Source organism: Mucilaginibacter sp. P2_D11 (assembly GCF_056404435.1).
This window is the reverse complement of the sequence record NZ_JBFUEA010000014.1, coordinates 1-115,343: the sequence shown is the minus strand read 5'-3', so window position 1 is coordinate 115,343 and position 115,343 is coordinate 1. Positions and strand designations below refer to the sequence as shown.

Sequence of the window (115,343 nt, the reverse complement as noted above, 5' to 3'; positions counted from 1 at the left end):
TGTAGACCAGCGCAATTGTGCTTAGCGCGATGATGCCGGCAAGTAATTGTTTTTTCATGATGATAAGGGTTTAGTTATACTTTCAAATTTGCCCTTAATCTACCAAAAACCTGCAAAACATCCAAAAGTCAAATAATATTCAATAGCTTATTTACATATTGAACAGGAGGAACGCCCCTGCATCCCTTTATCTAGGCAGTTTAGGTAAAATGCAGGGGTTAACCCTAAACTTAATTCATTAAATCACCACTGAGTATGAGTCGTTTCTCAGTAAGTGTATCCAAATCTAAACCTATATACTTCTGAGAGTGCACCTGATCAAATGCATGGGATCTATAAATATTCATTTTCCCCTTCTCAAAAGCAACTATGTATGTAAAAACATAGCCGGTTTTCATGCTAAAGTATTTGTACAAATCGTATGATGCGCTAACTGCTAGAAATTTTGAACTGTTTTTGTTTTTAGTCAAAATACTAAGGCCGTTCGACAAATAGCCCATCTGTATATCCGAGGTTTTATTATTTTGATCTGATAACAAAAAAGTAGAATCCGTTGAATTGAATCGGGCAACCATCCCCATGCTTAGCCCTTTAAAGGGCCCCAGGAATTTTGCGCACCATATGGTATCGGCATAAGTGATATTTACATTGCCTTGTTGCGGCATTTGGGCGTGTGCAATAGTGTAAGAAGTTAAAGCCAGAATCAGGACTAACCATTTTATGTTTTTTTTCATCGGGTCTATTATTGTTCTATCGTTTTTTAGGCAATCATTCCACTTAGTTTTAATCAACTACGGTTTTCTTATTCATTTTTCTGTTTTAAATCTATTAAAAAAGACTAATGAATGTAATGACTAAATGATACCTGATTGGTTATTTTATTATTAAAACCAAGTCCAATCCGCTTACGGTTTCCACTCCAGCAGCTTCTCATCCGCATCCTGTTCATAAAACCGCCTTTTTACGGTATCAACGTAAATCCAGGCATCAGTAATAAACCTGCTGCCATCGGCGTCGGTTAAATCGTGCCCTACCTGGTAACGGTAATAGCTGGCGGTATCGGTCTTTATCTCCTGGTCGAAGAGCCATTCTTCATTAAGCGTCTTATCGGCTACGGCATTACGTACCAATTCGTTTTTGGTGATTTTGTTATACACTACGGAGAGAGAATCGAACCATTTAGAGGCATTTTGCGGCTGGCGCGTTTTAACAGTAACGGCGGCTTTGGGCATAGCCGGGGCGGTAGCAATTACCTGGCTTTTAGTTTTTACGGGCACGGAAGGTTGCCTGCACGCAACAGAAAGAATTAATAAAAGTAACAGGGGCGTGTATCGTTTCATGGCTTAAAGGCTGGGCTATGGACACGCAAATTAAAAAATAAAACCCGGATGCCAGTACGGCACCCGGGTTTCGCAAACATGAAAACTAATCTTAATGCCTGTGCCTGTGCTGATGGTCGTTGGTTTCGGCAATCCAGGCATCTGCCGAGAATTTGCCCGATCCTACCACCCAAAACAATACCAGCAGCAAAAAAACCACTATTGAAAGCCATAATTCCGTATTGAGGAAAGATAGCCCTTTGGTAATATTCACGAAAAATATAGCGCCTAATAGTATGGGCATCTGCATTACGGCTACCATCCGCGTAAGCAGACCGGTAAGGATGAGCAGGCCGCCTATCACATGCGCAAAAGCTACGATATGGATAAGCACCACCGCCATCAGGCCGGATCCATCGAAGGTTTTGTTCTGGAATATCCAATCCTGCTGCACACCCGTGCTGCTGATGAATACCACTCCTTTGCTAAAGATAATCAGCCCCAGTAAAATGCGTACGATGTCCAGCCATTTCGGATGATGAAGATCACCCCAATGTTCAACTTTTTGGACCATATTCATATGATGCCTCCTTTTTTAAGATGTTTGTAATTGGTAATTGAAGTTACGATTAATTATCATTACAAATGCAAATATTTTAAACTCTTTTTCAGGCAGTTACGACAATCATTCGGTAAAATGCCCATATTGGTGCAACCAAAGCAAAAATGTTTCCGTTATGTTGTTTTTTACTTAGTATTGTAAATAACCTTTGCCGTACCGCCTACAATTTCATCAAGGATACCATCAGTGAGCGCAATCATCAAAATACTTTACCTGGAGCATAACGCCGGCACCGCCATATTGGTGGCCGATACGCTGAAAGCGGCAGGTATTGATGCTAAGCTAAGGGTGGTTGATAACGCCCCCGGCTACCTGGAGGCATTATCCGGCTTCGCCCCCAACCTGGTTATTGCCAGCGATGCGTTACCGGCATTGAGCGCTGCGGATGCGTTAACGGCGCTAAAGCAATATAATCCGGCTATCCCCTTTATGGTATTGGCTGATGCAGACACCGATGCACAGCAGATAGTAAACCTGGTAAAACAGGGCGCATGCGATTATATCCCAAAACAGGACATACACAAGCTACCTGCTGCCGTACTATCTGCAACCAATGAAGCGGCCATCCCAAAAAAAACACAGCTTACCGAGCAAAGCTACCGCCAGATAGTAGAAACCGCGCAGGAAGGCATCTGGATATTAGATCAGGACCTGGTTACTGTTTTCGTGAACAAAAAAACCTGTGATATGCTTGGCTACTCCGCCGAAGAGATTATTGGCAAGCGCAACTCCGATTTCAGGCACGATCACAACCCCAACGATACTATTGCCCGGGCCAAGCAACGCAGGCTGGGCATAGCAGAAACGCACGAAAGCACCTTCGTTACCAAAAGCGGCGCGCACGTACAATGCATCGTAGCCACTAACGGCCTTTTTGATGCGGGTGGCAATTACACGGGGTCGCTGGCCATGCTCACCGATATAACCGGCCGCAAGGCGCACGAGAACGCATTGAAGCATTCAGAGGCCAACCTATCGGCTGTTATAGAGAACACCAGCGACCTGGTGTACTCGTTGGATCGCAATCTGAAGGTAATTACTTACAACCAACTCTTCAAAAACACGATCAAGCATGTTTACGGCTTCGATATCGTTACCGGAGTCAGTACGCTGGACATGATTACCGGTTTCGATGCAGAGGTGGGCCGGAAATGGGAAAGCATATACCAGCGCGCGCTGGATGGAGAAACACAGCAATTTGTTAACGAATACACCTTTGGGCCCGAGAAGGTGTACCTCAGCTATTCTATCAATCCCATCAGGGAGAGTGGGCAAGTGATAGGCCTATCCTGCTTTTCGCGCGATATTACCAAACAAAAACTGGATGAGGCCGCCATACGCAAATCTGAAGCGAGCCTGCGCACTATCTTTAACAATACAGATGCTGCGTGTATGCTGATTGATGGGCAGGGCAACATCGTATCTTTCAATACGCTGGCGCAGCAACTAGCTAAGGTGACCACGGGCTTTGAAATTGCCGAAGGTAGCGCGGTGTTGGATTGCATCCCCACAGAAAACCATGCGTTTGTGCTGGAGATATTAGAGAACACCCGCAACGGCGGCGTGCTGCACCACCAGGAGAGTCGCCTCATTAAGGGCCAGGCAAAATGGCTCGATATTACCTGGGCGGGAATCAAAGACCAGCAATACGAAGATTTTGGCTACATCTACACCGTAAAAGACGTTACCGACAAGAAAAGGCTGGAGATTGAACGTGAAAAAATTACGGCCGACCTGCTGCAGCGCAATAAAACCCTGGAACAGTTTACGTACATCATATCGCACAACCTGCGCGCGCCCGTAGCCAATATCATCGGGCTATCGTCGCTGTTATCGGGTTCCGCCACTGAAAATAGCGAGATAGCCGAAATAGTAGATAGTATCAGCAGATCGGCAGATAAGCTCGACGATATCATCCTGGATCTTAACCGCGTTCTGCAGATGAGCCAAACGCCCAACGAACATATCGAACGCATCAAGCTTCCTGGCCTGGTGGAAGATATCAAACTGAGCATCGGGCACCTGATCGAAAAAGAGCAGGTTTCTATCCGCGCCGATTTCGAAACCACAGAAATTGTATCGCTCAAGAGCTTTATCCACAGCATCCTTTACAACCTCATCTTAAACAGTATCAAATACCGCAATCCGGTGCTGGAGCCGGAGATTGCGATTTCGGCCAAAACAACCAACGACAAAATCACCATCATCTACCGCGATAATGGCCGCGGCATAGATACCTCCAAATACAGCGAAGAGATATTCGGCCTTTACAAAAGGTTCGATACCAGCGTAGAGGGAAAGGGCATTGGCCTGTTTATGGTTAAAACACAGGTAGAAAGCCTTGGCGGTACCATAGCCATTACCAGCGTGCTTAATAAAGGCACAGAATTCATCATCAATTTACCCCAGCAGCAGCTAATGGCGGGTTAAGGCCGCTTTTTAGGTAGACTGTATGTAGCTGTGCAGCTGCTCTATGGTTTCCTTTTGCGAGTGGATGGTTTCGTACACCACATCGTTGATGGAGATGATGCCACAAAGTTCCTCCGCCTCATCGAAAACGGGCAGGTAACGAATGTTGTTCTCGCTCATGATAATCATGCAGCTCTCTACAGACGATTTTGGGGTGATGCGCGGCAAATTAGTGCTGATGATATCGCCGGCGGTAGTTTCGTCGGAATGCTTGCCCATCAGTATTATTTTACGGGCGTAATCGCGTTCGGTAACCAGGCCTATATATTGGCCGTTATCAGTAACCACTACCGAGCCGATATTTCTTTCGGCCATTAGTTTAAGCACATTCAATACAGTGGTATCGGCAGGCACGGCAATAACCGCACTCCCCTTGCGGGCGAGGATGTGTTTTACGCTTTTCATAAAAAATACAGGTTTATAATTGGGTTTATGAAATTACGAATAAGTATGTTAAAAACAAAAGGTTAAGCTTATTAAAATAAAATAATAAAGGTGGGGTGAATGCTTTTATATTTTTAAAACCTCAAAAACGTCATCCCGAATTTATTTCGGGACCCCACGCGGCAGGTAACCACCGTGCAAAGCCATGGAGCATGGCGGCCACTTTTATGATGGGGTCTTGAAATAAGTTCAAGATGACGTTATATAGTTTTTTAAAAACAAAACGCCCCGGCTTGTTTAAAACCGGGGCGTTCAAATATCAGGCAATTAATGCTTACAAGTACGATTGCAAAAGGTTAGCCTTTGAATTTTGCCTTAAGCGCATCAGGGCTTTATCTTTTATCTGGCGAACGCGTTCGCGGGTGAGGTTGTACTTCTCGCCTATTTCTTCCAGGGAGTGCGGCGCGTTATTGTTCAAACCGAAGAATAATACGATAACCTGCCTGTCGCGCTCGGCCAAAATGTTCAGCGAGCGTTTTATCTCCTGGCTCAACGAATCGGCCATCAGTTCGCTGTCTGTCGCAGCGTCGCCGCTTTGCAATACATCCAGCAAAGTATTTTCTTCGCCGGTGATGAACGGTGCATCCATAGATACCTGGCGGGCAGAGTTAGATAACGAGTCGGATATCTTCTCAGTAGTAGTCTCCAGGTCGTCGGCCAGTTCTTCCGGCGTTGGCTGGCGCTCTAGTTCCTGCTCCAGTTTTGATGCAGAGCGGTTGATTTTGCTCAGTGAGCCAATCTGGTTAAGCGGCAAGCGCACAATACGGCTTTGCTCGGCAACGGCCGATAGTATCGACTGGCGGATCCACCAAACGGCGTAAGAGATAAACTTGAAGCCCTTGGTTTCGTCGAAACGCTTTGCAGCTTTTATCAGGCCCAGGTTACCCTCGTTAATAAGGTCGCCCAATGTAAGGCCCTGATTTTGGTATTGCTTGGCAACCGAAACCACAAAGCGCAGGTTGGTTTTTGTCAATCGCTCAAGGGCCGCCTGATCGCCCTCGCGTATCTTCTGCGCCAGTATAACCTCTTCCTGTGCCGAAATAAGGTCTACCTTGCCTATTTCGGTAAGGTATTTATCCAGTGATTGTGATTCGCGGTTGGTAATCGATTGTGATATCTTAAGCTGTCTCATATAAAAAAAATGTTCCGTTTAGGCCGGTCTGTAAACCGGCGGGGGTACTAAAAATAAAAAGCGTGATAAAAATTGGTACGATCCGGAGATAAGTATTGCTTATGCACGAAAAGAGCAAAATTTTGGTAAAGTTTAGCGTATAAACTCAAGTTAAGAAGTGTTTGTATTTCGTTGCTCCAAATCAATCAGCAAAGATACATAAAGAAATGTAGTCACAGTGTAAAACAAACACTTATATTTTCATATTCGGGGCCATTCAAAATGTATGCACAAAGTCATTTATGATTTGTTGACAAACACAACAACCCTTATACCTTAGTTTTGGCCTTATTGTTTCACATTATGACATCTATTCTTAACAACATATCCTATTCGGTGCTTGATCTGGCCACCGTAGTACAGGGACAAACGCCCGCAAACACCTTCCCCAATAGCCTCGAGCTGGCACGCCATGCGGAGCAATTGGGTTACACCCGCTATTGGTTTGCCGAGCATCATAACATGATCAACGTGGGCAGTTCGGCCCCGACGATACTCATTGGCTATATAGCCGGCGGCACCAAAACCATCCGCGTAGGATCTGGCGGGGTAATGCTGCCCAACCATGCGCCGCTGGTTGTGGCAGAGCAATTCGGTACCCTGGCCTCTTTATACCCCGGCCGTATAGACCTGGGCCTGGGCCGCGCGCCGGGCACCGACCAGGTAACCGCTATGGCCATTCGTGGCGAAAATATGAACGCGGCGTTCAACTTCCCGCGGGACGTGGAACGACTACAGCAATATTTCTCTGCCGATAACCAGCACAGCAAAGTACGCGCCGTGCCGGGCGAAGGGCTTGATATACCCATTTGGATATTAGGTTCCAGCCTTGATAGTGCCCGACTTGCCGCAGCGAAAGGCCTCCCCTATGCATTTGCCAGCCATTTTGCCCCTACCTATTTCCTGGAGGCCATAGCGCTATATCGCCAAAATTTTAAGCCTTCGGAATATTTAGATAAGCCCTACGTAATCAGCTGCATCAACGTAGTAGCTGCCAATACCGATGCCGAAGCTGACCGGCTGGCTACCTCGGTACAGCAATTCATCAAAGGCGTGGTAACCGGCAAACGCGATCTGCTGCCCCCGCCCATAGATACCATGGAAGGCGTGTGGAACTACTTTGAGCAGGAAGCCGTAGAGCAAATGCTTACGTACGCCATCTTTGGCGGGCCCGAAACGGTTAAAAGTAAACTGCAGACCTTTATAGCCGAAACACAAGTTGACGAGGTGATGGTTACCTCGCATATCTTCGACCACCAGGCCAGGCTGCGCTCTTACGAGATATTTGCGGAGGTGATGAAGAGTTGAGTCTTTTTTAACCGCAAAGAACACAGAGGATTTGCGGCGTTTTGAACGCAAAGAGCGCAGAGATTTGATTTGGTTTAGCCTATTTAAGGCGATCGCTAAAAAATCTTTGCGCTCTTTGCGTTTTTTACTTTGCGATCTTTGCGGTAAAAAACTAACGAACTTTCATCAATTTGTTAACCGGTACTTCGTACAACGCGGCGGTTTCTTCGTCAAGCAGCCACAGGGTTTTATCATCCTTAAAGCAAACAGATTCTATTTGCGGGGCCTTTACCGGCAGCCAGTAAATATTGCCGTTGAACCAGCTTGAGCCGGGGCCGGTTCGCTCGAATATCCAGATAGAGCGGTACGTAATTACCACTAGGCGGTTGCCATCTTCGGTGCAATCGGCAGCGGTAACCTTGCCGCCAATGTTGAATTTATCCAGTAGCGTAAGCGTGTTTACTTCGTCGGTTTTCTCTACGTCCATTCGATAAAGGCGGGTAAAAGTAGCCATGCGGTCTTTAGACAGCATATGGAATTTGCCATCGGCGGAAAAAACGGCCTCGCAATCGTAGTTGAAATCTGTTTTGGCGGTAAAGCTTTTTTGGTCGGGATATTTAAAGAAAAGTTTCTTCAGAAAGGTGGTGTTGCTGGCAATTGGCGATGGCTCTGGTACTACGTAAAGTACCAAATCTTTACGGTCGTTATAGTTGTTGCCCACGTCGGCAATAACCAGGTTGCCTTTGTTATCCATGGTGATGTCCTCCCAATCCACATTGGTAGCGCCGGAAATGGTGATGCCTTCGTAATTACGGTAACGGGCCGATCGGTAGAATTTGCCCAGGCTATCGATAGCGAAAACCCGCGGCTGGTCGCCAGAGTCGTTCTCCATCCAGAAAACGTTAGGGTCTGATTTACTTTTCACAATGCCCGAAAGTTCCAGCTTGCCCCAGTAATCGAAGGTAAATTTGGCGTTTAATACCTCCGGCTCTCGTGCTGGCAGTTTAAGGTCCTGTGCGCAGGCAATGCCCGCGCTTAATAATGATAACAGCAATACACCTTTTATAGCCTTCATTTGTTTTTCCGGCCAAGATAGGTGCGGCGTATTAGCTGTGTGTTTACTTAAGGTTAGGCTTGTATAAGCGATGCTCGGCCTTACCCCAAAAAATCAGGCGGATACACCTTTTGGCCGTATTTTTCGGCTATGGCGACCATTTTTTTGGCTACTTCCGGATCGCTCATTACAGGCGGGGGCAAAAATTCGCCGGCCTTTACGGGCTGCCCTATCTCCAGGAACATTTCCTCGAGGCCCGCCGGTACAACGGTGCAAAGCAAATGGGCCATTTTATCGCTTTTGTTTTTGAAGCCATGTACGATGCCCCCTTTGGGGATATTGATGAACGCGCCTTTGCCAGCCGTAAAAGTGGATGCCTCCGATTTTACCAGCACCTCCCCCTCAACGATGTAGAACGACTCCTCAAAATCCGCGTGCGCATGCGGACCGGGGCCGCCACCGGGCGGCACCAGCATTTCTATCGTAGCGAACGCCCCGCCCGTTTCTTTACCAGATACGAGTATGCGGTAGTTACCGCCCATTACCGAAAGGGTTTGGCCCTCGTTGGCCCCTAATACTTTTGGTGCTGCTTTTTGGTTTTCCATTATGCTAATATCTGTAAGAAACCGGACAAAGGAGTTTATGTTTCAAAAAATAAGTATGCTTATGGGCATTTGCGCCATCGGTGCAAGTGGTATCCAGGATTATTCCTTACTTCGCCTCGTTCAGCTTCCCGTTCACTACCCTATCGGCATAATCCTGTATAAAGGCTTTGCAATCCAACACGCCCTTCACCGTTTCGGGATTGGGTTTTCCGTCCATCAGGTTGTTCACCAGGCCTTTATCGTCGGCGGCGAATATGCCGGTGATGTTTTTGCCATCGAACAGGTAGGTGTAGTTGCCCTGCATAAACTGGTAGATGTTGCCTGTAGAGTTGATTACCCGCGGGGTTTCGGCAGGCAGATTGCTGATGAGGCTCCTCCCCCATGACCGGAAGGGCTTGTCATAGCCAATCAAGTCGGCAAGAGATGGGTATATATCCATTTGCGAGGCCAGATCCGTGCGGATGCCTTTTAAGCCATACGCCGGGTTGGCGCTGTAGAACAAGATGGGCACGGCAAAGCGGTTGAGCTCCTTGCTGTATTCGGGGTAATGGGTTTGGCTGGTATGGTCGGCCGTTATCACGAAAATGGTATTGGCGTACCAAGGCTGGGTTTTGGCGTAGTTGAAGAATTGCCGCAGCGCGTTATCTGAGTACTGTACCGTTTTGTGTATGGGCAGCGGGCCGCCGGTGAAGCGTTTTTTGTACTTATCGGGCAGCTGGTAAGGGTCGTGCGAGGAGAGCGTGAAAAGCGTGGCCATAAAAGGCTGCTTCTGCGTGCCGAGGGTGTTGGCCATAAAATGGAAGAACTGCTCATCCCATATCCCCCATATGCCGTCGAAATCCTTATCGTTATTGTACTCGGTGCGGCCATAATAGTTTTTGAACCCGAGGATGCTACCGAAGCCCTGGAAACCCATAGAGCCGTTTGCCGCGCCATGGAAAAAGGAAGTTTGGTAACCCAGACTATCGCACACCGATACGATGGAAGCTATCTTTTGCTTGGCGTAAGGCGACGACGTAAACGCAGTTTGGAACGAGGGTATCCCCGCCAACACCGACGACATGCCATGGATAGATTGCCGCCCGTTGGCATAGGCGTTGATAAATATCAGGCTGCTATCGCTCAGCGAATCAAGGAAAGGCGTGTACGACTTAAAGCCCGGGATGTTGGCATTGCGGTTCATGCTGCCCCAATATTCGCGGGCCATACTCTCTAAAATGATGATGACCACATTGGGCCTGCTGGCCGGGTGGCCATTATATTGTTTGATGGGTTTGATGTTGGCACTAATGTACCCTTCATCGGTAAAATGCTGTAGCTTAAAATTATTGCTGCTGAAGGTGCGGATGATAGCAAACGGCGTATTGAGCACCACATCGCCCTGGTTGGGTATAGTAACGTGCTTGTAGGCATCCACCATATTAATTGGCCGGGTGCTATGTTTAAAATCGCCTCTTATGCCGCCGATAATTAAGGCTACGGTTACCAGCAAAACTACTATTGAAGAAGCAAAATACGCCCAGCCGGGTTTCGCTGTGGCGGGTTTCACCTTTACCCGTTTATAAAGCCATATCCACAAAAAAGCGGCTATAATGAAGAGCACCAGGATATACCAATATGCGAAGGCAAAGTGTGCGGTGAGCGCTTCCTTGTTGCTCTCCTGTGATACGATATCCAAGGTGGCTCTTGTGGAACGCACCTGGCTAAAACGATAGTAGATAATATCAATGAAGTTGGTGGCGTAAGCCAGTAAATTGGTTGTGAAGTATAGAATGGCAAGCCCTTTTTGATAACCGGGCCGCGTGTTGATGGTAAAGGGCAGCACACTGGCCAATATGAACAAAATGTTGATGTACAGCAGCGCGGCCGTATCGAACGCGATGCCGTAATAGCACAGTTTTAGCAGCGTGGCGATATCGTCTATAGCGATGAGGTTGGTGTTATAGGCAAAGAACAGCACCCGGGCAATAAAGTAGAACAAGTAGCCCAACCCCAGGCGGTACAACAGTACCTTATACTCCGCCAACCTCAATTTATTGCCCATTTAATATCGCTTACTTACACCTCTTTTTTGTGAAAAGGCGAATGTAGCGAAAAGCGGATTATTGTTAAGCGAATGTTAAATCATTGTATTGTAAACATAAAAAAGCGCGCCAAACAGCCGTTTTTTAGCGCAAAAATAGCTAATGGCAACCACAAGGGTGGTGACACGATTTTGACACCATTCCTGTTTTTTTCAACTATCTGATTATAAGATACTTGGTTATGTTCACGGTGTTCACGCTGCGGCGCGTGAACATGAACACAGCGGCGGTAAGCTTATTGGATTACCGGCAGTATAATTTTTGATTGATTGTGGTACACCTTAATGGTTTCTTTCACAAAATCGGCATCTGTGGCTATATTGATATTGGGTACATATTGCTGCGGGTTCCTGTCGGTAAGCGGGAACCAGGTGCTTTGTATCTGGATCATCAGCTTGTGCCCCTTCTTAAAAGTATGGGCCACATCGGGTAGGGTGAATTTCACCTGAGTGGTTTGGCCGGGCACGAATGGCTCGGGCCGCTCGAAACTATTGCGAAACTTGCCGCGCATAATCTCGGCGCGCACCAGCATCTGGTAGCCACCCATAGGGTATTTGGTAACGGAGTCGGCAGGGGTGTTATCGGGCAGCACATCTATTATCTTCACTACAAAATCCGCATCGGTGTTGCTTAGCTCAACCAATAGATCGGCAACTACAGGGCCTGCCAGGGTAAGGTCTTCGGTAAGTACCCCACCATCATAGGTAAGGACATCAGTGCGTCGCGACGCGAAGCGCTGGTCGTCGTCCATATATTCGCGGGTACGGTATGCATGTACTTTCTCGGTATATGGCACAGGCTTGGCCGGGTCGCTTACGTAGGTATCGAACGAAGGCGCAAATGTTTGTATCTGGTTGAAAGATAAGGCACCGTTTTGTTCCAGGTAGATGGGCGTGTATTTAATATCCGTAAGCGGCCATTGATTAAAGCTGCGCCATTTATTCTCGCCCGAGAAAAAGATAGTGGCTTTACTCAGCGTATCGGCACCCTTCCCTTTCAAATAGTAATTAAAATATGGCACCTCAAGGTCCTGGTAATAGGTAGCCGTATTGCTGCCGAATTGCACATTGCCCAGTCGCGTTCCGTCCTTGCTGGCCCATTGCCCATGATACCAGGGGCCGATGACAAGCCTGCTATTAGTAGCCGGGCTCTGTTTCACCAAAGCCTGGTACGTATGCCATGCCCCATAAGCATCTTCCGCATCAAAAAGGCCACCCGTAACCAGCATTGCCGGCTTTACGTTTTTGATTCCGGCGCGTGCATCGCGGGCTTTCCACCAGGCATCCAGGTTGGGGTGCGCCATCATATCGCTCCAGAATTCCATGGTATCTCCGCTTAGTTTGGTAAAGTTGGGCATCGCCCCCATTTTCAGGTAATGGTCGTAGTTATCCTGACTGCCGAACTTTAAGTTGCCCAGCGCGCCGTTTACCGATGGCTTGCGGCTAGGCGCGGTAAAGCCATACACCACCTGGAAATCGAAGGCATCCATCAGCATCATTACGCCGTTGTGGTGGTCGTCGTCGCCGAAGAAACGATCCGTAACCGGTGCCTGCGGACTAACAACTTTTAAAGCCGGGTGGCCGCTCAAAGCCACCATGGTAGCATAAAAACCAGGGAACGATATGCCTATGGCACCTACCTTGCCGTTATTGTTAGCGATGTTCTTCACCAGCCAGTCGATGGTATCGTAGCTATCGCTGGCCTCATCTACATCTTGCTTTGTTTTTTTATTGGGGTTAAAGGGGCGCACCACTTCGAATTTGCCCTCGCTCATGTATTTGCCGCGCACATCCTGGTTTACGATGATATAGCCCTCGCGGCAGTAGCGCATCATATAACTGCGCCAATAGCTGCGGTAAGCCGTACCGTATGGCGCTACCGAATACGGCGTGCGGGTAAGCAATATCGGGTGCTTTTCGGTTTCATCCTTAGGGATATATATAGACGTAAAAAGCTTTACGCCATCGCGCATGGGGATGGCCACTTCCTTTTTGACGTAATTATTCACAAACCAGGCCGAATCGGGGTTTTGCGCAGCGGCTATAAGCGGAAACAGGATGATGAAAAGCAGGGCAAGTTTTTTCATGCCTAAAGGTATTGAATTTGGCGAAAAGCAGATAATCATTAAGCGCTTTCCGGGGTAGGAAATCGTAAAATCCGGTAGTGGCTTTGGGCATAATTGTCGCAGCATCGTCTCAATTTCACCATTGCGTATCAAAATTGATATAAAAGGCCTGCAATATGCCGCAGTATTTTATATTTACCGGCTGATATATCCACCATTACATCATATGAAAAAAAGCTCGTTCCTTTTATTGCTGTCGCTATGCACTTTGGGCGCATTTGCTCAGCAGGCAGGCAAAATAACCGACCCGGTTGAATGGATTAACCCGCTGATGGGCACGCAATCTAAATACGACCTGAGCAATGGTAACACTTACCCTGCCGTGGCCGTGCCGTGGGGTATGAATTTCTGGACCCCGCAAACCGGCAAAATGGGCGACGGCTGGCAATACACCTACGATGCATATAAAATAAACGGCTTTAAGCAAACGCACCAACCATCGCCCTGGATGAACGATTACGGTCAGTTTGCCATTATGCCCATCACCGGCAAATTGCAGGTTACGCAAAATGGCCGCCAAAGCTGGTTCTCGCATAAAACCGAGGTTGCTAAACCTTATTACTACAGTGTTTACCTGGCCGACCATGACGTAACCGCCGAGATGACCGCCACCGAGCGCGGTGCGCAATTCAGGTTCACTTATCCAAAAAGCGATAGCTCGTACATTGTGATAGATGCTTTCGATAAAGGCTCATATATTAAGGTTGACCGGGGTGCCGGCAAAATTACCGGCTACTCTACCAAATACGCCCGTGGGCCGCTCAAAAACTTCAAAAATTACTTTGTTATTTATGTGGATAAGCCAATCGGCATGGCGAAGTTGTTTAGCGACAGCACGTTTACCGAAGGTACCGAACTTAGCGCCAAGCATGTAAGCGCCGTTATAGGTTTTAAAACCGCTAAAGGCGAAAAAGTGCACCTGCGCGTAGCGTCATCATTCATCAGCTTAGAACAGGCCGAAATAAGCCTGCAACGCGAAATTGGCAAAGAAAGCTTTGATGCAACCTGCGCCAAAGCAAAAGCCACCTGGAACAAAACCCTTAGCCGTTTAGCGGTAGAAGGCGGCACGGTAGACCAAACACGTACCTTTTACTCATGCCTGTACCGCATGCTCTTCTTCCCCAACAAAATGTATGAACTGGATGCCAAAAACCAACCAATACACTGGAGCGCACAGGATGGCACCGTTAAACCCGGCTATAAATTTGCAGGCACGGGCTTTTGGGATACTTTCCGCGCGCTGTACCCTTTCCTGAATTTGGTTTACCCGGCTATCAATAAAGAGATGCAGGCAGGTTTGGTTAATGATTATAAAGAAGGCGGCTGGCTGCCCGAGTGGAGCAGCCCCGGCTATTCTGATGTAATGGTTGGCAACAACTCGGCATCGGTAGTGGCCGATGCTTACCTTAAAGGCCTCCGTGGTTACGATATCAACACGCTGTACCAGGCCCTTATACATGGCGCAAACAACGATGGCCCCGCAGCTACCGGCCGCGATGGCGTAGATTACTACAACACCCTGGGTTATGTACCTTATGATGTTAAGATAAACGAGAACGCAGCGCGTACCCTGGAATATGCTTATGACGATTTCACCATATACAAACTGGGTAAGGCCCTCAACCGCCCTGCTTCGGAAATCGACCTGTACAAAAAACGCAGCATGAACTATAAAAACTTGTTCGACCCATCAACAGGTTTCATGCGCGGCAAAAACAGGGATGGTAAATTCCAGAGCCCGTTCAGTCCGTTCAAATGGGGCGATGCCTTTACCGAGGGTAACAGCTGGCACTACACCTGGAGCGTATTCCACGATATACAGGGCCTTATCGATCTGATGGGCGGCAAACAGAAATTCTTGGCCAAGCTCGATTCTGTATGGTCGCTCCCGCCGGTTTTCGATGATAGCTACTACGGCGAAGTGATCCACGAGATACGCGAGATGCAAATTGCCGGCATGGGCCAGTACGCCCACGGCAACCAACCCATACAGCACATGACCTACCTTTACAACTACGCCGGCCAACCCTGGAAAACCCAGGTACACGTACGTGATGTGATGAACAAACTTTACAAAGCCACGCCCGATGGTTACTGCGGCGATGAGGATAATGGCCAAACATCGGCCTGGTATGTATTCTCGGCAATGGGCTTTTACCCGGTTTGCCCGGGCAGCGGCCAGTACGTAATAGGCACGCCATTGTTCAAAAAACTTACGCTTACGCTGGATAATGGCAAAACAGTGGTAATAAACGCCCCTAACAACAGCGCCGCCAATACCTATGTACAATCGCTAAGCGTAAACGGCAAACCCTACGATTTCAACTGGCTTAACCATACCGATTTGCTGAAAGGCGCTGTGCTTAACTTCAACATGTCGGCAACGCCAAATAAAGTAAGGGGTACCAAAACAGCCTCGGCGCCTTATTCGTTATCAACCGAAAAGTAAAAAACAGCTTACATCCATACTATGAAATTAATAAGATTTTTATTTTGCCTGGCCATCCTTGCGGGTGCATTTAAATCAATTTCATTTGGGCAGGATACCGTAAAAGTAAAACCTGTGGCACCTGCGGCAATTACGCCGCAGGCTGCCCCGGTATTGCTAAGCACCACCAGGCTGGCCATAGCCGGTATGGCGCACGACCATGTTAACGGCATCTTGAGCGAGTACCAGCAGGGCAAGGTAATTATCGTAGGCATAGCCGAAACCGATAAGCAATTGCGCGCTAAATACCAGGAAAAATACCATCTGCCCGATTCTATCTTTTACGACGACCTAAAGAAAATGGTGCTGGCCACCAAGCCCGAAGCCGTTTTGGGTTACAACCCGGTGGCTAAGCATATCGATATCGTGGAGATATGTGCGCCGCTGGGTATCAGCGTAATGGTGGAGAAACCCTTGGCCGCTACCCTTGCACAGGCCAAACGGATGGAGTTTTTGGCGTTGAAATACTACATTAAACTGCTCACCAATTATGAAACAACCTGGTATCCTTCTTACCAGCATGTGTATAACATGGCATCGAAGGACAGCATTGGCCAGATACGCAAAATGGTGGTGCACGATGGCCACCAGGGGCCAAAGGAAATTGGATGCAGCAAAGAATTCCTGAGCTGGCTTACCGACCCCGACCTGAACGGCGGTGGCGCCTTGATTGATTTTGGCTGCTATGGCGCCGACCTGATGACCTGGCTGATGGATGGGCAACGCCCCGTTGCCGTAACCGCTGTGGCCCGCCATTTTAAGCTGAGTGTTTACCCTAAAGTGGAAGACGACGTAAACATCGTGATAGAATACCCTACGGCTACCGGCCTCATAGAAGCATCGTGGAACTGGCCTTTCTCTATCAAAGATCTTGAAGTTTTTGGAGATAAGGGCTATATGCACGCGTTCGACCGGAGCAATACGCTCACCCGCATAAACGATAATACCAGCAACGCAGCTATCACCAACACGCTGGAGCCACCACTGGATAACCCTGTAACCTACCTGCAATTAGTCCTTAAAAACAGGCTACTGGGCATTAACGACCGCTCCTCGCTAAAGTATAACATGATTGTGATGCAGATATTAGATGCCGCCAAACGCTCCATTGCCGAGGGCAAGCGAATCGTGCTTTAAATTCTGTCATATTTATTAACAGTTAATAATATATCCTTTAGAATTGTATTATTTTAGCGGCCTGTAAAAATAAACAACCATCTGCGCTATGTTCAAACAACTTTCTGTCCTGCTGCCGCTCTGTATTTTAGGCATGGTTTCCTGCCAGTCTAAACCATCAACAACCGATAAAAACGCTGATACCGTGGGTACAGCGCAAGCTACTTCGGCGCCCGCTTCTGTTAAATTAGCAACGGGCCCGGTAGATAATGCCGCCGTTTTGGCACGCAAACAGGTGCCAATCCTATGCTACCACCAAATACGCGATTGGAAAGCTACCGACAGCAAAGGCGCGAAAGATTACATCGTACAAATTGCGGCCTTTAAGGAGCATATCAAGATGCTGGCTGATAGCGGTTATCACACCATTCTGCCCGATCAGTTGTACAACTATCTTACTACCGGCGCAGCATTGCCCAAAAAGCCTATCATGCTTACGTTCGATGATACTGACCTTGATCAGTTTACAATCGCCGCGCCTGAGTTGAAAAAGTATGGCTTCAAAGCTGTTTATTTTGTGATGACGGTATCTATAGGCCGCCCGCATTATATGACAGCCGATATGGTTAAACAATTATCAGATGCCGGTAACGTAATTGCAAGCCACACCTGGGATCACCACCGCGTGGATAAATACAGCCATAACGGCGTATTCCAGATAAAAGGCAAAAACGGCAAAATAACCAACCGCCCGGTTGACGATTGGGTTACTCAGATAGACAAGCCTACCAAGAAACTGGAAGAAATAACCGGCAAAAAAATCATCTACTTTGCTTACCCATTCGGTATATGGAAAAAGCCTGTGCTGCCCGAGATACAGCAAAGAGGCTTTAAGATGGCTTTCCAGCTGGCTGATAAACGCGACCCGGAGTACCCTTTATTGACCGTAAGACGCATATTGGATAGCGGCTACTGGAGCACCAAAACGTTGGGCAACGCTATAAAGAATAGCTTTTAATAGCGGCTTTAGTTAAAAGCTTTTTTATCTTTAGCCATGCATATCATATCCCGTTACGCTTTGCTCGCAGTGTGCGCTGCTGCCGTTTTGGCTGCATGCAACCAGCAACCCGAAAAACCCGTCGTAGACAAGAAAGCACAATCGGCAATGCTGATACAAGAACACTTCAGGTACCTGAATGACCACGACCTGAAAAGCCTGGTAAGCCAGTATGGGCCTAAAGCCAATATCACCAGTAGCGATTGGAAAGGCACCGCAAACGGCCCTGCCGGTGCCGACGAAATATTCCACCTGGAGTTTTATGTATCACCTGATGCTAAATACTTGGTTGATAGAACCATAAACACGGATTCTACGGTAGTGGTTGAATATGATGTAATCGGCTTAAAGGATAAAGACAACGGCAACGTGCGCTATGATGTGCGCAAGGCCAGTATCTTCCGCATCGACGATAATAACCAAATAAGCAGCGAGGCCACCTATGTAAACAAGATGGCCTACCATAACGGCAACTAAACAACAAAGCCTCTTCCATAATAGAAGAGGCTTTGTTGTTTTTACAGGTTTTCGCCAGCCGGCCCCTGCCCTTTGTTAGATGAATTCTGGGGCTGCGGGTTTTCCAGTTCTTCGTTATCGTTATCCGGCGTAACAGTAAGTATTTCTTTAGCTTTGTCGGCGTCTGCGCCGTCTTGCTTTAACGTTTCGTTATCCACGTTAGCAACATTGCCTTTTATATCATGGTTCTTGCCCTGATTGTTGGCGCGGTCGAATTTTTCTATTGTCGTTTCCATATCATTCATAATTTAAGGTTGATGTTATTAACCTATAGATAGAAAAAACCGTACCAAGATTTGGGAGAGTCCGAAAGACGGTAAGTCGGAAAGACCGAAAGACGATTGTTCTAAAGCCTCCGGAAATTAGGATATTTCTACTTTCTGGTCTTTCCGACTTTCGGACTTCACTGACTTCCCGACTTTTCGACTTTCCTCCGTATCTTTGCACCAATGCTGCAAAACCGTTATTCGCAAATGATTAAAACCGAGGCTAAAAATCTGGGCTTCATGTTTTGCGGTATTGCCAAAGCGGAGTTTTTAGAAGAGGAGGCCCCACGCCTGGAAGCATGGCTAAACAAAGGCATGCATGGCGAGATGCGCTACATGGAAAACCATTTCGATAAACGGCTGGACCCGCGCCTGCTGGTAGACGGCGCAAAATCGGTAATCTCGGTAGCTTTGAATTATTACACCGACGAACAGCAAACTGACGCGTCATCTCCTAAAATATCTAAGTACGCTTATGGAGCTGATTATCATTTTGTTATAAAAGATAAGCTAAAGCAATTGTTAGCCTTTATCAACCGCGAAATTGGCGAAGTTGGCGGCCGTGCTTTTGTAGATTCGGCACCTGTTTTGGATAAAGCCTGGGCCAAAAAAGCAGGATTAGGCTGGATAGGCAAAAACGCCAATTTGTTGAATAAGCAGGCTGGTTCTTTCTTTTTCCTGGCAGAACTGATTGTAGATATCGACCTGGAATACGACGTAGAACCCACTGCCGACCATTGCGGCACCTGCACCCGATGCATAGATGCCTGCCCCACCGATGCCATTGTTGGCCCCTACGTGGTTGATGGCAGCCGTTGTATCTCCTACCTCACCATCGAGCTGAAAGACGAGATACCTGCGGAGTTTAAAGGCAAAATGGATAACTGGATGTTCGGCTGCGACATTTGCCAGGATGTTTGCCCCTGGAACCGTTTCTCGGTAATCCACACCGAACCGGCTTTTACCCCGCACCCCGAATTACTTGGCATGAAGCAGGATGATTGGGAAGATATTACGCAGGATGTATTCCAGAAAGTATTCAAGAATTCGGCTGTAAAACGCACCAAATTCGAGGGATTGAAAAGGAATATATCGTTTTTGAGCCCCCCGGCCCCCTGAAGGGCAGCAAAATAAAAGCCCATCTAAATCAATAGGTGGGCTTCTGTTTTTCTATAGCTCCCTCTTCAGGGGGTTGGGGGCTTCACTAGCTCTTACCAAATTTATTGGCCAGCAGCTTCAGCATATCATCGTCGATAGGCTTAGACGGCTCATCTTTCTTTTTGGCTGGCTGGTTGTTATTGAAGTGTGGCCTATTGATTTGCGGCGTTGTTTTTGGCGCATTGCTGCTGAACGTCGGCTTAGGCGAAGTCGGTTTGGCTTCAGCGACTTGTGGCGCGTTTTGCTGTGCCGGCCTTGCGGCCAGTTTCTCGGCTGCTTTTTTAGCGCTCCAGCGTTTGTGTATGCCCTCCAGCTTGCGTTTGGTGTATAGCGGGAAATCGCCTTGCATCATCCAGGAGTAATAGCTGGGCTCCACGTTCAGTACATCTTCTACTTTTTTGCCTTTGTGCTTGCCAAAGTTTATCAGTTCCTCACCTTCTTCGTTATACACCATGCGGCCGGCAAAATCAACCGGGCGGCTCAGGTTAGTAAATTTGTGCAACTCCTCTACATCGCCGGTTACCGGCTTGCTGCGCACACCTTTTTTGTCTTCGTATTCGGTATCTACATAACGCTCTACCTGGGCAAGCAAAACTTCCATCGTTGCGCGGGTATCTGCCTCGGCGCTGTGGGCGTTGATAATATCTTTATCGCAATAAAATTTGTAAGCTGCTCTCAGGGTGCGCTGCTCCATCTGGTGGAAAATATTCTGCACATCTACAAAGTAGCGGTTCTCTAAATCGAACAGGATACCCGCGCGTAAGAATTCCTCCATCAGCATCGGGATGTCGAATTTATTGCTGTTGTAACCGGCAAGGTCGCTATCGCCTATAAAAGCGGCTATCTCCACACCCAATTCATGAAAACGCTTTTCATCCTTTATGTGCTCATCATAAATACCGTGTACAATAGATGATTCCAGCGGGATAGGGATCCCTGGATGTACGCGCCAGGTAGCAACCTCTTCGCTGCCGTCGGGGTTAAGTTTTATTACGGATATTTCTACTATACGGTCGGAGCCGATATTTGTACCGGTGGTTTCCAGGTCGAAAAAGGCAAGGGGCCGTTTTAAATTTAATTTCATGGTTGTTCGGGTCGGGACTGCAAAGGTGGCAAAAACCTTAAAATTTTCGGTAGTTTATTTTTATGATTAAATTAACCCGATAATTGCTTATTTTCAAGCCTCCGAAATTAACTTAAACCTGCATGAGAAAAATCTTACTCCTACTATTCACGTTCATCCTAACAAGCACCCTCGCCCGCAGCCAGGATTTTACCTATGGCGATGTTAGTGCCCAGGACCTTAGCATGAAGAAATACGCTAAAGACACCGCCGCCCGGGCTGTTGTTTTAAACGAATATGGCAATGCGCAAATTACCATCGCAAGCGACGAGGTGCTCAAAGTTATTTACAACTACCACGTTAAGATAAAGATTATCAACACCAAAGGCTTTGATAAAGGCACGGTAGAAATACCGCTGCGGATATTAAAATATGGCGATGAACAGGTGAACGACCTTAAAGGCATCACCACCTATACCGACGAAAACGGCAATGTACAAACTACTGAACTGGGTAACAAAGCGGCCTTTACTACAACCGAAAACAAATACTGGAAAACGCTGAAATTTACCATGCCCAACCTTAAAGCGGGCAGCATAATTGAATATAAATACGAGTTTACCAGCACTCAATGGGTTATACCGACATGGAAATTTCAGGACGATATACCCAAAATAAATTCCTTGTATGAGGTGCACATCCCAGGTTTCTGGAATTTTAACATCTCTTTGAGGGGACCTTATAAACTCACCAAAAATACGGCGGACATAGAAAAAGAATGTTTTACCCGCCACGGTGCCAAGGCCGATTGCTCGCATATGACGTTCCAGATGGCGGATATCCCGGCATTTATAGAAGAGGATAACATGACTGCGCCTAAGAATTTCATGTCGGCAATTTATTTCGAGCTTTCCGAATGGACGAATTTCGATACCGGCGTAAAAACCAAGTACACAAAAGAGTGGAAAGACGTTGACTTCAACCTGAAACATGCAGATTACTTTGGCTCACAGCTAAAAAAGAAAGACCAGCTAAAACCTTATATCCTGCCCGTAATTTCAGGCAAAACAGATGAACTCGAAAAAGCCAAAGCCGTTTTTGCCTACATCCAGAAAACAATCAAGTGGAACAATATCTATTCGTTCGGCAGCGAAGGCATACGCAAGGCGCTTGATAGCCATGCCGGCACGGTGGGCGATATCAACCTAACTTTGGTAACCGCGCTTGGCGCAGCTGGCCTTAATGCCGAAGCGGTGTTGCTAAGCACCCGTGCCAATGGCGTGGTAAATAAACTTTACCCGGTAGAGGATGATTTCAACTACGTGGTGGCAAAGGTGAATATTGCTGATAAAAGCTATATGCTTGATGCATCCGACCCGCTGTTATCCTTTGATATGCTGCCGCTTAAATGCCTCAACGACCAAGGACGGGTAATGAGCCTGGATAAACCCAGCTACTGGATAGACCTCATCCCTAGCCAACGCAAAGCCCAAACCAGCTCTTACGACCTTACCCTACAAAGCAACGGCAAATTAAAAGGCACTATCACCACCTACTATTTTGGCTACGAGGCCTACGATAGAAGGAAGGCGATAAAAAAATTCAACACATTGGACGAATACGTGGAGAATTTAGACGACAAGCTGGTAAAAACAAAAATCCTTACATCGGCGATCAGCAATGTAGATAGTTTGGATATGCCCATCACCGAAAAATATGAGGTAGAGATTGATGCCTTCGATAATTTAAACCACAACAAACTTGCCTTCAACCCATTCTTTTTCGATAGAATAACCGCTAACCCTTTTAAGTTGGAGGACCGCAACTATCCCGTAGATTTGGGCATGTCGTCAGACGACCGTTTCACTCTCAATATGCACCTGCCGGCAGATTATGTTATTGATAGCGCGCCGCAGGGTATCGCCATCAGCTTACCCAACAAGGGTGGCAAATTCATCACTAACTTTGCCGGCGAGGGGAATAACTTCACGTTTTCGAACGTTTTTCAATTGACCAAAACGATATACGAGCCGGAAGAATACCCCTACTTAAAGGAATTATTTAACAAAATTGTGGCCACCGAAAAAGGCGAAATCGTGTTTAAAAAGAAGTAAATGAAACTAATCTGTTCGGTGTTTTTTATGCTGATGCTGGCTATAGCTTCGCAGGCTCAGTCGCAGCAAAATTATGATGTAAACCTTATCCCAAAAAACCTGCTGCCCTATGCCAGTGCCGTAGTGCGCAACGAAGAAGTGAATATTGAGGTAAAGGACGATGACAATACCATTTACCATATAAAAAAAGCCATAACCGTACTCAACAAAAACGGCGATGATATTGCCCGAATCGTGTTATGGTATAATAAAAGCAATCCTATCCGCAGCGTAAAGGGCTTTACTTACAACGAATTCGGCAAGCAGATAAGCAAATTCAGTGAAAAAGATTTTGCCGACCAAAGCGCCACGGCGAGCTACTCGCTGTTCGATGATTCCCGGCTGAAGCATTTCATACCATCTATTGGTTCATATCCCTACACCATAGAGTACGAGTACGAGCAACGCTCAAAACAATCCCTCAATTTTGATGATTGGCGGCCCAATTCCTCATCGGGCATGGCGGTAGAAAAAAGCACCTTCACTTTTTCTTGCAGCCCATCGTTCAAAATAAGGTATAAAGAGATAAATATGCCGGCAAAAGTGGCCATCGGCAGCACTAAAGAAGGGCTCAAAACCTACACCTGGCAGGTAAGCGGCATCAAGGCATTCCGATATGAGCCCTATAGTCCCAACGAAGAGGAATACCTTAGTATGGTAAAAATTGCCCCGCAGGATTTTAAATACGAAGGTATTAGCGGCAGCTTTAGCAACTGGAAAGAACTAGGGCAATGGACTTACGATAAATTACTGGCCAGCCGCAAGGCCCTGCCTACCCCTACCGTAGAATTCGTAAAGCAACTTACCGCCAACATTACCGACCCAAAGCTAAAGGCAAAAAAAATATATGAGTACATGCAATCGAAAACCCGGTACATCAGTGTGCAGGTGGGCATTGGCGGTTATCAGCCTTTTTTGGCGGCTGATGTAGACCGTACAAGCTACGGCGATTGTAAAGCCCTGGTGAATTATACACAGGCCCTGCTTAGTGCGGTGGGGATAGATTCGTGGTATTGCGTAGTGGAAGCCGGTAGCGAGAAAGTAAGCCTGATGCCCGATTTTCCGAGCATGGGCCAGGGGAACCATATTATTTTATGCCTCCCTATTAAAAACGACACCACTTTTTTAGAATGCACCAGCCAAAAGATACCATTCGGCTTCCTGAGCGATTTTACCGACGACCGTGACGTGTTGGCTTGTACCCCGCAGGGCGGCAAGTTGATGCATACCACCAGCTACACATCGCCAATAAACTTGCAAACGCGCAAAGCGATTTTTACTATTGATGATAAAGGTGTACTTACAGGCAATGTTACCACCATTTTTAAAGGGACCCAATACGATAACCGCGAAGACATGCTTGATGAAGCACCCGTAGAGCAGTTGAAAATGTTCCCGAAATTTTACCCGGCCATCAACAACCTCGATATAGTAAACTATAACTTTAAACAAGATAAAGCGATTCTACCATCAATCACCGAGGATTTGAAGATAAACGCCCGCGATTTCGCTACTGCAGATAACGGCAAGCTTTATTTCTCGCTCAACCCGCTTAACCGCACCGGCCGCGCGCCAAGGGACGTGCGCAACCGTGTTACCCCACTATACATTAACCGGGGCTATACCGACGAGGACGAGATTACCTATAAATTGCCTGCAGGCTATAAACCCGAGTTTAAACCGGATAATGTTACCATCGATAAACCATTCGGCCGATTTACCATGACTACCAGCATAAAAGCTGGTGAATTGGTTTTTTCGCGGCGCATCCAGCTAAAAGAGGGTACGTATAGCAAAGATTTGTACGCGGAGCTGGTAGAGTTTTACCAAAAGGTAGCCGATGCCGATAATTACAACATAAGCCTGGTGAAGGCTAATTAGCTGAAAATAATGATACCCAGAATAATGCCTACGATCATGATGACGTAGAGCATAATCTCGGTACCTGCAAAACGCTTATATTTAGTCCAGAAAGAGTAATCCTGTTTGGGTTTTTGCATAATGCCACAAAAATATACAATTTTTCTATAGCCATGGATATAAAGGAAGAAGAAGAAATAAAGAAGGAGTTCCAGTTGGAACGGATAATCCTGTTCAGCGATGCAGTTTTTGCGATCATCATCACCATAATGGTGTTAGAGATCAAACTGCCCGAAGGGCTTCGGCACGCCGAAAGGAAGGAAATAAAGCATGCTTTATTTGAATTAATGCCAAGGCTGTTCGGCTACGTTACTGCGTTCTTTTTTGTGGGGATGTTTTGGCTGAAGCATCTCAAAATATTCAGTTATTTAAAAGACTACAGCAAAGGGCTCATCATCTGGAACCTGGTGTTCCTCTTCTTCATATCGCTCTTCCCCTTCGGTGTATCTGTAATGACAGAAACGCTCGGGCCGGGCAACGCCATAGGTATTTTTATTTACTTTAATGTAATAGCATTCAGCGTGATGGGCCAAACCCTGTTAACCCGCTACCTTATTAAACATGCTGCAACCCTTTGTATAAAACCGCACCAAATTGAAACCAATTTGCAATGGAAAGCACAACGGACTAATTTCGTTAGCTTGCCCTTGCTGTGTATTTTCGTGTCATTTTGTGTTTATTACGAAGTAGACACACAGTTTATCAGCGTTGGATTTGTCATTTGGGCCCTGGCTATGGCGCGGTCGCGCCGAAAATATTACCCGGGAGATACCAACGACAAGCCCATGATAAAAAGGCTGTTCGCTTCGCGGAAAAAGAAACCTGTGGCTGTTGCCCATTCTCCGGAAAGTAATTAAGCAATTTACTTAGTTACCAGGCGTGGCGAGCAAAGGATCCAATACCGAGCCGGCGCGGGAGAAATACTGGTAGATACCGTTATCATGCAGGCGCACCACCACCACCCCGCGACGGGTACTGGCGTGTACGATATAGCCGTTTTGCAGGTAAACGCCCACATGGCTAAATTGCTTGCCGTCGAAATCGAAGAACACCAGATCGCCCTCTTTAAGTTCTTCCTCGTACTTGCGTTTGATGTTAGTTACCTGCAGGGCACAGGTGCGTGGCACAGGCATATCATAAACCTGTTGCTGCAGCAGGTACACCAGGCCCGAGCAATCTATACCGTCCTTATCCAACCCGCCGAAACGGTAAGGGGTGCCCATCCACTCTTCAATAAAACTATATAGCCTTCCGTTTTGGATATCGTTGCGCTTAACGCCCATCATGGTAGCGTATTTATCAGCAATTTCCTTATCCGGTTTTACCATTACGTAAGGGCCATGGCGCACAGGGCCGTTGTTGTTCCGCACGGTCAGTTTACGCGAATGGCAGGCTGTTAATATTACGGCGGCGGCAAAAATAAAGGCTAAATTGGTATAGCGTTTTAAAAGCATGCGATAAAGATATCGTTTAAGGCAAAAACGTTACAGCAGATGTTATAAACTTATCAACACCAACCAATTCGTCATTGCGAGCCGCGGGGGGAAGGGAAGCGCAAATGGGCGGCGCGGCAATCCCCGGCATGCAAAGCCGCTCTGTAGACAGGACCTTCTAACCGATGATTGCCGCGCTTCACTCGCAAAGACGATGGGTTAAAATCTGCACATCTGCAGCTACCCCTTTATCACCCGCTGTATCTCGTCCAGCTTCATCAGGGCTTCTACGGGGGTTAAGGTGTTTACGTCGAGGTTGTTGAGCGTATCGCGTATCTTTACCAGCACAGGGTCGTCTATCGAGAACATCTGCATCTGTACGGCCTGTTTCTGCACCTTGCGTATGCTTTCTTTGATATGCTCGCCGCCGGTGCGTTCGTTCTCCAGCTTTTTCAATATCTCGTTGGCGCGGATTAATACTTTTTGCGGCATGCCGGCCAACTTTGCTACGTGTATCCCGAAGCTATGCTCGCTGCCACCCGGTACCAGTTTGCGCAGGAAAATGATCTGCTGCCCCACTTCTTTTACCGAAACATTGAAATTCTTGATGCGGTTGAAGCTGTTGCTCAATTCGTTCAATTCGTGGTAATGGGTGGCGAAAAGCGTTTTAGCACGTGCTGTGGTGTGATTGTGCAGGTACTCAGCTATTGACCAGGCGATGGATATACCATCATAAGTTGAAGTACCGCGGCCAATCTCGTCCAATAAAATCAGGCTCCTGTCGCTCAGGTTATTGAGGATGCTGGCGGTTTCGTTCATCTCCACCATAAAAGTAGATTCGCCGGAGGAGAGGTTGTCCGATGCCCCTACCCTCGTAAATATCTTATCTACCAAGCCTATAGCTGCTGCTTTGGCCGGTACGAAACAACCCATCTGCGCCATCAGCACAATAAGGCCGGTTTGCCTCAGCAAGGCCGATTTACCCGCCATGTTGGGCCCGGTAATGATGATAATCTGCTGCGAATCCGAATCGAGGTACACATCGTTGGTAATGTACTCTTCGCCCAGGGGCAGGTTCTTTTCTATCACGGGGTGGCGGCCGCCTTTAATGTCGAGCACGCGGCTATCGGTAACATGCGGTTTTACGTAATAGTTTTTGATGGATATATCGGCGAAGTTCAGCAGCACATCCAGCCGGGCAATTAGCTGCGCGTTGAGCTGTATGGGTTTGATGTATTCGGCGAGCGCATACAGCAAATCGTTATACAGGCGTGTCTCCAAAGCCAATATTTTTTCCTCGGCACCTAATATCTGCTCTTCGTACTCTTTAAGCTCGGGAGTAATATATCGTTCCGCATTTACCAGCGTTTGCTTGCGTATCCATTCGGTAGGTACCTTTTCGCGGTGGCTGTGGGTAACCTCCAGGTAGTAACCGAACACATTATTGAACGATACCTTTAGCGATGGTATGCCAGTGGCTTCAGCTTCACGTTTCTGTATCTCCAGCAGGTAGCCCTTACCGCCGAACGCGATTTTGCGCAAGCGGTCCAATTCCTCATTGATGCCGTCGTTTATTACGGATCCCTTTACGATCATTACCGGCGGCTCGGGGTGCAATTCGTGAGCTATCTTCTCGCAGATGGTGACGCAAGGGTTCAGTTGTTCGCCAATGGCGCGCAACGGGGTACTGTCGGCCGTTTCTGCAATCTTTTTGATGTCGGCTATGGCTAGCAAGGCTCTCTTCAGCTGGCTCACCTCGCGCGGATTGGCCTTTTGCAGGCCAATTTTGCTTATCAGCCGCTCCAGATCGCCTATCTGGCGGATATATTGCTGCAGCGTTTCGCGCAGTTCTTGCTGGGCTATAAAATATTCTACCACGCCCAGGCGGTCGTTTATGGGTTTTATCTCCTTAAGCGGCATCACTATCCAGCGGCGCAGCAGGCGTGCGCCCATGGGCGAGCAGGTATGATCAAGCACATCTACCAGCGTAAGGGCGTTCTCGTTGGCAGAACCAACCAGCTCCAGGTTGCGTATGCTGAACCTGTCGAGCCATAAGTACCGGTCTTCCTCTATCCTGCCTATGGCGCTGATGTGCTGCAGGTTGCGGTGTTCGGTTTCGTTGAGGTAGTGCAGGGCAACGCCGGCGGCTATGATGCCCAGATTCAGTTTATCGATACCAAAACCTTTCAGCGATTTTACGCCAAAGTGTTTTAGCAGGGTTTCGTGTGCGTAATCACCGCTGTAGGGCCATTCGTCCAGCATGTAGGTATAAAAGCGATCGCCGTAGTTATCCTTGAAATCGTGGTGGCGGCTTTTGGGGAATATCACTTCGCTTGGCGCATAGCTTTGCAGCAGTTTATCTATGTAGCCGCTATTGCCTTGCGCCGTCAGGAACTCACCGGTAGAGATATCGATAAGCGCGATGCCTACACTGTTCTTCTCGAAATACAGCGAAGCCAGGTAGTTATTACGCTTTTGTTGCAGGATATTGTCGCTGGTGGCAACGCCGGGCGTAACCAGTTCGGTAACGCCGCGTTTTACAATGGTCTTGGTAGTCTTGGGATCTTCTAACTGGTCGCAAATGGCAACGCGCTGCCCGGCACGCACCAGCTTGGGCAGGTAGGTATCCAGCGAGTGGTGCGGGAAACCGGCCAGCTCTATAAAAGTCGCCGCGCCATTGCCGCGGCGGGTGAGCGTGATGCCCAAAATACCGGCGGCTTTAATGGCGTCCTCGCCAAAGGTTTCGTAAAAATCGCCCACGCGGAACAGCAGCAAAGCACCGGGGTACTTAGTCTTTATAGCATTATACTGCTGCATCAAGGGGGTTTCTTTGGTTTCGGTAGTCTTGGCCAAGTCGCTGCTTTTAATAATCTGCTAATTTAATCCATTGCCTTTGCATTAAGGCCATTGTGGAAAAGTTGCAGCAATGTTAGTTACGCTAGTGAGTAGTTGATTGGGAGAGTGGTAAGTGGTTTATTGTATACGGGAGATTAGATGGAGTATTGCAACCTCATTGCCGTCGGTTTTAACCGACGGATTAGTGGTTATGAAAATCGGCTTTAGCCAAATATTTCGGCTTAGCCAGCGAAATTGCCTGTCTGTCCCGGCGGTTGAAACCGACGGCAATGATCGCTGAAACGCGAGTTGAAATTTTGCTCCTTTAACGGAGAAAAAGAACTAAGGAGATAAATTCCTCCAAACAAATATATTATGCTAACCTTAACTATATTAGTGTATCACTAATAGCCATGAGTAATTTTAGCATCACCCGGCTTCGCCTGCAAAATCAACATTTGCCGAACCCGGAGTTTACAAGCCCTGCCGATATTGTAAGGTATATGGGCGCCGTGCAATCGCAGGATTACGCCGGTGCTAAATGGGCATTGGGCCTGCGGTTGAAGAACGCAACTGATGGCTTGGTAGACAAGGCTTTAGCCGATGGTAATATCATTCGCACCCATGTTTTGAGGCCCACCTGGCATTTTGTACATCCCGAAGATGTAAGATGGATGCTGCAGCTTACTGCCAAACGGATTCAGGCAGCGGCTGCATCGTATCACCGCCAGTTACAACTGGATGCGCAAATATTGGCCAAATGTGAAAAGCTGATCGTAAAAGCACTGAACGGCAGACAGCAGCTGGCGCGGGATGAAATTGCTGCGTTTTTTAATCAGCATAGCATAGCCACCAACGAACAACGTTTTGTACACATCATGGAGCACCTGGAACTGGAACAACTGGTTTGCAGCGGTGGCCGCGAAGGGAAGCAATTTACCTACGCCTTGTTCGACGAACGTGTACCCAAAACTAAATCGCTGGATAAAGATGAGGCCCTTGCCACCCTGGCCGCACGCTATTTTACTTCACACGGCCCGGCAACCGTAGCCGATTTTGCCTGGTGGAGCGGCTTAACCAACACCGATGCCAAAGCGGGGTTGGGAGCCATAAAATCAACACTAAGCAGTCATCCGGTTGATAGCAATACTTACTGGTTTATGGAGCGCGAAACGGCTGTTGTTAAAACAAAAATGATTCAGCTATTGCCCAATTACGATGAATATATTGTGAGCTACAAAGACCGTAGCGCTACCATCGATGCCAAACACATCGGCAAAGTCGACCCGCGCGGAACCATCTTTAACCATACCATCCTCATCAATGGTAAAATTGAAGGCCTTTGGAAACGAGTGATTAAAAAGGATGTGCTGGAAGTAGAACTTACACCATTCAAAGCATTAAGTCAGCAGAATTTAAAAGCGGTGGAAAAAGCGGCTAAAGCTTATGGTAGGTTTTTGGGTTTAGAGCAGATTGCGATGGTGTAATATTAAAGCGGTTTGCCTTGCAGCCGCTTTGCCACCTTACCAATCGTTAGCCCCTGTATAAAAATAGAAAACACCACCACGATATAGGTAATCAGCACAAACTCATCGCGGTGCATGTTGTTTCCTAATGATAAAGCCATGGCCACAGAAAGCCCCCCGCGTAAACCGCCCCAGGTAAGTATGGCCACCGCATTATCCTCAAATTTGATGCGGTATCGCATTAACGAAACCGGTATAGCTACCGATACCCATCGCGCCAGCAGCACTATTACGATCACAATACCGCCAATAATCAGCAGTATCGGGTTTACCTTTATCACCAGCATCTCCAGCCCTATCAGCAAAAACAATACGGCGTTCAATATCTCATCTATCAGCTCCCAAAATTTATCCAGGTAGTCGCGGCTTACGTCAGACATCCCCTCGCGCTTTATCTTGTTGCCCGTGATGATGCCCGCAACTACCATGGCCAGCGGCCCGGAGATGTGCAGGTATCCTGCTAAAAAATAGCCGCCTGCAACAATAGCCAGGGTTATCAGCACTTCTACCTTGTAATCGTCTATCGGTTTAAGCGCCCAGTAACCAATGTACCCTAATAGCGCGCCGAAAAGCAAGCCGCCAACGGCCTCCTGCAAAAATAATACGCCAACAGATACGAACGAAAAATCGCCCGATTTGGCAACCTCGGCTATGCTGATGAATATCACAACCGCCACCCCATCGTTAAAAAGCGACTCGCCTGAAATTTTCAGCTCGAGCGATGCCGGTATTTTGGCTTCTTTCAGGATGGCCAGCACGGCAATAGGGTCGGTAGGCGAAATCAGCGCACCGAACAGCAGGCAGTAAATAAAGGGTATGTTGATAGAAAACAGCGGGAAAAGACCATACACCATCCCTCCTACCAGAAATGTAGAAATCAGTGTACCACAAGTGGCCAGCAAAATAATAGGCCAGCGTTCTTTTTTGAGCCTTGCGGCGTCGATATGGATAGCACCCGCAAACAATAGGAAACTGAGCATGAAATTCATCAGCACATCCTGAAAATCCACCGATGAAGCTAATTGAACGGCTTTTGCCGCCAAAAGAGAGTTGGTGTTGCCAAAAGCTGCCAACAGCATGGAACACAGCAGCGAAAGCACCATAATGCCTATGGTAGGCGGCCATTTGATAAACCTGTGGTTGATGTAGGCAAACAGGGCAGTAAGTACAATGGTTATGGTGAGTATTTCCTGTGTGCTCATATCATGGGCAATTTACCCATTTTTTAACGTAAATGCCATCTTAGCGGGGTAAAACACAGGGAAAAACCGTCGGCAATGTCCACCATCAATTGTACACCGTACGTCCGGTAGCATCGTTGCTCATTTCTATGATTACAGTGTCGAGCCGTTCCAGTTCGCTGGAGAGATAGTCAAGCGCATTCTGGTCAACAGGGTCGGCACGCAGTATATCCACCAGTGCTTTTAGGTTGGCCAGCGGACTACGGATGAGATGCGATTGTTTCCAGGCCATGTCTTTTATGCTTTCCACGTGATATTGGATGTTGCGATAAGCCTGCTGTAGATGGTATTCGGCCCGCTTACGGTCTGATATATCGGTGGCGGCAAACACCAGCCCCAGTATCTGCTGCTCGCGACCTGCAATGGGGAACATACGCACGTGGTACCATATGGGCTGATTGCCGGGACCACCCGGATAGCTCACCTCGTAACTTACCGGCGAGCCACTCAGTACCCGGGTAACGTATTCCTTGAATTTTGGTTTGCGATCTGCAGGTATCTGGGTAACGAGGTTAGTGCCCAGGGCGGGGTCGTAGTTAAATTCCTTTTCCGCGTATTGCAGCGCCATATAGTTGGATTCTACTATGTTCAACTGGGCATCCAGCAAGGCGTAGGCGGTATCGGTGTTGTTGAGAATGGTTTGCAGGTTGGCCTCAGACCGCAGTAACGATTCTTTTTCTTTCAGTATCTGCTCCTCGGCCCGCTTCCGCTCCGTAATATCCAGCATGGTACCGATGATGGAGGGCACGCCGCTAAGCATTACCCGGCTGCCGTAAAATTCAATCCAGTTATTACTACCGTCTTTGCGCTGCCCTACGGTTTGATAGTGTACGCTATCCACCTCGCCGCTGAGCCGTGCGCGTATGCTTTCGTTCACCTCGTCGCGGTGGTTGGGGTGTATGATTAGCCTGGTGGGGTAATTGCCTATCAGTTCATCCGGCATGTAGCCGAAAACTTCGGCAAAGCGTGGGTTAACGTACACGAATTTCCCTTCCTGTACGATGTAGATGCCCACCATCGAGCGGTCGGCAATGGTACGGAACTTCAACTCGGCGTTCACCAGGTCGGCTTCCATGGCCTTGCGGACGGTGATATCGCGGGCAATCACCATCACCCTATCGTGGGGAAATGTTTTTACGTTGATCTCTACATCGAAAATCAGTCCACTCTTATGCATAAAGCGCCTTTCGCGCACCATCGAAGTTTCGGGTGCCGAAGGCGGGATATACTTAAGTGGGTCGACTTTTAACTGCTCCGGGTCTATGATCTCCGCCACGTTCATCTGCAATAATTCTGCACGTGTGTAGCCCATCATATCGCACATGCTTTGGTTTACATCAATAAAATAACCTTCGTGGCCGAGCACGTATATTGCATCAGAAGCTTGCTCTATAAGCTGGCGGTATTTCTCCTCGCTTTTTTGAAGCTGGTTCAATAGATTGAGCAATTCCGCCTTTTCTTCCATGCTTATATGCTTAACTTACTCTAAATGAGGGCAACCTAACAGTGATTACATAAAATTAGCAATAATTATATTGAATAATACAATAGGGGGAGAAATAGAAGTTAAGGGAAATGAACTAATAGGACAGGGATTCGGACCAGGCAAGGCCTTCGGGCAGCTTCAACCTGCTAAATTCTATGTGAATTACCTTACGCGGCTTGCTGCTGGTGGTACGGCCCGAGGCATGCATCAATAGCGGCCGCATTATCATGATGCCGCCTGCCTTTACGTTGCAAGTTACCTCCGTTTCTTTTACCCAATCGATGGTATCAGGGCGGCAAATTCCTTTTAAATGAGAGCCCGCAAGCACTTTTAATGCTCCATTGCCTTCATCGGCATCGTCGAGATGTATGCGGATGGTGAAGTTATCTTCTAAAATTCCCTGTGGCGGCTGCACTGCGAACTGGTTTGATTTAACCGTCCATGGGCCATAGCCGGCAATTTCCAGTTTGTTCTCTACCGAAATAGTGAGGTCCTGATGCCAGGCCACGAACCAGTTAGACAGCTCGGGCTTATCGAAATAAATAGATTTTACCGAGAAATAATCATTGCCAAACAAGCTGGTTATCAGGCTTCTTAACTTACCCGTAAATATCAGTGGCGCAACAGCGGGTATCTCCTTCAGGAACTGCCGGATAGCGAATAGCTCCGTTGTTTTACGGAAAGTACTTTTATTGGTATCCGCCTGATTGATTTCAAACAAGATTGCCGCAACCTCTTCCTTGCTATAAATATCCTCTACGATGATAAAACCATCCGCAGAAATATCCATGGCACCAGGGCTATCCATAGCAGGTTTTATTTTGCTTTCGCAGGTACCGGCTTCAACTCCTTATTCCTCCTGAAAATCGATAACAAGAAACCGATAACCATAATAACGCTGCCCGCCCAGAAGAAATTGATATACGGGAATTTGATGGCACGCATTACGATGTATTTCTTGGCGCTTTCGGGCTGCTGGTAAACCGTAATCTCTACCTTATCCTGCGTTGGCATTATTTTGGTAAATTCCAGCTTCAGCCCGGCTTCTTCGAGTTTCTTGGGGAAAAAGAAAACGTGGCCATCTTTCTGCAATATATAAACCGGCTTGGCATGATAGGTTTGACCGTGGGTAACCACATCAAGCTCTGCACCTACCGATGCCAGCACATTATCCATTGGGATGTTTTCCAGTTTTGCGGCTTTATCCAACTTGCGCAGCACCATATACCCTTCGCGGAAAGGTATCGTGTCGCCTATAGCAATTTCATGCGGAACAGGTGCATCATAGTCCTTGCTATCGTCGGCTGGCTGGTCACCATCTGCTCCGTTGCCTTTTTCCTCGGCCGCGCTGGCAGAGTTGGTCATGGTGATGTGCGTGTACAAATCGTGCAGCAGGTAGTGGCGGGTATCGGGCGATGATGCCAACGCGCCTTTATTTACCTGCACCTTGGGGAACAGCGTAAAATCTTCATCTACTTTGCCGTTAGCATCCACCTTGCGGTAGTTTACTTTGTAAAAATGATCCGGCAGGGCCAGCGAATCGCCCAGATAGGTAACCGTGTAATCGCCCATTTTCTGCGGCTCATTGCGGTAAACCAATATGTTCTCGCGCGGGTTCTCTGTTTTGGCAAAATCGGCAGAATAGTTTTCGCCCGTATTGTTTATAGAGATTACCGAGCTTGTGCCCGCAGAAATCAAGGCCCCTATCAGCAGCATACCGAAACCAATGTGCGCCACAGCAGAGCCTGCCAGTTTTAATTTGCCTTTGAAGGCATCTGCCAAAACCTTGCCATTGGCCAGTACCGAATATACCGACCCCCACATCAGCAGCACGAATACAAAATGGAGCTTGTACAGCCCTGTTACGTAAACAATAAGCGCGGCAATGAGCGCGGCCAAAAACAAGTAAACCGCCGTGGTAATGAAAAAGCGGGTAACATCTGTTTTTTTATACTTGAGAAATTGCGTAACCGCCGTGAGTATAGTTATAACGAATGCGAAGCACGATTGGAAGATATTATAATGAAGTAAACGGGCCTTATCGGCAGGCGGGGCTATCTTCCAGCCGAATATGGCGTTCCCTACCGGGATGGAGGTTACCATGATGAGGTGGAAGCAGGATAGACCCAGAAAAACCGCGCCAACAAACATCCAGAACTCGCGTGAATAAGTTTCTTCGTCTTTTTGGGTAATAGGCAAAGCCTTCCAGCGACTTACCAGCAACCAAACCGACATCACCAAAAATACAAGGATGCCTGTAACCAATTGCCAAAACATACCCAAATCGGTAAAGGAGTGTACCGAAGTATCGCCGAGGATACCGCTGCGGTTAAGGAACGACGAATACCATACCAGCACAAAGCTGATGAGCACCAAAAACGTAGCCGTAAAGTACGAATGCCCGGTGTTTTTAAACACAATAAGCACATGCACTGCTGCCACCATGGTAATCCAGGGAAAGATAGAAGCGTTCTCTACCGGGTCCCATGCCCAAAAGCCGCCGAAATTCAACGATTCGTAAGCCCAGAAAGAACCCATTACTACGCCGGTACCCAGTATCATACAGGCAAACAGCGCATGTGGCAGCGCAGGCTGAATCCACTCTTTATATTTTTTTTGCCAAAGGCCGGCAACGGCATAAGCAAATGGCGTAACCATGGCCGCGAAACCTAAAAACAGGGTTGGTGGGTGTATCACCATCCAGTAGTTCTGCAGCGAGGGCACCATACCCTGCCCGTCTTTGATGAAAGTAAGGTAATCGGCTTGTTTAAAAATAGGTGCTTCACTCATGAAATCGCGAAGCAGCAAAAATGGCGAGCTGCCCAAATGCACGCCTAAAAAGTTTACGCCAAGCACCATAGTTGCCAGTACGGCTTGTGATAAGGCAACTACCGTCATCACCGGGCGCTCCCAGGTACCGGCTTTCCATATCAATACCAGGCCTATTAATGCCTGCCAGAATATCCAGAGCATAAAGCCACCCTCCTGCCCGTTCCAAAAGGCGGAGATGATGTATTGCACCGGCAGCGTTTTAGAGGTATATGCCCAAACGTAATGGTACTCGAAATAATGGTTGTAGATAATGTAGAAAAGGCATGCCCCGATACCTAAAACCGATAGAGAGTTTAAGTAATAGCCTATACGACCAAGAGTTTGCCAGCTGCTGACCGGTTTGTCTTTGTCATCCGCAGTGGCGAAAAAATAGCTGATGAACGATAAAAGCGCGGCTCCGAAAGCGAGGACGAGAAAGAACTGACCGATGTGGCCCGGCAAAAGGTGCTCACCTTTAAATACTGTATCCATTAAAATTGCTTATATGCTGGCTGGTTTAGCCTTAAATTCCTGTGTTTCTAATTTATCCTGCGTGTATTTTGAGGGGCACTTCATCTGGATATGGGAGGCGTGAAACTCGCTGCCGATCATCTTGCCGGTAAGCACTATCTGTTCCGATTTCTCGAAGTCCTCGGGCTTGGTGCCGGTGAATACCACCTTGCACTCGCTGCCTTTATCGTCTTTCATGTAAAAAGTGAAGTAATTGGCATCCTTGGTGGCATCGTAATACAATTCTTTTTGCTTGTTGAGCATACCGATTACGTGCAATTCGCTTTCGGTTTGGCGGGCATCGGTAAAGGAGCCGTAAGTACTTGTGTTTGAGTACACGCTTATAATAACCGCAATGGCAATAGCAATAACAACAAGGCCAAAAATGGAACTTTTCTTCATGTTTATAGTTGTGGGATAAACGGGTTTGCAAAAATACAAAACGATAAGCTAATAATGTTTATTACAAGGGATATATGTTATTTAGAATTGTTATTGATTGTTCTTAGTTAAAAAGGTTGGAAAAGTTAAAGGGTTAGAAAGGTTAAGGCCGAAACCGGTTAAAGCAGTTCGGACAAAAAAGGAGGCAATATTGCAGCAGGTTGTGCTTCTACTGCGCTCATCTGCAATTTATTATTCTTATTTTCACCGGCATAACTCAAACTTATCCATTATGAAGAACCTTAGCATCAAACTATTGCTTGCGGCCTGTTTTTTCACCGTAGCCGCTGCTTACGCTCAGGAGCCGGTAGATACCGCCACCTTTAATAAGATCAGGAAAGCCGAACTTAACAGCTCGCACATCGAACAGATTGCGCATTACCTTACCGATGTTGCCGGGCCGCGCCTTACCAGTTCACCAGGGTATCAACGCGCCGCAACCTGGGCCGTAGAAACCATGAAGAAATGGGGGCTCGTAAATGCCAAAATGGAACCCTGGGGCGAATTTGGTAAGCAGTGGGACTTGCAGGAGTTCAGCATCAGTATGAAATTGCCGTATATGCAACCTATAATGGCATACCCCAACCCATGGAGCCCATCTACCAATGGCTTGCAACAGGCGCAGGTAGTGCTGCTGCCCGGAGAGAAATTAATGGATACCGTTTATATCAAACAACACCTTGCCGACTATAAAGGCAAATTCATATTGGTACATGGCAGTAAAATAAATACCTCGGCTAATTTCAAACCCTCGGCAGAAAGGCTTACCGACAGCGCGCTTGCCCATACCACCGATACCTATATGGTAGAACGCAAGATGATAGAGATGTATTTGGGCACTTATGTTAAATTAATAGCCCGGGTAGATGTATTGCTAAAAAGCTCGGGCGCGGTAGCCGTTATCAGTACCGGCCGCAATAACATCAATGGTACCGTATTTGTGCAGGCAAACGGCGGTTACAAGGCTACCGACCCGGAAAACCTGCCCGCAGTAAGCATATCGGTAGAAGACGGGCAGAAAATAAGGCGGCTGATAGATGGCGGCCAACCCGTAGAACTCGCACTGAATATAAAAGCTGCATTTTCTACCGCCGATACCAAAGGCTATAACGTGGTAGCCGAAATACCCGGCACCGACCCCAAACTAAAATCGCAACTGGTGATGCTGGGCGGCCACCTCGATTCATGGACCGCCGCCACTGGCGCAACCGATAATGCTGCTGGCTGCATTGTAATGATGGAGGCCGTACGTTTGTTAGATTCGCTTGGCATTAAGCCGAAACGCACCATCCGCATTGCCTTATGGGGTGGTGAAGAGCAGGGCTTGTACGGAAGTTACGGTTACGTAAAGAACCATTTTATGGATACCGATGGCAAGCTGAAACCCGAGCAGCCAAAAGTGTCGGCATATTTTAACCTGGATAACGGCACCGGCAAAATAAGGGGCGTATACGCCCAGGGCAATACGGCCATCAAACCCATATTTGAGCAATGGCTGGCCCCGTTCAAAGATTTAGGTGCTACTACGGTATCGCTTAAAAACACCGGCTCTACAGATCACCTGTCCTTCGATTGGGCGGGCATACCGGGTTTTCAATTTATACAGGACCCGATAGATTACGAAACCCGTACCCACCACAGCAACATGGATAGCTACGACCACCTGCAAATAGCCGACCTGAAACAGGCCGCCATCATCGTAGCATCATTTGTGTACCAGGCCAGCATAAAGCCCGATTTGCTGCCCCGCAAGGCTATCGTTAAAGAAACCTTTGCATTCGAGGGCTTATAAAAAAGAAGCGGGAGTTTTGCGCCATACCGCAAAACTCCCGCTTTATTACTTTGTATCTATCGCTTGTTTCTCAGCAGGCTTTAAAGCGAGAAATCGAACTAAACCTGTCCTTAATTCCTCCTGCGTCGTTTCTTCTTCTTAGGTGCGGCCTTTTTCTTTTTTGTGGGCTTATCTACGGTCGTTTTCTTAACAGTTGTTGCCGCAGTTGCTTTATCCGCTACTGAAACAGAATCTTTGCTCAATTGAGTAACAGAAAAGCTGTTACTGCGCAGGCCATATTGTAATACCCGCTTTGCGCCAGTTGGTTTGGCCAGGCTATCGTTGCTGCTGTATATGGGGAACTCGCGTATCAGCAGACCGTCTTTTATATAAAAGTTATCATTGCCGCGGTAACCCTTCTTTTGCAAGCCGGTAAGCTTGGGGAAATCGAGCTTATTGGCGTCGTTGTTGTTGAACTCGAAGGCGTACACCTTGGCATAATTCACCGTGTCTTTATCCTTGGCCTGTATCAATATCTCGGGGTTGCCGTCGGTATCCATATCTGAGTTGTACACGTCGGAGATAGCACCGTCCAGATCGCCCGTAGTAGTGGTATATTTTACCCCAGCCGAGTCGGAGTGCAGTATCATAAACGAGCCGTCCATTTTTGCGCCCCTGCCCCAGCTAAGCACATCGTAAGTTTGCCCCGGCGACACCTCTATCGCTTTATGATAACGGAAAGGTTCTGTCAGGGCAGGAGTGGCCGACGATGAAACAGCAACAGATGCCGGTTTGGGGTCGTTGCCACAGGCGGCCAGGAGTATGCAAACCGATGCCGCGTAAACGTAATATCTTGCATTCATCTTTCTATCCTCCAATTTAATTATAAAGCATATCAGGTGAAACTTCTCCTTTTGGCTTGCCGGGCAGCGTCATATAAACACGCAGCATGCTATTGGATGTGTAGGCATCTACATATTTTACAGTGATTTTGTGGAAGCCCTTCAGTAATGGCACATAACCCGTTGTTTCGTTGTTGCCTTTGCGGCCATCGTTATCAACTACCGGTAAATCATCTATATACAGCATCGAGCCGTTGTACGATTGCGTGGAGAAGCCGTAGGTACCATCGGCATCGACATTTAGATAACCGGTGTAAACCACCCCGTATTTGCCGAAAGCTTTTTTAAATGCCGCGTTAGCTACCTGGAAGCTTTTGGCAATACCTGTGTCTATCACCGCTGCCGGGTTTATCTGCGTAGTGTTAACGTATGTACCCTGCGATGCCTGGTATTTCATACCCGTAGCGGTGCCCGTAAAACCTACGGCGGCGAGCGGGGCCTTGTTGTAAACCACCGTGCGGGTTATCGGGCTGCGTTTGCCGGATGGCGTTACCACAATAGTTTGTAACTCGCGGTATTGGTCTATTGGCACCTGGTAAGTAATGGGTTTGGTAAATACCATTTCCGTTTCGCGCGGGGTATAGCCATCGATGGTGTAATAAATTATTGCGCCCTGTACCGGCGATTTCAGGTCGACGGTAAGTTGCGTGCCGATAATCGTGGTATCCGCAGCACCGATGGCCGTAGGCACGTGGAATTCGTAACCGGCTTTATCCAGCCAGGCTAAGTGGCCAGGCAGGCGTGTTTCGGCAAAATCTTTAAAGTTTTTGTTGGCAACCGGTGCCCATGCAATTTCTGATAGGGCAAGCATCCTTGGCAACAGCATAAACTCCACCTTTTTGTCGGTGGTGATGTATTCTGTCCATAAATTAGCTTGTACGCCTTTAATGTGTGCCTGTTGTGCCGGTGTTAATACCGCTGGTGTAGGGTTGTAACTGTATATCTTTGATAATGGTTCGTTGCCGCCAATGCTTAATGGCTCCTGGTTAAGCCTCCCCTGCCCGTGGTCTATATATAGTCCCTGGCTGCCCGGGGTCATAATCACATCGTGATCCTGCTGAGCTGCGGCTATACCGCCCTCCTCGCCTCTCCAGCTCATCACCGTGGCATTCGGCGCAAGGCCGCCCTCCAATATCTCGTCCCAGCCGATAATGCTGCGGCCTTTGCTGTTCACGAATTTCTCCATCCTTTGAATAAAGTAGCTTTGCAAGCCATGCTCATCTTTCAATTTGAGTTTCTTTATCAGGTCCTGGCAAAACTTGGAGCTCTTCCAAACGGTTTTTGGCGCCTCGTCGCCACCGATGTGAATATATTTGCTAGGGAACAGGTCGATAACCTCGGTAAGTACGTCTTCTAAAAAGTGGAACGTTTTTTCGGACGGGCAATAGATATTATTGAACACGCCCCAGGTTTCGGCCACCTTATAATCAAGCTTTGGGTCGCAGCTCAGTTCGGGGAAAGCCGCTAAAGCAGCTTGCGCATGGCCGGGCATCTCAATTTCGGGCACGATGGTTATGTAGCGGTCAGCAGCGTATTTTATTACATCGCGAATCTGGTCTTGCGTATAAAAACCGCCATGTGGCGTATTATCGAATTGTTGCGGGGTGCGGTCGCGGTAGTTGCCTATCACGGTTTGGGCGCGCACGCTGGCCACCTGGGTAAGGCGGGGGTATTTTTTTATCTCAATGCGCCAGCCCTGGTCGTCGGTCAGATGCCAGTGAAAGGTGTTAAGCTTATAACCTGCCATCAGATCGATATAGCGTTTCACCATCTCTACCGAGAAAAAGTGGCGGCAAACATCCAGCATCACGCCGCGATAACCAAAACGCGGGTAATCTTCAATAGTTGCACAAGGCAGCTTGGCGGTAGCTGCGCGTTCAAGCGGCATCAATTGTATCAGCGTTTGTATACCGTAAAACAAGCCCGCCCCCTTGCCGGCAACGGTAATTTGCTGCGGCGTAATGGTTAGGCGGTACCCCTCGGCTGGTAAGCCTTCGGTGCCTGTAGAAGTAAGATAGATGACATTAGAGCCAGCATTGGTATTGCGCAGGCCAACCTGCTTATTGTAGGCCATATTGTTGGCCAAAAACCGGGAGAAGAATACAACGGCTTTGTTACCGGGCGTATCGGCCTGTATTTTAGTTTCCTGGCTGAGGAGGAACTCCCCTACAGATTTTTTAACAGAAACCGGCACGGGTATGATGCCCATATTGGGGTCGGCATCCTGGGCGTGTACGAAAGTGGTGGCAGCAATTAAGAGCGTAAAAAGCAGTGAGGGAATCTTTTTAAACATAGACTAAATTAACCAGGGTGATTACAAAGTGGTGAATTTAGTAAATTTTTGGCACCGATTACACCGATTTTTTTGATTTCACCGATGATTGTGCGCGGGAAAGCGTTTAAGCCCCATCGTCATTGCGAGGAACGAAGCAATCTCCCGACTTGACATTAGCGGTTGCAAAGCGGCTATCCAAAGCGGTCTGGCTTAGCTTAGAGATTGCTTCGTTCCTCAATGACGCGGTGGTTAGGCTTTGCACCAATGAACTAATGAACCAACGCTCTAATTCAACGCCGGGTTCTCGGGGAAGTTGGCTATGTGGGCAAAACGCTGCCCAAGGCTGATAACCGTTTTCTTCCAGAGGTTATCCTCGCTGCTGCCAAAAATATTGTCGGCCTCGTATTTATCGGCTACAATCCAGGCATCTTCGCGCAATTCGTTATCCAGTTGACCGGGCGTCCAGCCACTGTAGCCGGTAAAAAAACGTATCTCGGTTTCGTTTAATTGATAGGTGGTTATCAGTTCCTTTATTTTCTCGAAGTCGCCCCCCCAGAAAATGCCCTCTGCAATCTCGATACCATCCGTTATCTTTTCGGGGCAACGATGTATGTAATGCAGTGTATCCTGCGATACCGGCCCGCCCGTGTACACGGGTATTTCTGAGTAAGATACGTCAGGCAGTATATCGCCCAATAAATATTCGGTTTCGTGGTTAAGGATAAAGCCCATCGCGCCGGCCTCCGAGTACTCCGTAAGGATAATAACCGACCGCTTGAAGTTGGGATCGGGCATAAAGGGTTCTGATAAAAGCAAGCGCCCAGTGGCAGCCGGTGTTGGACTTAGCATGGATTTAATTTATGTTGTTATAACGCCAAATGTAAAATTATGTTCAATATCACTTAAAATGCCCACTATAACAATATGTACGGTATAATTAATTTGTAAGTTTGCGATAATGAACGAACAAGATATACAGAGCTTAAGGCAGGATTACAGTGCGGCCTCGCTTAGCGAGACCGATGTAGACGCCAACCCTATGCGCCAGTTTGATAAATGGTTTAACGACGCAATCAACGCAAAAGTACACGAGCCCAACGCCATGACGCTTGCAACCGCCACTACCGATGGCCGCCCTTCCGCACGTATTGTGCTGCTAAAAGGCTTCAGCGACGACGGCTTTAAATTTTATACCAACTACCTTAGCCGCAAGGGTAAAGAGATAAGCAAGAACCCCTTGGGTGCGCTTACTTTTTTTTGGGGCGATTTGGAACGCCAGGTACGCGTAGAGGGCACCATAGAAAAACTCGACCGCAACTACTCCGAAAAATATTTCCACTCGCGCCCTAAAGCAAGCCAACTTGGTGCAATCGCATCGCCGCAAAGCCAGGAGATTGATGGCCGCGCAACATTGGAACAAAAAATGGCCGAACTGGAAATCGAATATGCCGATAAGGATATACCCAAACCAGCATTTTGGGGCGGCTATGTATTACGCCCCCGCATGATAGAGTTTTGGCAGGGCCGCGGCAGCCGCCTGCACGATAGGATAGTTTTCAAAAAAACCGATAACAAAACCTGGAAGATAGTACGCCTGGCGCCATGACCTTCGACGAGATTAAATCATTGCTTACTGAGAAATTCGGCGAAGGCATCGTCACAGGCGAAGAGCGCACCGCCATGCAGCCTGCATTACTGATAGATGCAGATCGCATTGCCGAGGTTTGCCTGGAGTTGCGCAATAACCCGCGTACGTATTTCGATTTCCTAAGCTGCTTAAGCGGTGTTGACTATGGCGCGGAAGCAGGGCGTTTCGGCGTGGTTTATCACCTATCGTCTATACCCTATAATTTACAGCTGACATTAAAGATAAGCAAGGAAAATGACCGGAATTTAGAGGAACTTCCCTCCTTCCCAAGCATTACATCCGTTTACCGCGCAGCCGACTGGCACGAACGCGAGGCTTACGATATGCTGGGCATCTTTTTTGAGGGCCACCCTGATTTGCGCAGGCTTTTAATGCCGGATGACTGGGAAGGTTTTCCGCTCCGAAAGGACTATCAGAATGCGGAATATTATAAGGGAATAAAAATAGATTAGATGATTTCGGAATTCGGATGTTCGATTTCGGATTTAAAGAAAGAGATTTTTGATTTCAGAGTCCGAAGTTTCGATTTCGGATTGATTTAAGAGATTTTTGATTTGCATGGATAAGATTGAATTAAAAAAGAGGACAAAAAAATTCACCGTAGACATTATTAAGTTTGTTGAAACGCTACCGAATGGTAAAGCGATGAATGTTTGTGTTAATCAATTATTGCGACGCGCGTCCTCTGTAGGTGCCAACTACAGATCAGCTTGCCGTGGTAAATCAATGCCGGATTTCATTAACAAAATAGTAATCGTAGAGGAAGAGGCAGATGAATCGATGTATTGGCTGGAAGTTATGCATGAAGCAGATTTGGTGAAATTTGAACAAGTAAAAAGCTTTTTAAATGAAGCGAATGAGTTGACCGCAATTTTTACAGCTATTGGGAAAACTGCAAGGGAGAATCAAAAAAATTCAAAAATCGACAACTCAAAAAAATAAATAAATCCGAAATCGAGAATCCGAAATCCGAAATAATTGTACACACAAACATCAAAATACAACCTCGCACTCGAGCGCTATCACAAAAAGATAGCCGATGCCGCCGTGGAGGATATGGTGCTGAACATGGGGCCGCAGCACCCGTCTACGCATGGGGTTTTGCGGCTGGAACTGATTACCGATGGGGAAATAGTAAAAGAAGTTATCCCGCACATCGGTTACCTGCATCGCTGTTTCGAAAAGCACGCAGAATCGCTTACTTATCAGCAAACCATCCCTTTTACGGATAGGATGGATTACCTGGCTAGCATGAACAACAGCCACGCCTGGGTAATGGGCGTTGAACGTATGCTGGGCATAGATAAGGATATCCCCAAACGTATCGAATATATCCGCGTGTTGGTTTGTGAGCTTAACCGCATCGCATCGCACCTGATTGCCATTGGCACCTACGGCATAGATATCGGAGCCTTTACCCCTTTCCTGTGGTGCTTCCGCGACCGCGAGCATATCATGGGCATGTTGGAGTGGGCCTCCGGTTCACGCATGCTATATAACTATATTTGGGTAGGCGGCCTGTTTTACGATTTACCGGTGGGCTTTGAAGAACGCTGTCGTGAGTTCGTAGACTACTTCCGCCCCAAAATGGTTGAGCTTAACCGCCTGCTTACCGATAACCAGATATTCATCAGTCGCACTGCTAACGTAGGTGTGTTGCCTTTAGATGTGGCCATCAACTACGGCTGTAGCGGCCCGGTACTGCGCGGATCTGGCTTAAAGTATGATTTACGCCGCATTGATAATTACTCCGCCTACCCCGAACTGGAGTTCGAGGTGCCTATCGGGACTGGCCAAATGGGAACCGTAGGCGATTGCTGGGATCGCTATAAGGTACGGGTAGATGAGGTAGATGAATCGTTAAAAATAATTGAACAATGCCTCGACCGCCTGCAAAAGGAATTGAAACGCACCCCTGATTTCGACCCAAGGGCCAAACTTCCCCGCAAACTCACGCCAAAACCGCAGGATTATTATATGCGCGCTGAAGGCACCAAGGGCGAACTGGGCTTTTATTTCATCCATGATAGCGACCGCAAGGAGATTCCTTTCCGCGTAAAATCGCGCGGGCCAAGTTTTTGCAACCTTTCTGTACTTGAAGAATTGGGTAAAGGCGTAATGATAGCCGACCTCATTGCCACCATCGGCTCGCTCGATTTTGTATTAGGCGAAGTGGATAGGTAATTAGAGGTTAGACGCCGGAGGTTAGAGATTAGGTAGAAACCTGGTACATTCCTTCGTACACCATAGTATTCGTTGTCCCAAGAATTCGTGCTTTTTCAAATTGGTTGAATTCGTGTTATTTGAAATTCGTGTTGATGTGAAATCTAGGTTAACCCCTTTATCATTATCTTAGCCACTATGAAAAATACCCATACCCTATCGCGCTTCCTCCGTGTAAAAAACATCGCCATGATGCTGGCGATCCCGGTGCTCTTTGCAGCCGGCACAGCCTCGGCACAAATTAAAGACCCAATTGTAGACAACATCGTAAAAGAAGGCACCGACAATTCGCAGCTGGTAACGCTGGCGCATCAATTGTTCGACGGCATCGGTCCGCGCCTGGTAGGTACTCCACAGATGGAACAGGCCGGGCAGTGGGCACTACAAAAATATAAAGAGTACGGCATCACCGCCCGTTACGAAAAATGGGGCGACTGGCGCGGCTGGCAACGCGGCATATCGCACATTGATATGGTTACGCCGCGCGTAAAATCTTTAGAAGGAACGCAGTTGGCCTGGAGCCCGGGCATGAAAAAGGCAGTAACTGCCGAAACCATTATCCTGCCTGAGTTTGCCGATTCAATCGCGTTCCAAAAATGGTTGCCCACTGTTAAAGGAAAATTCGTGATGATATCCATGAACCAACCAACCGGCAGGCCCGATTACAACTGGACAGAATTCGGCACCAAAGATTCATTCGATAAGCTAAAAGCCGACCGCACCGCCCAAACCGATGCCTGGCGCAAACGCATCAGTAACACGGGCTTAACTAACAAAACACTACCTGTTGCCCTGGAGAAGGCCGGTGCTGCGGGTGTTATTACCTCTAACTGGTCGGCAGGTTTTGGGGTGGATAAGATATTTGGCGCCTACACCAAAAAAGTCCCAACTGTTGATATTGCGCTGGAAGATTACGGCATGCTCTACCGCCTAACCGAAAACGGCGAGAAACCAACCATCAAGATACTGACCGAATCTAAAGAACTTGGCGCGGTGCCAACGTTCAATATCATCGGCGAGATAAAAGGCACCGAAAAACCCGACGAGTACGTGATGCTCTCTGCCCATTTCGATTCGTGGGATGGCGGCCAGGGCGCAACCGACAACGGCACCGGCACCCTAACGATGATGGAAGCCATGCGCATCCTCAAAAAAATATACCCTAACCCTAAACGCACCATTTTGGTTGGCCATTGGGGCAGCGAAGAACAAGGTTTAAATGGCTCCCGCGCCTTTGTGGAAGATCATCCCGAAATAGTAGCCAACCTGCAAGCACTTTTTAATCAGGACAATGGTACCGGCCGCGTGGTAAACATAGCGGGCCAAGGCTTCCTGAACAGCTACGATTACATTACCCGCTGGCTTAGCAAGGTACCTGCCGGCATCCGCGACCAGATAACCACCAACTTCCCCGGCGCACCGGGCGGCGGTGGCTCGGATTTCGCATCCTTCGTTGCTGTAGGTGCACCCGGCTTTTCGCTCAGCTCTAACAGCTGGAGCTATGGTAACTACACCTGGCACACCAACCGCGATACGTATGATAAAATCGTTTTCGACGACGTAAGGAACAATGCTATACTCACCGCCATACTGGTTTACATGGCCTGCGAAGACCCTGCAAAAACCTCGCGCGACCGCATCGTATTGCCCATAAACACCAAAACCGGCGAACCAACCAAATGGCCAGCCCAGGTAAAAGCAAACAGGCACGGAGGATTTGAATAAAAACTATTATCTGAACTCGAATTAAACGAATTTTAAGAAAAGACAGAATGCAATTCAATAATGAAATTCTAAAAATTCGTTTAATTCGACAAATTCGAGTTCAGACTAATTCCTCAAAAAGCACAGCCTCACCCGCTGTGCTTTTTTATTTAAAATTAACCAGCGTTGCCCATAGCTTATAGCTATATTAATCATTAGGTTAATGCTTCCTTATTTGCTTAATTTAGCAAACCATTTATTGGCTATTACGTATCTTGGGCATAGTTTGAAAATAAATTAATGAAGAAATTATTAATTGTACTGTTTTTGTTGCCGGTTTACTGCATGGCTCAATCGGCCGGCGATTACATGACCAGCGGCAACACTAAAGCAAATATGAAGGATTATAAAGAGGCCATCCTCGATTTTAATCGTTCTATTCAAATGAACCCGGGTGTTGCAAGGGTGTACCTGTACCGCGCCAATGCCAAAAGCAATTTAGGCGATTACACTGGAGCCGTTACCGATTTTACCAGCGCGCTAAACCTCGATCCGCGCCTGATAGATGCCTGGCATTACCGTGCAAATGCAAAAAGTAATTTAAAGGATTATGCCGGCTCAGTTGCCGATTTTGATAAGGCCGTAGCCCTTAACCCGGTAAAAGGTGAATTATATAAATACCGTGCCGTAGCAAAAGCCAACCTTGGCGACAATAAAGGGGCGCTGGCCGACTTCGACATGGCCGAAAAACTATTGCCAGGCGATGGTGACCTGATATTTTATCGCGCCAACTCCAAAGGAAACATGGGAGACTATAAGGGGGCTATTGCCGATTACGATGCCGCCATCAGGATTGAACCAAATAACGCCGAAGCCTGGTTTTACCGTGCGAACGCCAAAGCCAACCTGAGGGAATATAAAGGGGCTATTGCCGATTATAAGCACGTAATAGACCTGAACCCGCAGATGCCGGAATTGTATCATTACCTCGCATCAGCATCCAGCAATGCAGATGATGACAAAGGTGCGATAGAATTTTTCGACAAAGCTATTGAGCAAAACCCCAAAAAAGCGGAGCTTTTACTTGGCCGGGCCATTGCTAAAAATAATATGGAAGACTGGAGCGGCGCAATTGAAGACCTTAGCCACGCCATCACGCTCAACCCAAAATACGATGAGGCCTACCAGAATCGGGCCGATGTAAAAATCAACATGAAGAATTTTACCGGTGCGGTTGCGGATGCCGATACTTCTATCAACCTCAACTCCAAAAATGCCTATGGATATATGTCGCGCGCTAAGGCTAAGATAGAAATGAACGATACGGTAGGTGCCTTGGCCGATTTCAGCACAACTTTAAAACTCGAGCCGAAAGCTACTTATGCATACCTTGGCAGCGGCGATATCAAAGCTGCGCAGCATGATTACCCCGCAGCGATTGCTCTCTACAGCAAATTATTAACGCTTGACCCACGAAATCCGAATACGCTGTTGCATCGCGCACGCGTAAAAATGAAAGGCGGTGATACAGAGGGCAGCCTTGCCGACTATAAAGCTGCCATCGCTTCCACCCCACAGAATAATGATCTATATGTGGATTATGGCAAGGCCCTGATTGCCGCCGGGCGATACACGCAGGCCATTCAACTGTATGACGATGCATTGGTAGTAAACCCAAAGAATATCTATTTTTATAGCTACCGCGGCGTAGCCAAAAGCAAGCTGGCCGACCTTGATGGTGCGATGGCCGACCACAATATGGCTATAAAACTGGCTCCATCCTCGTCGGATGCTTTTATTAACCGTGGCAATAGCCTTTTGGCACTGAAAAAATACGACGAAGCCTTAATCGATATCAACAAAGGTATCTCGCTGAACGAAACGAACGATGATGCCTACCTTGCCCGCGCCGACCTTAAGTTGGCAAAGCAGGAATACCTGGGTGCCGTTTACGATTATATAAACGTTTTACTGCTTAACCAGAACAATATAAAAGCCTACATCGGCCGTGCCATTGCCGAAAGTTTTACCGGCGACACCCTTGCCATGAAGAAAGATTTTGCTACGGCTCTTAAACTGGAACCCAAAAGCAGCGAAGTGTATATGGCCCGCGCGAATGCACGAATCAACCTGAAAAACTGGGCCGCCGCCCTTGCTGATTTGAATACCGTGATAACCCTCGACCCTAAAAACGCCGCTGCTTATTTAAGCCGGGGCGTTATTAAAGCTCAGCGCGGCGAAAAAACAGCCGGTTGCGCCGATATAAATAAAGCCATAGCCTTAGGCGCTAAAGATGCTGCCGATAAACTGGCGTTGTATTGTAAGTAAAGATTAGAGCATAAAGTCCGGTTAGTTATCGGGAGGTGTTAGTTGGGTTTCCGGCTAACCTCATTTTATTTAGCATTACGTCTTTGAGAAGCAGAAGGGCTGACTGGTGTGAGAGGTCGACGTAGCAATCCTCGGCAGGCAGGTCGTACCTGCATTTCGGCCCTACTTGCCGATGGTTGCCACGCTATCGCTCGCAATGACGTAGTGGTGATGGGCTTCGCCACTAAAAAAAAGACGCGAAGTATCGCGTCTCTAATTTTTTAATTCGTAAAATTTGTGTCGATACTACTTCTCGTACAACTCCAGCGGCAAGCCATCCGGATCCTGGAAGAAAGTAAAGCGTTTGCCTGTGGTTTCGTCTATACGGATGGGTTCCGTGACAACACCGTATTCGTTGATATGGAAAACTGCTTCTTCGATATTATCCACCTCAAAAGCCAGGTGCCTTAAGCCTGATGCCTCGGGGCGCGATGGCCTTGCAGGCGGGTTGGGGAACGAGAACAATTCTATCTGGTATTGGCCGCCCACTTCAAGGTCAAGTTTATAGGAATCCCTTGCTTCGCGATACGTTTCCAGCACGATATTAAATCCAAGCACCTCTGTATAGAAGTGCCTGGACTTTTCGTAATCCGAGCAAATAATTGCTATATGGTGTATCTTATTCAGCTTTAGCATTAGGCTTCACCAAGGCTTACGTGCAACACGTTGCTGTGTACCATCTTAATATCAGTAATGTTACCGAACAGCTCCTCATCGATAGTGGTATTGCCGATGCCGTTAACGGTGCCCAGCAAACTGAATTCCACCTCGCTGGTAGCCATCATTTCGATGAAACGTTCCTGGTCATCAGGTGCGATACTCACTACCACCCTACCCTGTGCCTCGCCGAAAAGGAAAGCATCTTTGCGGACGCTGTTGTCGCTATCTATATCGAAACCTAATCCGTTTGGTAAACAAGATTCTACCAGTGCAACGTATAAACCGCCGTCGGCCACATCATGCGCAGATTGCACCACTTTGTGCTTGATGAGCTCTTTAACCACCTGGTGCATGGCGTACTCTTTATCGATATCGAAATACGGCGCCGGTGCGGCAGTTATCTTATGGTATGATGCCAAATATTGTGAAGAAGCAATGTCGTTTTGCGATTCGCCAATTAAATAAATCAGGTCGCCGGGTTGCTTAAAGTCCAGGGTCATCAGGTTGCTTTGGTCGTCCATTACGCCCAGCATACCAATGGTTGGCGTCGGGAACACCGGGCCCTCGTCGCTCGATTGGTTGTAGAAACTTACGTTACCGCCGGTAACGGGGGTTTCGAATTTGCGGCAGGCTTCGCCCATGCCTTTTATGGCACCCACAAATTGCCAGTAAACTTCGGGCTTATAAGGGTTACCAAAGTTTAAGCAGTTGGTAATGGCAACCGGCTCGCCACCTGCACAGGTAATATTACGGGCAGCTTCGGCAACGGCAATGGCGGTACCTTTCTGGGGGTCGGCATAAACGTAGCGCGAGTTGCAATCGCAGGTAAGTACGATAGCCTTGTTGGTTTCTTTAACTGCAACTACTGCCGCATCGCTTGGGCGGTTGGTAGTCATGGTGGCAGTTCCAATCATGGAATCGTACTGGTCGGTAACCCAACGTTTCGATGCGATATTCGGGTGGGCTATCAAATGTTCGGCAACGTCTACCAAATCAGCAGGTTCGGCAACGTCCTCTATCTTGAATTTCTGGTTTTGGGCAAAGTAAGCCGGTTCGCGGTATTCGCGTTCGTATATTGGTGCACCGCCACCAAGCACTAAATCATCTGCAGGCACGTCGGCAACCTTTACGCCGTTCATAAAGTATTCCAGTCGTTGGGTATCAGTAACCTCGCCTATTATAGCGCAGTTCAGGTCCCACTTATCGAACACAGCTTCTACAAGCGCTTCTTTTCCTTTTTCTACTACAATAAGCATGCGCTCCTGAGATTCGGAAAGCAATATCTCGTAGGGTTTCATGTTTTCCTGGCGCATAGGTACGCGGTCCAGGTGGATGATCATGCCATGCTCGCCTTTGGCGCTCATCTCCGAGTTAGAGCAGATGATACCTGCCGCACCCATATCCTGCATACCAACAACGGCACCGGTTTTAATTACTTCTAAGGTAGCTTCCAGCAATAATTTTTCCTGGAAGGGGTCGCCCACCTGTACGGCCGGCAAATCGTTAACCGAATCTTCGGTGATATCCTTCGATGCGAAAGCCGCGCCATGGATACCATCCTTACCGGTGGCAGAACCTACGATGTAAACCGGATTGCCAACACCGTATGATGTAGCTGAAACGGTTTCGCCCGCTTTTACGATACCTGCAGAGAATGCGTTTACCAGCGGATTGATGTTATAGCATTCATCAAAGAACAACTCACCGCCAACGGTGGGGATACCGAATGCGTTGCCATAGTGGCTGATGCCTTTTACCACGCCTTTTACCAGCCATTTGGTTTTATCGAGGCTAAGGTCGCCAAAGCGTAATGAGTTCATCTGGGCAATTGGCCTTGCGCCCATGGTGAATATATCGCGGTTGATACCGCCTACGCCCGTAGCAGCACCCTGGTAAGGTTCCAGCGCCGAAGGGTGGTTATGAGATTCTATCTTAAAAGCGCAGCCAATGCCATCGCCGAGGTCTACTAAACCCGCGTTTTCTTCGCCTGCTTTAGCCAGCATACGGGGGCTATCCTTAGGCAATGTTTTTAGCCAGGTAATGGAGTTTTTGTATGAGCAATGCTCGCTCCACATAACTGCGAATATCGAAAGCTCGGTAAAGTTGGGCACGCGGCCCATTATCTCGTTTATTCTGGCAAATTCTTCGGGTAAAAGACCAAGGTCTTTGGCGGTTTCAACGGTTGTTAATTCCTGGTTCTCCAATGTTTAATTGTTTATGTTGAAAGGATGCGCAAAATTAGGAAAAAGAGCGGGAATTTAGATATGAGATTTGAGATTTGAGAGGTGAGATATAGAAAAGCGGCTCGTGACAGGGGATTTAGGGAGGAATAAACGAAATTTTTTAAACAAAGCTTAAATTTGTAATGACTTCTACTTTGCATTCGGTTGTTAAATAATTATGGCGTTCCCTGCGGGCCGGGCTATCCACTGCAACTCCTCATTCCACACCGCTGATAGAAGCGGTGCTGCATTCCGGGGTTTCCGTTTCTATCCCTAACGCAATTCCGGTTTTTTTTAATATTATAGGGTTAACGCAATAGCGGACTTTCGTCAACATTAATTCTGTTGCCATTGCAAAACAACAAAAAGCCGCAACAGAATTAATTCTGCTGCGGCCCTCACAAATCACCCTTCAAACTTTTCTAACTTTTTAACCATTCTAACCTTTTTAACTTTCATTACTTATTCTTCGGGCAGTTGGAAATTGATTGGGATAGTATACCTCACCCTTACCGGTTGGCCGTTCTGGATGCCAGGTTTCCAGGCTTTAGCAAGCTTGAGTACACGCATAGCTTCCTCGTCGAATCCATAACCGGCACCACGTACAACGGTTATATTGGATAGCTCGCCATTCTTTTCTATCACGAAGCTCATGATTACCCTACCCGATACATTCGCATCCTGCGCCTGCGCCGGAAAATGCAAGGCCCTACCCAAAAACTTGCCGAATGCCGCCATGCCGCCATAAGGTTCGGGGTTCGCTTCCAGGCCGATGCCGGAGGGTACTATTTCATTGCCGTTGTCTACAGTGGCGGTGCCCCCACCTGATTTGGGGTCTGCAGGGATTTGCGGCGGCCCTTCCGGACCTTGGGTAGTGGTTGCGCCGACATTACCTTTCAAATTATCAATTATTGGCGGCTCCTCTTTTACCGGCTCATTGGTCAACACAGGAGTCAAGAACTTGGTTGTTGCAGTGGGTGGCTGTTGCTTTGCGGGCTGCGACTGTTTCACAGGTTCAGGTTTTTTCGGTTCTACTTTTGTAGGCGGAGTCGGCAGCGGAGGCAGCGTGACGATAACGCCTGGACTTGTATGTACCGGTTCTTTCCTTAAGGCAAAGCCCAATATCAACGCAAGGGAAATCACGCTGGCGAAGGCAATGGCCATAGCTTTATTGAGCGTGCCTGCGTAATGATGCCGTAGGTCGTAAGCACCGTAGGCTTTGTTGCGGTCGTCGAATACAAGGTCGAGCCACTCGCTCTTGTACAAATCAAATTTTGTGTTTAGCATAACGTTTAGAATTAAATTTTTCTATATAACGTTATCGCAATACAAAATGTTGTGTAAAAAAGAATTATTACAAAATAATCATTTGAATATATTCAATATTACAAATTTTATATTGCAGTGCATTAATTATTAGGAATTATATTTGGATAAGTTTAGGCCAAAATCTACCACTTATCGGTAACAACCTTCTTCAGGGGCTCTTCTGTACGTAAAACGGGCACCCTATCCATGTATTTGATAAGCTTGGTTGCCGTTGCCTTGCAAAACGCACCAACCTGGTCAAGGTATAAATCGGTATCTTTTTCGCTGTATTTGGTCCATATTTTTTCCAGCGGAAACTCTATGCCCGATTGCGTAGCCATATTGCCGTAGCGGTTTATCTTGTAAGGCTTAAATACGAAATCGCTGAGCTTAAAACGATATTTTTGGTCTTTTACGTCGATGGTAAAAGTATAAGTAACCTCGCCCCCTTCCTTTTTGCTCACCAGCGAGTTGGTGTAAAGCACCGTTTTATCTTTGGCTGTTATGCTACCGGCAGATGCCTTGCCGCTGGCTTTTATTTCCTGACTTTTCATGAATGCAAGGGCACGGTTAAACAACGTATCGGCAGTAAAGTCTTTTTTGTCTACCACCTGGTAGTACACATATTTGTTGTTTTCGTCGGACTGAAGCAGGTCTTTTTGGGCGCGGGCGGTATTGATTGCCAGAATGCAGGCTATACAGAGAAATAATTTTTTCATATAATAAAGATAAGCCATCCATAAACAAATATGGATGGCTTACCGGAAATAATTTAAACGATGTGTTTATTAGAAAGCGTAAACAGCTGCTAACACAAACTGCGAAGCAGATTTGGTTGGCATAGAGCTGCTGTTAACAAAAAACTCGTCTTTACCTTTGTCAAGGCGTAATTCAGGGATGATAGTTAACGGACCAGCTTTAATGTTTGAAGTTAAAGTGAATGCTTTAACATTTGTGCTACCGGCACCGGCATCTTTCCATTTGAAGTATTCAGCTCTCAAACCGAATGAAACTGCAGGGCTTGCAGCAATCTGTGGGTACAAAGCAACACCAGTAAAGCCACCCGGGCCGTTTGGTGCGTTGAAATCAGCAGCATTTAAACCTAATTTAAAGGCGTCTGTAATTTGATAAGCAGTTGTCAAATCGATTTCAGTACCCGATGTTTTGCCGCTAACAAGGTTAATGTAAGCTGTCCAGCCTTTTGCAGGGCTTAAGAACAACTGTGCACCTAAAGTTGATACATCTTTGGTAGATGAATAGTTGTTCCAGCTATCGTTGAATACACCAACCATTAAGCTAGCTTTGTCTGAGAAGGTGTAGGTACCTTTCAAACCTGCATTCTGGAACGGGCCATTGGTGAACAGGTACGAAGTTGAGTAGTTGAAGTTACCCACCGGTGAAATTACTTCGTAACCTACAAACGTAGCCATGTAACCACCTGTAACAGTAAACTTATCGCTCAAATCGTACGATACGTATAAGTTTTGAATGTGGTAAGAATCGCCGCTTGCACCGTTAGGGATTGATTGTGCCTGGCCGCGCGGGCCGAAGCTCATTTCGCCAACGAAAGCGGCTTTACCTACTTTTTTCTTCAGGCCCAGGTCAATCATACCGATAGAGATAGAATTCTGGTCGGTTGCGAAGCTGGTACCGATGTTTGAACCGCCGCTCTGCGATTTGAAGCCCGAGAAATCGTTTTTGTAGTAAGTGTCTACCGAACCGAAAATAACCAACGGCGGATCTACCTTAGGCGCATCCTGTGCCTTCGCGGTAAAAGTAGCTGCTGCTGCTGCAAAAAATGATAAGAGTAAAAGTTTTCTTTTCATGGATAAGGAATTAAAATTTAATTGTTTTTGTTAATTGTTGTTGTTGTTCTTAAATATCTTTTGTGCGTAATTTTTCCGTTTTGAGCTAATTTGCATAGTTCAGTAAATGCCTTTCACTAAATTTCTCCAAGCTATATATAAACCCTTGCGCAGTTGGCGTATGGCGGGCAGCATTCCTGCTTTAGCCAACCGCACAAGGGTAATATTTCAAATCATCACAAACCTTAGGCAGGCTGTTTCACGCCCTTGTCCATAAGGTCGCTTAAGCTAACATCTTCTAAATCGGCGGGGTAAACTTCGGTACCGTGATCGAACACATCCAAGCCGCCTGTGCCAAGTTCGCCATGTTCTTCAACACGCAGTCTCCATGGATGCGGTAATTTGTTGATGATAAACATCATGGCAAAAGTAATTATGAATACAGCAGCAGTAATGATAAAGCTACCTACCGCTTGGGCCTCAAGTACACTAAAGCCGCCGCCGTAAAACAAACCTGTAACCGGGGCAGTGTTGTCTGCACCTGTAGGTGTTGTAAAGCCATATTGGCCCGATGCAAATAAACCTAAAGATAAGGTGCCCCAGATACCGTTTAAGCCGTGTACCGAAAATGCACCAACCGGATCATCTATACGGAACCATTCCACTAAATAGATACCGCCAACTACGATAAAACCGGCAACACCTCCTAATAAAATCGAACCTAAAGGGCTAACCCAATAACAAGGGCAGGTAATTGCCACCAAACCGGCAAGGAAACCATTTACGGTAAATGCCAAATCGAACTTGCCTTTTGTTTTGCCCCACCACAATGCGGCAAGCATAGCTGTAAAACCGCCTGCGCAGGCAGCAAGAGTTGTATTGGTAGCTATACGCCCAATACCTTGCATATCCATTGCATTTAAAGTAGAACCAGGGTTAAAGCCGTACCAGCCAAACCACAGGATAAAGCCACCCACGGCAGCTATCAGTAAGTTGTGGCCTGCAGGTAAACCACCTTTTTCTTTATTATCGCGGGCAAATATGCGGCCCAAACGAGGCCCTAATACTATCGCGCCGGCTATTGATGCCACACCACCTATGGTATGCACTACTGTTGACCCTGCAAAGTCACGGAATCCCTGACCTAAAGATGGCAGGAAGCCTGTTGGTGTACCCATGGTAACCAGGAAACCATCAGGTCCCCAGGCCCAGTGGCCAATTATTGGGTATATAAAGCCGGTAATACCGATAGAGTAAAGGATATCGCCACGGAAGCTTGTGCGGCCTATCATAGCACCGGATACGATGGTTGAGCAGGTATCAGCAAATGCAAACTGGAAAATCCAGTGGGCAATTACCGGTACACCATACGCAAGGTAAGTATCAGGGATATTTTGTAAGAAGAACCAGGTTTTACCATCGGCACCGCCCCAGCCAATAAAGCCGTTGCCCTGTCCGAACATGAATGCATAACCGATAGCGTAAAATAAGATACCGCAAAGGCAGGTATCAAAAATACATTCCATTAGTACGTTAACGGTTTCTCTTTTGCGGGCAAAACCAGCCTCAAGCATAACAAAGCCGGCCTGCATGCCAAATACAAGGAACGCTGCAACCAGTGTCCACATCGTGTTGATGGCGTTCATAGTAGATGTTTCATGCGCAGTATAAGTTTCTGCGGCATGGGCTGGGCTGCCAAAAAAGTTCGGCAAAACCATCATGGCCATCACAACCAGGAACAGCCCGGTCATTTTCCCGATAAAAATGGTAGCGCCGAGCTGCCATTTTTCCTTGGACAGCTGCCGGAATGAGTCCAGCAGGCTGATTTTTGTAGAATTACTCTTCATTCGTTGTTTAATTAAGTGGATTGATATGATAAAAAAAGTCTTTTTAACAAATGGGGGCGTAGAATCATTTTATTAAACATCTAATCAATAATAATATCTATAGAATTGGTATTGATTTTATTTTTTTTATGAAAATATGAATGAATTTTAATAAAAACAAATAACAAATGAAATATTTTCAATAAAAGTGGTTATAATTTCAATTATTAACATCTATAAAACCTGTTTTTATTTTTAAAAAGCTAAATAAACAACCATTATTTATAAATTTTACAATTACATCGCTTCCAATGGCTACTATTTTGAGTTTTTTATAAAATTTACAAAAATTTAAACATAAATTAATTCAAAACGTATGCTATGCACGCATAATTTTAAGAATTTGGTACTTTTTAAAGCATTTAGGGATTTCACATAGCGACATTAGTATTAATTTAACATAATTCATCTTGTTGGATAATCCATGTGCTTTATACTCATTATTTTAAATGATTTCCTAATTTTGGCGTTACCAATCATTAATACTTATGCCAAATATTCGATTCCAGGCGCTACGGACGGCGCTTAACCGTGAAATCCCCGAAATAAAAACACCCTCCAACAAAATATCCGACTATTTTGGCGCGAATGTGTTCGATAAGCACAAAATGAAAGACTATCTTTCTACTGAAGCTTACAACGGCATAGCAAATTCTATAGATAATGGCGTATCCATACCGCGCGAACTGGCAGAACAGGTGGCATCGGCCATGCGTGCCTGGGCCATGGGCAAAGGCGCCACCCATTATACCCACTGGTTTCAGCCACTAACCGGTAGCACTGCCGAAAAGCATGATGCGTTTTTTGAGCCTACCAGTACCGGCAGCGCCATAGAACGCTTCAGCGGCGACGCACTTGCCCAACAGGAACCCGATGCATCCAGCTTCCCCAGCGGTGGACTGCGCAACACTTTCGAGGCGCGTGGCTATACCGCATGGGATCCCTCCTCTCCTGCCTTCGTTATCGGCCGCACGCTATGCATCCCTACGGTATTCGTATCGTACACCGGCGAAGCATTAGATTATAAGGTACCTTTATTAAAGGCATTAAGCGCCATGGATAAAGCCGCAGTTGATGTTTGCCATTACTTTGATAAAAGCATAGAGAAGGTGAACGCATCGTTGGGTATTGAGCAGGAATACTTTTTGGTTGATACCGCGCTATTTAGTGCCCGGCCAGATCTGTTCCTCACCGGCCGCACATTGTTTGGCCACATGTCGGCCAAAAACCAGCAATTGGAAGATCATTACTTTGGTTCTATACCTGGCCGGGTTTACGCCTTTATGCAAGATATGGAGACCGAGGCCCTACAGTTGGGTATCCCCTTAAAAACCCGCCACAACGAGGTTGCGCCATCACAATTTGAGTGCGCCCCCGTTTACGAAGAAATAAACCTGGCTATAGATCATAACCAACTGTTAATGGATATTATGGACCGTGTTGCCGCGCGCCATAATTTCAAAGTACTGCTACACGAGAAGCCCTACGCAGGCATCAATGGCTCGGGTAAGCACAACAACTGGAGCCTGATTACCAACACGGGCAAAAACCTGCTTTCGCCCGGTAAAACACCCAAGAACAACCTGCAGTTTTTAACGTTTTTCGTCAACACTATTAAAGCGGTGCACGATCACGCCGATTTGCTGAGGGCTTCCATCGCATCGGTAAATAACGACCACCGCCTTGGCGCCAACGAAGCCCCCCCGGCAATCATATCCATTTTCCTGGGCAGCCAGTTGAGCGAAGTTTTGGATGAGATAGACACCTCGCGCCTGAGCAAGAAAATAAAAGACGAGAATTCGTTATGGCAGGGCATCCCTAAAATACCGCAGATATTGCCCGACAATACCGACCGCAATCGCACCTCCCCTTTTGCCTTTACCGGCAACAAGTTCGAGCTGCGTGCTGTGGGCTCCTCTGCAAACTCGGCCAGCCCGATGACGATTCTGAACCTCATCGTAGCCGATCAACTGAAAAAATTCAAAATAGATGTAGATAAGCTCATCAAAAAAGGCGAGAAAAAAGATGTAGCCCTGATGACCATCATTAAAAGGTATATTAAAGAATCGCGCAACATACGTTTCGAGGGCAACGGTTACAGCGACGAATGGGAACAGGAAGCTGCAAAACGCGGATTGGCTAACATTAAAACCACGCCCAAAGCCCTTGATGCGTTCTTATCGGACAAAGCCACAGAACTATTTGCCGAAACAGGCGTATTCACCCGCCGCGAAGCACTTGCCCGCCACGAGATACTGTTAGAGAGTTTCTATAAAAAGCTACAGATTGAAGCACGTGTAATTGGCGAACTGGCCATAAATAGCATTATCCCTGCGGCTATTGATTACCAAAGCAAACTGGTGGACAGCGTAAGGGGCCTTAAAGAAATTGGGCTGCCCGAAAGCAGCTACAGTGCGCAATTGGATATCATCGGCAAAATAGCCGAGCACATAAATGCCACCAAATTAAATGTGGATGAGATGATAGACGAGCGCAAAAAAGCAAATAAGATCGACGATATACGTCAGCGCGCTATAGATTACGATGAAAAAGTAAAAACTTACTTCGCAACCATACGCTTCCATGTAGATAAGCTGGAGCAACTGGTAGATGACGCCCTATGGCCGTTGCCAAAATTCAGGGAATTGTTGTTTACGAAATAAATAGACACGAATTGAGTTTACACGAATTTAATAAACACGAATTTCCGCTAATTGAATCGAATTTCACGAATTTTCAGCTTCGTCCTATTCTTTAGAAAAATTGGACGATAATTCTTAATTCGTGAAAGTCGATTTATTAGGTACACCAAATGTTACTATAGAACGTGAAACTGCTATTTGACTGAAAAGCTCAAGCAAACGAGATTAATCTGCACATTTGAAATCTGATTACATCGGCTCGCCGCCGTCGAAATCGCGTGGTTTGTATTCGTCTTCGGGTTTTTCGGGCAGGCCGAGGGCAAAGGTTGGGTCGGCTTTTAAAACCGAGTTATACTGCACTACGCATAAGCCGTAGCAAAGCACAAATGGGATAATGGTAAGGAACTTATCAGGCTCAACCAGGTACTCGCCAAGGGTGACGGCAAAATAAGCAAGCAGATATGCCATGGGAAAGTAAACGATAAAGTAGCGATAGGCAGGATTTTGGCGCATCGTGAGCAGAAACAAGAGCAATACGTGCGTTTCTAACAAAAGAAAAACCTTAACGCTTTCCCATATAGTGGCGGTTGAACTGGTAAAATTCACCGCCAGGGACATCTCCTGCTCAATGGATGTTTTAGGCATGCCCAATATTAAACTTAATATGATCAGCAGGACTAAATATATCCTAAACGTTATTTTCATTGATGCCCTAATATAGGCTGTTGTATTTAATAATTGCTAATTATGAGCAAATAAATCCGCTTCCTGTTGCTGTTTTATCATTATCGCGCGGTATTTGCTCAACAAGGCCGATTTGCCCACGAAGCCAATAAAACGCCCCTCTTTCATCACCGGCAGTTGCCACACTTCCAGGTTGTCGAATAGTTCCATCACGTGGCTTACGGTATCCGTGTGCTCAATTAATGCAGGCGGGGCAACCATGATATCTGCCACCGTTTCGCCTTCTAAATCGGTGCCGAAAAGGTACCTGCGTATCTCATCCATCCAAATTACGCCCTCCAGTTCGCCATCAACCGTAAGTATCGGGAAGATGTTAGCATCGGTATCGGCCAATATTTGGTGCAGGTTGGCCAGGGGCATCTGCTTATCTATAGCGGTGAATTTTTTATTGATAATTGCATCCAGTACGATATTGTTGAGCATATGATAATCTTGCCCCGGGTGGATATTGTTTTCGTGTACCAGGTGGTGCCAGTACATATTATGCGGATTTGACAACTTCGCGATAATATATGATATAGCCGATACGATCATCAGCGGGATAAACAGCACGTAGCCGCCGGTAATTTCGGCAATCAAAAATATCGCCGTCAGCGGCGCATGCAGTACGCCGCTTAAAGCACCCGCCATACCCACCGCAATAAAATTGCTGGTGTTAAGGTGTATAAGCCCGGTTTGATTTACGCCGAAGGCCACGAATAAACCTAAAAAAGCTCCGGTGAACATGGTTGGTGCAAAGGTACCACCGTTACCACCACTGCCTATGGTGATACCAGCCGCCACAATCTTCATCAGCACCAACCCGGCTATGAATAGCAACATAAGCATTGGGTTCGATAGCGAAGCCCCAAAAAAAGTCTCCTCCTTAAGGGCCTCTATATTGCCGTTCAGTATCTCTTGCAAGTAATGGTAGCCTTCGGCAAAAAGCGGCGGGAATACCATAATCATAAGGCCCAAAATGAGGCCTCCAATTATGGCGCGCACGTAACGGTTCTGGCGCATAAATATGCCTTTCTCTAAGCTACCGCCAACTTTTGCAATGTAAATAGATACCCAGCCGCTTAGCAGGCCCAGCAATACGTAAAACGGCAGCGCGGGCATTACCCAACCCTCGGTTATCAAATGGAATAGCTGGCCCGAATACAATATTTTAGATACCACTACGCCGGTGGCCGATGCAATGAGCAAGGGAATGAATGTGGGGATGGTAATCTCCCCTATCAGTATCTCCAGCGAGAATAACACCCCGGCAATTGGGCTATTGAATACCGCAGCAATACCGGCGGAAGCACCGGCGGCTATCAGCACGGTTTTTTCGTAGGGGCTCAGTTTGAAAAACCGGCCCAGGTTTGAACCCAAGGCTGCGCCCGTGCAAACGATAGGTGCCTCAAGGCCCGCGGACCCTCCGAAGCCAACCGTGAGCGAACTGGTTACCAAATGCGAGTAGATGTTGTTTAATCTGATGCCGGAGCGGTTCTTTTTGATATTGACCAGGATATTGCCAATGCCTTTCTGCATCTTATCGCGGTTGATGAGGTGCTGCCAGGTCACAGTAAGCAGTATGCCAAGCGCAGGCAAAAACACATATATAATATGGTATGGCAAATGCGAGGATATATTGCGGCTAAGCCCTTCCATCAAATGCACCAGGAATTTGAGGGCCACGGCAGCTAATCCGCCAAATAAACCTACCGCTACACTGCAATAAATTAAAAAATTACGTTGCCCGTTAAGGGTGAGGCGCAAGCGGTTGAGTTTATGACTTACAGATTTGAACATAGAAGAGGCGGATGTGGCAAATTAACAATTTTAGCCCGCAAAAGGGTATTAAGCAGTATATTTGCCCATGATTTCTCCGCAAAGATATGATCAACGGGGCGTATCTGCATCAAAAGATGATGTACATAATGCCATTAAAAATATTGATAAAGGAATTTTCCCTAAAGCATTCTGCAAAATTGTACCGGATATATTAACTAACGACGCCGACTATTGCAATATTATGCATGCCGATGGCGCGGGCACCAAATCATCGTTGGCATACACCTATTGGAAAGAAACCGGTGATATTTCTGTTTGGCGCGGCATTGCGCAGGATGCCATCATCATGAACCTGGACGATTTACTGTGCGTGGGCGCTGTAGATAATATTCTGCTTTCATCTACCATTGGGCGCAACAAAAACCTGATACCCGGCGAAGTGATAGCGGCCATCATTAACGGCACCGAAGAGATACTGGCGGAATTACGTGATGCCGGCATCGGCATCTACAGCACCGGCGGCGAAACTGCAGATGTGGGCGACCTTGTGCGCACCATCATCGTAGATAGTACCGTTACCTGCCGTATGAAACGTGCCGATGTAATATCTAACCACCGTATACAACCCGGCGATGTGATAGTCGGCCTGGCATCGTACGGGCAAGCCACTTACGAAAAAGAATACAATGGCGGCATGGGCTCTAACGGCCTTACTTCTGCCCGCCACGATGTTTTCGATAAAACCGTCGCCAATAAATTCCCTGAAAGCTTCGACCCGGCAGTACCTTACGATCTGGTATTCTCGGGCAGTAAAAAATTAACCGACCAAATTGAAATAGGCAATGGCGAAACCGTAACCGCCGGTAAACTGGTACTCTCTGCTACCCGTACCTATGCCCCTATCATCAAAACCATATTAGATAAGTACCGCAGCCAAATAAACGGCATGGTGCATTGCAGCGGCGGCGCACAAACCAAGGTGCTGCACTTTATAGATAACCTGCATATCATTAAAGATAACCTCTTCCCCATCCCACCGCTGTTTAAGCTGATACAGGAGGAAAGCAACACCAGTTGGCAGGAGATGTACAAAGTGTTCAACATGGGCCACCGTATGGAGCTTTACGTACCGGAAGAAATAGTTGCGGACATCATCAGCATATCAGAAAGCTTTGGCGTGCCTGCGCAAATCGTCGGCCGTGTAGAAGCAGCAGATAAAAAGAAGGTTACTGTTACATCGGAATTTGGGGTATTTGAATACGAATAGCCTTTACCGATAACAGATAAATGTTAATTGACCAAGCGTCAATCATTGTAAAGCATCGCGAAAACGCGGTGCTTTTTTGTTTATTTGAGCGACGTACAAAACCACTATTGATTTTTTTTGAAAAAAAATTGCGTAACTCAGAAGTTACTTATATATTTACGTAACTTAAAAGTTACCCATTATGAAACGACACATCAATCACCAGTTCAGCTTCCCGCATCCGCCAGAACTTGTTTGGGAGTACCTCACCAAACCGGAGTTAATGGCATTATGGCTTATGAAGAATAATTTCCAACCGGTAGTGGGTTACGATTTCCAGTTCCGCACGGGGCCTATCGCCAGCCTCGATTTCGACGGTATTTTTTATTGCAAGGTGTTAGAAGTAAAGCCTTTTTCGAGCCTCTCCTATTCTTGGGGCAGCGGCCCGGGCGAGGGCGTAATCACGCTCGATTCGGTAGTGAGCTGGAAACTACAGCCAACCGATAAGGGGACCGATGTAACGCTGGAGCACAGTGGTTTCCACAAGCCCGAGAACGAAGCATTCTACAATGGCTTAAACCATGGATGGGGCGAGAAATTCGACAAAATTGCCAAACTTTTAAATGAGGCACAGCATGACAGCACCAGCGTTTGATGTATTCCAGGTAATAGGCGACCCAAGCCGCAGGAAGATGCTGATGTTGCTTATGACCGATAGCATGACCATCAACAGCCTGGCCGATAACTTTGAAATGAGCCGACCTGCTGTATCAAAACACATCAGAATATTGCATGGAGCAGGGTTTATCAGTATAGAGGATGTGGGCCGCGAAAGGTATTGCACCCTTAAAAAAGACGGGTTCGAAGAAATACAAGCCTGGATTGCCTACTTCGACGAATTCTGGGCATCGAAACTGAAGAGGTTGGAAACGTTGTTGACCAACAGATTGCCAAATTAGCAAGGCATGTAAACCACTATGGCAAAGCCTAAAGCCGCGCTAATTTGCGTGGCTTTAGGCTTTAATTCATGCAGTGCGTTTTATGGATAATTACTGCTATTTTGCGGGATAAATACCCGGTTAAAGCATGTTAGAATTTTTAAAGGGGCAGACTGTTATTGTTTTATGGCTTATTTTTTTGGCAGAGAACCTGCTGGTTACGGCTATTGGCGTATCAACAGGGTGGCTTATCCTTAAACTTGGCAAAAAACCTCTACGGCCGGCTTCGCGTACCGAAATACTTACCTGCATCGGCACTAATATTATCAATACAGCCATAACTTATGCAGGCTTCTGGTTATGGCAAAATGGCTATCTTATTTTTGGTTTCGAAATAAATTGGCGTATCCTGCCCGATTTTTTGCTGCTTTTCCTGGCGATGGATCTGGCTATGTACGTACTACATTACGCCATCCATCAAATGGCCCTCTATAAAGTAATCCATCGTTTCCATCATCATTACCGCAACCCTATCCCTATCGACCTGTTCGTGCTCCACCCCTTAGAAACGCTCAGCTTCGGTAGTCTATGGTTGTTTACGCTTGCGTTGTACCACTTCAATTTCTACGCGGTGCTTATTTATCTTAGCCTGAACGTAGTATTCGGTATTATAGGTCATTTAGGCGTAGAGCCGCTGCCCGCTAAACTGCGCAACAGCTATCTCCTCAAATACCTCGGCACCTCATCGTTCCACCATAACCACCATACCGATATTAACCACAATTTCGGTTTCTACACCAGCATTTGGGATAGGATATTTAAAACTTACAAAGCGTAGGTAAGACAGCTGCTTATTTTAAGCGAGCATTTCTAACAATGCAAAAGCACCATCCTTGTAATGCAGCGGCATGCCGGGTTCGTAGGCTATGGTGGTGTCTTTAATAAAGGTAAAACCGCAGCTTATGTAATAGTTGATGAGGCGGTCGTTACCCGCACCTGTATCTATACGTATAAGCGTCAAATTATTTTCCAGCGCATATTCCCTGGCCCACGCTATGATATGTTTGACAAGATTAAGCCCACGCGCCTGCTGGCCGGTAGCTATGCGGTGAATATACATAGCGTGCGTATCGTCGTTCAGCTCCTGCCATATTTCAGGATCGCTAAAGGTGAGGCAAAATACGCCCACGATGTGGCCATCTGCCAATATTTTATAATGCCTGGCCTCGTTAATTTCCCTTTCTATCTGTTCGGCCTTAAAGCCATACCAATGGTTGTTGCCCACTTGTTTTTGGTAAGCTATGGCATCATCATACAGGGGGAATACTGCGGGGATATCTTGGAGCGTAGTATGTAGTATTTGGATTTGCATAGTAAGGTGTGGTGTTTATTGATATAAAGATTGGCCTTACCAGGCTTTTACAGGAACAGGCTTTTTAAAGCTAACACCCCAGGTGAGTGAGCTCCAAAATCAAAAAGCCACGGTATCGCTACCGTGGCTTTTATACAGTTAAAAAAACTGAATTATTTTACTTTCTGGATCATGTTACCCTGTGTGTTGGCAACATAAACAGTAGTAACACCGGTACCATCAGTGGTAGTAGCAACACCGGATGGGCTGTTAAATGGCGTAATAAGGCTTACATATCCGCTACCTGCTACAGATGTAACTGCACCCGCAGGGGTAACTTTACGTAATAAGTTATTGGCGGCATCGGCCACGTACAGGTTGCCTGTTGCATCAATTGCAATACCACTTGGGTGATTAAAAGCTGCTGCAGTACCGGTACCATCAGCAAATGCTGCCTGGCCGCTACCGGCTAATGTAGTAACATCACCGGTTGCAAGTGCAATTTTACGGATGGTATTGTTGTTGGCATCAGCTACGTAAAGGTTGGCACCTGTAGCATCTAATGCCAACGCGCGCGGGCCGTTGAATAAAGCGGCTGTTCCGTTACCATCGGCATTACCAAGGCCTTTACCCGCTACAGTAGTTATAACACCTGTTGTGGCAATTTTACGGATACGGTTGTTGGTGTAATCTGCAACGTAAACGTTACCTAAAGCATCAACGGCTAAACCCGCAGGGCCGCTAAAACGCGGATTGATAGCCGCAGCAGTTGCGGTTGCAGGTATAACTGCGTCGTTGTTACCTGCGTTTCCGCTTACGCCTGCGTAAGTAGTAACCTTACCCAGATCCGGGCCGGCTGCCAATACAATCTTGCGGATAGTGTTGTTACCAAAATCTGCAACGTATAAATTTGATGCAGTAGCATCAAGCGCAACACCGGTTGGGCCGTTGTAAGATGCAATTGCACCTATAGTTGTTGCATTGCCACTACCAGATGTTAAAGTACCCGATAATACAGATACTACACCTGCTGCGGTGATCTTGCGGATCATGTTGTTACCCTGATCGGCAACGTAAACGATACCCGCTGCATCAATTGCAAGAGCATTAGGGTAAGAAAACGAAGCTGCAGTAAGTCCTGCACCGTTTGATGAACCAAACGCACCGGTGCCGGCAAATGTTGTAACCACACCAGATGTTGCAATAGGTGTTGGCGGCGTTACAACCATCTCATCATCTTTACAGCCGGTAAAAACCAGGGCCGAAAGTGAAACTGTGGCTATAGCTAATGAGCTTATAAATTTATTTCTTTTCATATAGTTAAATATTTTTAATCAACGTCTGTTAAGGTATTAGTTAAATATGTACCTCAAGCCGAACTGTGCCTGCCAGCGCGAAGACTGCGATACACCGTTACCCCATGTAGTAGTAAGCGGCGTTTGGCTGTTAGCGTCAAAGTAAGGGAATGAATAGGTAGGTTTACCGGTAGCAGCATCAATACCTTTATAGGTCAGCAACAGGTTCCTGTTGGCAAATTTGAAGTTACCCCAGTTTCTGTAAAGGAAGTTACCCAGGTTAATGATGTTGAACTCAAACTGCAAAGTATTTTTGATTTTACCAGTAGTTTGGTATAAGTCCTGGGTGAAGTTAAAGTTAACAAGGTGAAAGTATGGCAATACTAAGCCATTTCGCTCAGCATATTTACCACGGCGTTTGCTCAGGTATGGATCTTGGTTGATATAAGCATTTAACTGCGAGTAAGTTTGAGCGATGGTACGAGGGTCAGTTGCGTTATCTTTTACAAGTAAGATATCATTTGCATCTTTAGGTATGTAAATAAGGTCGTTGCTTGTCTGTCCATCGCCGTTAACGTCACCGCTATATGCGTAAGAAGTAGAACCAGCGTTAGCAGCTTCGTAAGTTAAACCTACCGATGTAGATAAGTGGCCTAAGTACGCTTTTTTGTAAGAAACAGCAGCAACAACACGGTTTGGCTGGCGGAAGTTAGTGTAAGAAGCTACATCAGCATTCGGGTCGCCTGCAACTACACGGTCTCTCCAGGTAGATTGGGCAATAGAACCGCCGTCGTTAACCGAACGGGCATCTGAGTAGGTATAAGCCACCATGAAATACAGGTCCTTGAAAGTGCGCTGTAACTGGCCGGTAATGTTATAAGCATACCCTTTTTTAGTATTTGTTAACAATATGGCATCGGTAATATTTGGTGCAGCAGCAGTGTTGCCTGCGCCGCCGTTTATAGATGGATAAACGGTAGTGTTGCTGTAACGGAAGCGGTTATCGCTACCAACCAAAGCAGCACCGGTGGTAGGCAATGCTATGTTTTGGTAAAGAATAGCATTCAAATCTTTCGAATAGCTGCCTTCTAAGGTACCGATGATACCGAATGGTAACTTCTGATCAACACCTACGTTTACCCTGAAGTTCGAAGGAAATTTGAAATCCCTTGCAGTGATAGCAAGGTTGTAAGAGGTATTAGCTAAAGGAGTACCCGGAGTCGGCACAGGTCTGTAGGCATTCACATCCGGTTTAAATACCAAACGTGGATCACCCGGTGTCGTTACTGTGTACGAACCAAATTGTACACCGTTATTACTCGCCTGGTTAGAAATATACACGTACGGCACGGGCCCCTGGAAAATACCGGCACCACCACGAATCTGGGTTAAGCCTTCGCCGTTAACATTCCAGTTGAAACCAACACGCGGAGATATCTGCAATGCTGCTTTAGGGAATTGGGCGGTGTTAACCTTGTAACCATCTCGGAAACCGGTTAGGTTGGCGGCGTCTGCGTTGAACTGACTTTGGGTATTGTAACCCGGCATATCTAAACGCACGCCGTACGTCAACTTAAAGTTGTCTGTAGCCTGCCATTTATCCTGTAAGTAAAAGCCAATTGTATAAGCTTTGGTAACTGCAAAAGGGAAAGATCCGTCCTGCAATGCAGAGTATTGCAGAGCTGAACGTACAGCCGGCTTACCAGTGATAAAGTCGTCGATGCTGTTAAAACGGTACAAACCGTTGTAGTTGGGCGCAAAACCGTTTTTGTACTTGTTATACTCGCCAGTTAAACCAATGTTAATTTCGTGTTTACCAGCAAAGTAAGTGAAGTTATCACTAAACTGGTAAGTATCGGTATTTAACAAGTTGTTAGCAGTAAAAGGCTCGTAACCAAATGAGGTTAATGTACTTGTACCTGCCGCGTTCAGGATATCAACAAGCGGGAACGCCCCACCACCCGGTGAAGAACGGAAATCGCGCAGTGCCTGGTAGCCAACCGTTAATTTGTTAGCAAATTTGCTGCTGATACGAGTGTTCAACTCGGCTATGCCAATGTTAAAATTGTTGTTGATGGTGTAGTAGGATGAAAAGAAAGGCAAACCAGTTAAGCCTGGGCTACGTGAGCCCTGAGCACCTGAACTGCTTGGAGGTACATCGCGTAAAGATTTCAGGTAGAAATACTTTAACGATAAGGTGTTGTTCTTGTCTATGTTCCAGTCTAACTTAGCCGTAACTTTATCAGAACGGGTGCGCAGCTGATAATTTTCAAAAGCGCCTGCGTCGTAACTGTAGTTGGTTTTCAAGAAATCCTTCAATTTGTTCAAATCATCGTATGAAGCTTGCGAAACGCTTCCGCCTGATGCCTGGCCAGCGCGCAATGCCGTAAATGAAGTAGCAGGGTCGCTAATTCTTTCCTGCTCGCCAGATACGAATAAGAACAATTTGTTTTTAATGATAGGCCCACCTAAGCTGATACCGCGTTGTGTATAGTTAACAACCGGCTTTGCAACATCAGCTGTAAGCGCATGTAAACCTACTAAACCGGCAGTACGTTTGTAAAGGTAAACAGTACCTTTAAATTCGTTGGTACCGGATTTGGTTACGGTGTTAACGCTGGAACCTGCGAAACGGCCCTGGGTAACATCAAACGGGTTAACAGCAACCTGTATCTGCTCAATCGCATCAAGCGAAATTGGCTGCGAGTTTGCCTGGCCACCCAATGTACCCGATAAACCGAAAGAGTTGTTAAACAAGGCACCGTCAACAGTTACGTTGTTACCGTTACCGTTACGACCACCAAAACTACCGTTTGACCCTGCTGATGGAGTCAGCTTGGTGTAATCCTGGATAGACCTGTTGATGGTTGGTAAGCGGTCGATCTGGTTACGGGTGATAATTTCCTGTGAACCCGTACGAGAGTTGTTAATTACCTTGTTTTGAGTGCCGGTAATCCTTACTTCGCTTAATGAAGTGCTGGTTGGCAATAATTTGGTATCAATTCTAAACTCCTGGCCCAATGATAAGGTAACATCATTTTCAATCTTAGAATTAAAGCCGATGAAAGAGAATGTAACCGTGTAAGGCCCGCCAATACGTAAGTTGGGCAAGTTGTAACGGCCATCCACACGGGATACTGTTGCGTAGTTGGTACCGGTTGGGGTATGTAAAGCCGTGATGGTAACACCCGGCAATGGCAAACCTTTCTCGTCAACTACAGTTCCTGATATACTACTTGTTGTTTGCTGTGCAAAGCTAACAACCGTTGTAAACAGGGCGAAAATTAATAGAAGTAAATGCTTCCTCATACGCTGTTTTTTTTTAATTTTAACTGTTAAGTGATTAAATTCGAGGACAAAGATAGGCAATTGCCTCATTGCCAATGTTAAGTTAGTGTTAACAATAATTATATATTTTTCAACATTTTACGCACTTCACAGCTAATAATGAAAGCGTGGGTAATTTTTAGTATAATATTTACATTATTAAGACCGTTTGCATCACCCATGGTTGTGCGATTTTGCCACGCCATGTTAAATTATCATGGCAAACTCCTAAAAATGCCGTTTTTTTTCATTTCACCGCTTTTTACTTAGCTTTGGCATTCAAAATCAAAAAAGATATATAACTATATGGACTACGATTTAATTGTTATTGGTTCGGGCCCGGGTGGCTATGTGGCCGCGATACGTGCATCACAGCTGGGTTTAAAAACCGCTATAGTAGAAAAAGAATCCTTAGGCGGCATATGCCTCAACTGGGGCTGTATCCCTACCAAGGCTTTATTAAAAAGCGCACAGGTTTTTGATTATTTGAACCATGCTGCTGATTATGGCATCAAAACCAGCGGCGGCGAAGTTGATTTTGAAGCCGTAATAAAACGCAGCCGTGGCGTAGCCGATGGCATGAGCAAAGGCGTGCAGTTTTTAATGAAGAAGAACAAAATCGATGTTATTATAGGCTACGGATCGCTTAAAAGCAAAGGCACCGTATCTGTTAAAATAGCAGACGCCAGCACAAAAGATTTTACCGCTAAACATATTATTATAGCAACAGGCGGCCGCTCGCGCGAGTTGCCAAACCTTAAACAGGATGGCAAAAAAGTAATTGGCTATCGCCAGGCCATGATACTGCCCCAGAAACCAAAATCGATGGTGGTGGTAGGCTCGGGCGCTATCGGCATCGAGTTTGCTTATTTCTATAATGCTATCGGCACCAAAGTTACCGTAGTAGAATTCCTGGATAACATCGTACCGCTTGAGGATGAAGAAATATCAAAAGGCCTTGCCCGTATATTAAAGAAACAAGGTATCGCCATCATGACAGCTTCTACCGTAGAATCTGTTGATACCAATGGCGATGGCTGCCGCGTAAACGTAAAAACCGCTAGCGGCAATATCGTTTTAGAAGCTGATGTAGTATTATCGGCTATCGGTATCTCAACCAACATCGAGGGCATAGGGCTGGAAGAAAACGGCGTAAAAACCGATAAAGGCAAGGTATTGGTTGACGATTACTACCAAACCAACGTTGAAGGGGTTTATGCCATTGGCGATATCGTTAAAGGCCAGGCATTGGCTCATGTAGCATCTGCCGAGGGTATCATCTGCGTAGAAAAAATTGCAGGCCACCACCCTGAGCCATTAAATTACAACAACATACCGGGCTGTACTTATTGCTGGCCCGAAGTTGCTTCGGTAGGCTATACAGAGAAAGCTGCTAAAGAAGCAGGTTATGAGATTAAAGTAGGCAAGTTCCCGTTCTCTGCATCGGGTAAAGCCAGTGCTGCAGGCGCAAAAGATGGTTTCGTGAAACTCATCTTCGATGCTAAATACGGCGAGTTCCTGGGTGCGCACATGCTGGGTGCCAACGTTACTGAAATGATTGCCGAAGTAGTTACAGCCCGCAAGCTGGAAGCTACCGGCCACGAGATCATCAAATCGGTACACCCTCACCCTACCATGAGCGAAGCCGTGATGGAAGCCGCTGCCGACGCATACGGCGAGGTAATACACTTATAAGATAAAAAAATCTTGATACTAAAGCCGCACCGGGATAACGGGTGCGGCTTTGTTGTTTTGATGCCCCGTTAGGGGTTAAAGCTTTGTAACAATGCATATAATGACAAATTGCGCCGTAGGTGCAATACAATATTTAGCAATAGGTTACATATCAGCGATTGTGTTGCCCCTACAGGGCAATATCATTTATTTCCTATCGGCTACAAAGCTTTAACCCCTAACGGGGCATCCCTTCCATATAATAAAAAATGGAGGACCTGATAGCAATTGGCGCATTGCAGCAGAAAAAAGCGGCAAGACAATTTAAATACAAAAGCCGCCGGTAATTTCTTACGGGCGGCTTTAAACGATAGTGTCGGCTAATTATTTCAAATATTCTTTATCGAGGAACACGTACCGGCCTCTAAGTTGAGGGCCTTCCTGCTCTAAAATAGTCTTAACATCTATGTTGATAAACGACACCGCGCTGCCTTTAGTATTCGCGATCCATTTTGGCACGCCAGCACCATTGGGGTTGCCCGTTTTAATAAAATTGGCGAAATAGGTTTCCATTATATTAGATACCTTGTAGTCATCCGGCCCCCACTCATAGGTTAGGTTGGTGGCCAGGTTGCCCATGGCGTATTCTATTTCTGAAGCGTGTGCCGCGCCGTTATAAGGTTGCGGCCCTTTTGGCGGCTCCGGCTTGTTGCCATCGCCTGCGATGATACCGCCTGCAAAGCCGGGCTTGGCGTTGCCCATCTTAGCCGTCATGGCCGGGCGCGGGCGCGAAAACAGGTAACGGTAAACCGGCTTGCCGCTGGTTTGGGTATGCAAATCAGCCCATTTCCAGGTGCTGTAAGATATAAAGCGGTCGCTGGCCAGCTCCGTGGCCGATTTTATTACCTCCTCCTCGGTTGCGCCGGGGTATAGTTTCAACACCTCGTCGGCTTTATCGCCATAAAACATTTTCAATTGCTTCAGGTAGTTCTCGGGTGTTGGCGGCAGGCCATACATCACCGCTTGATAGGGTATCTCGGCCGAGTTCCAGCCAACCAGTAGCGGTACTTTTGCCTGCTGGCCCGCGGCAAATACGTCGGCAGGTTTTTTGGTTAGGAAATAGCCATCTATCACTGGCGACGAGGTTGGCGGCATACCTTGTTTTGAAGCTACCTCTAACAGTTCTGATGCGGGTATGGCGCGCAGTGCCGCCAAAGTGGTAGCCCCCGCCTTGTCGCCGAATTTGATGCCGTTCGCTTCAGCATCTGTTAATGGTATAGCAGGCAAAGTGGGTTTTATCATGGCACCGCTTTCGCCTATGGCACCGGCTATCAGGTTTTTTGATAATGGAGAGGCCATCTGGGCCGAAACCGCTATCGATCCTGCGGATTCGCCTGCGATGGTCACCCGTTTAGGGTCGCCGCCGAACGCTGCTATATTGGCTTGCACCCAGCGCAAAGCTGCATTTTGATCCATCAGCGCGTAATTGCCCGATGACTGGTGCGGCGACTCTTTGCTTAGTTCCGGATGCGCCAAAAAGCCGAAAACGCCCAGCCTGTAGTTTACCGTAAGCGATATGATGCCGCGTTTGGCCATGCTCTCGCCATCGTAACGCGCTTCCGAGCCATCGCCGGCGACAAAACCGCCGCCATAAAAGTAAACCAGCACGGGCATCTTCTCTTTAGTTCTTTTGGCAGGCACCCATACGTTAAGGTAAAGGCAGTCCTCGCTCATGCCCGGCGAGCGGAAACCCATATCGCCAAACACTTTTTTCTGCATGGGGTTGTAGCCAAAGGTGTCGCATTTGCGGATGCCCGCCCACCCGGCTACCGGCTGTGGGTTTTTCCAGCGTAGTTCCCCAATGGGTGGCTGCGCAAATGGGATGCCCTTAAAGCTTATCACGCCCGATTTTTCACGCACGCCCTCCAATTGGCCGTTGCTAATTTTCACCAGCGTTTGCGCCATTGCGGCCCCGGCAAACGCAAACGGAATCATTAATAAAAATGCGATTTTTTTCATCTGATATTTGATTTATAATTGGTTTGGATTGAACTGTGCCAAAAGCCTTCCAGCGAAGGTTTTATTATTGTATCATTATGTTACAATAATAATTCGTAACATTGGCATTATCAAATTTATTTGAGGCGGCAGGCAAAATAATGAGTAGCACTAATATATCAACCGAAAGCAGCGCGGCGGGCGAAGGATTTATCCCCCACCTGGCCATAGATGCCGTGATATTCGGGTTTCATGATAACCAGTTAAAGGTGCTACTGATGCAATACAGCATTACAGGCCTGCACGCCCTTCCCGGAGGTTTCGTTAAGATTACCGAGAACCTTGACGATGCCGCCAAACGCGTAGCTTCAGAACGTACAGGTTTAAGCAACATCTACCTGGAGCAGTTCCACGTGTTTGGCGATGTTGCCCGGCACGATCCTACTCCTTTCATATCTTTTATGGAAGCCGATGGCAGTACCCATAACCCCAGGCATTGGCTGCTGCAGCGCTTTATCAGCGTAGGCTATTTCGCGTTGGTGGATTTCACCCTGGTTACTCCCACTCCCGATAAGATATTCGACGACTGCGGATGGTATCATCTTAATGCCCTGCCGACATTGATACAAGATCATACCGCTATAATACATAAGGCTCTTGAAGCATTAAGGGTAGTGCTTGATGATAAACTGATTGGCTTTAACCTGCTGCCCCGCGATTTTACCATGGGCGAGCTGCAAAGCCTCTACGAAACCATATTGGATAAAAAGCTGCTGCGCCCCGCTTTCCAGCGCAAAATGCTTGGCCTGGGCATATTGGAGCGCGTGGCGAAGAAATTTAGCGGCGGCGCGCACAAAGCACCGTATTTATATCGTTTTGTTTATAAATAAGTTGTTACTTTTATAACCGATGAAACCTACGGTTATTATAGAATACTGCCCAAAATGTAACTGGCTGCTGCGCGCGGCATACATGGCGCAGGAATTACTCACTACCTTTAGCGACGACCTTTTTGGCGTTACCCTGCAACCAAGTGAGATTAGCGGTCGTTATACCATATATGTGAATGCGGAAGTACTGTTCGACAGGAAAACCATTGGGCGTTTCCCGGAGATTAAGGAATTGAAACAATTGCTGCGCGATGCGGTTAATCCGGGTAAAAACCTGGGGCACTCAGATAAATCCTAATTTTATACTAATTTTTCAGCTGTTAGCTTAACAAAATTTGTTTACGTAACTTTGTCGCTTAATTTTTCAAATGCTATCCAAAAAAACGAAATACGCTATAAAAGCACTGGTTGCCATGGGCAAAAACATGGACAAACCGCCGATGCAGATATCGAAAATTGCCGAAATAGAGAAAATTCCGAAGAAATTTTTGGAACAGATACTTTTAGACCTGCGCAACGCAGGGTTTTTGTACAGCAAAAAGGGTGCTGGCGGCGGTTACAGCTTAAATAAAGACCCAAAAGACATTTTTTTGGTGAGTATTATGCGAATTACCGATGGCCCGATAGCTATGGTTCCTTGCGCAAGCATCAATTTTTATCATCGTTGCGATGAGTGCCACCAGGAACACACTTGTGGCATACGCGACGTGTTTATTGAGGTGCGCGATGCTTCGCTCAAGATACTTTCAGAAACCAGCATAGCCGATATTATTGCGAGAGAAACCGGCCTGATAGGCATTGTTTAGTGATTGGAGTTTAGAGATTGTGGGGAGAGGTTGTTTAATCGCTCTTGCTTTTGCTGCCAACAAAGTTAAAATTGGCAAGGCCAATCCGAGATCGGACGTCTAGGAAATGTCAAATTAACAAACCTCTAAACTCCCGCCTCCAATAATAAACCCCTAAACTCTATTCATTTATCTTCTCAGAGATATTCTTGATGGCTTCGTCCAGCCGCTTGGCAGAGCTTAGCAAATATTCTTCGCATTGCTTGTACTCTTCTTTGTTATTATCGCTATGTTGGATAATATCCATTATGCCCAGTATATTAGTGAGGTGCTTGCGTACCTCGTGCGAGTTGATGAACGCCAATTCGGCCTTTTTGGTTGCGAACAATAACTGTTCGTAGTGCCTTTTTTGTTTCACGTTGCGGTAAATAAGCGCAATGGCTACAATGATGAGCGCAGCAACCACTACCATAAATATCAGCCAAAGGCGCTCCTTTTCGTAAACTGCAGTACGCTGGGTGTAGGAGTTCTCGGCCTCATCTATCCTTATCTGCGACGATATATCCCCCACTTTCGCCAGCCTCAGATTATTCTCCTGCGATTCTTTAAGGGCTAGCATAAAGTTATATGCAGCCAGTTTTTCATCGCCTTGTTTCTCGGCTATCTGCGCAAGCAGTTCATATAAGTGGTATTTTATTTCGGGGTGGTTATTAGCAGAAGCAACAATCAGTTGCTCATCTGCCTTCTTTTTGGCCGAATCGAGCTGCCCGTTCATAAAAAAGGCGTCTGCCAGGCGCTGGTCCTCAGTTTCGTTATAAATGTATTTGGGGTTCTTTACCAACGCCTGTATTTGTTTTATAGCTAGCGGGTAATCACGTTTTAACAGGGTAATATAATAGGCGGTGCGTTGGCGGTAGTTAAAAATTTTATAATTCTTATTGCGCGGGTCGTTCAGTTTGGCATGATAAGCTTTCAGCGAATCGAGGTTATTCATCCTGAAATAATTTTCCGACTTATTATAATATAATACGCTCGATAGCAAAGTCATATTTTTTTCGTCGTTGGCAATAAGCGCCAGGGCCTTATCCAGGTAGTTTAAAGATTGCGTATAGAAGCCCGATTTATAATAAAGATCAGATATATTGATGTTGAGCGATGCCTGCGGACGGTTATCCTTTAGCTTATCCTTCAGTTTCACTACTTCTTTTTTTGCTAAACGGTAGCTATAGATGGCCGCTATGAAGTTCCCCTGATCGGTTTGGATGAACCCGAGATAGGTATAAAATTGAAATAGCAGGTGCGCATCGTTCCGCCGCTCGGCTATCTGGATAGCCTTGTTCATGTTGAGTTCGGCATCCTTCAGGTTATGTTGTTTGTAAAGCGCAAAACTGGTCATGAAGGTAGCAAAGGCATCCCTATCAACCATCGCATATTTGTTAAACGCCTGATTAAAAGTATCTTTCACGGCACTTAACTTACTAAGTTCAGAGGCTTGTATGTAATTCTTTATAAAAAGAACCAGCCTTTTCTGCCGGAGGAAATCATCCTTTTGCTGAAGAATATTGGCTAACGTATCCTGGTTTATCCTGGGCTGATGAAAGGGCACAATAGTTGTAACAGGCACATTTGCCTTTAACACAAAAGTAACTAGGAGGGGAAGCGTAAAAGCGATAAGGAGCTTTCGGAGCATGTAGTATATTTTCTATAAATTTACGCTTGCCTTTGATAAAAACAAATTAAATGAAAATATAGATTTTTCTTTTTTATAAGTTTTTTTTAAACCTTTTAAAAAAAACCACGTATTAATACTTGGTTAAATATAAATGTGTATATTTACAAAAGTTTTTACCGACTGATTCACAAATAAACCAGATAACATATAATTTATACGATAATGAAAAAATTAATACCTCTGATGTTGCTTATCGTTTCTGTAAGCATCTACTCTTGCCAGAAAGAACACAGCGTTAAGCCAGCTTCTATGGGTTCTATCTCTGCTAAAATGAAAAAAGACACTACTCCGCCGTCGTTTAAAGTATCAAGAGATACTACTCCGCCGGCAAGTGCAACTATGTCAAGGGACACTACTCCTCCATCGAAATAATCATTTCTTTTAGAGGATTTAGATATACCAGCCTGTGCATTTATGCACGGGCTTTTGTCGTTAACAAAAATCATGAATGAATACAAATTACGACGCACGGTTGACGTCCTTATTACGGCAATGAGCAATTCTCTTTTGCGTCGAAAGAAAATCCGGCCGATATACCCACCGGATGTTTTTTAGCTCGCAACAAGCCGGTTACTGAGCGCAACTAGATAATAAAATCACTTATTTTAATAAAGCGCAAAGGTATTAGGCTTTAGAAAATATGCCCGGAAGTTAAAATGATAAGCCAATGTGGGCGATTATTCCCGCTATCATATTTGTCTTTAAGTTAATCGGAAAAACACATGTTTTGCCTGACAAGCAAACAAAAACGCAAATATATTGGCTAAAACCCTGCCTTAAGGGCATCAATTGGCATGGTTCGCTAAACACTGTTTCGTGTAAGGCTTACATGGCAAACCAGTCCCAAACCGGGGGCGTGTTTCGCAAAAAAACACCGGAATGGCTCGCGGTTAACTATCGAACTTATCCAACAGCTTCAACAGCGTTTCAAAATCTTTTGGGTATGGCGCGTGGATGGTTATATCCTCGCCGTTTACCAGCTTAAATGTTACCTCGTAGGCGTGCAGGGCAAAACGCTTCATTATCGGCAGTTCTTCCTGATCTTTACCCAATTGGTATTTGCGTTTTAATTTTGATAAAAATACGGGGAGTCCTTTATACATCTCGTCTCCCGCAATAGCGGCACGCTGCGATGCCAAATGGATGCGTATCTGGTGCATCCGGCCAGTTACCGGGCGGCACTCTACCAGGGTATAATGCTTATAGTACTTTAAAGATTGGAACCAGGTCTCGGCGCGTTTGCCATCTTGCCTGCTGATGGTTACGTTGCCCTTACCCACGTTGAGGATAGGCAAATCGATGAAGAGTTCCTCGAAAACGTGTGTGCCATCTATAACGGCATGGTACACTTTCTTCACCTTGCGCCGTTCAAATTGCATGCTTACCGCGCGGTAAGCCTCGGGGTTCTTGGCAATAATAAGCGCGCCGGAAGTCTCTTTATCAAGCCGGTGACATACCTGCGCATCGTCGCTGTACTGCTTGGCCAGGCGCAGCATATTTATCTCGCCGCCCTCGCGCTCATCCAGCGAACTGATGAACGGGGGTTTATTTACTACGATGATGTCATCGTCTTCAAAAAGTATCAGGTCGGCAAATTTCGGGAACTTCATATTTTAGTATAGCCTGCAAAAATACGCTTTATTAATTTAATACGCCGCATGGACGTAACGGGCAGAAAACAAAATATGCCGGCTTCCTGTTATTATCTCTGAAAAACAACATTAACCATTTACCTAAAATAACACACGCCATGAGCACATCAAAAACACAACCCGATGAAAAGGGCTTTTTCGAAAAAATAAAAGACACGATAGAAGAGTTTTGGGAAGGCACGAAAGATACTGCCGAAGATCTGAAGGATAAAGCCGAAGACAAATTTGAGGATATCAAAGAATCGGTTACCACTAAAAAGAAAATCGCCGCCAAAAAGGCATCGGCGACAAAAACCGCCGTATCCAAAAAAGTAAACGATACCGCCACCAAAGCTAAAAAAGAAGTTGCAGAAGTTAAAGCCAAAGCAGCTACCAAAGCAAAAGCGGTAACAGCAGAGGCAAAAGCAACCGCAGCCGACATTAAAGCCAAAGCAGATGACAAGGCTAAAACAGTAGCAGCAAAAGCTAAAGATACTACCGCTGAAATTAAAAAAACGGCAACTGCTGCAAGAACAAAAGTGGCCACAAAAGCTAAAGCAGCAGCAAAACCAGCTGCTACAACGCGTAAAAAGGCGGTAGCCAAAGCTTAGGCTATAACTCTTTTAACAATATAGTAGGGCCTGCCATCGGTTGATGGGGGCCTTTTTTTTGCTAACACACCAGCCGAAGCTGTACACACGGCAATTATTAGCCGGCTAAATAAGCATTTCAAAAGATTTAGGTTAAATTTGCGCCATAAAATGAAAGCATTCTACGGCGATTTACGATTAGGTATCTTAGGCGGTGGCCAACTGGGCCGCATGCTGATACAGCAGGCCATCAACTACAATGTTACGGTTAAAGTGTTAGACCCCGACCGCGAGGCCCCCTGCCGCCGGCTTTGTAACGAATTCATCGTTGGCTCGCTTAGTGATTACGAAACCGTGTATAACTTCGGCAAAAAGGTAGATTTACTTACTATAGAAATAGAGAAGGTAAACGTAGATGCGCTGGAGCAGTTGGAGAAAGAGGGCGTGGCGGTTTACCCGCAATCGCGCATTATCCGTTTGATACAGGACAAAGGCCTGCAGAAGCAGTTTTTTAAAGAGAATGAAATCCCTACTGCCGAGTTCCAGATCATTTCATCGGCACAGCAACTAAAAGAAAGTCATATCCCGTTCCCGTATATCCAGAAGCTTCGGCGCGATGGCTACGACGGCAAGGGCGTTTATAAAATACTGGACGAAAGCTACCTGGCAGGTGCCTTTACCGAGCCGAGCCTGGTAGAACGCATGATAGATTTTGAGAAAGAGATTGGCGTAATAGTAGCCCGTAATGAAAATGGTGAGGTAAAAACCTTCCCGCTGGTAGAAATGGAGTTTAACCCGCAAGCCAACCTGGTGGAGTTTTTAATATCGCCATCTACCCTACCCTTCGAGGTGCAACAGGACGCCGAGAATATCGCCAAAAAAATAGCCGAAACCCTCAATATAGTTGGTTTGCTGGCTGTGGAAATGTTTTTGGATAAAAACGGCAAAATACTGGTAAACGAACTTGCCCCCCGCCCCCACAATAGCGGCCACCAAAGTATAGAGGGCAACGTGGTATCGCAGTTTGAGCAGCACCTGCGCGCCATATTCAACCAGCCCCTGGGCGACACCGCATGCCTCAGCAACGCCATTATGGTAAACGTATTAGGCGAGGCCGGATACGAAGGCCCCGCCGTTTACCAGGGCATAGAAAAGATATTGAAATGCGCGGGCGTATATGTACACCTTTACGGCAAAGCCTTAACCAAGCCCTTCCGCAAGATGGGGCATGTTACCATTATAGATAACGACAGGGAGAAAGCAATTGAAAAGGCAAGGTACGTGCAGGAAACGCTTAAAGTTATTGCATAGCCTTATGCTGTAATGAAAAGAATTGTCCTAACCCTATCACTTCTGGTTTTTTCTGTTAGCGCTTTTTGCCAGCTTAAATATACGCTGGACCTAAAAGGACTAGCCCAAATAAATTTCCCGGATACACCGGAAGTAAATAACCCCACGCCCGAAGTTGTTGTTTTTATTGCGAGAAGCGATGCCCCCGGATACATGGCGGCGGTCTCTCCCGCACGCGTTAGCGTGAAAGAAATGCTGGCCGGGGAGGGTTTGGAATCTATTTACAGCGGCTGTATTGAAGGAAGCCTGAATGTTAGTAAAGGGAAACTGCTGTACCGGAAAAATGTGCTGATCGATCAATTAAAAGCCGTAGAATTTGCTTATAAAGCAGTTGGAACCAGAAATACTTTTTATGCTTACAACCGCGTTTTATTCTTGAATGACACTTTGTTAGTGTATTCCCTTATTTCTTATACACCATTAAAACAGGGGGATGAAAACATCCGTAAGTTTTTCAGCACTTTTAAGCTGAAGCTAAAGCCTGAAAATATACGGCAAAACACCTCTACCGAACTGGCTTATAAAATGGGGACAATTTCTGGCAAAGCAGCCGCAACATCTCTTATGTTGCTGGCGGTTGTTTGCGTAATTTTGCTGATTAAAAAATTGTTTTTTCGAAGGGCTGAAAAGCATTGGGACGAAGATGGTTTTAAAGAATAAGTAGTTTTTAAGGAATGATGAAAAGAATAAGCAGCATTGTATTCTTATTAATGTTAGCCGCAAACATAGCATTCGCGCAAACACCTGTTAAACAGAGTTTGGTTGATATTGCTACTTTAGATTTCCCTGAACAGCCTAACGAAAAAAATGTGGCTGGCGTGGGTAAAATGTTCCGGCTGGTAAAACCGACGCAAAGTTACAACGCCCTTGTCATAAATATAGATACTGCAAAGTCCGTGATTAAAACGCGCCAGGACCTGGACTTATTTTATTCGGGCGTGGTAGATGGCGCAGCAGATTCTACGGAACGAAGGAAGCTGTTATATGTTAAACAGATAATTGTTGGCAAATACCGCGCTGTGGAGTTTAAATTTCTTGATACCTCTACTCCGAGGAAATTCACCGTTTATGCACGTGCAGTTTATCTCGACTCGAATTTATTCATGTACAACTTTACGGTTTACGACGATACCATCGCTGGCCTCGATGCTGAACGTGAACGATTTTTAAATTCTTTCACAATAACCAAAACAACTGCAAAGCAGTTATAAATAAGGTTCAAAAGAAAAAAACCGTATAATATATCGGAGTAAAAGTATGGTTCGTCACGCTATTTCGCCGTTTCGTCACTTTTCCTTCCGAAAACCCTCCCGGTGAGGTAATATTGATTTAAAAATCAAAACACCTTACCAATGATCAGATCTAAACTTTTTTGGGCGGGCGCAATTTTGCTGTCGCTCATCCCCCTCATCGTACTCGATATCCCCAAGCATTACATCGATTGGATGAGAGAAGTGCATGATGAAATGATAGAAACGGTTTATAATAGCTATCATTTAAACCAGGTACAAAAAACACAGATCCTCGACCACATTTTAGCCGCCAATACCAACCTGATGGCAATGATGTATATCAAAAGTTTTTTTGGCATAATTCTTTTAGTTGCAGGCATATGGTTGTTTCTGCTCCATAAAAAACAACGCGGGTTTCAATTTTGGAAGGCATCAGGTACTATAATACTGCTTTTAACAGCAACAACGGCTGCCAAAATATTCTCGTGGTATAGCTTCGCTGGTGATCAAAAAATAAAATTATTAAACCGCTCATCTTCCGACACCACCCTTCAAAATATCTACAACGCCAATTTTAAAGGCAAAGTAGTGTATGTTGATTTCTGGGGTACTACCTGCGGCCCCTGCCTTGACCAGTTCCGAAACTTTACAAAACCGCTTAAAGAAAGGTATAAGAGCAGAAAAGATATAGCCTACCTGTACATTTGCGGCGGGCACGAAGCAGTGTGGCGGCAACAATTAACAAAATACGATATCGAGGGTTCGCATATCTTCCTCGATCCGGAAGAATACACCAGCCTTTACAAAAAATCGATCATAGGAAGTAAAGACACATTGGTAGCCATGCCGAGGTATTTGATCATAGACAAAACCGGTAAAATTGCAGAAACGAGCGCGGCAGAGCCGAGCGATAAGGATGCGATATCTCGCCAACTTGACAAATATTTAGCATTTAATTAAAATTTGAGCATTTTTGAGGAGGCAACATACAAGCCTAAAATTTTACAGAAATGAGCCAAGCAAAAATTGCCATTATCATGGGCAGCAAATCCGACCTGAACATTATGAAGGACGCTGCGGATGTACTGAAAGAACTGGGTGTAGATTACGAAATAACCGTGGTATCGGCACATCGCACGCCCGACAGGATGTTTACTTACGCCCGCGCTGCTGCCGACCGTGGCATAAAGGTAATTATAGCCGGTGCCGGCGGTGCTGCGCATTTGCCGGGTATGGTGGCTTCGTTAACACATTTACCTGTAATTGGCGTACCCGTAAAATCGAGCAACTCGATTGATGGATGGGATTCTATCCTGAGCATACTCCAGATGCCGAACGGCATCCCGGTGGCTACAGTAGCGCTTAATGCCGCAAAAAATGCAGGGATTTTGGCTGCGCAGATATTATCTACTGCAGATGAACAACTGGTGATTAACCTGAAAGTTTTTAAGGAAGAATTGGCCAGGAAGGTTGAAGAATCGGCTAAGGAAATGGAGTCTTAAATACCGCGTCATTGCGAGCGAAGCGCGGCAACCCTCGGCAGGAAGGTGCACTGAGCAGAGCGGATTTGCTCGACGGATTTGCATATCCGCCCTGCTTACCGATGATTGCTTCGTCGCGCCTCCGCTAAGCCCCACGCACCGCTCCTGAAGGACGTTGGGAAATGAAAAGCCCTAAGTTTTGAATCAAACCGACTCATGACTTAGGGCTTTTGACTTAAGGCTGAAAAAATTACGCCGTTACCACGTGCTCCTTACCGGCAAGGTAACGCTCAGCATCTATAGCGGCCATACAGCCTGTGCCTGCAGCGGTTACTGCCTGGCGATAGATATGGTCTTGCGCATCGCCGCAGCAAAATACGCCTTCAACGTTGGTTTCGGTAGAACCGGGACGGGTGATGATATAGCCCGTAGCATCCATGTGCAGCCAATCGCGGAAGATGTCGGTATTGGGTTTATGGCCAATGGCAACAAAGAAGCCGGTAGCATCCAAAACAGAGGTTTCGTTAGTTACGTTGTTGCATACCTTAACGGCATTTACGCTTTGTCCATCGCCGAGTATCTCAATGGTATCGGTATTATAAAGTATTTCGATATTCGGGGTGTTCAGCACACGGTGAACCATGGCTTTTGAGGCACGGAACTCATCGCGGCGAACAATCATGTACACTTTGCGGGCCAGCTTAGCCAGATAGGTAGCTTCTTCGGCGGCGGTATCCCCTGCCCCTACTATCGCTACATCCTGCCCCTTAAAGAAGAAGCCATCACACACAGCACAGGCCGATACGCCAAAGCCGCTGTATTTCTGTTCAGATTCTAATCCCAGCCATTTTGCAGATGCACCGGTAGATACGATAACCGTATCGGCCAGGATGGTTTTGCTTTCGTCAACCACCACTTTGTGTGGCAGCGACGAAAAATCTACCGAGCTTACGTATCCGAAACGGATATCGGTACCCAGGCGCTCGGCTTGTTTGCGAAAATCTTCCATCATCTCGGGCCCCATAATACCATCCGGGTAACCTGGGAAATTCTCTACATCGGTAGTTTGGGTAAGCTGCCCGCCGGCCAGCATGCCAGTGTACATTACCGGCTTAAGATCCGCACGCGAAGCGTAAATAGCCGCCGTATAACCTGCAGGGCCCGAACCAATAATAAGGCATTTAACGTGTTCTATATCTTGTGACATTGTTGTTATTCTTTCTGTGAAATATGATGCGAATTTACGGTTTATCAGAGAGCGGGGCAATAGGCAATGGTCAGCATATTGCCATTGTTAGAGCAAATTAATTGGTACGATACATGACAACCGGGCGCAGCTGTATCCGCCGCTTTTTGTCGACTGCTACGGTGAAAGCCAGCAGGTAAGCGTGGCCGATTACTGCTTTATCTCCCGGTTTTACTTTTAGCTTGTACGGAGCAGAAAGCAATGTATTAACCAGCGCCGTGTCTATTTCCATCGTACTTTCTACCAATATCGATGGCTTTGCAAGGCTACCGTCGGCAGCAATAGTAAAACCATAACTCGCATGGAAATCTCCGGCGCTACTAAAAAGGGTATTAGTAAGCTGCCGGTTGGTGTATTTTGTCAGGTCGGATAAAAACGATACGCTATGCGACAGCATTTCATCCTCCACCGGCGGGGCAGCCACCTGCTTTACGATGTTATCATTTTGGTAGGTGTAGGTTTGCATCAGTTGACCATCAGAGGCATATAAGTGCCATTCCCCTTCTTTCAGGCCATCTGTATAGTTGCCTTCAAAGGATATCCTTCCGTTAACCCCAAACATTTTATACGGTCCGTTAAGTTTCCCTGCTTTGTAATTGCCTTCCGTTTTAACGCCACCGCTCAATGTATCATACTCCATCCACTCGCCCCACTTTTTCCCGTTGATGTAGCTACCGCGCGATGTCACGATATGGCCGGAAGAATGAATCGTATCTATCCTGTGCAATTCGAAGTTATATGTAACGCGAACGCTGGGTCCTAATAAGGCATAGTAAGTAAAACGGCCATGTCGGATAGTCAGTTTTTCATCTTTATAGTTTTCGATTGCCATCAACCACCCGCTCATAGCAAACTGATTGACAGACCAAACACTATCCGTTGCAGCTTTCGTTATTAAAAAGTAACTATCGGCGCGGGCAGAGTCTACCGGTTGCCCATGGCTGTCGACATATTTACGGGATGATACTTGCGCATACCCGGCGCATGCAAGCAGGCAAATCAAAAGCGTTAAAGTGTACCTCCGCATTATATTTTTAAAGTTGTTAGTTATCGTCGGTGTACCTGTAATGCAAAATCAGGTTTACTTTTCCCTGGATAGGAACACTTTTTTTCGTTGCCGGAGACCATTTGGGACTATTGACTATGGCATCCATAAGCGTCTTTTTCAACAAAGGGTCTTCAGTTTCTATCATAGGGTCTACAAGCGACCCATTGGTTTCTACGGTAAAAGCAATACGCACAAACCCTTTTACCTGCGGGAAGCCCGATTTTCGTAAGCTCCTAAAGAGATAATTTTCGTAATTATAACGTGGAGCAGCGTTCATAATTTGGTCGGTGCGTTCAAAATCTTTTTGCCTCACTCGATTACCGTTCTTATACAGTTCGTGGGTTTGTATGGTACTATCGGGGTAATAAAAATACCAATCGCCTTCTTTACGGCCCTTTACATAATTGCCCGATGAGCCAAGGCGGCCATCTTTATAAAACCCATAGTATGGCCCGTTAAGGGTATCGGCTGTGTATGATTTTGAATAAACTGTTTTTCCCTCAAAATTAAAATCTACCCATGTCCCTTCCTTTTTCCCGTTTAAATAGTATCCCGTACTTATAGGTTTAAGCAGCGTATCCATATAGCTACCCTTGCCGGCAGCATAAACTTTTACGATAGATGTTTCATAAAACGTTGCCTTTCCGTGTGCTGTAGCCAAATCTTCGTCCAAGTAAGTACCTTTAAATAGCAGATTATCTTTCATATCAAACTTGGCGGCATACCACGATGAATCCTGAAGTTTTTTGTAAAGAAAATAGCTCACCGCTTTCGATGAATCTTTAGTAACCTCACCCCATTTGTTGATAAAACGTTTTTGAAATTGGGCAAACGCATCAGGCGAAAAAACAAACAACACAGCCAGTAATAACAGTATTCGCTTCATTACACTATTTCCCCTTATTAGCTTTCAACACCCTGATAAAATTACCACCCAATATCTTCTCCACATCCTTTTTAGAGTAGCCAATATTGAACAGTTCGGCAGTTATTTTAGGATAATCGGTAACGCTATCCAGCCCCAGCGGGTACGATTCTGCACCGTCGAAATCAGAGCCGATGCCTACGTGGTCTACACCCATCAGTTTCACCATGTAATCGATGTGTTTGATGAGCATGCTCAGCGGCGGGCGCAGCTGGTCGGCTTCGGTTTTGTTAAGTTCGTTGAGGCGGATGCTGGCCAGGTCGTAGTCTTTATAAATTACCCTTAACGAATCGAACTGCGGCTTGTGCCTGGCCATAAAGGCGGCGTGCTTACCCTCGTAAGTACTATCGATAAAGCCGCTGTAGAAATTAAGGAACACCACGCCGCCATTATCGGCAATGGCTTTCAACTGGTAATCTTTAAGGTTGCGGCGGAAGGGGTTCAAAGCATAAGCGCAACTGTGCGATGCGATAACCGGCTTGGTGGTGATGGCCATCACATCCTTAAAGGTTTGTTCGCCGGGATGCGAAAGGTCTATCATTACCCCTTCGTCGTTCAGTTTTTTTACTATTTGCCTGCCCAGTTCGGTAAGGCCTTTGTGTTGCATGGTATCGCCATGCAGGGTTTCGTCGCGCGCGGAGGTGGCCCAACTGGTGCTGTTGTTCCACGTGAGAGTGAGGTAACACATGCCGCGTTTTACCAGGCTGTCTATATAATCTAACCTGTCTTCTATCATGTGGCCGCCCTCCACGCCCACCATGGCAGCCAGTTTATGTTTCTTTACGGCTTTTTTCAGGTCCTTTGCGGTGGTAACCAGCATCATCTTATCCGGGTTGCGGTTGATAAGCGCCTGCAGCGAATCTATCTCGCGGTTGGCATAGGCGTAGGCGGTACCGTTGCCATACTGGTCGCCGCACCAAATGGAGAAAACCTGCACATCAAGCCCCCCTGTTTTGGCGCGCACCAAATCGAAATTACCGGTAGCCTGCAGTTTGCCCGCATCGTTACCGGTTATCAGTTCGTTGGAGATGATATCGTTATGAGTATCAACCAAAATGGCTTTCTGATGGATTTTTTGGACATCCTGGGCCGAAAGTTTTAAGGCAGATAAGAAAATTAAGGGCAGCAGCAGTTTTTTCATGCTTGGAAGATAGGAAAATCTGCGGTGATTTTTCAAATCAAAAAACTGAGGCGGTGGTTGTAACTGGTACGTTACAAAAAAAGGAGAAACAATTGCTTGCCTCTCCCCTTAATATATGGTAGATTTTTGGAGTTACTGTTTATAAACTTTTACCATGAACACATAGTTACGAATCTTTTTTATCTGCTGTGTCCTGCTTAAACCCGCAAGCGTATTTTTTGTATTCAGATTCAAAGTTCTATCAAGCGAATCCACCGGGATGGCCTGTATGGCCTTAAGGAGGTAGTTAGACTTTACAGCAAATGCTGCGCCTGATGTTTGGGTTTGCTTACCATTAATAACCCCGATAATGTTTCCCTTATCATCAATTAACGGGCCACCGCTGTTACCCGGATTTACGGGTATATATACTTCATATTCGGTACTGTCTCCATGAAAACCAGTACTCGCAGTAAGAGCACCCGGGCCAAATTTAATTGTACTACCAGGATAACCCAAGGTAAAAACATTCTCACCTAAATCACTAATCGACTTTTTAAAACCATAAGGCACAGTACCAAGGTTTTTAAAAGCCGTATCAACCACCTGTAATATTGCTACGTCCGATTCAAGGTCTGTATAAATAACCTTAGATTTAAACGACTCCCCATCTACATTTTGCACGTAAACAGAATCGGCATCAGCAATAACATGCGAATTGGTAACAATATAGCCATTACCAGATAATGCAAACCCTGTTCCTCTAAAGCTTGCATTATCAACAGGCCCCCTTTTCGGATGGGTTGCATTAATAAGCGGTTTGGTGGCCTTTTCAAGCTCTTTTACCTTATTTGCCAGGGGGACAAACCGGGGATCCTGATTGGTAAGGTATCCGGTAAAAAACAAGGTAAGCAACGTTGCAAATATCGCTATCGAAGCAGCTACCGATATCTTAGAATGGTGCTGCCTCCATAAACGCACCACTAACGATGGGTGCGACATTAAATCCTGCGCCAGGGTATGCACATCTATCTCATCATGGATGGCGTTCAGCCTTAGCTCCATGTTATGCCTGTCGTTATATTGCCTCAGTAAACCGGTGAAATGCTTGTGCTCCTCCAGTTTTGCTTCAACCGCTGCATCCTTGTTACGTAATGCATCAAATTCCGCACGTTCCTCAATGGTCATTTCACCGTTAAGGTACCGTTCGATCATCTCTAATAGTTGATCATTTTTCATTCTTCGCCCCTCTTTCTAGTGTTGCTGAAAAAACAATTTCTTTAGCCTTTGCAGGCACTTGTATTTCTGCGTTTTCGCGTTATCCGCGTTTGTATAGCCAAACCGTTCGCATATATCCTGCATCGATTTGTTGTGCATGTAAAAATCTTCCATAATGGTTTTGCAGGGCTCGCCAAGCAGTTTTAGGGCCTCGCCCATCTTATTGAGCTGCAAATCCCTGTCCTGGTGCTTTTCAACCTCATCTTCTACCGGCAGGTGGTCCTCAAAATCCTTTATATCGCCGCCGTAGCGGTTCATCTGTTTAAGCCGTTTAAGCCAAAGCCTGCGGCAGATAGAATAGATATAGGTTTTGAGCTTGCTGCTCAGTTCGAAATCGCCCCGTTTAACCTTATTATAAAGAACTATAATCGCTTCCTGGTAAACATCCTTTGCATCGTCCTCGTTACCGTTATTATTGATTACGAGCTGCAATATCATCGGAAAATAAGCCAGGTAAAGCTTTTTTAACACGATGTCGGAATTATTAAGGATACCCAGTATTACTTCGCTATCCGCCGGTATATCCACATTAAAATGATTATTCACTACTTAATACGCTTTATACTAAATTGTAACCCAATATTATCAACTATTTTTTCTTAGCGGGAAAATTAAGATACCGCCCACGATAATCGGCCCGAACGGAGCCATAAAATCAACCTGCAATATCGGGTTAATAATCCAAAGCTGGCCTGCTGCAACTGCATAATTTTGCTACCCTCCCGTCAATAGCCTTGCTTTTAAGCCCTTGCGATTGCAACGAAAATAGCCGCCCATGCAGCGGCCATTTTCCCAAATGTTAATTGGGTTACCTTTTAGCCTTATTGCTTATTAATAACGTGGCCCGCAAAAATGTGGCTACCCAGATAAATACACGCAACAGGCAAGACAAAATCAAAAAAAAATTAAAAGGCGGGTTACCTTTTTGATAAACGGGTATTAACTAAAAAACATCGCTTTAAGTATTTGATTTTCAAATACTTAAAACAAGTATCATTATCGATATAGAACTGTTATCAATTAATTTCAAACATAATCAACAAACACAACATGAAAAATTCATTCAAAATCGCATTCTTAGCTTTAGCCATCGCCGTTTCTGCAGCTGCCTGCGACGGCAATTCGAAAAAAACCACACCCGACAGCCCTAAAGTTGATAGCCCGAAGGCCGACAGCCCTAAAGCCGACAGCCCTAAGCTTGATAGCCCTAAAGTTGACAGCCCGAAAAAAATGTAATCATTAGCCTATTTGGGCACAAGTTTTACTAGTTTTTCAAAAAAAGAGGTAATCGCATATTTTTTTTAAAATATGTGGGTTACCTTTTTCAATTAACGGTATTAACCCATGAAAACTATTAAAATCACTTTAAAAAACACAAACATGAAAAATTCATTCAAAATCGCGTTTTTAGCTTTAGCTATCGCTGTTTCTGCTGCTGCTTGCAAAGGTTCTTCAACTACTGGTGCTGCTGATAGCCCTAAAGCTGATAGCCCTAAAGTTGATAGCCCTAAAGCTGATAGCCCTAAAGCTGATAGCCCTAAAGCTGACAGCCCTAAAGTTGATAGCCCTAAAAAAATGTAATCATTTTGCTTCAACGCAAAAAAGCCCTCTGGTTTATTCCAAAGGGCTTTTTTTGTTGCTATCTATTACTGATCGGGCATCTGTGTACGCCACGATACCTTTAATACACGGTACTATCGCGCAAGGCTTTTATTTTGTCATGCGCCTGGTTCAATACAAACAACTGGGCGCTTATGAGCTCGCGGATGTAAGCCGGCAGGCCTTCCTGGTCTAGTGCTGTTTGATAAGCTTTGCTGATAGCATCTTCGCCAAATTCGCACTCCTCTAAAATGCTATGCGTACTATGCCCGCTGAACGCAGCCTTCAAATCGAGCCAGGTACGGTGCAACTTTCCGCTGGTAGAGGTGCCCGTTTCGATATCCTTGCCGGAAGCAGCTACTTCTGTAGCCAGTTCCATTTTTAAGCGGTGGCTCTCGCCAATCAATCCGGTAAACGTGGCTTTCAGTTCTGCATCGTCGCCGCCTAATTCTTTTATGGCGTGTTCGAAGCCGGCTATGCGGTCGTTATTAATCAAAATCAGGTCGTTTAATGTTTCGACTGTTGCTCTTGTGTTTTCCATTGCTCTTCCTCCTTTTCAATAAAACCCAAAAAGAAAAATATTGTTTAAATTAATAAACAATATCCTGGGGTTAAACACAAAGCTTATTATTATTGCTTCCCCCTGAATGCAGAAATAATCCAAAGGATAATGCCGATTACTACGATAACGGCTATAATGCCAACAGCAGCCCCAGCTTTAAAAATACCGGTAATAACCGAGCAGCTACTGAGAGCGCAAGTGGCCACAAAGATTAATGATAATAAAGATAATTTTTTCATGGTAGGTTATGATGAATTTTTATTCACCAACCCATACAAGAACCGCACCTAAATCACAAGGTGGGTATTTAGCTTAGTTTTCTTCTATATTGCCGGCTTCTGCAGGTAAAAACCGTACAGCAATCAGTACAATAAACAAGCTCGCAGCAAACAATGGTACAACTGTTTCCAGGATTGATAGTAAATTCATCACAAGAAAAATTAGCGGTGCAAAGCACCATTAAAAATTTAGTTAGGCATATCGGTTGCCCGGCTCAAATAAGGATGTTTTTCTTAGATAGGAACCCTAATGTATAGAATTAGGATCGATAAAAAAAAGATTTTATGAAAAAAAGATGAAATTTTTATCATAAATAATTTCTAGGGAAATAAAAAAACTATTAATTAATGTTAACTATACATTTAATTTAAGTTAGGGCATCCCCACTGTTGCACGTACTAATTAAAACCATGTAAATTAGCCCGCTATAAAATATATGCATACACTATTATCGCTAAACAGCGTCGGCGTAAAATTCAACGCAACACAGGTAATTAGCAATCTAAGCTTTCATGTAAATCAGGGTGAGCATTGGGCTATAACCGGCAAAAGCGGCTCGGGCAAAAGCGTTTTGCTACAGGTAATCGCCGGCAATCAAAGTATTAGCAGCGGCAAAATCACTTATTATTTTACCGATGGCAATAACGCCCCGGCAATAGACTTCCACCCTTATATTGCTTTTGCAGGCGCGCGCCATCATTTTAAAAACCTATCCAACACCAGCAACCTGTACTACCAGCAACGCTACAATTCCTCCGATTCGGAAGATGCCCTTACCGTTGCGCAATACCTTGGCACCATAAAAACCAATACGCACAAACCCGTTTACTGGTATTTTGAAAAAACCATAACCGCACTAAACCTACAGCACCTGCGCGATAAGCAGGTAATAAAGCTATCCAACGGCGAAACCAAACGCCTGATGATTGCTGCCGCCCTGCTTAAAAACCCCACACTATTACTGTTGGACAACCCGCTTACCGGGCTTGATGTGGCAACCCGCCAATACTTCAACCTGTTACTGCAGGAGGTTAGTGCATCGGGCATTACGCTGGTGATGGCTACTTCGGCACATGAGATACCCGATGTAATTGGTAATGTTGCGGTTTTGGCAGATGGCAGCATCAGCCAAAGCCTAAGCAAAGCTGATTTTTTAACCAACCTAAGCACCCAACCCGATAAGCCGAATGTAGATGCCGCTGCACTGGCCGCGCTTATCCAAACGAATGCGCAACCGCATACCTATAACCAAATAGTGCGCATGCGCGAGGTGGTAATCCGCTACGGCGATAAAACCATCCTTAACCATATTAACTGGCACATTGCCCCCGGCGACAAATGGGCCCTGCTGGGCGCGAACGGCGCCGGGAAAAGCACCCTACTAAGCCTCATCAATGGCGATAATCCGCAGGCCTATGCGAATGACATTGTTTTGTTCGACAGAAAACGCGGCAGTGGCGAAAGCATCTGGGACATTAAAAGCAAGATAGGTTTCGTATCACCCGAATTGTACCAATACTTCCCTACCGATAATTCCTGCCTGCAGGTGATAGAATCGGGCTTTTACGATACGTTGGGGTTGTTCAGGCAAAGCAGCCCGGCAAAGGCCGCATTGGCCTTAAGCTGGATGAAAGCTTTAGAGATAGATAAATACGCCCGCGTACTATTAAAAAACATACCCGCCAGCGCGCAACGCTTATGCCTGTTGGCGAGGGCACTCATCAAAAACCCGGCCCTGTTGGTTTTCGATGAACCTTGCCAGGGACTGGACGACCACCAACAACTCCACTTTAAAACCGTGGTAGATACCATTTGTGCTATCAGTAAGGTAACACTGATATACGTAACCCATTACCAGCACGAGATACCCGATAGCGTGGACAAGGTGTTACGGTTGGATAAGGGAGAGACAGTGGACAGTTAGCGGTGGGCAGTTTGCAGGTTGCGTTTGCGGCGGATGGAAAAAAATATCATCAATATAAACGCGATAAGCGACGGCCAAAAAGGCGTTACAGCGCTTAGATATTGGTGCGCGTTATCTGCCAACGATGGTTCTGGCTTAAACACATAAGAATTTCCGCAAATAAAAAATGGAGGGCCATTTTCTTTTGGGCTTGCGGTACCGCTTCGTGAATGCGGCAAATAAAAAAACACTTTATCCCGGTAAGGCATAAAACTTATTTTATAATCAAATCCAAAGCCTGCACCAAGTATATTAACCAGGTTATCATAAGTTGATTTGCTTGTCAAGGTAACCGTAACGCCACCTGTTTTGTTATTTGACGAAATCAGCTGCGCACATAATATCTTAAGCCGAGTAATTGTAGCACTATCGTGGCTATTAATACCTGTTAAAGTTAGCTGCGAAAAATTTTTGAACGTTTTGATATCTATCTTAGCCGCCTTCATATTTTCATTCCAGTCCTTTATGCTGGCATCATCGCTCCAGGCTACGTCCATCATTGTCCATCTATCCAATTTGCCAATATAAGCCGCATAGCCTATGCACATCAAAGGCAAAAACACCAGGCTAATTAGCCCGGGGAAGTAAAATCTGGTAAATGGTTTTCGTTTCATGCTTAGGTTATCCAAATTTACATATATATAAACGGAATAAAACGATTTGTAGGATTTTGATTGCGTTCTAGTCCATTAATTCTGTAAACGACAATGAATCATCCTGAAAACCTTAACCAAAACAATCTTATTGCTATAATTATTTTTAATTTAAACCCATGAAATTTTTATTGTTCCTCGTCCTGGCGTTCGGCACTGTTACTGCCCACTGCCAAACAACCGACACCACCGTTTACGCTTTCGATTCATTGGCTACAAAGCCTGAATTTAAGGGCGGCATAACTAAGTTTACCAGGGCTTTAGACAGAACCTTCCACTATCCGCCCTACTCGCGTATTCATAATATACAGGGAACCCTCACTGCTTCTTTTATCATCGAAAAAGATGGCAGTATAAGTGATGTAATTATTACGAAGGGCGTGTACGAAGATATAGACCAGGAATTTATACGGATAATGAAGAATTCGCCTAAGTGGAAACCCGGAACAGTTAACGGGCAGGCGGTAAGGACACGATATGTCGGTTTTTCGTTCAGGCTGGCTTTGGGTTAGCTTTTGTTTTATCTTCATAACTAATCCACAGACCTTCAAACTGCAGAATACACTCCGTTCCCCGGATTTTTCTGCTTCAGGTAGTTGAACATGTATTCGCCAAAAAAGGGGCGGCCAAGAAAAACACAACTAATTGATTACCGTCTTTCTCCTGATGGAAAAGAAGATCATTAACATAAATACGATTAAGGATGGCCATAGCCTTACAGCATCTATATTAAGAAACTGTTCTATAGGTAAATACCTGGGTTCGGTATCAATGTGCGAAACGTTACCGCATATAAAACATGGCGTTTTTGTTTCTTTTATAGGCTTGGGCATCATATAATACACCTTATTTGTATAAGGAATAAACCTCATATTAGCTTTGAACCCTACATCCATCAGATTAATAAAATCCTGGTAGTTGGCATCATCTGTTAAAGTAACGGTTACTCCTGAATCATATTTATTTCTCCTGACAAGTTCATTGCATAATACCATTAACTTAGATAAAGTGGCCTTATTTTCTTTTTCGTTACCAGTTATTAAAAGGTTTGTGCTGCGTACTTCAAATTTTTTTGCGTCAAATTTCGCCCAGGCAAAATATTTATCATCGGCAAAGGCCACATCCATCCCCCTTCTTTTTGTGAGATTACTCTGGTAAACAAAATACCCATAGCACATCAACGGTAAAAGTATCAGGCTGATAAGCCCGGGAAAATAAAATCTGATAAATGGTTTCTGTTTCATGCCCGGTTCATTCAAATTTACATATAAACGGATTAATATGATTTCGATTCGCTTTTAAACAGTAGAATATCCTCCTGTCCGTTCTCCTGCTTTTTTCTGCTCCAGGAATTTGAACAGGTATTCGCCGAAATCCTTTTTAATCATCTTGTCCGTAATATCTTCATGAAGCGATGAGCGCACCTCCAGCCGGTTCATTTCTTCGTTTATTCGTAATACGAACAACTGGTTTTGGGTAACTACGGTGTTCTTGCGGGTATCCAGGCCGGTCATCACAAAATCTGCGTATGATAGGCGCACGTTCATCACGAGTTCATAATCGCTGATGAGGTTGGTTTCGTATATCTCGAAGAACGTGGCAGAACCTTTCCTTACCAGGGTTACTTGTCCTATCGCTTTCTGGTACCAGCTTATGTCGAGGGGGTAATCGGCAATGGCCGTTTTCTCGAACAGGTAAATATAATATTCGTCGAAGTAATCTTTACCGTACCTCTGGCTGCCGGGATTATACGATTCTGAAGGCTGGCTTGGCGTAGCTATATGTACGATGCCCCTTATGATTAATGCAATAAGGCGTATGATCATATGAAATTGTGATATGTTGTGTAGGGTAAAAGGCCCAGGTCAACCAAATATAAATATAAATACGCTGTTAATCAACGCGTTTTTTGTATTTCTTCAAGGGAATTAAGCCAACTATGCCAAAATTACTTTTGTTTACATCGCCGAAGGCGGAATTGCTGAGCGCTATGTTATAGCCATATACAAACTTGAATCCCTCTATCCCAAAGCCAATCTCGGGCCTGAACCTTAATGAGCCACTATTGAAATTAGTATAATAAAGCAGGTTTACGCCCATTGCTACGCCACTCGCACCACCCGCAAACCAGCCGCCTATTTTAGGAGCCATCACGAATTTATGCACGGGCCGTACCTCCACCGAAACAAAGTAGGCCGAGCTAGCGGGATGAGGGCCAAATGCCCCAAAAGTGTTTTTGGCTATGCCTATTTCCAGGTAGTTGTATTTGTTGAAGTTGTAGCCCGCCAATAGTGAGAGGAATTTGATTTGATGGCTTTTATAGTACAGCCTGTCGTGTTTAACGGTATCCGGTTTGCGGCCAACTGTATCAGTTTGTGAAAAGGCGAAATTGCCGGTAAAGATCAAAAGGATTGTGACGATAAGGTTTTTGGTCATATGCTAAGATAATCATTTTAAATTAATCCGCATTCCATGTCCTTTAGTTAAGGAAAAGCCGTAAAGTTAATTTCACGCAAAGGCGCGAAGGCGCAAAGATTTTTAAGCTTTTTACTTTGCGACCTTAGCGGCTTTGCGTGATGAAAAATCTTAACTCAATGATATTGAATCTGCATTGTCAACCCAATACCACCTTTATGCTTTTAGCTTTCCGCTTTCCGCTCGCGCTATGTATATTTGTACATGAATACAGCCGATCTGTTGCAGCGCGCTTTAGCTTTCGATTTTTTGAGCCTGGAGGAAGGCGTTTACCTTTACAACAACGCCTCCACCGCCGATTTGATGTACACCGCTAACGAGCTGCGCAAGATACAGGTGCCCCATGGCAAAGTTACCTGGCAGATAGACCGTAACGTAAATACCACCAACGTTTGCATTGCCAACTGCAAGTTCTGTAACTTTTTCCGCCGCCCCGGTCACGATGACGCCTATATCACCGACATTGAGACTTACAAAAAGAAGATAGAAGAAACCTTCCGTTACGGCGGCGACCAGCTTTTACTGCAAGGCGGCCACCACCCGGACCTCGGCCTTCAATTTTATACCGATTTGTTTCGCGAACTGAAACAGCTTTACCCCAAGCTGAAACTGCACTCTTTAGGCCCGCCGGAGATTGCCCACGTAGCCAAACTGGAAGGCATGAGCCATTACGATGTGCTGAAGGCGATGAAAGAATCGGGCCTGGATTCGTTGCCCGGCGCAGGTGCCGAGATATTGAACGACCGCGTGCGTCGCCTTATATCTAAAGGCAAGTGCGGTGGTAAAGAATGGCTGGATGTAATGCGTGCCGCCCACCAGCTTAACCTGCCAAGCTCGGCCACCATGATGTTCGGCCATATAGAAACGATAGAAGAGCGCTTTGAGCATTTGGTTTGGATACGCGAGGTGCAAGCCGAAAAGCCCAAAGGCCATCATGGTTTCGTTGCATTTATCCCATGGCCGTTCCAGGATGATGGCACCCTGCTGCGTAAAGTACGCGGCATCACCAACAACGTAACCGGCGATGAATACATCCGCATGATTGCCCTCAGCCGTATTATGCTGCCCAATATCAAAAATATACAGGCCAGCTGGTTAACGGTTGGCAAGCAAGTTGCCCAGCTTTGCCTGCACGCCGGCGCCAACGATTTCGGCTCCATCATGATAGAAGAAAACGTAGTTTCCGCCGCAGGCGCACCGCACCGCTTCACCGCAAAAGGCATACAGGATTCTATCAAAGAAGCCGGTTTCGAACCACAGTTGCGCACCCAGAAATACGATTGGCGCGATGTACCGGTAGAGATTGAAGAGCAGGTGATAGATTATTAAGGCGAAGCCCCCCGGCCCCCTAAAGGGGGAGCTTTTGATTAGCATTGGGGCAAATGAGCTCATTCACCACCACGTCGTTGCGAGGAACGAAACAATCTCTACATAGGCAGAGCCATTTGCAAATCCGCCCTGCTTATCGGGAGATTGCTTCGTTCCTCGCAAAGACGCGCGTAGAAGTAGCATGGCGTGCCTGAAAACAAATCCCGCCCCTTTCCTGTTAACCTAACATGAAAAGTCACATCCTCAGCATCACCAAAGACGACGAAACTTTCCAGTTCGAGATAAACGATTATCCTCATTATGAGCATCATGCCTGCAAGTTCGACGTGTTTCAAAATGGCGTGTTCGTTGCCGGTTTCAACCCGGACGACAATCACATACTGCAAATTTGCAAAGACAGCGGCCTGGTAGATCCCCTGATTTTAGACCTCGTAGCCCAAGAAATAGAGGCACATCAGTGGGTTTAGTTTTGAATATCGAACACCGAATGCTGAATATCGAATGATGAAGTAAAAGACTTCATCATTCGGCGTTCGAAATTCATTATTCGATATTATTTCATTTTTGCTTTCTGACTTCCCGTCTTTCGGACTTTCTTACTTTCCCTCTTCCTAACTTTTTCTTACTTTCGGACTTCCCCACTTTCGGGCTTTCGGACTTAAAAATTACATGGAAGATATCGCGCAGTACATCGAAGCACTCATTTTCGCGTCTGAACAGGGCATCCGTATGGAAGAAATTTTATACTGCCTGCAAGCTGCTTTCGAGCACGATTTTAATGCCGAAGAGATAAACGGCCACATCGACGTTATCCGTGCCAAATATGGCGAGAGCCAGTATGCTATCGAAGTAGTGAAAATAAACAACGGCTACCAGTTCCTTACCAAAAAACAATACCACCCGGTTATAAGTCTGTTGCAACTGCAGCGTTCTAAAAAGAAACTGAGCCAGGCCGCCTTGGAAACCCTTGCCATTATTGCCTACAAGCAGCCCGTTACCAAGCTGGATGTGGAACAAATACGCGGCGTAAACTGCGATTATTCGATACAAAAACTGCTGGAAAAGGAGTTAATTGCCATCACCGGCAAAGCCGAAAGTGTTGGAAAACCTATCTTATATGGCACCAGCAGCCTTTTCATGGACTATTTTGGCATTAACAGCATAACCGAACTACCACAGCTAAAGGAATTTACAGAGAGCAGCAGCACTATTGGCGAGGCCGCAGAATAAATTCAAAAGATATTTTTATTGAAAATGATTTTAGTTATTTTTACTGTTACTAACGGCTGATTAACCAGCACAAACCTTTACATTAAAAACAATTAGGTTAACCGAATAAGTTTTAACAAATAAACATTTATTAAAATGGCAACTCCAAAAAAACCTGTCACTAAGAAAGCCGCCGATGACGAGGATGATGACTTTGATGACGATGTGAAACCCGGCAAAAAGGTAGCAGATGACGACGATGATTTCGATGAAAACGTACCCCTCGACGATGACCTGGGCAGATTTGAATCTTTTGACCCTTATGACGACGAAGACGACGACTAATGCAGGTTTTTAAAACATATGCAAAGCACCCAGTGGCCCACTGGGTGCTTTTTTTGTAAAAGGGCCGTTTGCTATACCGATGAAATTAACCGAAGTTACCAGCAAGGCCGATAAAAAAGCGTTCCTGGATGTAGCGCGCATTATTTATGAAAACGATAACAACTGGGTTTGCCCGCTCGATAATGATATCGAAGCCGTTTTCGAGCCGGCGAAAAACAACTTCCACACGCATGGGCAGGCAACGCGCTGGATATTAAGGGATAATACGGGCACCTTAATTGGCCGTGTAGCGGCGTTCATCAACCAAAAGAAAGCCTACAATTATGAACAGCCAACCGGCGGCATGGGTTTTTTTGAATGCGTAAACGATAAGCAGGCCGCCTTCCTGCTATTCGATACCGCCAAAGCCTGGCTGCAGGCCAAAGGCATGCAGGCAATGGATGGCCCAATCAACTTTGGCGAGAACGATAACTTTTGGGGATTACTGGTAGAGGGTTTTACGCCGCCGTCCTATGGCATGAACTATCACCTGCCCTATTACCGCGCTTTTTTTGAAGCGTATGGCTTTGTTACCCAATACGAGCAGATTACTAACCACCTGGATGTACGTAAGCCATTTTCGGAACGGTTTACCAAAATTGCCAACTGGGTGATCAAGAAACCGGGCTATAGTTTCAAACACCTTAAAGTATCGGAAATTGATAGCTTCGCAGCCGATTTTTTAGAGATATACAACGATGGCTGGCAGGATTTCGAAAACTTTGTGCCGATAAATCAGGCTACCATCATCGAAAGCTTCGGCAAGATGAAAGCGATAATGGACGAAAAACTGATATGGTTCGCCTATGTAAACAATGAGCCGGCATCGTTCATTGTAATATTGCCCGATGCCAACCAAATGATAAAGCCGCTTAATGGCAAACTTAACTTATTGGGCAAACTGATATTTGTTTATCGCCGCTGGCGGGGCGTATCGCGTATGCGGGCCATTGTAATGGGCACCAAGCAAAAGTACCAGAACCATGGTTTGGAGTCGGCATTGTTTATCAAACTGAAAGAATATGTGTTGCCTCTGAAGCAATACGACGAACTGGAGCTCTCCTGGGTGGGCGATTTTAATGAGAAAATGCTAGCCATCCATGCGGCTGTAGGCGCCACATTTGGCAAAAGGCATCTAACAATGCGTTGCAAGTTTTAAGCCCGGAACGAGGGTCCCGGGCTTTATAATATTTAAGCAGTAACCTTTTTGTGCCTTAATTCTTCAAAAAGCTCAATTACTTTCTTCTGTAAATCAATCACTTCAGTTTCGCGGTCCATCAGTTTTTTGTTTACGCTCTCCAGCTCTGATGCAATTTTCTGGTCTTGCTCGGTTTCGTTATAAGTAAGCAAAGCCACTACCGACATCTCGAACAAGGCAGCAATCTGCTCTAAACGCGAAAGGTTGATATCGGTAATTCCGGTTTCAATTTTAGAAAATGCGGGGATAGAAATATCTAATCGCTTAGCTACTTCTTCCTGGCTCCAGCCTTTTTGGTGGCGCAACAACCGGATTTTTTTTCCAAGAGTCTTCATATATGGTTAATTAGGATAAGGGTTTCTCAATAGTTAATAAAGTTACAAAAAATTTGAATAATAAACTAATTACTAATATTATTTATAATAATTATTTATTAACTCGTTTAAATTAATTTGGGGTTGCAACACGCTTTCTACAAGCAACGGGCACAGTATATTTTTATACATGGACTGCACCTGTAAAACCATTATTTAAGCTGTTAAATGTATGCAATTCTATGCACTTTTTCAAATCGGCAAGGCAAAATTGTAACATATAGTACAATGAATTTACTTTAACAACAATACCGGCACGGATGAGCTGGTGGCCAGTTGCTTGGAAATACTATCATGTAGGATAGATTGCAGGAAACTGTAGGTGTGCGGCAGCGCAATAACCATCTGGGCATTGTGCTCAGCGGCAAAATCGAGCACGCCGCGTATCACCTCCGGATGATAGATATAATGATATTCGGGCTTTAGCTCTTTAAGCATGGCGTGCAGCGCTGTTTCTTCGGCCATTTGTTCCGGGTTGGCGTAGGCGTGTTTGCCTTTGGGATCTACGTTAACCACCAGCAGCTTTACAGGATACTTGGTCAGCAATTTATGCAATGCCTCTGTCGGCACATTTTCTTTTACACGTTTAAAATCGCAAGCTACAACCGCCTTATCTATAGGCTGGTAACGATAATCGGGTTGCACTACTATTACAGGCACCGGGCAAGCCTTGGATATTTTGATTACATGGCTGCCAATCCCCACATTATTCTCGCGCACGGTGCTGTTGCCAATACTACCTAAAATTACCAGGTCGGCTTGCTCCTCGGCCACCGTATCCACCACGGCGCGCAGCAAATGCGTGCGGTTTAAGCGGGTAATTATGGTAACGCCGTCACGCACTTCGCCTTGCAGGTGTTGTTTTAAATTATCAAGCCCTTTGAGGCGGTCGGCGGAGTTCTCTTCAATTTCCTCTTCGCGCAGCATCACCATGTTGGGGTCGGGCAGCAAGGTTTCATAGGACGAAATATAGTAGGCGTTCATCAAAATGATGCGCGTTACGTCGGTTTGTTTGCTTAGATGAGCGGCAAAATCAGCGGCGTTGAAAGCGGCTTCGGAGAAGTCAATAGGAACAAGGTAAGTTTTCATATCGGTATAATTAATAGTTCCCGGCCATTTTTGGCCTAAATTAAATACTATACAAATTCGATAATGCTCCAGGCTGCATTGTCAGGCCCTGTTCATTTTTTATATTGGCTACGCTAAAGATATTGATTTATTAGGAAACATATTTACATTTGTAATGTAATAAAAATTATTACATATTAAAAATGAACGGACGGTTCCCCATAGCACTACACATCATGACCTTGCTTTGCAGCGCAGATGGCGATGTGTTATCGTCTGAATACATGGCTGGCAGCATCAATGTAAACGCCGTGTTGGTGCGTAAGGAGCTTAGCAGCCTCATCAAACACAAACTGGTGAGCAGCCAGGCCGGTAAAAACGGCGGCTACGCTTTGGCACGCCCTGCAGCACAGATTACCCTTGCCCAGATATACGATACCGTAAAGCCCGAGGCTATTTTGGGCCAGGCTAAAAACCAGCCCAATCCTGCCTGCCACATCGGTAAACAGATAAACCAGCACATTAATGATTTATATGTAGATGTGGATAAAGCATTGATGCAAAAGCTTGGCGACACGGATTTAAAGGTATTCGTGGCAAAATTCAACTAAAAAAATTTGAACAAAACTGTAACATATTTAATTACAATTAAACAAACAAAAACAATGAAAGTAGCAATAGTAGGCGCAACGGGCTTTGTAGGCAGCGCAGTAGTAGCAGAAGCAATAGCACGCGGGTACCAGGTTACCGCCATAGTACGCGATAGCTCGAAAGTGGAAAAAGCAGCTGCCGTAACGGCTGTATCGGCAGATGTTTATGATGCAGATGCCCTGGCTTCGGTATTATCAGGCCACGATGCCGTTATCAACACCTTCAACGCCGGCTGGACTAACCCCAACCTGTACAACGATTTTATAAAGGGTTGCGATAGCATACAAACCGCCACCAAAAAAGCAGGTGTTAAACGTTACCTTACCGTTGGCGGCGCAGGCAGCTTATACATTGGCGAGCACCAGTTGGTAGATTCTCCGCAGTTCCCGAAAGAGTATTATGCCGGTGCTTCTGCCGCCCGCGATTACCTCACTGCCCTGCGCAAAGAAGAAGAATTGGATTGGACCTTTCTGAGCCCGGCCATCAACCTGCACCCAGGCGAGCGCACCGGAACCTTCCGCCTTGGTACCGAGAACCCGGTGTTTGATGAGCATGGCAAAAATGATATTTCGGTAGCAGACCTGGCCGTCGCCATTTTTGATGAATTGGAAAATAACCGGTTTGTGAAGAACAGGTTTACCCTGGGCTACTAACGCTTTTGGAAAATCGATAGAATTGATTTCCAAATCCCAACCTTCTGAGGGCGCGGTTCTGTCTGCGCCCTAATTTGCTTTTCGGCCATTTGGTACAATTGCGTTATAACTTCGTCGTCGCCGCAATTGCTTTTTAATTTCTTCAACAATTTGGCTTTATAATTTGCAGATCCTAACCCTTCATTTACAAGGGAAATATCCTGAACCATATCTGTAATCAAAGCCCAGTCATTTCCATTGATTGCCCTCTTTTCATCCTTAGTACCTATTAGGGCCAACCCGTCGGCATCGCCACCAAATCGCTGATATATTCTTATTTGTTGTATAGATATCATGCTTGAGCGTACTATTTATATATGATTACTATGGCAGTAAAAAGTAGACGCATTTTCCATGGATGAAATCGAAAAAACCGACCTTTTTTTGGTCTATTTTGATAAAAACACGGAAATTTTCGCAGGTAATTTTGGCCATTTTACGCTATTAGCTCACAAATTTTGCGGCCACCCAGTCTTTATCTTTTTTGTGGATGATGTACTTTAGTCCGTACTTACGGGCCTCATCGGTGATGATATCCAGGTCAGGCGATTCGTAAAAACCGCTGAAGTATATCTCGCCGCCAGGCTTCAATGCCCGGTCGTAAGTAGCCATCTGATCCAGCAGGATATTGCGGTTGATATTGGCCAGAATGGTATCGTATTGCTCATTGGGAATAACCTCTTTTGAACCGCATAGGGCGACAATATTATCGATATTATTGAGTGCCGAATTTTCGATAGTACTTTCATAACAAACTATATCATAGTCAATTGCGGTTAATTCAGCCGCGCCTAATTTAGATGCCAGGATAGCCAAAATACCTGTGCCGCAGCCCATATCTAGCACCTTTTTCCCTGCGAAATCGTTCTCCAACATCAGCTGCATCATCATGGCGGTGGTTTGGTGGTGGCCCGTGCCAAAAGCCATCTTTGGGTCGATAACGATTTCGTACTTAAACTCGGGTTTCGGCTGATGGAAAGTTGCCCGCACGAATACCTGTCCACTCACCTCTATTGGTTCGAAATTGCTTTCCCAAACCTCGTTCCAGTTCTTCTGCGGGATGAGGGTAATATCGTAGCTGAAAGTAAACATTTCCCGATAAGCAGCCAGCTGATTATCAAGAACTTCCTGATTAAAATCATCCACCGGAATGTAGGCTTTAAAGCCCAAATCTACTTCCTCAAAAGTATCGAAACCTATTTCGCCCAGGGCGCCTATCAGCAAATCTTGCTGGTAATCTTCGGTGGTTATAGTGGTAAAAAGGAGTTCGTAGTAGTCCATAGAAGTAGATTTGAGTATTGAGATGTGAGATGTGAGATCAGGACTGGATTCGGTCTCAAATCTCACATCTAATATCTCATATCTAATTAGTTAAACGCTTTTACGATATCGGTAAAGTCGCGCGATTTCAGGGAAGCACCGCCGATAAGGCCACCGTCGATATCTGCACAGGCAAATAGTTCGGCTGCGTTTTTTGCGTTGCAGCTGCCGCCGTATAATATGGTAGTAGCATCGGCCACTTCCTGGCTGTATTTAGCTGCAAGCTCTGCGCGTATAAATGCGTGTATCTCTTGTGCCTGGGCAGAAGTTGCGGTTACGCCCGTGCCTATGGCCCAAACCGGCTCGTAAGCTAAAACGATAGTACCAAAGGCTTCTGCATCTAAATGGAAAACGCCTTCGGCCAATTGGCTTTTGATGATATCGAAATGGGTGTTAGCTTCGCGCTCGGCCAAAGTTTCGCCGATGCAAAAGATGGGTATTAAGCCATTCTTCAAAGCCGAATCGGTTTTTTTGGCGAGCAATTCGTTGCTCTCGCCAAAGTACTGGCGGCGCTCCGAGTGGCCCAGGATAACATACGCTGCACCTGTAGATTTTACCTGCTTTGCAGATATTTCGCCGGTGTAAGCGCCGGCATCTGCCTGGTGGGCGTTCTGCGCGCCTATAGCTACGTTAGTATAGCCGTTTGCCAAAGCTGCCAGGCTGTGTAAATGAATGTAAGGGCTGCATACCACCACCTGCTGGTTGCCGGTTGCCTCATCCTTAACCATGTTTACCACTTCAGAAAACAAGGCCAGGCCTTCACTGTAATCAAGGTTCATTTTCCAGTTTCCGGCTACAATTTTCTTTCTCATTGTTGTATTTTATTATGATTTTGTTTTGATTATTATGGTTACACCGATTAAATGCAAGCAGGCCATACATCGCCTAAGCTGTTTAATCAATTACTCTTTTAAAACTCCCTGTAAGGTTTTGTCAACTCGAAAACCTCCGTTAAAATAGCTTGCTCCGCTTCATCAAAGATGCGGTGTTCCCGGCGGGCAAATACGCGTGCCGTGGTTTCCATCATCTTATCGTAAGCGTATTCTTCAAAGCCATTTGCACCGCCCCAGCTAAAATCCGGTATGTACTTTGGCGGGTAGCCCGCATCAAAAACGTTGGCATTAACGCCCACTACCGTGCCGGTATTAAACATGGTGTTGATACCGCTTTTGGCATGGTCGGCCATAATCAGTCCGCAAAACTGAAGGCCTGTATCGCGGTAAGTTTGGCTGGTATAATCCCAAAGCTTTACTTCCGAGTAGTTATTTTTGAGGTTGGAGTTGTTGGTATCGGCTCCCAGGTTGCACCACTCGCCTATTACGGCGTTGCCCAGGTAGCCCTCGTGGCCCTTGTTAGAGTAGCCCCAAACCACGGCGTTATTAACCTCTCCGCCGATGCGGCAATACGGGCCAATCGTTGTAGCTCCATATATCTTGGTACCCATTTTAATCTGCGAATGCTCGCCTATAGCAAAAGGGCCACGTATGTTGGTACCCTCCCAAATTTCGGAATTGGCAGATAAATAAATTGGGCCGTTGAGTGTGCTAAAGGTGCAACATTCGGCGGATGCGCCTTCTTCCGCAAAAAAAGCATCACCTATGATGGTATTTGTACTGCTGATGGCGGCGCTGGCGCGGCCATCGGTAAGCAGGGCAAAATCTTTGCGAAGCTCGGCATCGTTCTTTTTGAATATATGCTCGGGGAACACGATGCGGGTCACATCTCTGTCGTATTTCAGCGCCGCAGGCCAGTAAATCTCCGGCGAGAAGCTTTTGGCTTCGGCTATGTTGAGGCGTACGGCAAGCAATATATCATCAAGCGCAATAGCCTCCCCTGTCTGTAATTCGCTTATGATGGCCACCAGTTCCGCATCGGGGCATACCGAGCCATTGATGAACAAATTATCGCCATCAGTAACCATCGGAAACTTGCCCTGCAGGTATGTTTCGGTATGGAAGGAATAATCCTGATGCAGGTATTTGCCCCATTTTTCGGCAATGGTAAGGATACCTATGCGCAGATCGGCAACCGGGCGGGTGAATGTTAAGGGCAGCAACGTATTGCGGGCCTTATCGTCGAAGAGAATGATTGCCATGGGCCAAAAATAAAAAAAGTCCCCCGCTATGCGGGGAACTTGTAAATATTTTATTAAAAAACACTTATTTTTTGTTGTAACGGCTGCGGAACTTGTCTATACGTCCGGCAGTGTCAACTAACTTCATCTTACCTGTGTAGAACGGGTGCGAAGTGTGGGAAATTTCTAATTTAATCAGCGGATACTCATTGCCATCTTCCCATTTTACGGTTTCGCGGCTGTCGATGCATGATTTGGTTATGAAAGAATAGTCGTTAGACATGTCTTTGAAAACAACTAACCTATAGTTTGATGGATGCAGATCTTTTTTCATTGCTATTAATACTTCTTATAAAAGAGGTGCAAATGTAACGAATTAATTTAAAACTTGAAAGCCTATTTTAAAAAGTTTTTAACAGCTGTGGATAGATAGTATTTGGCTACTAATGTTTGCCCTAATACTCTGTAGCCCCAATATCAACAGAACCGGAGGTTGGGCGTACTTTGCCATAATAGTCTACACTTACCCCATATTGTAACACAATCATTCCTTTGTTGATAACCGGCGACCTCGAAGTTAAATGAAAATCATCCGCACCAAAACTTTTAAACTTCACCAGGCTTACGCTGCTGGTGATATAATTGTTAGAGGCAGTTAGTTTTACATTAGTATTCATCCGGTTTATGGCGTTGCCTGCTATGGGCAAAACAAAAAGGTTATTAATAACCGTATTCATCGGGATGCTTTCGGAGTTCAGCCTGATACCATACACCCCCGGATTAATGATGGTATTGCTGATAAATTCAAAATGCGGCCCGGGAGTGTATCGCGAATCTGCAAATATGCCATGGGCCCCGGTATTAATAATAATGTTATCGTAAACCACATTATCGCCAAGCCCCAAAACAATAATGCCATTTCCGGGCGCGTTTTTAACAAGGTTGCGGTAGCATGTACCGCCGGTACCTTCTCCTATTTGTATGCCGTTGTTTTGCCCGCTGGCAAAAGGCGATAACCCGGGTGATGTTACCGTATTCTGATAGACCTCGCAGTTTAAGGTGGCGCTGCCAACCTGTATGCCTTCACAACCGGTAGAATCTGTAAGATTATTAAATACCTTCAGGTTCAGCACATCATGCGGCAGAACCGTACCGCAGGCAAGCTGCCTCCCCTGGGCGTAAAAAGAATTGCCAATGTATAAACCTTCTCCACCTGTTTTATGCACGTAATTATCGTGAATTGATACATTGTCCATTGTAAAATGCCCACGCCAGGTAACCTCATCGCAAGATGGGTCGGTTTTAGCCATAATACCGGCAAAGCCACTGTTTCGTACCTCAACGTTGGCAATCTCAAAGTCCGAGCTCAGATTGTCCATCGTCATGCCAATATTACCGCCGTTTACATCAAAGCCATACTTAACGTTAGGGTCGCCATTGCCAAGCACCTTAAAATAGCGGCAATTTTGCGTTTTAAAACCGTAAGAAGCAGTTATATCGGTAGAAAAAGTTACTCGCCCCCCTTCATTTACAACTATAATTGGGCTGGTTATCGTTCCGGTTAAATTTTTGAGTAGCAGGGCGCCTCGCGTTCCGGCAGGGATACTGATTATGGTGCCGGGAGGAATGTTGGCACCGTCTACAAACCATTCGCCGGGTTGCACCGTGTAAGTACCATTAATAACGATACCCTGCTGCACAACAGCCGTTAAATTCCTTGCTTTGGGAGCACCGGTTTTTTCAATAAGGTTGGCTTTTTTTGTACACATGGTAAAAAATGGTACGATCAATGCGGCCACCATCAGGCGCACAATGCGGTGTTTAATCTTCATTTGCAGTATTAAGTAGAGGTAAAAAAACTGAATAGCTATTACAACTAATAGCTCTAACACCGTTTTATACGGTAGCATTTGCAAAATGGTTTGCTCTTTTTTCGTGCGTGTTAAAAAAACGCGCCGGTAGCAAGGCCAGAAAAAAATAAATTTTAGCTAAGGTTGAATTTGCACACAAAAGGGATAGCAGATTCAAAAGCTAACCGGCTTTTGGGAATGCGGCAGGGATGGCATAACAGGCTCAGAAGTGGTCAGGCCTGCGGTAACTACGGCGCAGTAAAAATCTTTTTATTGATACTCGGTTGCGCCAATATCAACAGCATTGGCAAAGGGCCGCGTATTGCCAAAAAAATCGACGCTTATACCAAACAACAACACGTCTGCTCCTGCATTTATCAGTGGCGATGTAGACTGCAGGTGGTAATCGCCGGCGCTGTAATCCACAAACTTGCAGTCGTTTATATTTTTGCCGGTATAATTATTTAACGAGGTAAGTTTAACAAGCTTGCTTACCCTATTGATGGATGTACCCGCGCCGGTTATAATGATCACGTTATTAATAACGGTATTCATGGGAATAGTTTCAGAATTCAACTTGATGCCATCCTTCCCCGGCGAAATAATAGTGTTATTGATAAACTGGAAATATGGACCCGGGGTGTACCTCGAATCCGCAAAAATGCCGTGAGCACCCGCGTTAATGATGATGTTATTAAATAACAGGTTATCGCCCAACCCCAATACAATAATGCCGTTGCCCGGCGCATTTTTTACCAGGTTGTTATAACACTTGCCACCGGTGCCCTCTCCTATTTGTATACCGTTATCCTGCCCTGCGGCAAAAGGCTTTAAGCCTGGCCACCTAACCGTATTGTTATATATCTCGGCCCCAACTGTTGCGCTTCCAACCTGTATGCCTTCGCAGCCGGTAGAATCAACAATATTGTTGTACACCTTAACGTTGGTTACATTATGTGGCAAAACCCTGCCACAGGCAAGCAAAACCCCATTTGCATAAAAGGAATTACCTACATAAAAACCTTCGCCACCTGTGCCGTGTACATAATTATCGTGTAGAAGTACATTGCTCATAGTGAAGTGGCTGCGCTGTGTTGCTGCATCGCAGGTTGGGTCGGTTTTTGCCATAATGCCGGCAAATGCGCTATTGCGCACTTCCACATTGGATATCTCAAAATCCGAGCTGAGGCCATCCATCGTCATGCCGATGTTGCCGCCATTAACTACAAACCCATATTTGGTAGAAGGGTCGCCATTGCCTGTTACCTTAAAATATTGGCAGTTTTGTGTTTTAAAGGTGTAAGAAGCGGTAGCAGGTTCAGTAAAAGTTACCCTGCCACCTTTATTTACAATAACAATTGGGTTTGCTGCAGTTCCTTTTAAATTTTTGAGCAACAGTGCGCCTCGTGTGCCAGCGGGAATACAGATGGTTGACCCTGCGGGTATAGTGGCACCATCCACAAACCATTCAGAAGGTTTAACGGTATAGGTGCAGGCAACAACGGTTTCATCGGGCTTACCCCATACCCGGGCAGTCTTACCCGGCGTAACACCCCCCGTTTCTTTCTTATAAACCCTTTTGGCACACGTCATTAATAATGATACCGCCAATACAACCGCAACTACGCGCATTATATAATGTTTGATTCCCATTCGTAAAAACTTGGGTAGGCTGCAAATAATTGGATGTACAAAATACATTAATAGCTATAATCCGAATGTTCTATTTCTGCAACGCTGCTATAATACGTTTTGTTGAGGGGAATGTTATTTACTAAGATTTTTATAGCATTGAACGTTATGCTGATAATGGCAATCCCTTCGGGCCACGCTATACGCTCATACTGCACGAGCCTTAGCCACGATGGCCTGTATCCGCTGCTATCGCTATTGCGGGATGAACAGCTGATTTAATTATTTAATGGCCTTATATGGCAGGGTTCGATTATTAAGCGACCGTTCCCGGTCAAAATTCTCGGATAAATTTCAATCCACGAATGTTATGCGCGGTATATAAACTCCGCCCCGAACCCTCGACCGATACCGGAACATCATGAAAATAGGTGCCGGTAACGAGTTCATTTTTCATCGTCCAAAGAGTCTCTAACACAAACGAATAAGCTTTATTTAGTCTAATCACCTCGCCATTGGCCTCATCGTCTTTGGATGATAATATTTTATAAACCTGGTTGTTTTTGTCTTTAGCATAAATGAAATAGACCGTTTTAACTGAATCTATTTTATAAACCGTATAACCGTCATACTGAGCTAAATTAGCGGTATAATTATTCTTTGTAACAGAACATGCGACAAACACAATCGAAATTAACACTAAGAGATGTTTCATAATAAATATCTGTTGTGGTCATTTAAAGAAGATTTCAAACTTCTGCTCCTCCTTCAGGGGGCTCGGGGGCTCGGGCCTCCTGGCAAAGTTCCACCAACACTCCACCCGCACTCTTCGGATGTACAAAACAAACCAGCTTATTATCAGCCCCTTTTTTTGGCACATCGTTCAGCAATACAAAACCCGCGGCTTTCAAGCGGGCAATCTCGGCTTCTATATCAGGCACATCAAAGGCTATGTGGTGTATCCCTTCGCCTTTCTTCTCCAGAAATTTGGCTATAGGGCTGTCGGCGGAGGTTGCTTCCAGCAGTTCTATTTTATTGGGCCCGCTTTGCAAAAAGGCGGTATTTACCCCTTCTGATGGCACTTCTTCGGTTTTGTAGACAACGGTATTCAGCAACAGCTCGTATATACTTTTGGCTGCCTGCATATCTTTTACCGCTATGCCGATGTGCTCTATCTTGTTCATGTCCAAATATTGTAAATTATTGGCACCAAAATGCAATTTACAGGGCATGCAAAGTATTAAAGTAAAAGTTTGCCTATATTTGTATTGTTAATTATTGACCATGAACATCCCAATTTATTTAGATAACAACGCTACCACGCCAATGGACCCCCGGGTGCTGGAAGCCATGCTGCCCTACTTTACCCAAAAATTTGGCAATGCGGCAAGCCGTAACCATCCTTTTGGCTGGGTTGCAGAGGAAGGCGTTGATTACGCACGCGAGCAGGTAGCCAAGCTGATAGGCGCTTCAGAAAAAGAAATCATCTTCACTTCGGGCGCAACCGAATCAGACAACCTGGCTATCAAAGGCGTGTTTGAAATGTACAAAGAGAAAGGCAACCACATCATTACTGCGGTTACCGAGCATAAAGCGATACTGGATGCCTGCAAGCACGTTGAAAAGCTTGGCGGCAGGGTTACTTACCTTCCGGTTAAAGAAGACGGCCTGGTAGATCTTGAAGTATTAGAAGCTGCCATGACCAAAGAAACCATTTTGGTATCTATCATGTATGGTAACAACGAGATTGGTGTCATACAGCCCGTTAAAGAAATTGCAGCAATTGCCCACAAATACGGTGCGCTGTTTATGACAGATGCTACCCAAGCAGTTGGTAAAATACCGGTAGACGTAAATGCCGATGGCATCGACCTGCTGGCTTTATCGGCACATAAAATGTACGGCCCCAAAGGCGTTGGCGCATTATACGTACGCCGTAAAGGACCAAGGGTTAAAGTTACCGCCCAGATGGACGGTGGTGGTCACGAGCGTGGTATGCGTTCCGGCACACTTAATGTACCGGGTATTGTTGGTTTAGGTAAAGCTTGCGAGATTGCCGGCCAGGAAATGGAAAGCGAAGCGATCCGTTTATCTGCCCTGCGCGATAAACTGGAAAGCGCCTTAACCGTGCTGGAAGAAAGCTACGTAAACGGCAACATTGAGCACCGTTTACCACATGTAGCCAACATCTCGTTTAAATACGTAGAAGGCGAAGGCTTGATGATGGCGATGAAAGACCTTGCAGTATCTTCTGGTTCTGCCTGTACTTCGGCCTCGTTAGAGCCATCATACGTGCTGAAAAGCCTTGGCTTGTCGGATGATTTGGCGCACTCTTCTATCCGTTTCGGCCTTGGCCGTTTCACTACCGAAGAAGAAGTTGATTACGCAGTTGAAGTAACCAAAACAGCGGTTACCAACCTGCGTAACATGTCGCCGCTTTGGGAGATGTTTAAAGAGGGTATCGACCTGGACTCGATTGAGTGGGCAGAACACTAATTAGATGTGCAGATTTCAAATTTGCAGATATGCAGATGAAGAATGCGCGGATATTTAGAATTTGAGGTTTAGATTTTAGGGTTTAAACTTTTAGGATTTAGAAATTAGAGTTTAGGATTTACCGGACTCAGAACTTATAACTTACGACTTAATATTTAAGGATATGGCTTATTCAGATAAAGTTATCGACCATTACACTAACCCCCGCAACGTGGGTACGCTTGATAAAAGCAGCCACAAAGTGGGTACCGGCTTAGTTGGTGCGCCCGAGTGCGGCGACGTAATGCGTTTACAAATACAGGTTGATGAAAACAACATCATCACCGATGCAAAATTCAAAACATTTGGCTGTGGTTCGGCTATTGCTTCTTCATCTTTAGCTACCGAGTGGCTTAAAGGCAAAAGCGTAGATGATGCCATGAAGATAGACAATATGGATATCGTAGAAGAGCTTGCCCTTCCACCGGTTAAAATCCACTGCTCTGTTTTGGCAGAAGATGCGATTAAAGCAGCCATTAACGATTTCCGCGTGAAAAACGGAATGGAGCCAATAGTGCTCGAAAAATCACATCACTAATTAGATGCAAGACATTGAGAACCAGGAAGCAAGACGATTTGTGTTTTTCTTCTTGATTCTTGACTCTTAAAATCTTGATTCTACTACTATGGTTACTGTAACAGATAAAGCAAAAGCTAAAATAGACAACCTGATGCAGGATAGCGGGCTCGATGCCTCTTACTTCCTGCGCGTGTCTGTACAAGGTGGTGGCTGCTCGGGGTTATCATACAACCTCGATTTTGATAACGAGGAAAAAAAGGGCGATCAGTTCTTCGAAGACCGCGGCGTGCGTTTTGCGCTGGATATGAAATCATTCCTGTACCTTGCCGGTACCGAGCTTGATTTCAGCGACGGTTTAAACGGCAAAGGCTTCAACTTCCACAACCCTAATGCAACACGCACCTGCGGTTGCGGCGAAAGTTTCTCGGTATAAAGCAACACCACGATAATATTTGAAAAGGCTCCGTTTTACGCACGAATGGTCGGAAGAAATTCCGGCCATTTTTTATGTTTTAAAAAAGAGGCCTGGATCACCGCCGCATTGTATAACGATCAGAGCGATTGCCAAGTCTCTGACTTCCATAGCAAATCGTCTTTTGGAAGTTTTATAGCCCTGTTTATTCCCTTTTTTGTAGATCAACACCAGCATACTGGTTATCAATGTCATATATAACATAACCTGCAGTCCATTTTGATTAAGGGAAACCAGGTGAGATACGTT

General features: G+C 46.0%; 108 protein-coding genes and 1 pseudogene (1 of these 109 running past the window's edge). 48 read left to right on the top strand and 61 right to left on the bottom strand.

Annotated features, from left to right (window positions below; genetic code table 11):
- From AC1DXC_RS21070 to AC1DXC_RS21055, 4 genes are all read right to left on the bottom strand, one after another.
- A protein-coding gene (locus AC1DXC_RS21070) for a hypothetical protein (protein WP_477461159.1) crosses the window boundary here: on the bottom strand, positions 1–58 show its start. 722 nt of this gene lie to the left of the window's left edge; only the first 58 of its 780 coding nucleotides appear in the window; it begins with the start codon at positions 56–58; its stop codon lies beyond the left edge, outside the window.
- Between the two features lie 172 nt (positions 59–230).
- Complete coding sequence (locus AC1DXC_RS21065; protein ID WP_477461158.1) at positions 231–734, bottom strand: hypothetical protein; 504 nt, start codon at positions 732–734, stop codon at positions 231–233.
- A 171-nt stretch (positions 735–905) separates the two neighbouring features.
- Positions 906–1,340, bottom strand: a complete 435-nt coding sequence (locus AC1DXC_RS21060) for a hypothetical protein (RefSeq protein ID WP_477461157.1) — start codon at positions 1,338–1,340, stop codon at positions 906–908.
- Between the two features lie 91 nt (positions 1,341–1,431).
- Entirely contained in the window at positions 1,432–1,899 is a 468-nt protein-coding gene (locus AC1DXC_RS21055; protein WP_477461156.1) for a DoxX family membrane protein, read from the bottom strand.
- 228 nt (positions 1,900–2,127) lie between these two features.
- On the opposite strand from AC1DXC_RS21055, the gene AC1DXC_RS21050 reads away from it, so the two are divergent.
- The gene (locus tag AC1DXC_RS21050; RefSeq protein WP_477461155.1) at positions 2,128–4,371 is read left to right on the top strand and encodes a PAS domain-containing sensor histidine kinase; all 2,244 of its coding nucleotides are present in this window, start codon (positions 2,128–2,130) and stop codon (positions 4,369–4,371) included.
- A gap of 9 nt (positions 4,372–4,380) precedes the next feature.
- Here AC1DXC_RS21050 and AC1DXC_RS21045 read toward each other — a convergent pair whose 3' ends face one another.
- Positions 4,381–4,815, bottom strand: coding sequence for a CBS domain-containing protein (locus tag AC1DXC_RS21045; RefSeq protein WP_477461154.1), 435 nt, complete (start codon positions 4,813–4,815; stop codon positions 4,381–4,383).
- 313 nt (positions 4,816–5,128) lie between these two features.
- Entirely contained in the window at positions 5,129–5,986 is an 858-nt protein-coding gene (locus AC1DXC_RS21040; RefSeq protein ID WP_133227321.1) for a sigma-70 family RNA polymerase sigma factor, read from the bottom strand.
- A 342-nt stretch (positions 5,987–6,328) separates the two neighbouring features.
- On the opposite strand from AC1DXC_RS21040, the gene AC1DXC_RS21035 reads away from it, so the two are divergent.
- Positions 6,329–7,333 (top strand): LLM class flavin-dependent oxidoreductase, encoded by a 1,005-nt coding sequence (locus tag AC1DXC_RS21035; RefSeq protein ID WP_477461153.1) that lies wholly within the window; start codon positions 6,329–6,331, stop codon positions 7,331–7,333.
- Between the two features lie 151 nt (positions 7,334–7,484).
- Here the strand turns inward: AC1DXC_RS21035 and AC1DXC_RS21030 are convergent, their stop codons facing one another.
- The 4 genes from AC1DXC_RS21030 to AC1DXC_RS21015 all read right to left on the bottom strand — a co-directional run bounded on the left by AC1DXC_RS21030 (position 7,485) and on the right by AC1DXC_RS21015 (position 13,141).
- On the bottom strand, positions 7,485–8,387 hold the full coding sequence (locus AC1DXC_RS21030; protein ID WP_477461152.1) for a hypothetical protein: 903 nt from the start codon (positions 8,385–8,387) through the stop codon (positions 7,485–7,487).
- An 80-nt stretch (positions 8,388–8,467) separates the two neighbouring features.
- Entirely contained in the window at positions 8,468–8,971 is a 504-nt protein-coding gene (locus AC1DXC_RS21025; RefSeq protein ID WP_477461151.1) for a cupin domain-containing protein, read from the bottom strand.
- Between the two features lie 106 nt (positions 8,972–9,077).
- Entirely contained in the window at positions 9,078–11,015 is a 1,938-nt protein-coding gene (locus AC1DXC_RS21020) for an LTA synthase family protein (RefSeq protein ID WP_477461150.1), read from the bottom strand.
- Positions 11,016–11,290: 275 nt separating this feature from the next.
- Positions 11,291–13,141, bottom strand: a complete 1,851-nt coding sequence (locus AC1DXC_RS21015) for a CocE/NonD family hydrolase (protein ID WP_477461149.1) — start codon at positions 13,139–13,141, stop codon at positions 11,291–11,293.
- 205 nt (positions 13,142–13,346) lie between these two features.
- Between AC1DXC_RS21015 and AC1DXC_RS21010 the strand changes: the two genes are divergently transcribed.
- From AC1DXC_RS21010 to AC1DXC_RS20995, 4 genes are all read left to right on the top strand, one after another.
- Positions 13,347–15,629 (top strand): GH92 family glycosyl hydrolase, encoded by a 2,283-nt coding sequence (locus AC1DXC_RS21010; RefSeq protein ID WP_477461148.1) that lies wholly within the window; start codon positions 13,347–13,349, stop codon positions 15,627–15,629.
- Between the two features lie 21 nt (positions 15,630–15,650).
- Entirely contained in the window at positions 15,651–16,805 is a 1,155-nt protein-coding gene (locus AC1DXC_RS21005) for a Gfo/Idh/MocA family protein (protein WP_477461147.1), read from the top strand.
- An 88-nt stretch (positions 16,806–16,893) separates the two neighbouring features.
- Positions 16,894–17,802 (top strand): polysaccharide deacetylase family protein, encoded by a 909-nt coding sequence (locus AC1DXC_RS21000; protein WP_477461146.1) that lies wholly within the window; start codon positions 16,894–16,896, stop codon positions 17,800–17,802.
- Positions 17,803–17,838: 36 nt separating this feature from the next.
- Positions 17,839–18,318, top strand: coding sequence for a nuclear transport factor 2 family protein (locus tag AC1DXC_RS20995; protein ID WP_477461145.1), 480 nt, complete (start codon positions 17,839–17,841; stop codon positions 18,316–18,318).
- 41 nt (positions 18,319–18,359) lie between these two features.
- Here the strand turns inward: AC1DXC_RS20995 and AC1DXC_RS20990 are convergent, their stop codons facing one another.
- Positions 18,360–18,593, bottom strand: coding sequence for a hypothetical protein (locus tag AC1DXC_RS20990; RefSeq protein ID WP_477461144.1), 234 nt, complete (start codon positions 18,591–18,593; stop codon positions 18,360–18,362).
- 213 nt (positions 18,594–18,806) lie between these two features.
- Between AC1DXC_RS20990 and queG the strand changes: the two genes are divergently transcribed.
- A complete protein-coding gene (gene queG / locus AC1DXC_RS20985) occupies positions 18,807–19,742 on the top strand; it encodes a tRNA epoxyqueuosine(34) reductase QueG (protein WP_477461143.1) in 936 nt (311 codons plus the stop codon).
- 85 nt (positions 19,743–19,827) lie between these two features.
- Here the strand turns inward: queG and AC1DXC_RS20980 are convergent, their stop codons facing one another.
- Positions 19,828–20,865, bottom strand: coding sequence for an exonuclease domain-containing protein (locus AC1DXC_RS20980; protein ID WP_477461142.1), 1,038 nt, complete (start codon positions 20,863–20,865; stop codon positions 19,828–19,830).
- A gap of 122 nt (positions 20,866–20,987) precedes the next feature.
- On the opposite strand from AC1DXC_RS20980, the gene AC1DXC_RS20975 reads away from it, so the two are divergent.
- Positions 20,988–22,958 carry a DUF3857 domain-containing protein gene (locus AC1DXC_RS20975; protein WP_477461141.1) on the top strand — a complete coding sequence of 657 codons (1,971 nt, stop codon included), beginning with the start codon at positions 20,988–20,990 and terminating at the stop codon, positions 22,956–22,958.
- Entirely contained in the window at positions 22,959–24,878 is a 1,920-nt protein-coding gene (locus AC1DXC_RS20970) for a DUF3857 domain-containing protein (protein WP_477461140.1), read from the top strand.
- Here AC1DXC_RS20970 and AC1DXC_RS20965 read toward each other — a convergent pair.
- The gene (locus AC1DXC_RS20965; protein WP_477461139.1) at positions 24,875–24,997 is read right to left on the bottom strand and encodes a hypothetical protein; all 123 of its coding nucleotides are present in this window, start codon (positions 24,995–24,997) and stop codon (positions 24,875–24,877) included. The two genes, AC1DXC_RS20970 and AC1DXC_RS20965, sit on opposite strands and share 4 nt — an antisense overlap.
- 33 nt (positions 24,998–25,030) lie before the next feature.
- Between AC1DXC_RS20965 and AC1DXC_RS20960 the strand changes: the two genes are divergently transcribed.
- Positions 25,031–25,774, top strand: coding sequence for a TMEM175 family protein (locus AC1DXC_RS20960; RefSeq protein WP_477461138.1), 744 nt, complete (start codon positions 25,031–25,033; stop codon positions 25,772–25,774).
- A 9-nt stretch (positions 25,775–25,783) separates the two neighbouring features.
- Here the strand turns inward: AC1DXC_RS20960 and AC1DXC_RS20955 are convergent, their stop codons facing one another.
- Together AC1DXC_RS20955 and mutS are read right to left on the bottom strand one after the other, a co-directional pair.
- Positions 25,784–26,371, bottom strand: coding sequence for a C40 family peptidase (locus AC1DXC_RS20955; RefSeq protein ID WP_477461137.1), 588 nt, complete (start codon positions 26,369–26,371; stop codon positions 25,784–25,786).
- Positions 26,372–26,590: 219 nt separating this feature from the next.
- Positions 26,591–29,167, bottom strand: a complete 2,577-nt coding sequence (gene mutS / locus AC1DXC_RS20950) for a DNA mismatch repair protein MutS (protein ID WP_477461203.1) — start codon at positions 29,165–29,167, stop codon at positions 26,591–26,593.
- Positions 29,168–29,598: 431 nt separating this feature from the next.
- Between mutS and AC1DXC_RS20945 the strand changes: the two genes are divergently transcribed.
- The gene (locus AC1DXC_RS20945; RefSeq protein WP_477461136.1) at positions 29,599–30,672 is read left to right on the top strand and encodes a winged helix DNA-binding domain-containing protein; all 1,074 of its coding nucleotides are present in this window, start codon (positions 29,599–29,601) and stop codon (positions 30,670–30,672) included.
- Between the two features lie 2 nt (positions 30,673–30,674).
- Here AC1DXC_RS20945 and AC1DXC_RS20940 read toward each other — a convergent pair whose 3' ends face one another.
- The 5 genes from AC1DXC_RS20940 to AC1DXC_RS20920 form a co-directional block, all read right to left on the bottom strand.
- Positions 30,675–31,913: a cation:proton antiporter gene (locus tag AC1DXC_RS20940; protein WP_477461135.1), complete on the bottom strand. Its 1,239-nt coding sequence runs from the start codon at positions 31,911–31,913 to the stop codon at positions 30,675–30,677.
- Positions 31,914–31,998: 85 nt separating this feature from the next.
- Positions 31,999–33,417 (bottom strand): PAS domain S-box protein, encoded by a 1,419-nt coding sequence (locus AC1DXC_RS20935; RefSeq protein WP_477461134.1) that lies wholly within the window; start codon positions 33,415–33,417, stop codon positions 31,999–32,001.
- 115 nt (positions 33,418–33,532) lie between these two features.
- Positions 33,533–34,246: a phytanoyl-CoA dioxygenase family protein gene (locus AC1DXC_RS20930; protein WP_477461133.1), complete on the bottom strand. Its 714-nt coding sequence runs from the start codon at positions 34,244–34,246 to the stop codon at positions 33,533–33,535.
- A gap of 8 nt (positions 34,247–34,254) precedes the next feature.
- Positions 34,255–36,741 carry a cytochrome c biogenesis protein CcsA gene (gene ccsA / locus AC1DXC_RS20925; RefSeq protein ID WP_477461132.1) on the bottom strand — a complete coding sequence of 829 codons (2,487 nt, stop codon included), beginning with the start codon at positions 36,739–36,741 and terminating at the stop codon, positions 34,255–34,257.
- A gap of 9 nt (positions 36,742–36,750) precedes the next feature.
- Positions 36,751–37,161 carry a cytochrome c maturation protein CcmE domain-containing protein gene (locus AC1DXC_RS20920; RefSeq protein ID WP_477461131.1) on the bottom strand — a complete coding sequence of 137 codons (411 nt, stop codon included), beginning with the start codon at positions 37,159–37,161 and terminating at the stop codon, positions 36,751–36,753.
- A gap of 271 nt (positions 37,162–37,432) precedes the next feature.
- Here AC1DXC_RS20920 and AC1DXC_RS20915 point away from each other — a divergent pair, with 271 nt between their 5' ends.
- Positions 37,433–38,992, top strand: coding sequence for a M20/M25/M40 family metallo-hydrolase (locus tag AC1DXC_RS20915; protein WP_477461130.1), 1,560 nt, complete (start codon positions 37,433–37,435; stop codon positions 38,990–38,992).
- 110 nt (positions 38,993–39,102) lie between these two features.
- On the opposite strand, the gene AC1DXC_RS20910 is transcribed toward AC1DXC_RS20915, so the two are convergent.
- From AC1DXC_RS20910 to AC1DXC_RS20900, 3 genes are all read right to left on the bottom strand, one after another.
- The gene (locus tag AC1DXC_RS20910; RefSeq protein WP_477461129.1) at positions 39,103–39,834 is read right to left on the bottom strand and encodes a hypothetical protein; all 732 of its coding nucleotides are present in this window, start codon (positions 39,832–39,834) and stop codon (positions 39,103–39,105) included.
- Between the two features lie 16 nt (positions 39,835–39,850).
- Positions 39,851–42,166 (bottom strand): family 20 glycosylhydrolase, encoded by a 2,316-nt coding sequence (locus AC1DXC_RS20905; protein ID WP_477461128.1) that lies wholly within the window; start codon positions 42,164–42,166, stop codon positions 39,851–39,853.
- A gap of 267 nt (positions 42,167–42,433) precedes the next feature.
- Complete coding sequence (locus tag AC1DXC_RS20900) at positions 42,434–42,943, bottom strand: YqgE/AlgH family protein (RefSeq protein WP_477461127.1); 510 nt, start codon at positions 42,941–42,943, stop codon at positions 42,434–42,436.
- Between the two features lie 163 nt (positions 42,944–43,106).
- Between AC1DXC_RS20900 and pdxH the strand changes: the two genes are divergently transcribed.
- The 6 genes from pdxH (at position 43,107) to AC1DXC_RS20870 (ending at position 50,051) form a co-directional block, all read left to right on the top strand.
- Positions 43,107–43,754: a pyridoxamine 5'-phosphate oxidase gene (gene pdxH / locus AC1DXC_RS20895; protein WP_477461126.1), complete on the top strand. Its 648-nt coding sequence runs from the start codon at positions 43,107–43,109 to the stop codon at positions 43,752–43,754.
- Positions 43,751–44,248 carry an NADH-quinone oxidoreductase subunit C gene (locus AC1DXC_RS20890; protein ID WP_477461125.1) on the top strand — a complete coding sequence of 166 codons (498 nt, stop codon included), beginning with the start codon at positions 43,751–43,753 and terminating at the stop codon, positions 44,246–44,248. The genes pdxH and AC1DXC_RS20890 overlap by 4 nt, the downstream gene beginning before the upstream one ends.
- 106 nt (positions 44,249–44,354) lie before the next feature.
- Positions 44,355–44,738, top strand: a complete 384-nt coding sequence (locus AC1DXC_RS20885) for a four helix bundle protein (protein ID WP_477461124.1) — start codon at positions 44,355–44,357, stop codon at positions 44,736–44,738.
- 114 nt (positions 44,739–44,852) lie between these two features.
- Entirely contained in the window at positions 44,853–45,980 is a 1,128-nt protein-coding gene (locus AC1DXC_RS20880) for an NADH-quinone oxidoreductase subunit D (protein ID WP_477461202.1), read from the top strand.
- A 177-nt stretch (positions 45,981–46,157) separates the two neighbouring features.
- Positions 46,158–47,744, top strand: coding sequence for a M20/M25/M40 family metallo-hydrolase (locus AC1DXC_RS20875; protein WP_477461123.1), 1,587 nt, complete (start codon positions 46,158–46,160; stop codon positions 47,742–47,744).
- 279 nt (positions 47,745–48,023) lie between these two features.
- Positions 48,024–50,051 (top strand): tetratricopeptide repeat protein, encoded by a 2,028-nt coding sequence (locus AC1DXC_RS20870; RefSeq protein ID WP_477461122.1) that lies wholly within the window; start codon positions 48,024–48,026, stop codon positions 50,049–50,051.
- A 285-nt stretch (positions 50,052–50,336) separates the two neighbouring features.
- Here the strand turns inward: AC1DXC_RS20870 and gloA2 are convergent, their stop codons facing one another.
- From gloA2 to AC1DXC_RS20840, 6 genes are all read right to left on the bottom strand, one after another.
- Positions 50,337–50,726 (bottom strand): SMU1112c/YaeR family gloxylase I-like metalloprotein, encoded by a 390-nt coding sequence (gene gloA2, locus AC1DXC_RS20865; RefSeq protein WP_477461121.1) that lies wholly within the window; start codon positions 50,724–50,726, stop codon positions 50,337–50,339.
- Complete coding sequence (gene purL, locus AC1DXC_RS20860) at positions 50,726–52,954, bottom strand: phosphoribosylformylglycinamidine synthase subunit PurL (protein ID WP_477461120.1); 2,229 nt, start codon at positions 52,952–52,954, stop codon at positions 50,726–50,728. Before purL ends, gloA2 begins: the two co-directional genes overlap by 1 nt.
- Before the next feature lie 480 nt (positions 52,955–53,434).
- Positions 53,435–54,259 (bottom strand): energy transducer TonB, encoded by an 825-nt coding sequence (locus tag AC1DXC_RS20855; RefSeq protein ID WP_477461119.1) that lies wholly within the window; start codon positions 54,257–54,259, stop codon positions 53,435–53,437.
- Between the two features lie 164 nt (positions 54,260–54,423).
- On the bottom strand, positions 54,424–54,999 hold the full coding sequence (locus AC1DXC_RS20850; protein WP_477461118.1) for a DUF4468 domain-containing protein: 576 nt from the start codon (positions 54,997–54,999) through the stop codon (positions 54,424–54,426).
- Between the two features lie 69 nt (positions 55,000–55,068).
- A complete protein-coding gene (locus AC1DXC_RS20845; protein ID WP_477461117.1) occupies positions 55,069–56,106 on the bottom strand; it encodes a porin in 1,038 nt (345 codons plus the stop codon).
- 224 nt (positions 56,107–56,330) lie between these two features.
- On the bottom strand, positions 56,331–57,932 hold the full coding sequence (locus tag AC1DXC_RS20840) for an ammonium transporter (RefSeq protein ID WP_477461116.1): 1,602 nt from the start codon (positions 57,930–57,932) through the stop codon (positions 56,331–56,333).
- Between the two features lie 527 nt (positions 57,933–58,459).
- Here AC1DXC_RS20840 and AC1DXC_RS20835 point away from each other — a divergent pair.
- Positions 58,460–60,634: a glutamine synthetase III family protein gene (locus tag AC1DXC_RS20835; protein ID WP_477461115.1), complete on the top strand. Its 2,175-nt coding sequence runs from the start codon at positions 58,460–58,462 to the stop codon at positions 60,632–60,634.
- A gap of 228 nt (positions 60,635–60,862) precedes the next feature.
- Here AC1DXC_RS20835 and AC1DXC_RS20830 read toward each other — a convergent pair whose 3' ends face one another.
- Together AC1DXC_RS20830 and AC1DXC_RS20825 are read right to left on the bottom strand one after the other, a co-directional pair.
- Positions 60,863–61,258 (bottom strand): hypothetical protein, encoded by a 396-nt coding sequence (locus tag AC1DXC_RS20830; protein ID WP_477461114.1) that lies wholly within the window; start codon positions 61,256–61,258, stop codon positions 60,863–60,865.
- Positions 61,259–61,354: 96 nt separating this feature from the next.
- Complete coding sequence (locus AC1DXC_RS20825) at positions 61,355–63,136, bottom strand: chloride channel protein (protein WP_477461113.1); 1,782 nt, start codon at positions 63,134–63,136, stop codon at positions 61,355–61,357.
- A gap of 67 nt (positions 63,137–63,203) precedes the next feature.
- Between AC1DXC_RS20825 and AC1DXC_RS20820 the strand changes: the two genes are divergently transcribed.
- The 4 genes from AC1DXC_RS20820 (at position 63,204) to AC1DXC_RS20805 (ending at position 66,140) form a co-directional block, all read left to right on the top strand.
- On the top strand, positions 63,204–64,385 hold the full coding sequence (locus AC1DXC_RS20820) for an AIR synthase related protein (RefSeq protein WP_477461112.1): 1,182 nt from the start codon (positions 63,204–63,206) through the stop codon (positions 64,383–64,385).
- Between the two features lie 181 nt (positions 64,386–64,566).
- Complete coding sequence (locus AC1DXC_RS20815; RefSeq protein ID WP_477461111.1) at positions 64,567–65,019, top strand: SRPBCC family protein; 453 nt, start codon at positions 64,567–64,569, stop codon at positions 65,017–65,019.
- The gene (locus AC1DXC_RS20810) at positions 65,000–65,323 is read left to right on the top strand and encodes an ArsR/SmtB family transcription factor (RefSeq protein ID WP_477461110.1); all 324 of its coding nucleotides are present in this window, start codon (positions 65,000–65,002) and stop codon (positions 65,321–65,323) included. Before AC1DXC_RS20815 ends, AC1DXC_RS20810 begins: the two co-directional genes overlap by 20 nt.
- Before the next feature lie 127 nt (positions 65,324–65,450).
- A complete protein-coding gene (locus tag AC1DXC_RS20805) occupies positions 65,451–66,140 on the top strand; it encodes a sterol desaturase family protein (RefSeq protein WP_477461109.1) in 690 nt (229 codons plus the stop codon).
- An 18-nt stretch (positions 66,141–66,158) separates the two neighbouring features.
- On the opposite strand, the gene AC1DXC_RS20800 is transcribed toward AC1DXC_RS20805, so the two are convergent.
- The 3 genes from AC1DXC_RS20800 to AC1DXC_RS20790 all read right to left on the bottom strand — a co-directional run bounded on the left by AC1DXC_RS20800 (position 66,159) and on the right by AC1DXC_RS20790 (position 71,257).
- On the bottom strand, positions 66,159–66,674 hold the full coding sequence (locus tag AC1DXC_RS20800; protein ID WP_477461108.1) for a GNAT family N-acetyltransferase: 516 nt from the start codon (positions 66,672–66,674) through the stop codon (positions 66,159–66,161).
- Positions 66,675–66,826: 152 nt separating this feature from the next.
- Positions 66,827–67,969, bottom strand: coding sequence for an SMP-30/gluconolactonase/LRE family protein (locus tag AC1DXC_RS20795; protein WP_477461107.1), 1,143 nt, complete (start codon positions 67,967–67,969; stop codon positions 66,827–66,829).
- A gap of 36 nt (positions 67,970–68,005) precedes the next feature.
- Positions 68,006–71,257 (bottom strand): TonB-dependent receptor, encoded by a 3,252-nt coding sequence (locus tag AC1DXC_RS20790; RefSeq protein WP_477461106.1) that lies wholly within the window; start codon positions 71,255–71,257, stop codon positions 68,006–68,008.
- 324 nt (positions 71,258–71,581) lie between these two features.
- On the opposite strand from AC1DXC_RS20790, the gene lpdA reads away from it, so the two are divergent.
- On the top strand, positions 71,582–72,970 hold the full coding sequence (gene lpdA / locus AC1DXC_RS20785) for a dihydrolipoyl dehydrogenase (RefSeq protein WP_477461105.1): 1,389 nt from the start codon (positions 71,582–71,584) through the stop codon (positions 72,968–72,970).
- Positions 72,971–73,333: 363 nt separating this feature from the next.
- Here lpdA and AC1DXC_RS20780 read toward each other — a convergent pair whose 3' ends face one another.
- Positions 73,334–74,968, bottom strand: a complete 1,635-nt coding sequence (locus tag AC1DXC_RS20780) for a carboxylesterase/lipase family protein (RefSeq protein ID WP_477461104.1) — start codon at positions 74,966–74,968, stop codon at positions 73,334–73,336.
- Positions 74,969–75,108: 140 nt separating this feature from the next.
- Here AC1DXC_RS20780 and AC1DXC_RS20775 point away from each other — a divergent pair, with 140 nt between their 5' ends.
- From AC1DXC_RS20775 to AC1DXC_RS20765, 3 genes are all read left to right on the top strand, one after another.
- Positions 75,109–75,837, top strand: coding sequence for an NUDIX hydrolase (locus tag AC1DXC_RS20775; protein WP_477461103.1), 729 nt, complete (start codon positions 75,109–75,111; stop codon positions 75,835–75,837).
- 19 nt (positions 75,838–75,856) lie between these two features.
- Positions 75,857–76,135 (top strand): Rdx family protein, encoded by a 279-nt coding sequence (locus AC1DXC_RS20770; RefSeq protein ID WP_477461102.1) that lies wholly within the window; start codon positions 75,857–75,859, stop codon positions 76,133–76,135.
- Positions 76,136–76,205: 70 nt separating this feature from the next.
- Positions 76,206–76,643, top strand: a complete 438-nt coding sequence (locus AC1DXC_RS20765) for an RrF2 family transcriptional regulator (protein WP_477461101.1) — start codon at positions 76,206–76,208, stop codon at positions 76,641–76,643.
- Positions 76,644–76,803: 160 nt separating this feature from the next.
- On the opposite strand, the gene AC1DXC_RS20760 is transcribed toward AC1DXC_RS20765, so the two are convergent.
- Positions 76,804–78,312, bottom strand: a complete 1,509-nt coding sequence (locus AC1DXC_RS20760; protein WP_477461100.1) for a tetratricopeptide repeat protein — start codon at positions 78,310–78,312, stop codon at positions 76,804–76,806.
- Between the two features lie 204 nt (positions 78,313–78,516).
- Here AC1DXC_RS20760 and AC1DXC_RS20755 point away from each other — a divergent pair, with 204 nt between their 5' ends.
- A complete protein-coding gene (locus AC1DXC_RS20755) occupies positions 78,517–78,726 on the top strand; it encodes a hypothetical protein (RefSeq protein ID WP_477461099.1) in 210 nt (69 codons plus the stop codon).
- 518 nt (positions 78,727–79,244) lie between these two features.
- On the opposite strand, the gene AC1DXC_RS20750 is transcribed toward AC1DXC_RS20755, so the two are convergent.
- On the bottom strand, positions 79,245–79,964 hold the full coding sequence (locus tag AC1DXC_RS20750; protein WP_477461098.1) for an RluA family pseudouridine synthase: 720 nt from the start codon (positions 79,962–79,964) through the stop codon (positions 79,245–79,247).
- Between the two features lie 140 nt (positions 79,965–80,104).
- Here AC1DXC_RS20750 and AC1DXC_RS20745 point away from each other — a divergent pair, with 140 nt between their 5' ends.
- The 6 genes from AC1DXC_RS20745 to purE all read left to right on the top strand — a co-directional run bounded on the left by AC1DXC_RS20745 (position 80,105) and on the right by purE (position 84,659).
- Positions 80,105–80,596, top strand: a complete 492-nt coding sequence (locus AC1DXC_RS20745) for a hypothetical protein (protein ID WP_477461097.1) — start codon at positions 80,105–80,107, stop codon at positions 80,594–80,596.
- 150 nt (positions 80,597–80,746) lie between these two features.
- On the top strand, positions 80,747–81,886 hold the full coding sequence (locus tag AC1DXC_RS20740) for a 5-(carboxyamino)imidazole ribonucleotide synthase (protein WP_477461096.1): 1,140 nt from the start codon (positions 80,747–80,749) through the stop codon (positions 81,884–81,886).
- A 12-nt stretch (positions 81,887–81,898) separates the two neighbouring features.
- On the top strand, positions 81,899–82,585 hold the full coding sequence (locus tag AC1DXC_RS20735; protein WP_477461095.1) for a hypothetical protein: 687 nt from the start codon (positions 81,899–81,901) through the stop codon (positions 82,583–82,585).
- Positions 82,586–82,599: 14 nt separating this feature from the next.
- Entirely contained in the window at positions 82,600–83,136 is a 537-nt protein-coding gene (locus AC1DXC_RS20730) for a hypothetical protein (protein ID WP_477461094.1), read from the top strand.
- Positions 83,137–83,277: 141 nt separating this feature from the next.
- Positions 83,278–84,117: a redoxin family protein gene (locus tag AC1DXC_RS20725; RefSeq protein ID WP_477461093.1), complete on the top strand. Its 840-nt coding sequence runs from the start codon at positions 83,278–83,280 to the stop codon at positions 84,115–84,117.
- A 50-nt stretch (positions 84,118–84,167) separates the two neighbouring features.
- A complete protein-coding gene (purE, locus tag AC1DXC_RS20720) occupies positions 84,168–84,659 on the top strand; it encodes a 5-(carboxyamino)imidazole ribonucleotide mutase (protein WP_477461092.1) in 492 nt (163 codons plus the stop codon).
- Between the two features lie 229 nt (positions 84,660–84,888).
- On the opposite strand, the gene trxB is transcribed toward purE, so the two are convergent.
- From trxB to AC1DXC_RS20690, 6 genes are all read right to left on the bottom strand, one after another.
- Positions 84,889–85,845 carry a thioredoxin-disulfide reductase gene (gene trxB, locus AC1DXC_RS20715; RefSeq protein WP_477461091.1) on the bottom strand — a complete coding sequence of 319 codons (957 nt, stop codon included), beginning with the start codon at positions 85,843–85,845 and terminating at the stop codon, positions 84,889–84,891.
- A gap of 97 nt (positions 85,846–85,942) precedes the next feature.
- The gene (locus tag AC1DXC_RS20710; RefSeq protein ID WP_477461090.1) at positions 85,943–86,911 is read right to left on the bottom strand and encodes a toxin-antitoxin system YwqK family antitoxin; all 969 of its coding nucleotides are present in this window, start codon (positions 86,909–86,911) and stop codon (positions 85,943–85,945) included.
- Between the two features lie 16 nt (positions 86,912–86,927).
- Positions 86,928–87,818, bottom strand: a complete 891-nt coding sequence (locus AC1DXC_RS20705) for a toxin-antitoxin system YwqK family antitoxin (RefSeq protein ID WP_477461089.1) — start codon at positions 87,816–87,818, stop codon at positions 86,928–86,930.
- Between the two features lie 4 nt (positions 87,819–87,822).
- The gene (locus AC1DXC_RS20700; RefSeq protein WP_477461088.1) at positions 87,823–88,998 is read right to left on the bottom strand and encodes a dipeptidase; all 1,176 of its coding nucleotides are present in this window, start codon (positions 88,996–88,998) and stop codon (positions 87,823–87,825) included.
- Positions 88,999–89,130: 132 nt separating this feature from the next.
- The gene (locus AC1DXC_RS20695) at positions 89,131–90,216 is read right to left on the bottom strand and encodes a S1C family serine protease (protein WP_477461087.1); all 1,086 of its coding nucleotides are present in this window, start codon (positions 90,214–90,216) and stop codon (positions 89,131–89,133) included.
- A gap of 15 nt (positions 90,217–90,231) precedes the next feature.
- Positions 90,232–90,801, bottom strand: coding sequence for an RNA polymerase sigma factor (locus tag AC1DXC_RS20690; RefSeq protein ID WP_477461086.1), 570 nt, complete (start codon positions 90,799–90,801; stop codon positions 90,232–90,234).
- A 504-nt stretch (positions 90,802–91,305) separates the two neighbouring features.
- Here AC1DXC_RS20690 and AC1DXC_RS20685 point away from each other — a divergent pair.
- Positions 91,306–91,491, top strand: a complete 186-nt coding sequence (locus AC1DXC_RS20685; RefSeq protein WP_477461085.1) for a hypothetical protein — start codon at positions 91,306–91,308, stop codon at positions 91,489–91,491.
- 108 nt (positions 91,492–91,599) lie between these two features.
- Positions 91,600–91,836 carry a hypothetical protein gene (locus AC1DXC_RS20680; protein WP_477461084.1) on the top strand — a complete coding sequence of 79 codons (237 nt, stop codon included), beginning with the start codon at positions 91,600–91,602 and terminating at the stop codon, positions 91,834–91,836.
- A gap of 100 nt (positions 91,837–91,936) precedes the next feature.
- Here the strand turns inward: AC1DXC_RS20680 and AC1DXC_RS20675 are convergent, their stop codons facing one another.
- A complete protein-coding gene (locus AC1DXC_RS20675; protein ID WP_477461083.1) occupies positions 91,937–92,395 on the bottom strand; it encodes a PA2169 family four-helix-bundle protein in 459 nt (152 codons plus the stop codon).
- 89 nt (positions 92,396–92,484) lie between these two features.
- Positions 92,485–92,655: a phosphatidate cytidylyltransferase gene (locus AC1DXC_RS20670; protein ID WP_477461082.1), complete on the bottom strand. Its 171-nt coding sequence runs from the start codon at positions 92,653–92,655 to the stop codon at positions 92,485–92,487.
- 476 nt (positions 92,656–93,131) lie between these two features.
- Here AC1DXC_RS20670 and AC1DXC_RS20665 point away from each other — a divergent pair, with 476 nt between their 5' ends.
- Complete coding sequence (locus AC1DXC_RS20665; RefSeq protein WP_477461081.1) at positions 93,132–94,619, top strand: ATP-binding cassette domain-containing protein; 1,488 nt, start codon at positions 93,132–93,134, stop codon at positions 94,617–94,619.
- Here AC1DXC_RS20665 and AC1DXC_RS20660 read toward each other — a convergent pair.
- Positions 94,616–95,272 carry a hypothetical protein gene (locus tag AC1DXC_RS20660; RefSeq protein WP_477461080.1) on the bottom strand — a complete coding sequence of 219 codons (657 nt, stop codon included), beginning with the start codon at positions 95,270–95,272 and terminating at the stop codon, positions 94,616–94,618. The genes AC1DXC_RS20665 and AC1DXC_RS20660 overlap by 4 nt on opposite strands.
- A gap of 158 nt (positions 95,273–95,430) precedes the next feature.
- On the opposite strand from AC1DXC_RS20660, the gene AC1DXC_RS20655 reads away from it, so the two are divergent.
- Positions 95,431–95,823 (top strand): energy transducer TonB, encoded by a 393-nt coding sequence (locus AC1DXC_RS20655; protein ID WP_477461079.1) that lies wholly within the window; start codon positions 95,431–95,433, stop codon positions 95,821–95,823.
- Between the two features lie 129 nt (positions 95,824–95,952).
- Here AC1DXC_RS20655 and AC1DXC_RS20650 read toward each other — a convergent pair whose 3' ends face one another.
- From AC1DXC_RS20650 to AC1DXC_RS20640, 3 genes are all read right to left on the bottom strand, one after another.
- Entirely contained in the window at positions 95,953–96,555 is a 603-nt protein-coding gene (locus AC1DXC_RS20650; RefSeq protein WP_477461078.1) for a hypothetical protein, read from the bottom strand.
- 54 nt (positions 96,556–96,609) lie between these two features.
- A complete protein-coding gene (locus AC1DXC_RS20645; protein WP_477461077.1) occupies positions 96,610–97,137 on the bottom strand; it encodes a hypothetical protein in 528 nt (175 codons plus the stop codon).
- 67 nt (positions 97,138–97,204) lie between these two features.
- Positions 97,205–97,747 (bottom strand): hypothetical protein, encoded by a 543-nt coding sequence (locus AC1DXC_RS20640; RefSeq protein WP_477461076.1) that lies wholly within the window; start codon positions 97,745–97,747, stop codon positions 97,205–97,207.
- Between the two features lie 243 nt (positions 97,748–97,990).
- On the opposite strand from AC1DXC_RS20640, the gene mqnC reads away from it, so the two are divergent.
- The 5 genes from mqnC (at position 97,991) to AC1DXC_RS20615 (ending at position 101,867) form a co-directional block, all read left to right on the top strand.
- On the top strand, positions 97,991–99,115 hold the full coding sequence (gene mqnC, locus AC1DXC_RS20635) for a cyclic dehypoxanthinyl futalosine synthase (protein ID WP_477461075.1): 1,125 nt from the start codon (positions 97,991–97,993) through the stop codon (positions 99,113–99,115).
- 227 nt (positions 99,116–99,342) lie between these two features.
- Positions 99,343–99,582: a hypothetical protein gene (locus AC1DXC_RS20630; protein WP_477461074.1), complete on the top strand. Its 240-nt coding sequence runs from the start codon at positions 99,343–99,345 to the stop codon at positions 99,580–99,582.
- A 202-nt stretch (positions 99,583–99,784) separates the two neighbouring features.
- Entirely contained in the window at positions 99,785–100,345 is a 561-nt protein-coding gene (scpB, locus tag AC1DXC_RS20625; RefSeq protein ID WP_477461073.1) for an SMC-Scp complex subunit ScpB, read from the top strand.
- 135 nt (positions 100,346–100,480) lie between these two features.
- Positions 100,481–100,669 carry a hypothetical protein gene (locus AC1DXC_RS20620; RefSeq protein WP_477461072.1) on the top strand — a complete coding sequence of 63 codons (189 nt, stop codon included), beginning with the start codon at positions 100,481–100,483 and terminating at the stop codon, positions 100,667–100,669.
- A 79-nt stretch (positions 100,670–100,748) separates the two neighbouring features.
- Positions 100,749–101,867, top strand: coding sequence for a GNAT family N-acetyltransferase (locus AC1DXC_RS20615; protein WP_477461071.1), 1,119 nt, complete (start codon positions 100,749–100,751; stop codon positions 101,865–101,867).
- Positions 101,868–101,899: 32 nt separating this feature from the next.
- On the opposite strand, the gene AC1DXC_RS20610 is transcribed toward AC1DXC_RS20615, so the two are convergent.
- Complete coding sequence (locus tag AC1DXC_RS20610; RefSeq protein WP_477461070.1) at positions 101,900–102,241, bottom strand: helix-turn-helix domain-containing protein; 342 nt, start codon at positions 102,239–102,241, stop codon at positions 101,900–101,902.
- Positions 102,242–102,514: 273 nt separating this feature from the next.
- On the bottom strand, positions 102,515–103,369 hold the full coding sequence (locus AC1DXC_RS20605; RefSeq protein ID WP_477461069.1) for a universal stress protein: 855 nt from the start codon (positions 103,367–103,369) through the stop codon (positions 102,515–102,517).
- Between the two features lie 182 nt (positions 103,370–103,551).
- On the opposite strand from AC1DXC_RS20605, the gene AC1DXC_RS20600 reads away from it, so the two are divergent.
- Positions 103,552–103,959, top strand: coding sequence for an Rrf2 family transcriptional regulator (locus AC1DXC_RS20600; protein ID WP_477461068.1), 408 nt, complete (start codon positions 103,552–103,554; stop codon positions 103,957–103,959).
- A gap of 54 nt (positions 103,960–104,013) precedes the next feature.
- A complete protein-coding gene (locus tag AC1DXC_RS20595; protein WP_477461067.1) occupies positions 104,014–104,652 on the top strand; it encodes an NAD(P)-dependent oxidoreductase in 639 nt (212 codons plus the stop codon).
- Here the strand turns inward: AC1DXC_RS20595 and AC1DXC_RS20590 are convergent.
- The 9 genes from AC1DXC_RS20590 to mce all read right to left on the bottom strand — a co-directional run bounded on the left by AC1DXC_RS20590 (position 104,649) and on the right by mce (position 112,751).
- A complete protein-coding gene (locus AC1DXC_RS20590) occupies positions 104,649–104,987 on the bottom strand; it encodes a hypothetical protein (protein WP_477461066.1) in 339 nt (112 codons plus the stop codon). The genes AC1DXC_RS20595 and AC1DXC_RS20590 overlap by 4 nt on opposite strands.
- Positions 104,988–105,135: 148 nt before the next feature.
- On the bottom strand, positions 105,136–105,972 hold the full coding sequence (prmA, locus tag AC1DXC_RS20585; RefSeq protein WP_477461065.1) for a 50S ribosomal protein L11 methyltransferase: 837 nt from the start codon (positions 105,970–105,972) through the stop codon (positions 105,136–105,138).
- 86 nt (positions 105,973–106,058) lie between these two features.
- Positions 106,059–106,823 carry a triose-phosphate isomerase gene (gene tpiA, locus AC1DXC_RS20580; protein ID WP_477461064.1) on the bottom strand — a complete coding sequence of 255 codons (765 nt, stop codon included), beginning with the start codon at positions 106,821–106,823 and terminating at the stop codon, positions 106,059–106,061.
- Positions 106,824–106,921: 98 nt separating this feature from the next.
- Positions 106,922–108,106 carry a GlmU family protein gene (locus tag AC1DXC_RS20575; RefSeq protein WP_477461063.1) on the bottom strand — a complete coding sequence of 395 codons (1,185 nt, stop codon included), beginning with the start codon at positions 108,104–108,106 and terminating at the stop codon, positions 106,922–106,924.
- Between the two features lie 64 nt (positions 108,107–108,170).
- Complete coding sequence (locus AC1DXC_RS20570) at positions 108,171–108,419, bottom strand: type B 50S ribosomal protein L31 (RefSeq protein WP_133236702.1); 249 nt, start codon at positions 108,417–108,419, stop codon at positions 108,171–108,173.
- Between the two features lie 121 nt (positions 108,420–108,540).
- A complete protein-coding gene (locus AC1DXC_RS20565; protein ID WP_477461062.1) occupies positions 108,541–109,917 on the bottom strand; it encodes a right-handed parallel beta-helix repeat-containing protein in 1,377 nt (458 codons plus the stop codon).
- Positions 109,918–110,205: 288 nt separating this feature from the next.
- Entirely contained in the window at positions 110,206–111,567 is a 1,362-nt protein-coding gene (locus AC1DXC_RS20560; protein ID WP_477461061.1) for a right-handed parallel beta-helix repeat-containing protein, read from the bottom strand.
- A gap of 334 nt (positions 111,568–111,901) precedes the next feature.
- Positions 111,902–112,282, bottom strand: coding sequence for a hypothetical protein (locus tag AC1DXC_RS20555; protein WP_477461060.1), 381 nt, complete (start codon positions 112,280–112,282; stop codon positions 111,902–111,904).
- A gap of 34 nt (positions 112,283–112,316) precedes the next feature.
- Positions 112,317–112,751 (bottom strand): methylmalonyl-CoA epimerase, encoded by a 435-nt coding sequence (gene mce, locus AC1DXC_RS20550; RefSeq protein ID WP_477461059.1) that lies wholly within the window; start codon positions 112,749–112,751, stop codon positions 112,317–112,319.
- Between the two features lie 100 nt (positions 112,752–112,851).
- Here mce and AC1DXC_RS20545 point away from each other — a divergent pair, with 100 nt between their 5' ends.
- From AC1DXC_RS20545 to AC1DXC_RS20535, 3 genes are all read left to right on the top strand, one after another.
- Positions 112,852–114,063: an IscS subfamily cysteine desulfurase gene (locus tag AC1DXC_RS20545; RefSeq protein ID WP_477461058.1), complete on the top strand. Its 1,212-nt coding sequence runs from the start codon at positions 112,852–112,854 to the stop codon at positions 114,061–114,063.
- A gap of 163 nt (positions 114,064–114,226) precedes the next feature.
- Positions 114,227–114,640 (top strand): Fe-S cluster assembly scaffold IscU, encoded by a 414-nt coding sequence (gene iscU / locus AC1DXC_RS20540; RefSeq protein ID WP_128533183.1) that lies wholly within the window; start codon positions 114,227–114,229, stop codon positions 114,638–114,640.
- Positions 114,641–114,728: 88 nt separating this feature from the next.
- Positions 114,729–115,055 (top strand): HesB/IscA family protein, encoded by a 327-nt coding sequence (locus AC1DXC_RS20535; protein WP_067059244.1) that lies wholly within the window; start codon positions 114,729–114,731, stop codon positions 115,053–115,055.
- Positions 115,056–115,127: 72 nt separating this feature from the next.
- On the opposite strand, the pseudogene AC1DXC_RS20530 reads toward AC1DXC_RS20535, so the two are convergent.
- Positions 115,128–115,343: pseudogene (locus tag AC1DXC_RS20530) on the bottom strand (IS4 family transposase); the annotation flags it as partial.

What these genes read in the sequence shown, in the direction of transcription:
- AC1DXC_RS21035 (WP_477461153.1), top strand. Translation starts at nt 6,329, where the DNA reads ATGACATCTATTCTTAACAACATATCCTATTCGGTGCTTGATCTGGCC.
- gloA2 (WP_477461121.1), bottom strand. Translation starts at nt 50,726, where the DNA reads ATGCTAAAGCTGAATAAGATACACCATATAGCAATTATTTGCTCGGAT.
- AC1DXC_RS20555 (WP_477461060.1), bottom strand. Translation starts at nt 112,282, where the DNA reads ATGAAACATCTCTTAGTGTTAATTTCGATTGTGTTTGTCGCATGTTCT.
- AC1DXC_RS20810 (WP_477461110.1), top strand. Translation starts at nt 65,000, where the DNA reads ATGACAGCACCAGCGTTTGATGTATTCCAGGTAATAGGCGACCCAAGC.
- AC1DXC_RS21020 (WP_477461150.1), bottom strand. Translation starts at nt 11,015, where the DNA reads ATGGGCAATAAATTGAGGTTGGCGGAGTATAAGGTACTGTTGTACCGC.
- AC1DXC_RS20630 (WP_477461074.1), top strand. Translation starts at nt 99,343, where the DNA reads ATGAAAAGTCACATCCTCAGCATCACCAAAGACGACGAAACTTTCCAG.
- queG (WP_477461143.1), top strand. Translation starts at nt 18,807, where the DNA reads ATGCTGCAAAACCGTTATTCGCAAATGATTAAAACCGAGGCTAAAAAT.
- AC1DXC_RS21065 (WP_477461158.1), bottom strand. Translation starts at nt 734, where the DNA reads ATGAAAAAAAACATAAAATGGTTAGTCCTGATTCTGGCTTTAACTTCT.
- AC1DXC_RS20955 (WP_477461137.1), bottom strand. Translation starts at nt 26,371, where the DNA reads ATGCTTTTAAAACGCTATACCAATTTAGCCTTTATTTTTGCCGCCGCC.
- AC1DXC_RS20620 (WP_477461072.1), top strand. Translation starts at nt 100,481, where the DNA reads ATGGCAACTCCAAAAAAACCTGTCACTAAGAAAGCCGCCGATGACGAG.
- AC1DXC_RS20660 (WP_477461080.1), bottom strand. Translation starts at nt 95,272, where the DNA reads ATGAAACGAAAACCATTTACCAGATTTTACTTCCCCGGGCTAATTAGC.
- AC1DXC_RS20780 (WP_477461104.1), bottom strand. Translation starts at nt 74,968, where the DNA reads ATGAAAAAAATCGCATTTTTATTAATGATTCCGTTTGCGTTTGCCGGG.
- AC1DXC_RS20900 (WP_477461127.1), bottom strand. Translation starts at nt 42,943, where the DNA reads ATGCCCGATCCCAACTTCAAGCGGTCGGTTATTATCCTTACGGAGTAC.
- AC1DXC_RS20750 (WP_477461098.1), bottom strand. Translation starts at nt 79,964, where the DNA reads ATGAAGTTCCCGAAATTTGCCGACCTGATACTTTTTGAAGACGATGAC.
- AC1DXC_RS20770 (WP_477461102.1), top strand. Translation starts at nt 75,857, where the DNA reads ATGAAACCTACGGTTATTATAGAATACTGCCCAAAATGTAACTGGCTG.
- AC1DXC_RS21040 (WP_133227321.1), bottom strand. Translation starts at nt 5,986, where the DNA reads ATGAGACAGCTTAAGATATCACAATCGATTACCAACCGCGAATCACAA.
- AC1DXC_RS21055 (WP_477461156.1), bottom strand. Translation starts at nt 1,899, where the DNA reads ATGAATATGGTCCAAAAAGTTGAACATTGGGGTGATCTTCATCATCCG.
- AC1DXC_RS20855 (WP_477461119.1), bottom strand. Translation starts at nt 54,259, where the DNA reads ATGCTAAACACAAAATTTGATTTGTACAAGAGCGAGTGGCTCGACCTT.
- AC1DXC_RS20835 (WP_477461115.1), top strand. Translation starts at nt 58,460, where the DNA reads ATGCCAAATATTCGATTCCAGGCGCTACGGACGGCGCTTAACCGTGAA.
- tpiA (WP_477461064.1), bottom strand. Translation starts at nt 106,823, where the DNA reads ATGAGAAAGAAAATTGTAGCCGGAAACTGGAAAATGAACCTTGATTAC.
- AC1DXC_RS20930 (WP_477461133.1), bottom strand. Translation starts at nt 34,246, where the DNA reads ATGGATAGCCCTGGTGCCATGGATATTTCTGCGGATGGTTTTATCATC.
- AC1DXC_RS21060 (WP_477461157.1), bottom strand. Translation starts at nt 1,340, where the DNA reads ATGAAACGATACACGCCCCTGTTACTTTTATTAATTCTTTCTGTTGCG.
- trxB (WP_477461091.1), bottom strand. Translation starts at nt 85,845, where the DNA reads ATGTCACAAGATATAGAACACGTTAAATGCCTTATTATTGGTTCGGGC.
- AC1DXC_RS20840 (WP_477461116.1), bottom strand. Translation starts at nt 57,932, where the DNA reads ATGAAGAGTAATTCTACAAAAATCAGCCTGCTGGACTCATTCCGGCAG.
- AC1DXC_RS20935 (WP_477461134.1), bottom strand. Translation starts at nt 33,417, where the DNA reads ATGGAAGAAAAGGCGGAATTGCTCAATCTATTGAACCAGCTTCAAAAA.
- AC1DXC_RS20755 (WP_477461099.1), top strand. Translation starts at nt 78,517, where the DNA reads ATGAAAAAATTAATACCTCTGATGTTGCTTATCGTTTCTGTAAGCATC.
- lpdA (WP_477461105.1), top strand. Translation starts at nt 71,582, where the DNA reads ATGGACTACGATTTAATTGTTATTGGTTCGGGCCCGGGTGGCTATGTG.
- AC1DXC_RS20640 (WP_477461076.1), bottom strand. Translation starts at nt 97,747, where the DNA reads ATGACCAAAAACCTTATCGTCACAATCCTTTTGATCTTTACCGGCAAT.
- pdxH (WP_477461126.1), top strand. Translation starts at nt 43,107, where the DNA reads ATGAACGAACAAGATATACAGAGCTTAAGGCAGGATTACAGTGCGGCC.
- AC1DXC_RS20870 (WP_477461122.1), top strand. Translation starts at nt 48,024, where the DNA reads ATGAAGAAATTATTAATTGTACTGTTTTTGTTGCCGGTTTACTGCATG.
- AC1DXC_RS20645 (WP_477461077.1), bottom strand. Translation starts at nt 97,137, where the DNA reads ATGATCATACGCCTTATTGCATTAATCATAAGGGGCATCGTACATATA.
- AC1DXC_RS20745 (WP_477461097.1), top strand. Translation starts at nt 80,105, where the DNA reads ATGAGCACATCAAAAACACAACCCGATGAAAAGGGCTTTTTCGAAAAA.
- AC1DXC_RS20790 (WP_477461106.1), bottom strand. Translation starts at nt 71,257, where the DNA reads ATGAGGAAGCATTTACTTCTATTAATTTTCGCCCTGTTTACAACGGTT.
- AC1DXC_RS20995 (WP_477461145.1), top strand. Translation starts at nt 17,839, where the DNA reads ATGCATATCATATCCCGTTACGCTTTGCTCGCAGTGTGCGCTGCTGCC.
- AC1DXC_RS20875 (WP_477461123.1), top strand. Translation starts at nt 46,158, where the DNA reads ATGAAAAATACCCATACCCTATCGCGCTTCCTCCGTGTAAAAAACATC.
- AC1DXC_RS20695 (WP_477461087.1), bottom strand. Translation starts at nt 90,216, where the DNA reads ATGAAAAATGATCAACTATTAGAGATGATCGAACGGTACCTTAACGGT.
- AC1DXC_RS20765 (WP_477461101.1), top strand. Translation starts at nt 76,206, where the DNA reads ATGCTATCCAAAAAAACGAAATACGCTATAAAAGCACTGGTTGCCATG.
- AC1DXC_RS20665 (WP_477461081.1), top strand. Translation starts at nt 93,132, where the DNA reads ATGCATACACTATTATCGCTAAACAGCGTCGGCGTAAAATTCAACGCA.
- AC1DXC_RS20575 (WP_477461063.1), bottom strand. Translation starts at nt 108,106, where the DNA reads ATGGCAATCATTCTCTTCGACGATAAGGCCCGCAATACGTTGCTGCCC.
- AC1DXC_RS20940 (WP_477461135.1), bottom strand. Translation starts at nt 31,913, where the DNA reads ATGAGCACACAGGAAATACTCACCATAACCATTGTACTTACTGCCCTG.
- AC1DXC_RS20965 (WP_477461139.1), bottom strand. Translation starts at nt 24,997, where the DNA reads ATGCAAAAACCCAAACAGGATTACTCTTTCTGGACTAAATATAAGCGT.
- AC1DXC_RS20920 (WP_477461131.1), bottom strand. Translation starts at nt 37,161, where the DNA reads ATGAAGAAAAGTTCCATTTTTGGCCTTGTTGTTATTGCTATTGCCATT.
- AC1DXC_RS20800 (WP_477461108.1), bottom strand. Translation starts at nt 66,674, where the DNA reads ATGCAAATCCAAATACTACATACTACGCTCCAAGATATCCCCGCAGTA.
- AC1DXC_RS20820 (WP_477461112.1), top strand. Translation starts at nt 63,204, where the DNA reads ATGATTTCTCCGCAAAGATATGATCAACGGGGCGTATCTGCATCAAAA.
- AC1DXC_RS20680 (WP_477461084.1), top strand. Translation starts at nt 91,600, where the DNA reads ATGAAAACTATTAAAATCACTTTAAAAAACACAAACATGAAAAATTCA.
- AC1DXC_RS20910 (WP_477461129.1), bottom strand. Translation starts at nt 39,834, where the DNA reads ATGAATGCAAGATATTACGTTTACGCGGCATCGGTTTGCATACTCCTG.
- AC1DXC_RS20960 (WP_477461138.1), top strand. Translation starts at nt 25,031, where the DNA reads ATGGATATAAAGGAAGAAGAAGAAATAAAGAAGGAGTTCCAGTTGGAA.
- AC1DXC_RS20890 (WP_477461125.1), top strand. Translation starts at nt 43,751, where the DNA reads ATGACCTTCGACGAGATTAAATCATTGCTTACTGAGAAATTCGGCGAA.
- AC1DXC_RS20815 (WP_477461111.1), top strand. Translation starts at nt 64,567, where the DNA reads ATGAAACGACACATCAATCACCAGTTCAGCTTCCCGCATCCGCCAGAA.
- AC1DXC_RS20805 (WP_477461109.1), top strand. Translation starts at nt 65,451, where the DNA reads ATGTTAGAATTTTTAAAGGGGCAGACTGTTATTGTTTTATGGCTTATT.
- AC1DXC_RS20915 (WP_477461130.1), top strand. Translation starts at nt 37,433, where the DNA reads ATGAAGAACCTTAGCATCAAACTATTGCTTGCGGCCTGTTTTTTCACC.
- AC1DXC_RS21025 (WP_477461151.1), bottom strand. Translation starts at nt 8,971, where the DNA reads ATGGAAAACCAAAAAGCAGCACCAAAAGTATTAGGGGCCAACGAGGGC.
- mce (WP_477461059.1), bottom strand. Translation starts at nt 112,751, where the DNA reads ATGAACAAGATAGAGCACATCGGCATAGCGGTAAAAGATATGCAGGCA.
- AC1DXC_RS20880 (WP_477461202.1), top strand. Translation starts at nt 44,853, where the DNA reads ATGGTGCTGAACATGGGGCCGCAGCACCCGTCTACGCATGGGGTTTTG.
- AC1DXC_RS20615 (WP_477461071.1), top strand. Translation starts at nt 100,749, where the DNA reads ATGAAATTAACCGAAGTTACCAGCAAGGCCGATAAAAAAGCGTTCCTG.
- AC1DXC_RS20775 (WP_477461103.1), top strand. Translation starts at nt 75,109, where the DNA reads ATGAGTAGCACTAATATATCAACCGAAAGCAGCGCGGCGGGCGAAGGA.
- AC1DXC_RS20705 (WP_477461089.1), bottom strand. Translation starts at nt 87,818, where the DNA reads ATGAAGCGAATACTGTTATTACTGGCTGTGTTGTTTGTTTTTTCGCCT.
- AC1DXC_RS20595 (WP_477461067.1), top strand. Translation starts at nt 104,014, where the DNA reads ATGAAAGTAGCAATAGTAGGCGCAACGGGCTTTGTAGGCAGCGCAGTA.
- AC1DXC_RS20830 (WP_477461114.1), bottom strand. Translation starts at nt 61,258, where the DNA reads ATGCCTAAAACATCCATTGAGCAGGAGATGTCCCTGGCGGTGAATTTT.
- AC1DXC_RS21045 (WP_477461154.1), bottom strand. Translation starts at nt 4,815, where the DNA reads ATGAAAAGCGTAAAACACATCCTCGCCCGCAAGGGGAGTGCGGTTATT.
- AC1DXC_RS21005 (WP_477461147.1), top strand. Translation starts at nt 15,651, where the DNA reads ATGAAATTAATAAGATTTTTATTTTGCCTGGCCATCCTTGCGGGTGCA.
- AC1DXC_RS20655 (WP_477461079.1), top strand. Translation starts at nt 95,431, where the DNA reads ATGAAATTTTTATTGTTCCTCGTCCTGGCGTTCGGCACTGTTACTGCC.
- AC1DXC_RS21015 (WP_477461149.1), bottom strand. Translation starts at nt 13,141, where the DNA reads ATGAAAAAACTTGCCCTGCTTTTCATCATCCTGTTTCCGCTTATAGCC.
- AC1DXC_RS21030 (WP_477461152.1), bottom strand. Translation starts at nt 8,387, where the DNA reads ATGAAGGCTATAAAAGGTGTATTGCTGTTATCATTATTAAGCGCGGGC.
- AC1DXC_RS20605 (WP_477461069.1), bottom strand. Translation starts at nt 103,369, where the DNA reads ATGAAAACTTACCTTGTTCCTATTGACTTCTCCGAAGCCGCTTTCAAC.
- scpB (WP_477461073.1), top strand. Translation starts at nt 99,785, where the DNA reads ATGGAAGATATCGCGCAGTACATCGAAGCACTCATTTTCGCGTCTGAA.
- AC1DXC_RS20740 (WP_477461096.1), top strand. Translation starts at nt 80,747, where the DNA reads ATGAAAGCATTCTACGGCGATTTACGATTAGGTATCTTAGGCGGTGGC.
- AC1DXC_RS21010 (WP_477461148.1), top strand. Translation starts at nt 13,347, where the DNA reads ATGAAAAAAAGCTCGTTCCTTTTATTGCTGTCGCTATGCACTTTGGGC.
- AC1DXC_RS20685 (WP_477461085.1), top strand. Translation starts at nt 91,306, where the DNA reads ATGAAAAATTCATTCAAAATCGCATTCTTAGCTTTAGCCATCGCCGTT.
- AC1DXC_RS20825 (WP_477461113.1), bottom strand. Translation starts at nt 63,136, where the DNA reads ATGTTCAAATCTGTAAGTCATAAACTCAACCGCTTGCGCCTCACCCTT.
- AC1DXC_RS20590 (WP_477461066.1), bottom strand. Translation starts at nt 104,987, where the DNA reads ATGATATCTATACAACAAATAAGAATATATCAGCGATTTGGTGGCGAT.
- AC1DXC_RS20980 (WP_477461142.1), bottom strand. Translation starts at nt 20,865, where the DNA reads ATGAAATTAAATTTAAAACGGCCCCTTGCCTTTTTCGACCTGGAAACC.
- AC1DXC_RS20975 (WP_477461141.1), top strand. Translation starts at nt 20,988, where the DNA reads ATGAGAAAAATCTTACTCCTACTATTCACGTTCATCCTAACAAGCACC.
- AC1DXC_RS20990 (WP_477461144.1), bottom strand. Translation starts at nt 18,593, where the DNA reads ATGGAAACGACAATAGAAAAATTCGACCGCGCCAACAATCAGGGCAAG.
- ccsA (WP_477461132.1), bottom strand. Translation starts at nt 36,741, where the DNA reads ATGGATACAGTATTTAAAGGTGAGCACCTTTTGCCGGGCCACATCGGT.
- AC1DXC_RS20670 (WP_477461082.1), bottom strand. Translation starts at nt 92,655, where the DNA reads ATGAAAAAATTATCTTTATTATCATTAATCTTTGTGGCCACTTGCGCT.
- AC1DXC_RS20610 (WP_477461070.1), bottom strand. Translation starts at nt 102,241, where the DNA reads ATGAAGACTCTTGGAAAAAAAATCCGGTTGTTGCGCCACCAAAAAGGC.
- AC1DXC_RS20570 (WP_133236702.1), bottom strand. Translation starts at nt 108,419, where the DNA reads ATGAAAAAAGATCTGCATCCATCAAACTATAGGTTAGTTGTTTTCAAA.
- AC1DXC_RS20535 (WP_067059244.1), top strand. Translation starts at nt 114,729, where the DNA reads ATGGTTACTGTAACAGATAAAGCAAAAGCTAAAATAGACAACCTGATG.
- AC1DXC_RS20700 (WP_477461088.1), bottom strand. Translation starts at nt 88,998, where the DNA reads ATGAAAAAACTGCTGCTGCCCTTAATTTTCTTATCTGCCTTAAAACTT.
- AC1DXC_RS20730 (WP_477461094.1), top strand. Translation starts at nt 82,600, where the DNA reads ATGATGAAAAGAATAAGCAGCATTGTATTCTTATTAATGTTAGCCGCA.
- AC1DXC_RS20850 (WP_477461118.1), bottom strand. Translation starts at nt 54,999, where the DNA reads ATGAAAAAATTATTTCTCTGTATAGCCTGCATTCTGGCAATCAATACC.
- AC1DXC_RS20905 (WP_477461128.1), bottom strand. Translation starts at nt 42,166, where the DNA reads ATGTTTAAAAAGATTCCCTCACTGCTTTTTACGCTCTTAATTGCTGCC.
- mutS (WP_477461203.1), bottom strand. Translation starts at nt 29,167, where the DNA reads ATGCAGCAGTATAATGCTATAAAGACTAAGTACCCCGGTGCTTTGCTG.
- mqnC (WP_477461075.1), top strand. Translation starts at nt 97,991, where the DNA reads ATGAATACAGCCGATCTGTTGCAGCGCGCTTTAGCTTTCGATTTTTTG.
- AC1DXC_RS21000 (WP_477461146.1), top strand. Translation starts at nt 16,894, where the DNA reads ATGTTCAAACAACTTTCTGTCCTGCTGCCGCTCTGTATTTTAGGCATG.
- AC1DXC_RS20710 (WP_477461090.1), bottom strand. Translation starts at nt 86,911, where the DNA reads ATGCGGAGGTACACTTTAACGCTTTTGATTTGCCTGCTTGCATGCGCC.
- AC1DXC_RS20885 (WP_477461124.1), top strand. Translation starts at nt 44,355, where the DNA reads ATGGATAAGATTGAATTAAAAAAGAGGACAAAAAAATTCACCGTAGAC.
- AC1DXC_RS20725 (WP_477461093.1), top strand. Translation starts at nt 83,278, where the DNA reads ATGATCAGATCTAAACTTTTTTGGGCGGGCGCAATTTTGCTGTCGCTC.
- AC1DXC_RS20970 (WP_477461140.1), top strand. Translation starts at nt 22,959, where the DNA reads ATGAAACTAATCTGTTCGGTGTTTTTTATGCTGATGCTGGCTATAGCT.
- AC1DXC_RS20735 (WP_477461095.1), top strand. Translation starts at nt 81,899, where the DNA reads ATGAAAAGAATTGTCCTAACCCTATCACTTCTGGTTTTTTCTGTTAGC.
- AC1DXC_RS20560 (WP_477461061.1), bottom strand. Translation starts at nt 111,567, where the DNA reads ATGCGCGTAGTTGCGGTTGTATTGGCGGTATCATTATTAATGACGTGT.
- AC1DXC_RS20675 (WP_477461083.1), bottom strand. Translation starts at nt 92,395, where the DNA reads ATGGAAAACACAAGAGCAACAGTCGAAACATTAAACGACCTGATTTTG.
- iscU (WP_128533183.1), top strand. Translation starts at nt 114,227, where the DNA reads ATGGCTTATTCAGATAAAGTTATCGACCATTACACTAACCCCCGCAAC.
- AC1DXC_RS20565 (WP_477461062.1), bottom strand. Translation starts at nt 109,917, where the DNA reads ATGAAGATTAAACACCGCATTGTGCGCCTGATGGTGGCCGCATTGATC.
- AC1DXC_RS20650 (WP_477461078.1), bottom strand. Translation starts at nt 96,555, where the DNA reads ATGAAACAGAAACCATTTATCAGATTTTATTTTCCCGGGCTTATCAGC.
- AC1DXC_RS20545 (WP_477461058.1), top strand. Translation starts at nt 112,852, where the DNA reads ATGAACATCCCAATTTATTTAGATAACAACGCTACCACGCCAATGGAC.
- AC1DXC_RS20760 (WP_477461100.1), bottom strand. Translation starts at nt 78,312, where the DNA reads ATGCTCCGAAAGCTCCTTATCGCTTTTACGCTTCCCCTCCTAGTTACT.
- purE (WP_477461092.1), top strand. Translation starts at nt 84,168, where the DNA reads ATGAGCCAAGCAAAAATTGCCATTATCATGGGCAGCAAATCCGACCTG.
- prmA (WP_477461065.1), bottom strand. Translation starts at nt 105,972, where the DNA reads ATGGACTACTACGAACTCCTTTTTACCACTATAACCACCGAAGATTAC.
- AC1DXC_RS20845 (WP_477461117.1), bottom strand. Translation starts at nt 56,106, where the DNA reads ATGAAAAGAAAACTTTTACTCTTATCATTTTTTGCAGCAGCAGCAGCT.
- AC1DXC_RS20945 (WP_477461136.1), top strand. Translation starts at nt 29,599, where the DNA reads ATGAGTAATTTTAGCATCACCCGGCTTCGCCTGCAAAATCAACATTTG.
- AC1DXC_RS20795 (WP_477461107.1), bottom strand. Translation starts at nt 67,969, where the DNA reads ATGAAAAGAAATAAATTTATAAGCTCATTAGCTATAGCCACAGTTTCA.
- AC1DXC_RS20600 (WP_477461068.1), top strand. Translation starts at nt 103,552, where the DNA reads ATGAACGGACGGTTCCCCATAGCACTACACATCATGACCTTGCTTTGC.